Raw genomic sequence first — 115343 nt, 5'->3', positions numbered from 1 at the left:
TGCCGCCCTTGGCATCAATACGAACTTCGCACCGGTCATGGATGTGAATAATAACCCTGATAACCCGGTCATCGGCGTCCGCTCCTTTGGGGAAGACCCTGAGCTTGTAGCCGAAATGGGCACAGCTTATACAAAGGGACTGCAGTCTGCAGGCGTCGCGGCAACAGCCAAGCACTTCCCTGGCCACGGCGACACAGCAGTCGATTCCCATCTTGGATTGCCTGAGGTACCGCATGATAAAGAGCGATTGAAGGAAGTGGAGCTGTATCCGTTCCAAAAGGGTATGGAATCCGGCATTGATGCCATCATGACGGCGCATGTCACCTTCCCGAAAATCGATGATACAAAAGTGATTTCACAAAAAACAGGTGAAGAAATTGCCCTCCCGGCAACCCTTTCCTACAAAGTGCTCACAGAGCTGATGAGGGAGGAAATGGGCTATGAGGGAGTCATTACGACAGATGCGATGAACATGAATGCCATCGCTGAGCACTTTGGTCCTGTTGACGCGGCGATCCGCTCCGTCAAGGCAGGGACAGACATCGTCCTAATGCCGGTCGGACTCGAAGCAGTCGCTGAAGGGCTGCTGACTGCTGTTAAATCAGGGGAGATTTCGGAAAAGCGGATAGAAGCTTCTGTAAAGCGGATTCTGACTTTGAAGCTCAAACGTGGAATCATTAAAGAAGAAACCCCGCAGGACCTGAACAAAAAGATTGCCAATGCCCTTAAAGTCGTAGGCTCTGCCGAGCATAAAGCGGTTGAAAAGGAAGCAGCACAGAAATCGATCACCCTTGTAAAGAATGAAGGAGCCCTTCCGCTATCAGTGGCAGACAGCGATACTATCCTCGTCATCGGCAACACCTATATCAATGACCTGGGGAAGGCAGTAAAAAACCGCCATGCTAATACAGAAATTATTGCATCAGCGGACTACAGCCTCACGGCAGAACAGCTGGAAAAGGCCAAAAATGCAAAGGCAGTCATCGTCGGCTCATACACGTATAATGTTTCCGGCCGCTCGCCTGACAGCGCACAAATGAAACTGATCAACAAGCTGATCAGCGAGACAGATGCACCGGTCATCACAGTAGCCATACGCAATCCTTATGACATCATGGCCGTGCCAGGCACAGATGCCTATCTTGCGCAGTACGGCTTCCGCCCGGCAAGCTTTGAGGCATCTGCAGGTGCCATTTTCGGAGAGTTCGCACCAGCAGGAAAGCTCCCGGTGACCATCCCGTCGCTTGAGGGCGGAACTTTGTATGAATATGGCCGCGGTCTGAGCTATTAAAGCAGCTGGCAGGAAGTCAATCTTCCTGCTGGACTAATTTTTCAATATGAAGGGTTCCAGTGCCTGGATTCCAGGGCTGGGGCTATTCTAAAAACCAGGGAGGGGTCGCATTGAAAAAACGCTTGATCATTATGCTGTCATTGATTCTCGTACTTTCCGCCCTGTCTGCCGCAGCCTTCGCAGATAATGGAAAGCATAAAGGCAAAGATAAGAAAGCGAAGAAATTCGAGCTGGGCATTGAGGTGCTGCTCGATGATCAGAAAGAATTAATAGAGGGGAAGCGAGTCGGCCTGATCACCAATCCGACTGGCGTCGATCAGGAGCTTAATAGTATTGTAGATTTGCTTCATAAGGATCCCGAAGTAGAGCTTACCGCCCTTTACGGACCTGAGCATGGTGTAAGGGGAAGCGCCCAGGCAGGGGAATATGTCGAGTTTTATACAGATGAAAAAACAGGCCTTCCTGTGTACAGCCTGTACGGGGCAACCAAAAAGCCGACCCCTGAAATGCTCGAAAACGTCGATGTCCTGCTGTTTGACATCCAGGATGTCGGAACCCGCTTTTACACCTATATCTACACCATGGCCTATGCGATGGAAGCAGCAAAAGAAAACGATATCCCATTCATCGTCCTTGACCGCCCGAATCCGCTAGGCGGCACTGAAGTGGAAGGGCCGGTTCTGGAAACACCGTACAAATCCTTTGTCGGCAATTACGAAATCCCACTCCGCCACGGGATGACCGTCGGCGAGCTGGCCAAGCTGTTCAATGAGAAATTCGGAATTGGCGCAGACCTGACAGTTGTCAAAATGAAGGGCTGGAAGCGTGACATGTACTATGACGAAACTGGCCTGCAATTCGTTATGCCATCACCGAATATGCCGACATTGGATACCGCTCTTGTATACCCCGGAGCTGCCTTGATCGAAGGCACCAATGTTTCGGAAGGCAGAGGGACGACAAAGCCATTCGAGCTCATCGGAGCGCCGTTCATCAATGCCGATAATCTGGCACAGCAGCTCAACAGCCTGAACCTGAAGGGAGTCAGCTTCCGGGCTGCGTCCTTCACACCATCGATTTCGAAGCATGCCGGCAAGCTTTCACACGGTATTCAGATCCACATTACAGACCGTGCTGAATTTGAACCGGTTGTAACCGGACTGCATATCGTCAAAAGCATCCATGACCTGTATCCGGAGGATTTTGCATTCCGCGCTGAAGACAGCAAAGGCATCTCCTTCTTCGACCAGCTCATCGGAAATGGCTGGGTCCGCGATGCCATTGAAGAAGGCAAATCCGTTGAGTGGATCGAATCGCAGTGGAAGGATGAACTGAAGGATTTTAAAGAAGTACGTGAGGATTATTTGATTTATTAAGATGGTGCCAGGCACCGCTGCATGTGATGCGGCGGTGCTTTTGTGTTTTGCGGGGGATGGTGCCAGGCATGGGAGCGCTGGGATACATGAGAGGGTGTTTAGGGAGTAAGTCATGTATACAAAGAGCGTGCTGGGATACATGAGAGAGCGTTTAGAAAGTGAGTCATGTATACGAAGAGCCTGCTGGGATACATGAGAGTGCGTTTAGAGAGTAAGTCATGTATACGAAGAGCCTGCTGGGATACATGAGAGAGCGTTTAGAAAGTAAGTCATGTATACGAAGAGCCTGCTGGGATACATGAGAGAGCGTTTAGAAAGTGAGTCATGTATACGAAGAGCGTGCTGGGATACATGAGAGAGCGTTTAGAAAGTGAGTCATGTATACGAAGAGCCTGCTGGGATACATGAGAGGGTGTTTAGAGAGAGAGTCAAGTATACGAAGAGTGTGCTGGGATACATGAGAGAGTGTTTAGAGAGAGAGTCAAGTATACGAAGAGTGTGCTGGGATACATGAGAGAGCGTTTAGAGAGTGAGTCATGTATCCCAAAACCTTTTCTCTAAAAATACGACTCCCTTTTACAACCTCCGAAACCGGGTAAAAATAATATAAACACAACATCAAGGACGTGATAACATGCAGCAAAAAGCCTATTTGATCAACACAAACCGTTCTGGATGTCCGAATGGCAGGGATGAGAGGGATATGCTGGCCAATAAGAAGTGTGCGGCCTACTTTTCGCCGTGGAAGGAAAAGATTAAGAAGCTGCAGGAAGGGGATCTCGTGTTTTTATATAGCAACAAGAGAGGGATCATTGCACGGGGAGTGGCGACAGGCATTGTCCAGGCGGCCGATCATGAAGATGAGCATGGAATCCACTGGGATGAAGAATTTTATATGAAGCTTCATGATTTTGATGTATTATCTTCCCCTATGCCGGCGGCGGACATCTGCCAGGCTGCGGGATACAGGATGGTATTCGGCCAAACATTGACACCAATGAAAGCTCAGACTGGGAAAGTGATTTGGGAAGAAATCACAAAGCACTATCTGAAGCCATGAGGATCTCTCATCCCCTTTATTGATCCAGCAGGCGGTAACCCTTCTGTTTCAGCTTCTAAACAAACCGCAATTTTATATTCGACATATATTCGGGAGATGCCTGTATCCCCCCTATATTCACATAGTCCGTACAAATTTACTCCATCCTATTGTATGATTAGATTATAAATACTTTCGGCAGGCTGGTGGATGAATGGCTAAATATAAACAGGTTAAAGAAGAAATTCAATCTTGGATACGGGAAGGCAAAATTAAGCCGGATGAGAGGATTCAATCTGAACATGAGATGGCCGAGCGATTTGCTGTCAGCAGGCATACGATCAGGCAGGCTATGAGTGAACTGGTTCATGAGGGCTGGCTTTACAGGCATCAGGGGAGAGGGACTTTCTGTAAGGATCAGAGCGGAAAAAAAGGCCAGATTGACCGGACTATCGGCATTATAACCACATCTATTTCTGATTATATTTTTCCCTCCATCATTAGAGGCATAGAGTCATATCTAAGTGAAAAAGGATATAATCTGCTTCTCGCAAGTACAAATCATGATATCGGGAGGGAGCGCAAGTGCCTCGAAAACATGCTCGGCAAAAAGCTGGACGGCCTTATTGTCGAGCCTACCAAAAGTGCTCTGCATAACCCTAACCTCAACACGTATTTGAATATTGAGAAAAACAAAATTCCGTACGTTATGATCAATGCCTTTTACTCTGAGCTTCAGCCTGCAAGCATTACGGTTGATGATGAAAGAGGCGGTTTTATGGCCGCCGAGCATCTTATCCAGCTTGGACATAAAAAAATCAGCGGCATCTTCAAGGTCGATGATATGCAGGGGGTTAACAGGATGAAGGGATTTATGCGTGCGCATCGGCATTATAATATCCCCATTCATCCAGGTACAATTGTGACATATGCTACAGAAGATAAAAATGCCAAACCGCAGGCAGCTGCCCGGCAGCTTTTAAAGGATAAGGAGCCACCGACCGCTTTCTTTTGCTATAATGATCAGATTGCTTTGAATATCCTGGATGTGGCAAGGGAGCAGTCATTAAGAGTCCCGGAAGATGTGTCGCTTGTCGGGTTTGATAACTCTCATCTGGCATCTGTTTCGGAAGTGAAATTCACCAGTTTGACTCATCCGCAAACAGAAATGGGGCGGCTGGCTGCCAGGATGGTTGTTGATTCTATTGAGAAAGGCGTCGATCTTTCAGTATCCGATCCAGTTGTATATGAGCCGGAACTAATAATCAGAAGTTCAACAGCTGAGTTAAAAAGAGTGTTTTAATCAAGAACCTGTTCATCTAATGAACAGGTTTCTTTGTGCGTACAAGTTTACTTTTATTCTAGCAATTAAAGTCTCAGGAGGTATTTTTGTTGAAGTAATATTAAAAACTTTCTAAAAACACTGGTAAATTTGTACGTACAATTATATAATAATTTACAAACACTGGTCTGAAAGTGATAGGATGCTTGAAAGACTGAAAGAGGAAGTGCTAATAGTATACTTAGGACTGCTTTTCATTAAAAATGGCAGCGTTTACGCGGCAAAATGTGAGGCCGGAAGAGCATTGCTGGCAGGTTTTATGGAGGTGATACAGGATATTACAGAGCAGCGTGTCAAAAAACGTGTATATGAATACAAGGGCTCAATTTCCGCCAGCTGCTTTCGTCCTTTTTTAGAAATGTAAGTATAGCGGGCGCTCCGGCAAAGATCTATGTTTTCCTATTTAGAAAAGGGTTCATGAACTTTTAATACTGGAAGCATTTTCTTCTCTGGCCGGAACCGTGCGTAACCGCTGCTTGACTCCATGAAGCAGCAACACTCAAGTTACAGCAGTCATTGAACAGAATGAATTCTCTGCAGCTAAGAGGATTACCTATTATAAACAGAACCTTTTTAGTATTTTGATTATTTTGTAAATTAATATTGCGGTCGTATAGGGTTTTGATTATAATAATTGTACGTACAATTAAGGACTTTGAAAAACAAGAAAAACTGTTCATAATTTCCGCTTCGAAAGCTATTACCTATTTAATTTTTTTATTGTACGTACAATGTTTGCTGCAAATGAAAGCGGTTGCTGATGCTTGGTTGTTTTTTACTGCTGACTCTAAAGCCTTAAATGGCTTTGAGCATATTTAAGTTAAGGAAGAGAGGGGTCTTTTAGATGAAAAAGCTATTATCAGCTATGTTCCTGTTAATTCTTGTTTTCTCCATGTCTGCCTGCTCCAGCAGCGGTGCAGGAGGAGATGAAAAAGGTTTTGTCGGAATTGCAATGCCTACAAAATCCTCTGAGAGATGGGTCAGTGACGGCAAGTATATGAAGGATGAATTTGAGAAGCTTGGTTATAAGGTTGACCTGCAATATGCGGAAGATGTTGTGGAAAACCAGGTGTCCCAGATCGAGAATATGATTACAAAGGGCGTCAACATTCTTGTAATCGCTTCAATTGATGGTGAATCATTGACAAATGTTCTGGATAAAGCGGCTAAGCAGGATATCAGTGTAATCTCATATGACAGATTGATCAAAAAGACAGAACATGTAAGCTATTATGCAACTTTTGATAACTTCAAAGTAGGTGTGCTCCAGGGCTCTTATATTGAAGAAAAGCTTGGATTGAAGGATGGGAAAGGGCCATTTAACATCGAATTGTTTGCCGGATCTCCGGATGATAATAACGCCTATTTCTTTTTTGACGGCGCTATGTCAGTTCTCCAGCCTTATATCGACTCCGGAAAGCTGGTTGTCAAAAGCGGTCAGACAGCATTTGAGCAGGCAGCCACTTTAAGATGGGACGGTGCAACAGCCCAGTCCAGAATGGATAATCTATTAAGCTCCAATTATTCAAGTGACAGAGTGGACGCTGTCCTGTCGCCATATGATGGCATCAGCATCGGAATCCTGTCTTCCTTGAAGGGCGTCGGCTATGGAGACGGAAGTAAGCCTCTGCCGGTGGTTACAGGGCAGGATGCAGAGCTTGCTTCTGTCAAATCCATCATTGCGGGAGAGCAGACACAGACTGTGTTTAAAGATACACGCGAGCTTGCGAAGAAAGCTGTTGAAATGGCAGAGGCTGTCCTTGAGGGAGAAGAAGCAGAAGTAAATGACACTGAAACATATGACAACGGTGAAAAAGTTGTGCCTGCTTATCTCCTTGAGCCAGTTTCTGTTGATCAGTCCAATTATGAAGAAGTACTGGTAGACAGCGGATATTATAAGGAAGACGAGCTTAAGTAATAACATGCAATGGATGATTCAGCTGGGCTGAATCATCCATTGCATTTGAAGGGAGCTGACGAAAGGATGCCGGAGTATATTTTGGAAATGAGGAATATCACTAAGGAATTTCCAGGTGTTAAAGCATTGGATCAGGTAAACCTTCAGGTCGCAGATGGGGAAATTCATGCACTGTGCGGCGAGAACGGAGCCGGCAAGTCCACGCTTATGAAGGTGCTGAGCGGTGTATATCCGCATGGGACGTATACAGGAGACATTCTATTTAAAGGGAATGTATGCGAATTTAAAGATATTAAGCAAAGTGAAAATAAAGGAATTGTCATCATTCACCAGGAGCTGGCGCTTATTCCGGAGCTTAGCATTGCGGAAAACATCTTTCTTGGGAATGAACAGGCCAAAAAGGGAATCATCAATTGGAATGAAACGACTGTCAAGACGCTTGAGCTTCTTCGGAAGGTTGGATTGTCCGAGTCCCCGCATGCATTGGTTTCAAATATCGGTGTCGGCAAACAGCAGCTTGTCGAGATAGCCAAGGCGCTTTCAAAAGAAGTGAAGCTGCTTATTCTTGATGAGCCTACCGCTGCCTTAAATGAAAGAGACAGCGAGAATTTGCTCAGGCTGCTCCTGGAATTTAAGAAGCAGGGAATTTCCTCTATTATCATCTCACATAAGCTGAACGAGGTAACAAGCATCTCAGACTCTATCACAATCCTCCGGGATGGACAGACGATCGAGACGCTGGATGTGAAAGAAGACGGCATCTCAGAAGACCGGATCATAAAAGGCATGGTAGGCCGGGATTTAACGAACCGCTATCCTGCCCGTGAACCGGAAATAGGGGAAGTTATGTTTGAGGTAAAAGATTGGGAGGTCTACCATCCCCTCCATGCTGAGCGAAAGGTTATCGACCAGGCAAGCCTCAGCATAAGGCGGGGAGAAATTGTCGGAATTGCCGGGCTGATGGGAGCGGGCCGGACAGAGCTGGCCATGAGCATATTCGGAAAATCATATGGAAAAAACATCAGCGGCAGCCTATTTAAAGACGGCAAGGAAATCCAGCTTAAAGATATCTCCAGTGCCATTAAGAATGGCTTGGCATATGTAACTGAGGACCGGAAGAATTACGGCCTGGTTTTAATTGATGACATCAAATCAAATATATCCCTTGCGAGCCTGAACAAAATTTCCCGGAACCTGGTCATACAGGACCATGCGGAATATAAGGAGGCAGAGGGGTTCCGCCGGAAAATGAATATCAAGACACCAAGCGTACTGCAGAAAACGAATAATCTAAGCGGTGGGAACCAGCAAAAAGTTGTCCTCAGTAAATGGATCTTTTCCGAGCCGGATATTCTGATCCTAGATGAACCTACAAGGGGAATCGATGTTGGCGCAAAATATGAGATATATACGATTATTAATCAGCTGGCAGCCGACGGAAAAGGCATCCTTCTTATATCCTCGGAGCTGCCGGAGCTGCTTGGCATGTGTGACCGCATCTATGTGATGAATGAAGGTCAAATCACAGGTGAGCTTGATAAAAGTGAAGCCAATCAGGAAAGTATCATGAGATATATGACAAAAGCAAGGGGGAAGAACGGTGAACACGAATACGCCACTCAATAATGAAGGGCCAAAGGTTTTGGGAGCCGGATCATTAATCAAAAGCAATGTGAGGCAGTACGGAATGTTCTTTGCATTGGTGCTGATCATGCTTCTATTCCAGGTTTTGACGGACGGAATCCTTCTCAGGCCGCTGAATATTACCAATCTTATACTGCAGAACAGCTATATTCTAGTACTGGCCATCGGCATGGTGCTGGTTATCATTACTGGCCATATCGACTTGTCGGTAGGTTCCATAGCAGCCTTCGTCGGGGCCATTTCAGCTATTTTGATCATCGATATGAATGTTCCGACCTATCTTGCTGTTTTCCTTTCCTTGGTGCTTGGCGCCTTGATCGGTGCATGGCAGGGATTTTGGATTGCCTATGTGAAAATACCGGCCTTCATCGTAACTCTGGCAGGCATGCTCCTCTTCAGGGGACTGACCATGCTCGTACTGAAAGGCCAATCGCTTGCACCATTTCCGGAATCCTTCCAGGCCATGAGCTCAGGCTTCATCCCGGATGTGATCGGGGGAGAAAATGCCGCTCTCCATATCTTTACACTAGTAATAGGGGCTGTATTGTCCATTGTATTTGTCCTTTTTGAGCTGAGAAACAGGAAAAACCAAATGAAGTATAGCTTTGAAATCTCATCAAATGGACTATTCTTCGCTAAACTGGCCGGTTTTGTCATCCTTATCAATGTATTTACATATGTCCTGGCTACATATGAGGGAGTGCCTACTATTCTGGTCATTCTATTCGCACTTGTCCTTCTCTATTCTTTTATTATGAAAAAGACGGTGATTGGCCGGCATGTATATGCGATCGGGGGCAACGAAAAAGCCGCAGGATTATCCGGAATCAAAACGAAAAAGGTTACCTTCCTGGTATTTGTCAATATGGGCGTCCTTTCTGCACTGTCAGGCCTCATCTTTGCAGCACGCCTGAATGCAGCGACGCCAAAAGCAGGAAACCTTTTTGAGCTTGATGCCATTGCAGCATGTTTCATCGGGGGAGCATCTGCCTATGGAGGAATTGGAACAGTAGGCGGTGCAATTGTAGGAGGGCTTGTCATGGGCGTCATGAATAATGGGATGTCCATCCTCGGGCTTGGAATTGACTGGCAGCAGGCGATAAAAGGGCTCGTCCTCCTGGCTGCAGTCGCATTCGATATCTATAACAAAAATAAAGCGGCATAGAAAAGAGCTACAGCATCTTGAAAGAATAAGTGAAATGAAAATAGCTTAGAAGCCGCTCCCGGTTTCTAAGCTATTTTTATGGCTTATTCATGATCTGTATGTTTAGAACGTTCACTGATAATTTTCAGTAGAAGAAACTTGTCCTGTGGGGATAGCATGGCCCAGCTTCCTGCTTTGATTTTCATTAGTACCACTCCTTGTGTTTTTTGATTGATAAAAAAACGAATTTTCTGCGGCAGCTAGATGAGTAAACCAACAATGTAACAGCAAGACCTTTTCTCTATAATATTTCCCTAAATTCTTATTATCTTTATACCGCCATTTATTGTAAATGAAACAAAAGAAATATTGACAAGAAACGACTCTATTCACGGACTATTTTCTTATTTCCTGAGAAATATTTGTCTGATTGCCGGAGAGTATCCAAAATTACGGAGATTAGTGGATAAAAGCAATAAGGGTATGTCGAAAAGAAAATATAAAAAACTTCCCGGCCGGGAAGTTTTTTTAGGTTTATACAGATTATTCTTTGCCATTGTGATTACTAATAACCTCTGTCAACGTATCCGAGAAGTCTGTGAACGCTCCAGTTATTCCCCAAGCGACACCTTCTTTCATTTCATTCTGCTTATTAATCGTATAGGGGTGTACAAGCAGTCCGTTTTTCCGCGCCTTCTTTACATACTCTTCATCAATCATATTATAATTCGGGCCGATGCCGGCTGCGTACTTCTGCCACCTTTTGATATCATCGTCTGTCAGCACAGCCTGTTCTTTGTAGGAAATCAGCTGGATAAGAGGGATGCCAGGTTCTTCCCGGTGAATCCTTTTCAGGCTTTTGCTGCTGAAAGATTGGATGATTACACGGGCAGTTTCCTTTTTGCTGCCTATCAGGCCATAATCATGCAATAGCCTTAAAAGTTCTTCCTCCATTCCGGGATATAAATCAGGAGACTTAGTTTCAATATAATAGTTCACATTGCTTCCGAAATGCTGAAAGATATCCTCCAAAGAAGGGACCTTCAGGCGGCTGTATGCCGGGTCGGCATAGCCGGGATGCTCGCGGTTGAACCAGGAACCAGCATCAAGCTGCTGCAGCTCCTCCAATGTAAAGGACCGGACGGCACCTGACTTATCCGTCGTACGGTCAACTGTTTGGTCATGCATGGCGGCAAGCTTGCCGTCCTTCGTCATCTGCAGGTCGATTTCAATATAATCTGCTCCAAGCTGCGCGGCCATTTCATAGGAAGCAATCGTATGCTCCGGGGCATAGGCCGAGGCACCGCGGTGGCCGATGACAATAAAGCTGTCTGAGGGAGCAGTGAAGTTTCCCTTTGATGAGGAGCATCCAGCTATGGAAAAGAGGAGTATAAATATGATTACAAACTTTATTGGCATGAACTGTCACCTGCTTTAAAAAAATCCTCATTGAATATAGCCAGTATAAACGGTTTTCTTCTTTTTATAGCATAACGGCAAATTTGTGTAAAATAAACCCATGGGATTTATAGGAATTAACTTAATATAAAAAATAGTTTGACAATTATTTGTTTATAAATGTAAGATATTACTAAGTTAATATTTTGTGATGGAGATGCTGGAGGCTCACATAGTTTGCTTAGGGGATTTTATCTAAGCATATTTGTGGCCTCTTTTTATTTGGATGGGGAAGGAGGGATGACTATAACGATAACCATATCGTCTTTAACCATTATTGAAAGGCTGTTTCTGGCTGCTCTTCTCGGGGGCCTGATAGGCTGGGAAAGAGATTTAAGAAACAAGCAGGCTGGATTTAAGACCCATCTTCTCGTTTCTGTCGGCTCTGCTTTAATGATGATTCTATCCATTTACGGTTTCAATGAAACGATCGACCATGTTAATGCCCGGTTTGACCCAGCGAGGCTGGCTCATGGTGTTATCAGCGGAATAGGATTCCTTGGGGCAGGAGCCATTTTGAAGCACTCCAATAATAGTGTTTCCGGCATTACAACGGCGGCGACTCTGTGGGTGGTCGCGGCAATCGGGCTCAGTGTTGGAAGCGGCTTCTACCTTCCTGCCTACATAACCACAGGCATTGTACTTTTGAATGTATTTGTGCTGAGAAGCCTGGAGTTTAAGTTCCTGACTCCATACAAGTTCTTTGTCTTTACATTGACTGTTTCGGAAGAAGCAAAGGTGCTTGGGAAGCTGAATAAGGTACTTAAAAATGAGAGCGCCTTCATTGAAGCGATCACAATGGCAGACGAATATTACTTCCTGGAGGAGGGCTATATATCCCTTGATATCAGAATCAAAATATCTTCCCGGAAAAATATTCTTTCATTATATGAAAAACTATGCAGTCTTGAGGGGGTAAAGCAGGTCCAGCTGGATCATAGTCCGCTGACAGAAGATTTTCGCAAGCAGGATAAAAATGTAAGCGTTTAACTAAGAGCATCAAGAAAGGAATGGAAAGATGAAAAAAGTCGAATTGATTGATGTATCGAAGTCTTATGATAAAAAGACGGATGTGATCACCAATATCAATGTCACAATTGAGCCTGGAGAATTCTTTGTGCTTGTCGGGCCGTCCGGATGCGGGAAAAGTACGATGCTCCGTATGATTGCCGGGCTTGAGGAAATCACGGGAGGCGTACTGGAAATTGGCGGGAAGGAAGCGAATCTGCTGCCGCCAAGCAAACGGGATATCTCGATGGTTTTCCAGAACTATGCCCTGTATCCGCATCTTTCGGTGGAAGAGAATATTATTTTTGGTCTGCATGTTAAAAAGGTGCCAAAGACTGAGCGGAAAAAACGGTGTGAAGATGTGGCAGCTATGCTTGGTTTATCGGAATACCTGAAACGGAAGCCGAGAGAGCTTTCCGGAGGGCAGCGCCAGAGGGTGGCACTGGCAAGGGCGATCGTCAACCAGGCCCCGATTTGCCTGATGGATGAGCCGCTTTCCAATCTGGACGCGAAGCTTAGAGCCCATATGCGTTCTGAAATCAGGCAGATCCAGCGGCGTCTTGGAATCACCATGATTTATGTCACACACGACCAGGTTGAGGCTATGACGATGGGGGACCGCATTATGATCCTCCATGATGGGAAGATCCAGCAGATCGGAAAGCCAATTGATATTTATAATAATCCCGCAAATCCCTTTGTGGCAACCTTTATCGGTTCTCCGCCAATGAATATCGCAGAAGGCAGAGTATCAGGGACAGGGGCAGCCGTCGCTCTCGGAGAAGATGCAGCGATAAATGTACCGGCAGCAGACCGCGGACTCCTGGCAGGGGATCGTGTCATTGTCGGCGTCCGCCCCGAGCACTTGAAGGCCGCTTCAAAGGAAACACCTGCAGAAGAAAAAGTACAGGTGGAAGTCATCAATGTTGAAGTGCTGGGCAATGAAACAATCTTCTCCTTTAAATTGGGGGGAAGTGAATGGCTGGCCAAGTGGAACGGCCAGTGGCGGATCCAGGTTGGCGATATTGTGCCGATTGCAATCAGCTATGACTCACTTTGTTTTTTTGATTATGAGACAAAGCAGATTATCAAAACACCAACAGATATTGAGAACCATGTGATTGAAAAAGAGGTGCTGCTATGAAGTCGGAAATCAGCAGCAATCCTGTTAGGCAAGCATCAGCAAGAGGATTGAAGCCAGGCTTATGGAAACGGTCCCTGAATGCGCGTACTGCCCTTTTATATCTTTTTCCTTCCATTCTGCTGTTTTCAGTCTTTATTTTTTATCCGATGTTCCGGACGATTTATTTAAGCTTCTTTTTAACAGACCAGCACGGGGCGGCGTCCCTTTTTGTCGGGATGGAGAACTATGCTTATCTGCTGGAGTCCGAGGCATTCCGAAATAGTGTGAAAGCTACAATTCTGTTTGTGTTATACACGGTTCCGGCCGGGATCATCATCTCTCTATTCCTGGCTTTGATTGCAAACGAGAAGCTGCGGGGCATCGGTTTTTTCCGGACGATCTATTCATCGACGATGGGGATATCGGTAGCGGCGTCATCAGTGGTATGGCTTTTCCTGTTCCATCCGAGCGTCGGTATGTTCAACCGCCTCTTAAGCGTGCTTCATCTGCCGCAGGTGCAGTGGCTTTTGGATCCGGATTGGGCTTTGATTTCCGTGGCCATCTCGACCATTTGGCTGAATACAGGATTTTCTTTTCTCATCCTTTTGGGAGGCCTCCAGAATATCGACGAATATTTATACAAGAGTGCAAAGATTGATGGGGCTGGCTACTGGTATCAGCTTCGCAGGATTACGATACCAATGCTGTCGCCGACTTTGTTCTTTATCATCACCATCTCGCTGATTAATGCTTTCCAGACGTTCGGGCAGGTTGATATTTTAACAAAAGGCGGGCCATCGCAGGCGACCAATCTGATTGTGTATTCCATCTACAGGGAAGCGTTCATCAACTATCAATTCGGGACAGCAAGTGCACAGGCAGTCTTCCTGTTCATATGCATCCTGATTGTGACCATCCTGCAATTCAAGCTGGGGGAAAAGAAGGTGCATTATCAATGAGCATGAGTATGCCGAGAAAAATATTACTGTATATCCTGCTGGTTCTGGCGGCCTTTCTGCTGTTTTTCCCAGTCCTTTACGCATTCATGATCTCTTTCATGACTGGCGGAGAGATCATGCAGGGTAAATTCTTTCCGAAGGCCTTTCATTTTGACAATTATGTAAAAGTGTTTGAGCGGCTGCCGCTCATGAAATATCTGATTAATAGTTTTATCGTGTCATTCAGTGTCATGCTTGGCCAGCTGGTGGTCTGCAGCATGGCGGCATATGCGTTTGTGTTCATTCCTTTCAAAGGAAGAGATTTTATTTTTTTCCTATTTATTTCAACCATGATGATCCCTTGGGAAGCGACCATGATCCCGAACTTCTTTACGATTCAGAAGCTTGATTGGATTAATACTTACCAGGGGATGACCATGCCGTTCTTTGCACTGGCATTTGGTACTTTTCTGCTGCGGCAGCATTTTAAAACTATCCCGAAGGAGCTCCATGAGGCTTCACAGGTTGCAGGGCTCAGCAGATTTGCCTTCTTCTGGAGGGTCATCCTGCCGGTTTCCAAAACCAGCCTTGTCACTCTCGGGGCCTATGGATTTCTGACAACCTGGAATATGTATCTATGGCCGCTTCTCGTGACGACCAATGACCAGGTAAGGACGGTCCAGATCGGGCTCAAGCAGCTCCAATCGCAGGAAGTGGCAACAGAATGGGGAGTCGTCATGGCCGGTGTCATTGTCGTCATCATCCCAACATTGATGCTCTTGTTCCTGGGGCAGAAGCAGCTTCAGAAAGGGCTGACCCAGGGAGCGCTGAAATAGTGTTTTACTGCCGGCGGCATGCACAGCAGGCTTATCCGGCAGCCATATATAATATGAAAAAGAGGGGTGCAGGAATGAAAAAAGGGTTAAAGTGGTTCTTTATGTTTACAGCGATTTTCAGTTTGCTGCTTATGTCAGCGTGCTCGAACAATGAAAGCTCTTCTGGAGAAGGAAGCAGCAGCGGCAGCGGCTCCGGAGGAGAGACTGAGGACGGCAAGACAGAAATCACCTTCTGGCATGCCATGTCAGGTGCAGGACAGGAAACATTGGACAGCATCGTCGCAGACTTTAACAGCTCCCAGGATAAGTATTCAGTGAAAGCTGAATTCCAGGGCTCTTATGAGGAGCTGCTCACAAAGCTCCGCAGTGTCGGCGGCACTAAAGATGCACCAGCGATTACACAGGTTTTTGAAGTAGGGACGAAGTATATGATTGACAGCGGATTTATTGAGCCGATGCAGACATTCATTGATAAAGATAACTATGATGTCTCACAGCTGGAGGAAAACATCCTCAATTATTACACGGTGGACGATAAGCTGTATTCCATGCCGTTCAACTCTTCAACACCGGTAATGATTTACAACAAGGATGCTTTTAAAGAAGCAGGCCTTGATCCTGAAAAAGCGCCTGAAACCTTTAATGAAGTGAAGGCAGCAGCGGAAAAGCTGACCAAAAAAGGAGAGCGCTACGGATTCTCGATGCTAACTTACGGCTGGTTCTTTGAACAGCTGATTGCAACACAGGGCGGGCTTTATGTAAATGAAGAGAATGGCCGCGCGGGCGATGCGACAAAGTCTGTGTTCAATGGAGAAGAGGGCTTGAGGGTCTTCAACTTCCTGGATGAAATGAATAAGGCCGGCACATTCGGCAATTACGGCACAAACTGGGATGATATCCGCGCTGCTTTCCAGACAGGAAAAGTGGCCATGTATATGGATTCCTCTGCAGGCGTCTCCGCAGCCATCAACAATTCCCCATTCGATGTAGGGGTAGCCTTCATCCCATATCCGGATGAAGTTGAAAGACAAGGTGTTGCGATTGGCGGAGCGTCTCTCTGGATGTCTAAAGGCATTGCTGAAAAGCAGCAGGAAGCAGGCTGGGAATTCATGAAATACCTGGCTTCACCTGAAGCACAGGCGAAATGGCATATTGGAACAGGCTATTTTGCAATCAACCCGGCAGCATATGAGGAAGATATTGTTAAACAGGAATGGGAAAAGTATCCACAGTTCAAGGTGACAGTCGATCAGCTCCAGCAGACAAAACCATCTGTAGCGACACAAGGTGCACTGATTTCAGTATTCCCGGAATCACGCCAGCAGGTAGTAACAGCGCTTGAAAATCTATATCAGGGCACAGCCCCGCAGGAAGCACTTGATCAGGCGGCAGAAGGAACAGACAGGGCAATCGAAATCGCAAATAAAACAAAGAAATAAAACGGCAGGGGCAGCGCCCTATGTTTATGGCGGGTATGCTATAAATAATAGAGGGGCTGCCCTTTTTAATTTGAGTGAAATGAGGTGCATAGAATGAAACACACTAAAATCTACGCCCACCGCGGCAGCAAGGGCACACATCCGGAAAATACGATAGCTGCCTTTGAAGAAGCTGTGAGGCTTGGAGTCGACGGCATTGAGCTGGATGTCCATCTTTCCAGGGACGGCGAGCTGATTGTCATCCATGATGAGAAGGTCGACAGGACGACAGATGGCAAGGGTCATGTCAGGGATATGACCCTTGAAGAAATCAATAAGCTGGATGCCGGTACTTGGTTTAGGGAAGAGTTTGCCGGAGTGAGGATTCCTGTTCTTGGCGAGGTGCTCGAGCTGCTGCAGGGAACGGGGATCAAGCTGAACGTGGAAATCAAGAGCGATGTGATTCCGTATGAGGGCATCGAGGAAAAGGTGCTTGAGGCGCTTGAGAAATATGATTATAAATCCAATGCGATCATTTCATCCTTTAATCATTACAGCCTCCAGAGAGTTCATCAGCTGAATCCTGAAATCGAAACGGCCATCCTGTTCATGGAGGTGCTGTATGAGCCATGGAAGTATGCTGCAGGAATCGGTGCATCAGCACTGCATGTCTATGCGCCAGTTGCATATGCGGAGGCAAGCAGGGAAGCGGAACGGAATGAGTTTCCTATCCGCGTGTTTACGATCAATAAAGAAGAACAGATGCGTGAGCTGATTGACCTCGGGGTGGACACCATCATGACAGATTATCCGGAAAAGGCAATGCAGGTCCGGGATTCGCGATAAATGAGACAGCTGCTGTTATTGGCAGCTGTTTTTTGTTTGTGGTGCCTGTCACCATCACCAAAAAAAAGAGCCGGGCGTGCTGGTGCCAGTCAGCTTGCCGGGCTTCAAATTTGGGGTAAAACGATGATCAAGCTTGCTATAGCTCTACAATACACTTCCCAATCTAAGAAGTAGTAATATAGTGGTTAAAAGTGGTTACAGAAAGGTTACAGTTCAACCAAAGTTTTGCAGGCTTCCTTTCAGTCTCTCCTTAGCACCTTTGCGCCATGCTTTGACGGCAGATAAAGAAACCTTTTCCCTTGCAGCAATTTCCGGGACGGTCAGGTCATCCAGCACCGTGTACAGCACCCATTTTGTCTGATTTTCTGTCAGCCTCCCGCAGTATGAAAGAATCAGTTTTTTTTCGAACGGCACTTCAGAATGAGCATCCTCGATCGTTTCCCAGAATTCTTCCTTAGCATAAACCTTCTGTTCTTCTTCTCTATTGGTGCGGGTCATTTCTGTCAGGAACTTGCCTTTGATGGTGGTGTAGGCAAAATTGGTGAACTCGCCTTTTTCCGGCTGGAAATTTTCATGTGCCTCCCAAAGGGCAATCAGGCCGATCTGCAGGAATTCATCTTCATTTTTATAGATGGATAGTGTGCGGATGATCTTCCGGATCATTGGCTGGTATTGTTCTGCAAGCATTTTAAAGTTTTCCATGAGAACTTTCCTATCGGGCGGCGCGCCTGCCAGGTATTCCCGGGTAAGTTCAGGATAGCTGGGAAATAAATTGTGTGCGAATCAGGGAAAATTTCGTTTTCCATTAAAAAATTGTTCGGATTTGAAAATTTTCTTAGGAAATTGAAGAAAAATAGGTGCGGGAAGTAATATAAAGCACAAAATCTACTAATTTCACAAAAATTAAAAAAGTTTGAACTTTAACCCCCTCTCATTCGTATAAGAGATAGAAAAACAGTTTAGGAGGGGAATACAATGGAAAATAACATGCTGAAATCTGCCGGGAAGCTGGTGCTGGCAGGGAGCCTTGGCATCAGCGGCCTGGCAGCCGGCTTTCCGGGAATGGTGAAGACAGTCCAGGCACAGGAGCAGCAGGCACAGGCTGATTATGAGAAAGCTGCGGCTGAGTTTGTCAGGCACGCAGGGGCGGAAAAGTGGGAAGAGGCTTATCCGATGCTGAGCAGCCAGCTGCAGAAATATGTCACTAAGGAGCTTCTGCCTTATTTCTGGTCAGGGCTGACAGCTCCGCTGGGAAAGGTCCAGAAATCAGAGTTTAAGAGGCTCGAGGAAGACGGAGTACATAAGAAGGCGATTTTTATGATGACAGCTGAAAACGGTGCATACGAGCTGATCTTAAGAATGAACGGGGAAGGACGTATAGATGAATTCTTCTTTGATCCTGTTATGCCGGGAGTTTCTTTTACAGAACCGGATTATCACCACCCTGAAAATTATTCGGAAAAGCAGATGGTCATTGGGGAAGGTGAATTTGCGCTTCCAGGCGTGCTGACGGTACCGAAGGGGGAGGGCCCATTCCCGGCGGTTGTCCTTGTTCATGGATCAGGAAGCAATGACCGGGATGAAAAGGCCTATTCCTACAAGCCATTCCGCGATATTGCCGTCGGCCTTGCCAATGAGGGGATTGCTGTGCTCCGCTATGATAAAAGGACAAGGGTCCATCCGCTTAAATCAAGCTTGACCCCTGGCTTCTCCATCCAGGAAGAGACAGTGGAGGACGCGAACCTTGCCGTTGAGCGGCTTTTAGCAGAAAAGGAAATTGATCACGATCAGATATTCGTTCTGGGCCACAGCCAGGGCGGCTTTGCTCTCCCGCTCATTCTTGAGAATGACAAACAAGATAACATCAAAGGGGCCATCGGGGTGGCAGGACCGGCAGGCAAGTTCCAGGGCCTGCTTTTATGGCAGATGGAGGAAGCGGTAAAGCGTGCAGAAAAAATGAATGCCCCGGCTGAGCAGCTGCAGGCAGTGAAAGCCAATCTCGCACTCTATCAGGAGCAGTTCGCGATTCTAAACAATCCTGCCTATAGCAAGGACAATATCCCGGCTTCCTTTAAGCTTCAGAATCCTTACTGGTGGTTCGACCTCCGCGATTACGAGCCAACAGAGCTGGCAGAAAAGCAGGATGTTCCGATGCTATTGCTTCAGGGCGGCAAGGATATCCAGGTGCCGGCCTCTGAGCTTGATGAATGGAAAAAGGCGCTGGCGCACAGGGAAGATGTCGATTATAAGCTCTATCCGGACATGTTCCATATGCTGGGCAATTATGGGGGCATCCCGGACGGCGCAACGGAATATTTGACGCCGGGCAATGTGCCGCAAAGCTTTATTTCAGATGTGGCTCAGTGGATCAAGACTGGGAAGCTTGGAGCGGATTTGGCCGAGTATAAAGATTATAAAGAAAACCAATATTGGTCTGAAGCATTTCAATGGGCAATCGGTGAAGGGATCATTCAGGGCTACCAGAAGGAGAAGCTGCTGAAACCCTACCAGCCAATAAAAGAAAGCCAGTATTTAAAAGTGTTCCTCAGGCAACAGCTGGGTTCTGAGTTCAAGGATGAATCCCTGGAATCAATCTATTCTCTGGCGGGGAAATATGATCTCCCTGTTGATGGGAAGCCCAATGCTGCACTATCAAGAGGAAAAGCAGCGGTCCTGCTGGCTAAAAGCTATGCAGGGAAGGAATTATCAGAAAAAGAAGCTGTACAATGGCTATATGATGAAGGAGTGGTCAATGGATATAGTGATAAAGGCGGAAACTACCCAAAGACATTCTCTTCCTTCAAACCGGAAGCGGCCATGTCCCGCGCCCATCTGGTTACCATGCTTTACAGACTTGCGAATAAATAAATGAATGCCCTGATTCCCTTTGGATCAGGGCTTCTGCTTATAATCCCAAAGAATCCGCCAGCCATCCTCTATCTCCGCCGCAAACACATCCTGCACTAATTCAAAATTCCCGTACTTCCCTTTGTAAGTCTGGTAGACAGTGACTTTATAAACCTTCGTAAAGGCTTCTCCGCCATCAGCCATCCTCCAGCCCTCAAGCTTCTCGGCTTTCCCAAGCTCATAGGAGAAGGTATTGACCCCAAAATGATTCAAAAAGACATGGGCCCGGTCCTGGATATAGGGGCCTTTGTCAAACTTCTTTTTCATGTCCGGATGGAAAAGCTCCCAGGACGCCGAAAAGTCGCCTTTCTGCTCATGTGTATAAAACTCATCCACCGTGCTGACGGCCCTCTTTTCAGCGGAAGGCAGGAAGAGCCGGATCAGGAAAAAGAGGGCTGCACAGGCAATGAGAATCACGATGAGCTTAAGAGGGAATTTGCTTCGTTTTTTCATTGCGCCAGGCCTCCTTTTAGACAAGTTATAAAAAGATATTCGCCAGTGAGGAAAAATATCACCGGACAAATTTATCCTGTTAACATTCTACAATTGTGAAACATAAACAAAATAGTAAGGTATAATCGATACATAACAAAAGTGCTTAATTGCGGCTCAATTTTTTGGAGGGGTAAAAAGTGGAGGTTTTTATACGAAGCAGACAAGGGGAGATGCTGGAGCTGATCGAGAGGCTCGTCAATATCGACAGCGGCTCCCACAATAAAGAGGGGGTAGATAGAGTAGGCTCTATCCTGAGGGAGGAGTATGAAAAGCTCGGGTTCCTGGTTCAGGTCCACGAACAGGAGAAGTATGGCAATAATCTGATCATCAGGCACAAAAATGCCATTGACCCGAAGATCATCCTTGTTGCCCATATGGACACGGTATTCCCTGATGGGACAGCAGCGAAAAGGCCGTTCCGGATTGAGGGGACGAGGGCGCTGGGGCCGGGTGTGGCAGATATGAAATCCAGCCAGGCAGAGCTTTTATACGCCTTGAAGGCATTGATTGCGAGCGGGACAAAAGGATATGAAAATGTCCTGATTGTACTGAACACAGATGAGGAGATCGGCTCGCCTGCATCCAAGAAGCTGATCATCGAGCAGGCGGCAGGCAAGGAATATGCCCTGATCATGGAGCCGGCGAGGAAGGATGGGTCGCTTGTCTCCTCAAGGAGGGGAGGCGGCAGATACAAGGTGATCGTCAAAGGGCGGGCTGCCCACTCGGGGATTGAGCCTGAGAAGGGGCGGAGCGCAATCGAGGAGCTGGCCCATAAGATCATCCAGCTTCACGAGCTGAACGATCATGAAAAGGGGATCAGCGTCAATGTCGGGCTGATCGAAGGCGGCTCGGCCGTCAACACAGTATCGCCAAGCGCGGTTGCCCATGTGGACATCCGCATTACCGATATGGAGCAGGCGAGATTCCTGCAGGAAAAAATTGAGGAAATCTGCTCACACACCGACGTGCCTGGCACGAGGGTGGAGGTCAAGGGCAGGATTAGCCGCCCGCCTATGGAGAAGAATGAGCAGAACGAATCGCTCCTGCATGTCATCCAGGAGGTCGGCAAGGAAATCGGCCTTGAGGTTTCAGATACAGCGACAGGCGGCGGCTCGGACGCAAGCTTTACATCTGCGAACGGCGTTGCGACAGTGGACGGGCTCGGGCCTGTAGGCGGTAATGCCCACAGCGAAAATGAATATGTAGAAGTTCCGACGCTTACGGAAAGAACGCTGCTTCTGGCGAAGACGATCCAGCGGCTTTCAGAATAATATATGCTGCCTTGTGCAGGCAATGAAAAAACCGGGATGTCTCCTCCCGGTTTTTAATAATGCTCAAAAAAGGTGTTGATATATGCATCCTGCTTATAAACCCTTGCTTCTTCAGCAAGGTCTTTCCCCGTGATGTAAAACTGGACATAATCGCCGAATCTGTCTTTTCCTTCTTTTTGAAATTTTGCTTCTGCATTCCTGTATTGCATAGAATAATAATATTCTGTGTACTTTTCCAGCTCTTCCCGGGACAGCTGCAGGTTGGCTTTTTCGAGGCTGTCAGAATGGAAACGCCACCTGCTGTCCGTTTTTTTGAAGGTCACTTTGTAAATGCCTCCCTGTGTCATATCGGTCGTTGCGCGGAAGGTTTCAACGATGGCAAGGTTTTCCGAGGGCTTCTTTACGGAAAACCTTATATTGACTTCTCCGTAGCTGATATTTGGAATCAGCATCCAATCTGTCCCATAGGAGTTTTGATAATAAGGGAGGATAGACTGTTCGATAAAATCTCCCGTGAAATAAGGCTTTAAGTCACTTCTGTAGGAAGAGAATGGCTCGCCGGGTCTGCGGTCACTCATGATCTCGTAGAAGGCGGCTGCAGTGTCCACCGTAAGCATTTTAAACATTTCCTTCTCATCTTTATACGTTTTGGCGAGGGAAACCACCTTCGCTGCCTGTGCCCGGGTCAGCAACGCTTCAGGTTTATAGGTGCCATCAGGATAGCCTTTAATGAGGCCTGCTTCTGCTGCGGCTTCCACATAGCCGGGATGCTTCATTTTCCTGCTGTCTGTAAAACGAATTTTCCCGCTGGCTTCAAGGCCAAGGGCTCCAGCTGCCATGTATGCCATTTCTTCTCTAGTGGCCGGCTTATTCGGCTGCAGGCGGGAGGTGCCAGGAGGCAGCAGTTTATAGTGGAAGGCAGCCGCTGCATAAGGATAATACCAGTCTGATTTATGTACATCTGTATAAGGGACCTCTATGTCTGCTGGAGCCTCCAGTCCCTTCGCCAGCGTAATCATTTTAAGAAACTGTGCAGTTGTGACCTGTTTGTTTGGCTTGAATGTATTGTCTTCATATCCATTCAGGATGCCCATTCCAAAGCCATGATCCATATAGGATGCAGCCCAGTGCCCTTTTATATCCTTCAATACCATGGCGGCATCGCGCGCTTGTCCTGCTCCGGGCAATAGCAGCAGTGAACACATAAATATAGAAAAAGCAAGAAGCCCTATTTTCTTCAACAGAATTCCCCCTTAATATCTCTTATATTATTTTTCTCTACTAAACTATGCTATAAACGGAAAAAGTTGATAAATTTTTTGTGATTTTCTATAGAGGCATTGTTGAAGGAGAATAAAAAGGCTGTTTGAAATCTTTTCAAACAGCCCGATGCGGCTATGCCGCGGAGAAATTAGATTATTGCAGGCCCAGATGTGTTCTCATTTCATCCTGGACACGCTGCTGTTCTTCGTCTGATACAATCAGATACCAATAATCGCCGATATACTGGCCATTGCCTGAAATGGACAGCTGGTCAATATTTTTTCTCGTATCTTTATAGTGCTTTTGGATGTCAGCCATTTCACTGAAGGTCAGATTGGTCCTGACATTTTTGCCGATGGCATCGAATATGTTGTCAAACCTGGCAAGGGAGCTGAAACTTGCGCCTTTATTGATGACACCCTGAATGATCTGCCGCTGTCTTTCCTGGCGTCCAAAGTCGCCGTCGGCATCCTGCTTGCGCATCCTTACATAGGAAAGGGCTTTATTCCCATCCAGCTTCTGGCTGCCAAGCGGGAAGTGATGACCGTCCTGGGTGAAATCTTTATCATTGGTGACCGTTATACCTCCAACAGCATCCACAATATCTTTAAAACCCTGCATATTAATTTTAACGTAATAATCGATCGGGATGTCCAAAAAGTCTTCGACAGTAGCAATCGACATTTCCTCTCCGCCAAAAGCGTAAGCATGGTTGATTTTATCGACTGTGCCGTGCCCGATGATCTCGGTGCGGGTGTCGCGGGGGATGCTCAGCATTTTCACTGAGTTGTTTTCCGGGTTTACCGTCAGGACAATCATCGTATCAGACCGGCCTTTATCGCCTTCCCTTTCATCGACTCCGAGCATCAGAACAGAGAAAGGATCCCTTTTTTCAAGCGTGATCGTTTCCTCGCGCTTCTCGGATTTCTCCCTCTTGATAGGGGCATGCATGGTGTCCACTGCACTAGACAGTGATTTATAGACCATAAAACCGTAAACTCCTGCTCCTGCAGCCAGAAGCAAAACTATAATCAGCAATACTCGCAGCCAAAGCCGTTTTTTTGGTTTGGCCGCCTTTTTTTCTTTGTCCATTGAAGTTCCTCCAATTGGAAATGCAAGATTATTAGGCTTGAATCACAGGAGCCTGTAAACGAGGAAAGCTCCATATTTAAAGATAACAGAAAACACACTGTGAATATAGGTAATTCACTGGGAGCTCCGGGTATATTCTCTTGTGGTCCAACCACTTTTTAAGTAAAAAAGAGGCATTTACCAGGATGGCTGCATAGGTACATTTTAATCTATACCTCTAATTTCCCGATGAAAACAAAAAACCGCCTGATAGAAGCGGCTCCTTGCTTAGTCTATATATCTTCTTGCACCTGCGTACTCCCTGCTGTAGGAAGGGGTGCTGAGCGGAATGATTTCAACATTCCTGCCTGCCTTTGGAGAATGGATCATGCTGCCATTCCCGGCATACATGGCAACATGGTGAATCTTCCCTTTTCCGCCATTATATCCGAAAAATATCAGGTCTCCTGGCTGAAGCTTTGACTTTAAAACAAAGGATCCTTGTTTAAATTGTTCGGATGCATCCCTTGGGAGGAGGATTCCATGCTGTTTATATATCGAGTATGTCAATCCCGAGCAGTCGAACCCATATCCGGAGGTGCCGGCCCAGAGGTAAGGAAGCCCCAGAAAGTTTTTGGCTGAAGATACGAGATCCTTGCCTTCAGGCTTTTTTGGCTGCTCTCCGGGATTGTATATGTCCACATCTGCTTTCTTCATCCATTTAGGCTGAAGGGGAGTCTGGACAAGGATCCAGTCTTTTTCCGTTTTCAGGACTGGCATGGAAGTATTATAGCTGACCTCCATATACTTTTTGCTGCGGTTGTTCAAGTAATGAAGATCGGCGGTTTTGGATTTTACAACTGCTTTAGGGCAGGCGCTGGCATCGTAGGCATGTGATGCAGTCTGGGATTTGGGCATCCAGCCGAAATAGCCGTTTTTATTTTTGCTGGTGGCTTGATCTGTCACAGCCGCCTGGATCCAGCTGCCCTTTGTCTGCAGGATTTTGACTTCCTGCCCGTACAGTGCCTGTGTCTCGGTTTTGCCTGTCAGCCAAATCCGGCTGCTGACGGTCTTCATGTTTGAAGTCCAGGCTTCAAGATCAGCTGGTGCCGTTAAAGAGGGCCTGTCCAGCTTTCTGCTGATGCCGGGACTTTTCCAGAGTGTGGCTGCAGATACATTGATATATGTTTTTGCTTTTTTGTCCAAGGTTAAGCAATTCTCTGCTGCGGCCTCCGCTGTTTTCATCGGAAGGCTGGCCGAGAACAGGAAAAGTATGCCGATCATCATGATTGCAAGGCTGTCTCTTCTCATTTTTTTTATCCCATCCTTTTCTTTAGACTGCTATATTCATAGTAACCCGGCCGGCATGCCGCCGCTACCATTTTTTTAAAAAGAAAGATTTTATTCCCAGACAGAAAATGTTTTTCCATTTTTTACAGATAGATAAAAAACCCGTAATTTTATATGATCATTTGGGATTATATTTTTTATAAAAGAAAGAGGGACGAACTTGAAGCTATTAAAGATAATGATGATGCTTACAATGGTGCTTGTTCCATTCAGCAGCGCAAGTGCAGCTGAGAAAACAATTGACCACTATCTTCCGATGGATATCGATGAAGACTATTGGGCGTATGAGGAAGTCGATGATTTCATCAATGCCGATATCATTGATGGCTATGTGGATGAAGATCTTTATATGTATGTGAATCCGGAAAATAAGATCACCCGGGCGCAGTTTGTTAAAATACTGGTCAATAGCCTCGGCCTATCAAGCAGCGGAACAGGAAAAAGCTTTTCTGATGTAGCTGTGAAGGATTGGTATTATGATTATGTACGCACGGCAAGCGCGCTGGGCATCATTTCAGGAAAAGAAGACGGCACATTCGGCCCTAATGACAATATTACCCGTGACCAGATGACTAAAATGATTGTTCTGGCATTTGAAAATACAGTTGAATTTCCTAATACAGCAGCTCAGGCTTTTACAGATGTAAATCCCGGCTACTGGGCTTATGAGTTTGTCGGCAAGGCGGCTGCCAATGGAATTGTAAAAGGATATGACACCATCTTCAAACCGCGCAGCTTTGCGACAAGGGCCCAGGCTATGGTGATGATTCACCGGGCACTGAAACAGGAGCAGTCCAATCTTCCTGCTGAAGAAGAAATTACGGCATTCTTGAAAGAACATATTCTGCAGGAGAATCAGCTGGTGGAGAATAATGATTTTATGAAGCTGGCTGAGCTGTATAAAAAGAACGGCACCGGCTATTACAAAGTATCCGGCGTGGAAGCAGGCTCAGCAGCATTCCCAATGGAAGAGGGGGATGAGCTGGAAATCCAGATAGATGATGAAAAGCTGAATCTTGAGGTGATTCAGGCTTCTGACCGTTTTATTACTGTTGAGCAGACTGGAATGTCAGGCAAGTTCATTTATAAGAGCGACGAATTCAACTTTGATTTCACCATGAAAATGGATGGCGCTTATAAACTGAAAAAGGATCAAGCATCCGGAAAATGGAAGATTTATAATTTCATTCCTTATTTTGATGAAGAAGAGCTTTACTAAAGCAGCCGATTACGGCTGCTTTATTTTTGGTTTTCCCGCACATCTTATGCCCCGGCAAGACACTAGCTTAGAATTAAGAAATTCTTCTTTTAGATAAAAAACAGGAAAATAGTTCCTATTATGTATATGTTTTCTTGTTTATACTTACATAGTATTAGATAGAGAGAGGAGTTTTTTCATGAAAAAGGTCTATTTGAGTGTTTTGCTGCTTTTTGTGGCACTGGGCACCCTTCTGAGCCCTGTAGGAAAAGCACAGGCTGCCAGCTTCAAGGATGTTCCCGGGAGCTATTGGGCAAGCAAGGAAATCCATTACCTTGCAGGCAGCCAGATCATTAAAGGATATACGAATGGAAAATTTGGCATCAATGATCCGGTTAAGAGGATGCATGTGGCTGTCATGCTTTCCCGCACACTGGAGCTGGATGGTTCGAACTCGCCGGATCCAGGGTTCAAGGATGTGCCGGCGGACCATCCTGCCTACAAGGAGATTGCTGCATGCGTAGAAGCAGGTATCTTTAATAAAGGGAATTATTTCAACCCCGAAAAAAATATCACGAGGGCACAGATGGCGAAAGTATTGGCAGAGTCCTTTATGATTGAGCCGGTATTCACTGTGCCGTTTAAGGATGTAAAGACAAGCGACTGGTTCTATAAGAATGTCCAGGCTTTGGCCAACTATAATATCACGACTGGAAGCAATGGCTATTTCAAGCCATCCAAGAGCTTGACCAGGACTGAATTTGCGGTATTCCTGGCCAGGATCATGGACCCGAAATTCAGGCCGGGATTCCATGCCGTAGCTGAGGATGCTTCATACAACAGCAAGGGGAACCTGGAGGCTAAGGTAACCATCTATAATAATACCAAGTATACAGTTTCCGATATTTCTGCTAGATTCTCATTATATGCGGATGGAGAACTGGCAGCAGAGCATGCTTATACGAAGGAAAATCCTTATCCGATTAAATATGGAATCAGCTTGGCGCCTGGTGCGACAAAGAATGTGACAGTGGAATTCAAGCCTTCTGAAATTAAAACGAAGGAATCTCTTGAAGATAAATATCTGGAAATCCTGTTTATGTATGAATATAAATATCGCTGATAGAAGGAAAAAGCCAGGGTGATGCCCTGGCTTTTCTTTGCCTGGGGGTCTTTTGGCATTTTGCAGCAATGGGTATACGCAAGAGGTTTATTGCATGAAGCGAAGGGGAAACAATATAAAAAGCCTCCGCCAAAGGGCAGAGGCATTCGTTTATTTTTGCATTCCCCTGAGGAGGAATACGGCAAATTGTGTGCGGTTGACAAGTTCTTTAGGAGCAAAAGAGCCGTCCTCTTTGCCCGTGGTAATCCCTGATGCGGCAAGCCGCTGGATTTCCTCTTCTGCATAATAGCCTTGAGGAATATCCTTGAATGACTTGCTGCCAGCGGCTGGCGCAAGTTTGAAAGCCCTGGAGAAAATAATGGCCAGATGTTCTCTTGATAAGGTTTCCTCAGGACGGAAATTGCCTGACGCGTCCCCTTTGATGATGCCGGCCTTTTGAACGGCATTGATGGCGCCGAGCGCCCAGTAATCTTTGCCGACATCATTGAATTTGACAGCACGGTCTGCCTGATTGAGGCTGAATACCTCTGCAAGGAGAGCTGCCACCTCCGCTCTGGTCATCTCCAGGTTAGGCATGAATTGGCTGCCTTCATATCCCAGAATGATTTCTTCTTTGTTGAGCGTGGAAATTTGATCCTGGGCCCAGAATGAAGACGGGATGTCTTTAAATGAACCAAGCGGAGCCTGGTAGTCCAGTACACGCTTAGCCCCGACGTATCTTGGACCCCAATAGTAAGGGTCATTTATATTAGAAATGACTACACCTTTAGAGGTGGATGCATTGATGAACTGTTCATTCCCCAAATATATTCCTACATGGGATGCCCCTGGCTGGTAGGTTTCAAAAAACACCAGGTCCCCGACCCGCAAATCTTTCTTTTCTACTGCTTTACCATACTTAAACTGATCTGCAGTAGTCCTCGGAATATTGATCCCAAGTTTTTTGTAAATGAATTGCACATATCCGGAGCAGTCAAACCCGACAGCGGATGTCCCGCCAAATTGATATGGGATGCCTATGTATAGCTTCGATAAAGGGATAAGCTGGTTGTAATTGATGGCACTGGATGCGTCTGCTTTCGGCTGGCCTAACGATAAAATGCATAAAAAGACAGTGAAAAACGCCATTAATTTCCTTTTTATCATCTGAAGTTCTCCTTTTCCCCCTAATATATTTAAGACAAATATACCATAAGGTCGAATTTTGCTATTTTACAGTTATGTAACAAATTAGCACGAGAGCATAAAGAATAGTTTTTTTCCTTTTTATAGGAATTTATGATGCCTTTAGTCTATCAATTATGTCTGATATTTATGAACGGAAAATAATATAGGAGAATTATCATAGCGATTCTCAAATTTCACTGGGGAAAAAGATGGTATTCTTGGAAATAACAGTGGCGGAATTCTTGGCTTGTCTCCATCCGGGGCAAGTTTAAACAGAATATGTGGTATGGTAATGCTTATTTTGCCAAAAATGCTGAAGTGAAACAGCATGCCGAGAAACTGGTCGCAGATACTTTCCCGGCAAGCGGAGCTAAAGAGTGAATTAAAGAACAGGCCGGGGCAGCAGCAGAAACATCCGCTGAAATGGATGCCAATAAACCAGCCGCTCTTGCTGAGCCGGGCCATGGAGCTGCCTTCCTGCAAAATTCCGTGAAATTGTTGCAAAGCTATAAGCCAAGCTATAAAGAAGTCGAAGAGCTTTATCGGTAAACCATAAAAAAACAGGCATCCACTGGGTGCCTGTTTTTGATTCGGAATATGTTTACCGGATGCTGCCTATGAGCAGATATTTAATTTTTTCGCGTCCCTCTATTGCACGCAGTTCTTTCGCAGACTGGCGGCTGCTTTTCAGCGGTGTGAAGAAAGGAGCATTATCCTGGATTCCGAAATCGGGATTGGCTGCTGCTTTCTCGCCTTTCTCAGCCCCTTTTATAATCTCCGTCCTTTTTCCGACTTTAAGGCCGGTATCGGTTTCGCGTTTTTCAATCCGCCCTTCGCCGTTAAGGACCCAGATATATTTCGCATCTTTTTTCGTTTTCACGCTTTTCGAAGGAACCCCTAAAGCATCAAGTGATTCTTTTGTTACCACCGTAACCATTGCGTGCACGCCAGTATTCAGATCATTTTCATCGCTTAATACCACTGTAAACGGGTAAAGGCTTTCTTTATCAATGGAGGCTTCTTCATCTGGAAAGGCCTGTACGGTTCCGACTGTGCCCTCCAGCTTCTTTTTATGCTGGCTTGTTTCAACAAAAGCCTTCATTCCCTGTTCAATTTGATCGATTTCCGTTTCAGCCGCCGCTCCATAAACGGCAGGCTGGCTCGAACTGATTGTGACAACCGGATTATCAAGCGTCTGCTTGACTTCCTTTATGATTCCTTCCGCCGGGCTTACTGCAGTGAGCTGTTCCATATCAGTCCCCAAACCGGCAATAAGAGTGTTCAGCCTGTCAATCTCATCCTCAATGAAATCAAGCTGAAGCTCTTTATCAAGTACATCCTGCTCGATGGAATGGTATGCAGTCTGGTCAGGTGAGGATGAGTTATCTTCTCTGCCAATCGGGCTGCTTGTATTCAAGGTTGACTGATAGGATGTAAGTTCGCGAATGTGCTCTTCCAGGCTGTCAGCTTTTGACTCAAGTTCATCCCTCTGGGCTTCAAGGCTCTCCCGCTCTCTGCCGATATCATATGGGGTATATTCATACAATGGTGACCCTGCCTGGACCTGGTCCCCTTTTTTCACTAAGAACTGATTGAATGAACCAGAATCTTCATCAAAGAACACATACTCTTCAGATACCGGTTTGACTACCCCTTCCGTACTGATAGTCCGGGCAAAATCCTCCTGCTTTACAGTAATCCAGTTCTTAATATATTCAGAGCTTGCTGCCTGGCTGTCCTTTTTCAGCAGCAAATAAAAATTGCCGGCAAGGAACAGCACAATAGCTGAGCATAGCAGGACAAGCTGCCATTTTTTCATCATTACACACCGCCTTATTTATAGAAGCTTTTCAAATTGAATGTAGGATATCAGGGCAGACACCAGCCATAAAAATAGATGCAGGCCGATGACCGATATAAGTATGATGGCCGGCCGCCTTGGCGACAGTGCCTTAAGGCCGTAATATTGAAACACCATGGCCGCAATTCCGAACAGTGTGATCTCACCAAGGAAATACACAAGCAGGTCTGCAGAAGTTATGTATTGGGCAGCCACTCCAAGCGAGAAAGGAGAAGATTCTTCCGGAAGGCCCATCTGGACGGCAAAGGGCAGGAAAATCAGCTTTTCAGCAAGAAGAATGACAAGGACCATGCACTGCAGCGCAGTGATTTTCTTAAAAGGCACATCTGTTAATGTCCATAAAACGAGTGAAGTGAAGAACAGGTAGAGGAAAGGGTACAACATCCCCCAAATCAGCTTCCCTGCAGCAAACAAGGCTTTTTTGGCTTCAAACTCGCTTGGCGGCAGCTCGTCTATTTCTTTTGACAATATCTCATTGCCCACGCCGAAATGGGCAAATAAAGCATGGATAACAGTACTTGCAAGAACCAGCAGGAGAAACTTCGGCCAGAATCGCGCGATACCCTCTGCCTGGTTCAATTGATAGAATGTTATTTTAGGATGGCGCAGTCCTCTTAGCAGCCGTACTTGATAGAACATGAATTGAAATCCTCCACTTTCCACTTATAAATTGTAAATCCTTTTCCATCCTTCCTTATTTTAACTTAAATAAAGCCCCGATTACTAGTCAGACCTATGAGCCTCTCGACCCTTTTTGCGAAATTTCGATATTCTTATAGAAATGGCTCATTATTCATTCTACAATGATAGGATGAGAGGAGGAGAATGTATGAAAAGATGGACAGCATGGATCTGCGGACTCGTTTTGCTGCTGGCAATGGGCAGCGGACCTGCAAAGGCAGAGGAGACAACAGAATACATCATCCTCACTGCTGATGCGCAGTTCCACTATTATGACGAAGGAACCGGGGAGGAAGCTTTGGCAGAAGCTGCTGAGGGCCAGGCCTTTCCGCTATTATCGGTCGAGGGGGATAAGGTTTTTGTTGACTGGGACGGCCTAAGGGGGTATATCCTTAAAGAGTTCACAAACCTGGCGGAGGAAGAGCCCGGGCAAGAATCACCAGATGAGGGATCTGTGGAGACGCCTGCCCTTCCAGAGGAAGATGGTGCAGAAGAAAATGTGCCAGCGGTCCCAAGCTCCGGCGTGGCGGTCACTGATGCCCCTGTGTTTTTGGAGGAAAATGGGAAATATGTAAAAAGAGCAAGGATCCTTAAGGGGCAGGTATTTTCCATAAAGGGCGAGGAAGGGAATTACTATACCATCCAATTCGGCTATTTTACTGGTTATATATTAAAAACTGATACTAAGAATGCAAATGGAGCCAGGCTGCCGGGCGGTACAGAGACCGGAACCAAACCGAATCGAACAAGAATCATTACCGTTAATACATCCGAACTTCTATATTCATCAAATCATAAGCTTGCCGTGTATGGCCGGATAGAGGCCGGCATCAAGCTGCCAATCGTGGCAGAGCACAGAAGTTATTATGTTGTAGAAGCAGCTGGAAGAAGAGCTTATATAAAAAAGGCAGATGTTTCCCTGTATACCGGCAATTACGTGGATCCCCATGTACAGAACTATACATATGAAACGATGCTCCATGATTTTAAAGAGCTTACTACCTGGTATCCTGATTATACAAATCTTGTGGAAATCGGGCGCTCGGTCGATGGCAGGAGGATCTATGCTTTAAAGCTTGGAAAAGGGAAGGAAGAAGTATTTGTCAATGGATCCCACCATGCGAGGGAGCATATGACCACCAATCTTCTGATGGAAATGATCGATCAGTATGCTTATGCCTACCAGCAGAACCAGTCTATTGAAGGCTATAACGTAAGAAGCACCCTGGACAAGACATCTCTCTGGTTTGTGCCGATGGTCAATCCTGATGGCGTGACGCTTGTACAGAAGGGCTATAAAAGTGCCAAAAACCCGTCTTATGTCTTAAAGCTGAATAAAAACAGCAAAGACTTTAAAGCATGGAAAGCAAATATCAGAGGCGTTGATCTCAATCGTCAGTATCCTGCAGATTGGGCCAATATCTGCTGCGATCCCGGAAAGCCAGGGCCGCAAAACTATAAAGGAAAGAAACCATTGAGCGAGCCTGAAGCCAAAGCACTTTATGATTTCACGCTGGCACATGACTTCAAGGCAGCGGCAGCTTACCATTCATCAGGAGAAATTCTTTACTGGCATTTCCATCAGGGGTACTCTGCGTATAAAAGAGATGCTGCCCTTGCAAAGAAGATTTCCAGCAAAACCGGCTACTCACTGGTGCCGGCAATGAGGAATCCCAGCGGCGGCGGGTATACAGACTGGTTTATCCAGTCACAGAAGAAACCGGGATTCACTCCGGAAATTTCTCCATATGTCGGAAACAAGCCTGTTCCATTAAAGAACTTCAGCCAGATCTGGAAGCAAAACCGGACCATACCTTTATTATTGGCGGACGAGCCAATTTAAGAGAAAAAGCACCCCATCCTTTATGGAAGGGGTGCTTTCAGCATTTTTGGCATAAAAAAAGCTCCTCGAACCACCAAGGAGCAAAGCGGCTGGTTTACCAACCGAAATCTTATCGCACTATTAGTATACCCGCATCCGGCGGTTTCTATCACTCTGTATTATATGGAATTACTGTAAATAACTTGATGAATTTGAATCGTTATCCACTACTGGAAAAAGGGTGGTTAAAATTAAGGAATATCGTCCTTGTACTTATTATACCCAAAAAGTAAGATGAATTGTAAAATTTATACTCCTGCATTTCCTCATAGAGTCAATCCCAAAAATTTCATGTATTTTTTCTCTCCTTTACAAAGTAAAATAATAGTACCAACCGAGGAAATCTATATCTATATATAGATAACCTTGTGTCTTAGGAGTTGCTCTCACCCGAGAGCAGCTCCTTTTTTGTTATATAAGGATAATAAGCAATCGGCTGATCGGAAGAGAGTATCCTTTGGGCGGGGTATAAGCCAGCCGCTGTTCGTAAATAATTATCATACTATTTCGACAACTATTGATATTTTCCCTTAATTACTACTATAAAAACTTCCAGTAGTGATTTTTCACAAAATAAGGCATATGCCCTGTCATTTGTAAGAAAAACCCCAATAAAGGGCACTTCTCCAGAAATACAGGAAAAAATAATCATTTTTTATTTCCAGCCAGCTTTTGACAAATTATTTCAAATACCTACTAAACTCTTAACCAAATGAGGAACATAAAGGTTTTAATGCCATTGGAAATTTATGGTGCAGTAGGAACAAAATATTAAAAAAATACCTTTAAATTCATGTTTATACTATTATAGTCAGGGTATTTTGAGTAATGCTTCCACGGTTACCATTATTAACCGCTGTTATTCTCATAGAATCACATGTTAGTATAAGTTTGTCAGCAATGAGAGGTTACATACATAAATACCAACATCTTCATTGCGATTCACTATTTAGCAAAAATATTACTATCTTTTAGGAGGATTTAATTTCATGTCTAAAACAAACATGCGCAAATTCATCGCAGGTTCAGTAACTGCTGCAGTTGTTGCTTCAGCAATGGCGCCAGCAGCAAGCGCTGACGTAAAAACTTTCTCAGATGTAAAAGACAGCCACTGGGCTGCAACTGAAATCTACTCTCTAGTAGAGCAAGGTATCATCAATGGATATCCAGATGGCACTTTCCGTCCATCTGTTACATTAAACCGCGGCCAGGCTGCTAACCTTTTAACTTCTGCTCTAGAGTTGGATATCCCATCCGACCTTAGCGCATTCAAAGATCTTAGCTCTAAATCAGTATTCGCAGAAGGCGCTGCAGCAACTAAAGCAGCTGGAATCTTCGGCGGTAAAGAAAACGGCACTGTATTCGGAGCTGCTGACGAACTGACTCGTGAGCAAATGGCTTCCGTATTAGTACGTGCATTCGATCTTGAAGACACTGGTGAAGAAGTAAGCTTCACTGACTGGGAGCGCATCAGCCCATCTCACCGTGAAAACGTAAAGATCCTAGCTCAAAACGGAATCACAACTGGTAAAGCTGACGGTTCTTTCGATCCTAAGAGCGCAGTAAGCCGTGCACACTTTGTAACTTTCCTTTACCGTGCAATGAACATGGAAGAAGTGAAAGAAATCGAAAGCCTTGCAACACTAACTGACATCACAGTTAAAGAAGGCGAAAAAGTAGAACTTCCTAAAGTAGTAGAAGCTACTTATGCTGACGACAGCAAAGAAGATGTTGCAGTAAAATGGGAAGAAGCTGACTTCTCTAAGCCAGGCGTTTACAACGTTGAAGGTACTGTAGAAGGCACTGACCTTAAAGCTAAAGTTAAGGTTACTGTTGAAGAAGTAGCACCGGCTGTTGAGAGTGTTGAAGCGATTAACCTGAACCAAGTTCAAGTTAAGTTTAACAAGCCATTAAATAAAACAGCAGTATCAGTTTCTGACTTTACTCTTACTGACAAAGTTTCAAATGCATCTGTTCTAGATACATCAGGCGATGCTGATGACTCTTATGTAACTGTAAGCGAAGATGGAAAGACAGCTACTATCACACTTGATGATGCGTCTACTCCAGTTGAATTAACTGTTGATAAAAACTATGAGTTGACAGTTAGCAAGGATATTAAATTTGCAAATGGCAAGACTTTGGGCACTGCTTATAAAGAAAGCTTCACTGCTGCTGACAGCGCTGCTCCTAAAGTAGATAGTGTTACAGCAAATGCTTCAGGCTTTGTAGTTAAGTTCAACGAGCCAGTTTCCTTAACAAACAAAGGTGTTGTTAAAGTCAATGGTGTGAACCTTCCAGCTAGCAGTGTATCCGCTGGTGCTGACAGATTCTCAGTAAATGTTGCTTATAATACAGAAGCAGGCAAGACATACACAGTAACAACTTCTGCTTTTGAAGACCTTAACGGTAATCAAAGTGCTGCAGAAGCTAAAACTGCCAGCTTCTCTGCTGATAACAGCGCACCAGCAGTTCAATCTGTAACTGCAGAAAATGAGAAAACTATCAAGTTTGTATTCTCTGAGGAAATCGCAGCAGGAGCTACTGCTACAGTAAGCAGAAACACAACAGTTTTCGCAAATGGGGTTTCATTAGTACAAGATACAGATAATGATAATGTTTACTATGCAACTTTAGATGCAAATCTTGCTGACTTATATACATCTGGTACTAGCTCTACTGCTTTAAAAGTAGATCTAAGCTCTGTTAAAGATGCTTCAAATAATGTGACTGCTGCTTCAAGCCACACTGTCACAGTTAATAAAGATGTAACAGCTCCAAGCGTTGTTTCAGAGAACTTCGATGGAACAAACTATGTGCTGAAGTTCAGTGAAGTTTTAGATGCATCTGCACTTGATGCTAGCGGAGTTATTGTTACAGATGAAAACGGTGCTCTAGTAAGTGGTGTAACCTTTGAAGTTCATGATGACAAGCTGGCCACTTCTACTCAAGAAGATGGAGAATATCTGATTGTTAAAGGTCTTCAACTGAATAAATCATATAAAATCAGCTTCCCTGCCGGTTTAGTTGCAGACACGTCCCTTGCTGGAAATGAGACTTCTGCATTCACTAAAACAGTTACAACAGGCGCAGTATCTAATGATACAACAGCTCCAACATTTACGTCTGTAACTCCTTCCGTTGTTAGCGGTAAGAATGTATTAACTCTTCTGTTCAATGAGAACTTAGCTGCAAGTGCAAAAGATTTAGCTAACTTCAAGCTGGATGGTGCGGCTCTCCCAGAAGGATCTGTAGCATACCTGAATGCTGGAACAGCTAATACAGATCAGATTGTTATTACATTGCCTGCTTCAGCTGTAAGCAATGATGGACAATATACACTGAGCTATTCAAACATCAAGGACCTTGCAGGAAATACTGCATCATCAGCTACTAAAGTAGTGAGCCTTGAAGATACAGTAAAACCTGAATTGACAGCTGCGAAGGTTGCTTCTTCTACTACACTTGAGCTTACTTTCAGCGAAGGTATTAACGATACAACAATCGGAACGCTGGCTGATGTAGTTGACGACCTCCAAGTGACTGTTAATGGAGTCGCGATTCCTGGATCTGCTATTACAGGAGTTGCTACAGGTGAAACTGCAAATGATAATAAAGTAGTCCTTACAATTGCTGGATACAACTTAACTAATCAAACTGTTAAAGTTACAACAGTAACTGGAGCTAACACGATTGCCGATAATTCTACTCAAGGGAATACGGTAAAAACTGGAACTACAGTAACAGCTCAATAATAGCTTAATCGATTGGCCCGCGGGTATGTCCCGCGGGCTTTTTGATTTCTATTCTAAATAATGTTGTAAAAAATTCCAAAATACCCTAAAATAGTATACATTCTTTTACACAGGGGGATTTACTAATGGGGGTAAGAAGATTTTTTGTTGTCATCGCAGCATTCATTGTTCTTGGGATGCTTGCTTCTACTGCACAAGCCTCGGAAAAAAAGACCTATCATACTGCGACTTTAGCACTGACAGATACAGAGAGGGTGCTGGTTAAAACATCCCATAGTATTGATAATTTACAGATTACCGAGTCTGAGTATCCAGGTTCTAAGGATACTGTCTATACATATGATATTAAGCGCTTCAATTTGCGTGTTGGCGAGCTGAAGATTGTGAAACGGCAATTTGAAAACGGCGATTATTTTCTTTTTACAAAGATAAGGAATATGAAAGACTTTGATTTTTATATGGAACTGGAATACAAATTTCCGAAATCCATAGATATAGAGATGGATGCTTATTCCAAGTATCCCAAGCCGACTGGCACTTCTGTTTCGATGGGAGAGGACATCACTTCCTACCCAACTGGACTTCTGAAGATGACAGAAGAGGGAAGACCTTTTAAGCAGATCATGGCAGGAAAGTCATATCGATCATTAGAGCAGATAAAGAGATATGAACATGTCAATAAAAGTGTCATCCGCGACCTTAAATCTGAAACTGATGCTGTTGAAATCACGGAAGAAGGTGACGCTAAACATCTTGTCGTATCCTTGAACTCCATGGGAAGGGATATAACAGAGCAATGGCTGATGGTTTCTAATGCTGAGCTGTTTAAAAACACAGATGAGCTCCACGATTGGATGAAGTATAGTGCTGCGAACTACCGCAAGACTAATAAATGGTATACGGCAGATGGACCTTACAATAAAATGGTCCTCACAGTGGAACCGCAGCCGCGTTCCAAGATGGGGTATGGGCGGACCTTGCTTATGTTCCGCGAGCATGAAGCACTGAAGCGTGTAAAAGCAACCGGGGAACGCTATTATCAGAACCTGGTGTATAATTCTGTCGCTGATCTATTGAACTTCAGAGGGGATAGGACTTTCTGGGAAACTGAAGTGACCAGCACCTATTTAAAAAATTTGTATAACATTACGGCTCCTTTCATTGATACACGATTCAATGAATATATTGCTCTTTACCTGGAGGAAATCGGTGAAGATTTGAATCTTCCAGAGCTTCAGGAGCCGCTGGTCACGTATGCGGATTTCCTTCTTTCGCAATTTGAAACAGGCAATGTTATCAAGGTGAACGAGAGGGGTGCGCTTATTCCGGACTATTTTGCCGTGTTTGACCCAGTGCTGACACATACCTCGCTGAATCACGGGCTGGGAGGCATGAATATTCTCCTTGAGGCCTATACAATTACGAACGATACTAAATATTTGATTGGCGCATATACGGTGCAGGAAGGGATAAATGGACTTGGCATGCAGTGGATTAGAGATGATGGGGATACCTGGTATAAAGTAAACCCGGATTTGACCTTCATCGGCCGTGATTATGAAACGCTGACGGTCGAGGATCTATTGAAGTCTTACGATTACTGGCAAAAAATTGATCCATCACAGCTGCCCATGATTGAAACTTTCTTGGAATCAAAAACGTCTTATTTAAAGAGGACCGGAATCCATATCCCGGCAGACCTGCAGGACAAGCTGTACTCATACGGCATCGGAAACTAGCTGAGTAAAAAGTCTGCACTATATAATAGGAAGCTACTCGAATACAAACGCCATGTCCTTCTGAAAGAAGAAGGGCATATGGCGTTTTTTTGTTCTTTTTCGCAGCTGAGCCCTTTATTACTAATTTTGTCTTTGACTGTGCTGATTAAATTTTGTAAGATGAGAAAGACTGTTATAAATTTAGGTAATACTAGACGGAATTACATCCAGGAAAGGGAATTGATGATGGTATCAAAGCTGCAACCATATAACTTTTTAATTGCCGGTTTTCTTTTGCTGATGGCCGGGCTGGTCCTTCCAGTCAATATCAGCATGATTCTTGTCACGGGAATATTTACTGTTTATGCATTTTTCAAGCCTAAAGAAGGGCTTCTGCTCCTATTGCTGTATGTATCGATCAGGCCATTTCTGATAGAAATCAATCCAGGATTGAAGCTGATCGGGGATGCCATTACTTTTATTGTGCTGCTCAGGATTGTGTTTGACGCGAGGAAGGATTGGAAAAGCCTTTTCCAATTCCAAAAGTTTGAATGGGCCTTCTTTGTATTTCTCGCATTTGGCTCTATCATTGCCTTCCTGACAGGAGTATCAATTGCGGCAATCATCTTCCAGGTACGGACTTTTGTCATCATGTACCTTCTCTACTATATTATTTCGCGTTTGAAAATTGATAAGACGGATCTGATCCGCTTTTCCTGGATTACCATCTCGGTGTCCATCTTGATCAGTGTCCACGGGATTATTGAAAAGCTGTCCTCACGCCAGCTTCTTCTTCCTGAGGCATGGAGTGAAAAAATGCTTTCCGCAACGAATGCGGTCAGGATTTATGGGCTTCCGGGAAATCCAAACTCTTTGGCATTGTTCCTGGGATTTGCCGTCATCGCTGTTCTTTTTCTGCTTGAATTCTCGAAAGGAAAAGAGCGAAAATGGCTTTATGCGTTTTTGACCCTTTTTACTGGTGTGCTGCTCCTTTCCTATTCAAGAGGTACCTGGATTGCCATTGCAGTGGGCATTGTTGTCTATCTGATCGCCTCAAGGCAGTGGAAGATACTTAAGCCTCTTGTAATCTCCGGCATTTTAGGACTGGTGCTTGTATATCTTCCGGTCAATGCGGGAGTCGGGCTGTTCCAATCAATCGGAGGAGAAGGCGGCAGTGATCATGGCACCGGAGGAATCGGGAATCGCTTCAAGGAAACATTTGATGATGAAAATCTGGAACTGATGTCTCAAAGCGGCCGCTTTTTCTATATTAAAAAAGGCTTTGAGGTATTCAAGGACCATCCAGTTACAGGGACAGGGTTTGGAACTTTCGGAGGTTCAGCCACCCTTTCGTATGGTTCTCCAATCTATGATGAATATGGAATCCGTTCAGATATTTATGGCGGCAAGTACTTTTACTCGGACAACCAGTACATCCAGGTGATCGCAGAGACAGGGGTCATTGGTGTCGTCCTGTTTGCAGCTTTCCTTCTGTTCATGCTCGGACTGTTTTGGAAACACCGGAAAGAAGGGGTATTCCCTAAGTTGATGATTGCCCTCTGGTTTGCGACTGGAGTCAGCGGCATGTACTATAATATCTGGGAATTGAAGCTTTATACGATGTTCTTCTTTATTATCTTGGGGGCATATGCTTCAATTAAAGGATTATACAAGAAAACGGATGTTGAATAATATAAATACGGCCATACAGAAAACGCAGAGGGTGCAGCAGCCCTCTGCGTTTTTTGATTTAATTTGACTCTCTATAAAAAATCTGCCATTTATGAATGCTAAGCATTCTGCTTAAATTCTTCAATGATTGAATTTAACATACTGTCAATGGACATTCTTCGACATTTATCCCTTATTTCCGAGGAAATACACTAGAAATTTTATCCAATAAGAGGAAATACCAATAGACTTATAGAGAAATTAGGCAGAGTTTGTTAATATATGTAATAGTGTAAAACTTAAGAGGTTACGCTACATATTGCCAGGAGGGGAAATAGTGCGAAAAAGGTTATCAGCAGTTGCTGCACTTGTTTTATTGTCACAAACACTTGTTTTAGGACTGGACCGGTCTGAGGCTGAAGCAGCTACATCAATCAATAAACAGCTTCAAGTATCACCCGGGGTTAACTATAAGAACATCAAGTTAACCAATTCTTCTGTTACACAGACCGTCAATCTGCTGGAACTGAATCTGGCAGATTCCTATACTTCCATTGAGGTTGGGATACCCAATCCGATTACAAAGACGGCCACAACCACCAATGCAGCCAATGCAAACAGTTCTGCAGGGCATCGGGTAGTAGGGGCAGTCAACGCAGGATTCTTTGATATGACTTCCAAAATGCCATTGTATCTTTTATCAAAGGATAACAGGATCATTAATGGGGGAATCATCTCCGAGAAAAGTGATAAATTTGTAAGCGAGCCGATTGCGTTTGGAGTATTGGCCAATGGGAATGCGGAAATCGATGCATTCAATTTCGATATCCGTGCATCATATAACGGCCAGAGTTACCCTTTATCCGGAATCAATAGAATGAGAGATTCCAATGAAGCCATCATTTATACTTCAAGCCATGAAGACGGATATACAAACACAAACAGCTATGGCGTTGAATACATAATCACTGCTGATAAAGCAGTTGAACCGGTTAAATTCGGCGATGTATTAAGCGGAAAAGTGACAGCAGTAAGGAAATATGGGGATAAAACGAAAACAGCCATCCCTAAAAACGGATTTGTTCTTTCATTAAATGGGAACCTTTGGCTTGAAAGATATAGTGCCCTGGCAATCGGGGATACTATACAGGTAAAGCTGGGGATTGATGCAAAGTGGCAGGATTCTAAATACATGCTTGCCAGCGGACCGATGCTCGTAAAGGATGGGAAGGTTCATCTGACAATGGATCCGAACAGCTCCAGGGCAAGAGAACGGGCGCCAAGAACTGCTGTTGCCATTGATAAAACGAAAAAGAAGGTCTTTCTCGTAACAGTAGACGGGAGGCAGCCCGGCTACAGCACAGGGATGAATATGACCGAGTTTGCCCAGTATATTGCCAGCCTTGGAGCAGACCGTGCCATCAATCTTGACGGTGGCGGTTCGACGGCAATGAGCATCCGCAATTATGGAAGCAACACAGTGTCACTTGTGAGCAGGCCGTCGGATGGACGTGAGAGGCTTATTTCGACCACTTTGCAGGCGGTCAGCACGGCACCGCTTGGTGAACCTGCTGTCTTAAGGATTACTCAGAAGACGCCAGGAAAGGTAATGGTTGGATCCTCTGTTGACTTTACGGCTAACTATGTTCTGGACCAATATTATAACCCTATTACTTTTGATCCTTCTAAACTATCATTCAGTGTCTCCAACTCTATCGGGACTATGAATGGAAGCCGGTTTACGGCCAGCCAGAAGGGCGACGGCAAGGTAATTGGAAAGTATGGAAATGCAGTGAGGGAGCTTCCTGTCACTGTAGTAGACACGATTGATTCTTTCTCGGTTAGTCCATCTTCATTGAGCCTGTCTGCAGGCGAGTCCAAGAAAATGACCACAAGCGGGAAAGACAGCTCAGGCCAGCCGGTGATCTATAATCCATCACAAGTAAAATGGTCTGTCAGCGGCAATATCGGAACCATTTCTGCGGATGGCACTTTTAAGGCAGGGACACAGACAGCCAGCGGAAAAATAACGGCAACTATAGGAAAGACAACAAAATCTATATCTGTTTCTGTAAAAGGCTCATCTACTGCACCGGCACCAGCTCCAGGAAAGTTCTCTGATGTAAACACCCAGTATTGGGCTTATAAAGAAATCTCATATTTGGCTGATAATGGAATCATCAGCGGTTATCCGAACGGAGAATTTAAGCCAGGGGACCAATTGACCCGTTCGCATGCAGCCATCCTGCTTGCCAGGGCGCTGAAATTGAATACAGCAAATGTAACGGATCCAGGATTTAAAGATGTACCAAAGTCCCACGTCTACTATTCTATTATTGCAGCAGTAGAAAATGCGGGTATCATGGGCGGCAAGGAAGGCGGCCTGTTTGATCCGGAAGGCAAGCTGACGCGGGCGCAGATGGCAGCCATCCTGCAGAATGCCTATAAGCTGCAGGGAATGCCGGCGAATGACTTTACTGATGTCAAGCCAGATTATTGGGCCTATAAAGCTATCGGCTCTCTTGCTTTTAATGAAATTACGACTGGATACCCGGATAATACTTTCAAACCAGGGAACACAGTGACAAGGGCCCAGTATAGTGCATTTTTATACCGGATTCTGACAAAATAAGGACCTATTGGCGGATATTTACCACCCTTGGTTTTATCCGCTTTTATTGCTAATAATTAAAAAGAGTACCATTTTACTACAAAAAACCGTTTTACTTGACAAAAACTTCTGTTATTCTAGTCATGTAGCAATTTTTTTTGGGAAGGAGTGGCAATTGGTGTCGAGAAAGAAAACTTTTCTCACTTTTGCTTTCAGCTTCCTCTTCCTGTTTTCAACTAATATTCTACCAACCTATGCTCAAGAACAGGTTGTCACAGATGGAAAACAAAATGAAGAGGTATCAAGTGAGTCTACAGGGAATCCGGCTGCAGCCGGGAATCCAAGTACAACTTCACCGTCGGTACAGTCAATGGCAGCAACGAACATCAGCTTTTCTGATGTAAACTCACAGTATTGGGCTTATACCAATATCTCTCACTTATCTTCTTTAGGCATTATCGGAGGCTATGAAAAAGGCGGGGCATATTATTTTAATCCCAATGATAATGTGACGAGGGCACAGGCAGCGAAGATGATCGTTGAATCTCTCAATCTTGGAGAATTAAATGTTTCCACCTCTTCGTTTAAGGATATACCGGCCAGCCACTGGGCATCCGGCTATATCGAAAGGGTTTCGAGCCTGAAAATATTTGGGGGGTATCAGGACGGGACATTCGGGCCGAATGATCCGCTGAAACGCTCTCAAATGGCAGTAGTCATTGCCAAAGCGTTCAAATTTGGCTACAACGGCTATAACCCGGACCAGCAGGTTTTCAAAGATGTGGCACCAGCGTATTGGGCAAATGAGTATATTTTAAAGCTTCACTATAATGGCATTTCGAATGGAAGCAATTTCAGCTTTAAACCGGAAACGCGCATTTCGCGCTCAGAATTCTCAGCTTTCCTTTCCCGTGCGATCGATGAGAAGTACAGGGTACCAGTTCTTGGTCCTGTCCTCCAGCCTTCGCCAGGGACAACAGTTGCGAAAGGTGAGGTTGTAGCAGCATCCAGCCTGAATATCAGGCAGGCGCCATCAACTTCCTCCAGCATCGTAGGAAGGATTTCACTTGGGACAGAGGTTTCCATTACATCAATGGATGGCTATTGGGCAAAAATCAATTACAATGGGTTGACCGGGTATGTGCATAAGTCATACTTGAAACTTAAGTCAACCGATGCAAACAACCCGATTAAGGGACGCATCATTGTAGTTGATCCGGGACATGGCAAGCAGGATCCGGGAGCTTCAGTCAGCGGAATCAATGAAAAAGATATCGTGCTGAAGGTTAGCAAAAAGCTTGCGGCAAAACTGGAAGCAGCCGGTGCAAAAGTTATCATGACCCGCAGCACTGATAACTTCCTTTCCCTTGAAGAGCGCGTTGCCTATGCTAAAAGTGTATACGCTGAAACTTATATCAGTGTCCACGTAAATGCAGCAGGAAGCACTGCTGCGAAAGGTGCAGAAGTTTTCTATGATACTTCTACAAACGTAAACGGCACTGAAAGCAAGAAGCTTGCTTATGAAATTCAGCGTGAAATCGTCAGTCAGGCAAAAATGAATGACCGAGGCATAAAGGATACAGGCTTTTATGTCATCCGCAATAACCAGGTGCCAAGCGTGCTAGTTGAGCTAGGATTCCTGACAAACGCAGATGACAGAAAGAAACTGACATCTGAAACTTATTTGAATATCTATGCAGATGCAATATACAAAGGCGTTCTGCAGTACTATCGCAAATAATAGAATGGATTCGCCAAACACGCTGCTGGAAATTTTCCAGCAGCTTTTTTTGAGGGCTTTTCATTTTATTTTATTTACCCGGAATGGACATTGTAAACCTCAAAGACAGCCTCTCATATTAAGGATTTATGACGAATCTTGGAAGCATCTGTCACCCTTTTAGTGCTTTGTGTTATAATTAGCTTGCATTTTGCCTGTATAGGGCAAAATAGGGTTTGAACGAATCTGCTGTAAAGGAAGTTGGCAAATGAGAATAGGCATTGTTGGAAATTACGGTAACAATAATAATGGTGATGAAGCTATACTTGTCGGCATTATCACACAGCTGACAGAGAATTTTGACATAAAGCGAGAAGAAATTACAGTTTTCAGCAACAACCCTGAACAAACAAAGGAAAGATACGGTGTGGATTCGTATCCCCTTTATTATAAGAAAGGTTCAGCTCCCAAGACATTTCTGGAAACCTTCAAACAGAGCGGAAAAATTGTCAAAGGCATGGATCTTGTGATCATTGGAGGCGGCGGCATCCTTATGGATTTGTACAAGAGGGAAGCCCCTCTGTATGGGACGTACGGCATCCTGGGGAAGCGCGCTGGAGCTAAAGTAGTCGTATACGGATGCGGAGCCGGCCCTTTGACTTCTTCAATCGGCAAATGGTTTATCCGGAAGCTGGCCAAGGTGTCTGACAGCATTTCTGTACGCGATCCGAAATCGAAAGCGCTGCTTGAATCTATCGGAGCCAGCAAGGAAGTGAAGCTGATCGGAGACCCTGCTTTTACACTGACAACGGACAAGAAGCATCAGCGATCCGATAAAATCAAAAAGGTCGGCGTGACAGCCGTCCCTTATTACAACATTAAATATTGGCCCGAAGCCGATGAGGAGAAATACCAGAGCTATGTGAATGGTATGGCTGCAAACCTGGATGCGCTCATCGAAAAAGAAGATGTCGATGTCACTTTCTTTTCCACAAAGTATCCCCAGGATGTATGGGTGACTAAGGATATTTATGATGCGATGAAGCATAAAGAGAAAGCGGTTGTGAATGAAGAGCATTTGGCTCCGGCAGAGCTTGTGGACCTGTGCGGACAGCAGGATGTTGTCATTGGGACAAGGCTCCACTCGATCATTCTTTCGCTGGATGCAGAAACACCGGTGATTGGCGTTGCTTATCACCATAAGGTCGAGCACTTCATGCAGATGGTCGGGAAGGAAAACCACAGCATCTCAATGGATGGTCTTGGTACAGATGACCAGCACTTCACCCGCCTTGTTCAGGACATGAATAAAGACTGGAACCATGCGCAGGATGAAGCGCAGCGGATCTCGAAAGAGCTGAAAGCGAAAGCGGCAAAAGGGCTTGAGCAGCTGTATATGCTCCCAGGGAAAAAGCAGAATGGCTAAGAGAATTCTTGTCATCAGCAATATGTACCCCACCCCGGAACACAAGACATTCGGAATCTTCGTTGCCAACCAGGTAAATGCGCTGCGGGAAGCTGGTCATACAGTAGATGTCATAGCCATCAAGAACCCGAAGAGCGGGAAGCTCAACCTTCTGAAAAAGTATCTGGCCTGGTTCCTGCAGGCAGCAGCCAATCTGCTCACAAAAGGAAAAAGCTATGATGTTGTCCATGCCCATTATGTGTTTCCTTCAGGCATGATTGCCAGGATGTATAAGAAAATGTGGGGCACCCCGTATGTTGTCACTTCCCATGGCGGTGATATCGATAAGATGGCGAAAAAGAATGCCCGCATTCATCAGTGGACAAAAGAAATCCTTCAGGGGTCCGAGCATGTCATCGCTGTAGGCCAGGCGCTGCACGACGAAATTGCCGGCACCTTTGGAGTGGACAAGCAGAAACTATTCATACTCAACATGGGTGTGAACCGAAATGTTTTTCAGCCCTTGCAAAAGGAAGAACTGAGACGGGAGCTCGGTATTCCGGAGGGAAGCGAGCCGATTCTGTTTGTCGGCAATATCATTCCTGAAAAAGGGGTAAAAGAATTGCTTTTGGCATTTAGAGAGGTTCTGAAGAAAAGGCCGCAGTCCCGGCTCTATCTGATCGGGGCCAGCCGCAATGCTGCATTTAAAGGAGAGCTTGATGGGATTATTAAAGAGAATGCAGCCGGCAAGGCTGAATTCTTGGGAATGATGCCTCAGGCAGACCTGGCGAAGTGGATGGCGGCCGCTGAGCTTTTCGTGCTCCCTTCCCATCTAGAAGGATTCGGGCTTGTGGCTCTTGAAGCGATGTCCTGCCATACGCCTGTTGTTGCATCCAATGTCGGCGGCCTTACTTATCTGCTGCAGGATGGCAGCGGGCTGCTGGTCGAGCCGGGGAACCCTGAAAGCCTTGCCGATGGGATGCTGTCTGTTCTGGAGAATCCTGATATGAAGGCTGGATTTGTTCAAAAAGGCGAGCAGCTGGCAGAGGAGAATGCAGAAGAGCGGATCATCGAAAAACTGGAAAAGATTTATAACCACACAAGAGAGCAGGGACGGAGCATCTGATCAGGATGTTCCTTCTCGTGCTTACTTGCAGAAAAGAGTGAAACAAATGAAAGGCAAAATCTTTAAAATTATTGGCGCTGTGGCTGTCATTAACATTCTGGCGAGGCTGCTGGGCTTTGCGAGGGAAGCCGCAGTTGCCTATCAATACGGGACTTCCTATCTCGCTGACAGCATCATTGCCGTTTATACGATTCCGAACTTTCTTTATGTAGTGGTCGGAGGGGCAATCACAACCGCATTTATATCTGTTTACAGCAAAATCAAGGAAGGTCCTGAGCAGGAAAAATTCATGAGTTCGACCTTTACCTATATCATGGCCATCGTCGGAGTACTGACTGTCCTATTGCTTGTATTCACTGATCCGCTGCTGAAGCTCGTAATGGGGCAGATGGATGCAAAGGAATATGATGCTGCCAAAAGCCTTTACTACTGGATGGCACCGTCGACCTTTTTCCTCATATTGTCCATGTGGCTGAGCGGGATATTGAACGTGAATCAAAAGTTCCATTTGTCCACGCTTTCTACTTTTATCTACAACCTGGCATTCCTTGCCCTGGCCCTCCTGCTGACTCCATTCATGTCAGTTGAATCTTACGGATTTGGAGCGATTGCCGGAGCGGCAGTCATGGTCATCATGCTGATTGCCGGCTTGAGGAAAGAGCATTTAAAGCATTTCAGAATCCGTTTTGCTTTTTCCGATGAACTGAAAAGGCTCTTTATTATTGCGATGCCCATCATGCTAGGCGGTGCCGCGCTGCAGGTATATGCTTTGCTTCAGCGCGTATTCGGTTCCAGAATACATGATGATGGATTGGTAGCAGCGCTTAATTACGCTTCCAAGCTGACACAGTTTCCGCAGGCGGTCCTCATGACAGCCGTAACGACCGTAATCTACCCTTCACTGGCAAAAAAAGCCGCTGAAAACGATTTGGCGAGCATCACTTCCCTGTATCAGAAAGGACTCCGCTGGCTGGGTTTATTGCTGCTTCCGGTAACCATTTTTGTCATTATCTATGCACAGGAAATTGTCCAGGTCATTTTCCAATATGGAAGCTTTGACGATCGCTCTACAGCTGTTACTTATCCTTTGCTGCAGATCTTTGCATTATCTATGTTTACCTTTGCAGCAAATGTATATGTCACAAGATTTTTCTATGCGATGGAAAACTCCTATATGCCGGTTCTGATCAGCATCTTCTGCGTGTTTGGCATTAATATCGGAATCACGCTTTTATTCATAGAAGAATATGGGGCACAGGCAATTGCATGGGGAACTTCCATCAGTTCCATTGTTAATTTTATCCTGTTACTGCTTTTGGCAAAAAATGTGTTAAAATTAAAAATAATGGCGGAAAAGATTGGGTCTTTAGGGAAAACCTTGGCGTTTTATGCAGGAATTGCTGTGATTCTACTAGCATTAAGGCATTATTTAAGCACCGGAATGCCGTGGATAGATATCATTATCGGCGGACTTGTATTCCTGGCAGCTGTGCTTGTCCTCATGAAGCTTCTGAAGTTTCCTGAACTGCAAATGGTCCTGAATAGAAAGAAAGCCGCTAAATAGAGTCTTTAAAGGGATGGGAAAAGAAATGAGGAAAAAATGGCTAGTGCCTATTTTGCCCGGACTGCTTCTTATGACAATGACAGCCTGTTCTGCCCAAAAGGCAGAGGCAGAGCCTGTCCTGGAAGCAGCCAGTACAGAATGGACGGAAGGGGAAACAGACAAGCTGGATTCAAAGCTGTCTTCTGTCGAACAGCGGGCTGCCAAGCTTGAAGCAGAGGTGAATGCTTTGCTCGGGACCTCGCCTGGAGTGCCTGGGGGAGGAACAGCGAAGCCGCCGGCAAATCCGCCTTCAAGCGGCGCCGAGGTGTTCAAGGATGTTGGAACAGACTATTGGGCCTTCAAGGAAATCATGGAAATGTACAATCTTGGGGTAATCTCAGGATATCCGGATATCCAGAAGTTCCTGCCTGAGAATTCAATCACAAGGGCCCAGGCAGCTTCCATGCTTGTAAAAGCGCTCAAGCTGCCGCTCAGCGATTCTCCATCTGTCTTCTCGGATGTTAAAGCTTCCGACTGGTCGCGTAAGGCCATTATGACGGTGGCGGAGAAGGGCTACTTCAATGGAAGCAACGGAAAGTTCCTTCCGAACGATCCGATGACCAGGAAGCATATGGCGGTCGTGCTGCAGCGAGCGTTTGAACTGACGGCACTTGATGAACCTTATGAAGATTACAAAGATGTACCGGCCTCTAATGACGGTTATTCTTATATCAAGATTGTCTCCCAGCACGGAATTGCAAGAGGGAGCGACGGCAATTACAGGCCATCAGAGCCGACAAGGCGGTCACAGTTCTCTGTGTTCCTGTACAGGGCCCTGCAAAAATAAGCCTTTCTTGATTAGCTAACAGGTTCACTTTTGAAGTTCAAGACGTGAAGGAACAACTCAAATAGCATGCTAAATCACATATGATTTAGCATGCTATTTTTTTAGGGATAAAACGTTTATTGCAATTCTATTTAGAAATTAACACTGTGATCAGCATACCAATTAGCGAACTGAGAAAAAGGAACCACAGCGAAAGTAAAATAAGCGGAGATTTTCCGGATAATTTCAGATTGGAGCACGTTTCGGGCTAAATAAGGGGAGGTTTTCCGGTTATGCCAAGCAAACACCCCCACTTTAATGTTTTTCGAGTCAGTAGGCGGAAATTCTCCGTCTATTTGAGCTGCTTTCAATGCAAATTCCAAGTTAAGCGGAATTTTTCCGTCTATTATGAGGTCGGGTATCACAGATCATATACAAAATAACATGGTGATTACTTTGCTAATCACCATGCTTTTTACTACGTTGTTTTACTGTTTTTGCGCTATATAGGAGGATCCATTACCCGATTAGTTGAGGAAGGATTTTTATTAGTTTTTTGCATTATATGTAGAATCATTCAAAAAATATGCTGAATAACCTTATTTATATGTAGGAAAATATATTAAACACTTATCAGCATGTATGGTGACTGCAAAAACACCAAAAAAAGAACCGCTTTACGCGGTCCTTCCTGTACTAAAGCTTCTTCACTTCAATTCCTGTGTAGTAATGCTTTAGAATTTGGTCATATTTGTATCCGGCTTCCGCCATTCCGCGCGCTCCCCACTGGCTCATCCCCAGCAGGTGGCCCCAGCCATCTCCCTTAAAGGTGATTTTGTTGGGGGCGGTATTGACTAGCTCGCTGCCGCTTGATGTGCGTACACTCATATTCAGATCTTCCATATAGGCATCCGTGCCGTCGGCTTTTTTGATTTTATAACCGACAAGATGCGGAGCCTTCTGCACACTTCCATCTGCAAGTTTGATGGAAGCAGCTGAATCAGTATAAACATTGAATTTAATGCTCTTCAGCGAAATTCCGAATAAGGAACGATAGCGGTCCGGGGTTGCCGCATATTTAGGCGTCAGCAGGATGCTGTTATTTTCCTTGGTTGTTTTATTGTAGACAGTGGCCGCCATTTGGGTCGCGCCGCTGCTGGGGCCTCTTTCGACAACTTTCAGGCCTGTGAGGACCTGGTGCGCTGCAAGTCCCAGCTTCTGCTTCACAACTCCTGCCTGAGCGATGGATTCCCAGCCGTAATGGTAGTTGGCCGGCAGTTTGTCATACGGATCCTCAACCGCCCTCATATACGGAAGTTTGCTTGACCAGACATTTTCACTGTTCTCGGTGTATCCTCCAGAACTTGAATGGAAGTAGGCATCAATCGGCACATTATTATATGTGGCATAGATCCCGTTTGTTTCCTGTACCGCCTGGGTGCTTCTTGCCGATTCGGCTGTCTTTCCTCCGTACACCTGGCTGGAAACCGTCATTTCGAGATAGCCTGACTTGCTTGCCTGTACCTGCCTGTAAGCATAGCTCCGGGCGGCGACAGCCTGGGCCTTCAATGCTTCAAGCGACCAGCTGGCCGGCATTTCGCTTGGAACGACCCCTTTTAAGTAATTTTCCATATCTAATGTGTTGAAAAGCGTAAGCTGAGAGGTTCCTGGAACGATTTCAAAGGAACCGCGGTATGTCACTTTCTTTGCTCCTGAAGAAGTATTGATGGTCGAGACTGCAACCTCATTCGCTTCCTGGGACTGGATTTCATTCACTAAAAATCCTTTAGCGGATGTATAAGTTTTTTGATTGGATATGACAGTGGCTTTTCCGCTTTTCTGTTCAAAGGTAACCAGCGAAGTGAGCGGGACGAGTGTGTTGTCGTCCAGGTTCACAATTTGGTATTTACCGGAAATATTCAAAGAAAATTTGGCAGATGGTAACAATTTGACCTTTACCTGCGTCATATATGTGACAGGTTTCGCAGGAGCTGCGGCTTCGGCAGTCCCAGTGTTTGGCAGCAGTATAAAAAAGGCAATAATCATGAGAAGGAGAGGTGCTTTTTTCATCATCATACCAGCCTTAATTACTCTGTCCGTTTTTTAATTTTTCAACCTGAGACTCAAGTTCCTGAACTCTTTTCTCAAGGCTGTCCACCTTTTGGCTCAATGGGTTGATTTTAGACAGAACCCAATCCACGCTGGCAATTACTGGCTCGCCAGCAGCCATTGCTTTCGAACCGGAATAGAACGTAACCATAAGGCCAAGAGCTGCAGCCGACAAAATAAGCTTTCTTTTGATGTTTTTCACTTTTATCCCCCGATTTGTATGGTATAGTAACTCAATTATACCAAAAATACATATATCTGAGTTTATAATTTATAAATTTTGGGAAATCAGTAGAAATAATTCGAAATTGGAAGTAATATGTTGATAGATGATAGGAGCTATTCTCTATTTCCAATAAAATTGTAGTGTGCTATAATTCAATAGGAATTTGCATTTTAATAACTTGCTATCCTGCTTTATTCGTAAGCAGGCCGCGAATTGCTGGGAAAAATGAAGAATTGTGTAAAAAAGGCATTTTGTAAGCAGAGAAGAATGAATATACCTGTTTTTTCTGCCTGGATAAATGGGTATGATACTGTTAAGGAGGGTCTTAATGTTTTACTTGACCTTGATCATTTGTTTTATGGCATCAGTTCTGGTTACTCCACTCGTGAAAAAGCTTGCCTTTGTTATTGGTGCTACAGACAAGCCCAATCAGCGCAAAGTCCATCAAAAAATAATGCCCCGCCTTGGGGGATTAGCTATCTATATAAGCTTCATCATCGGCGTTCTCGTTCTTCAGCCTGAGAATCCGCATGAGATGAGCATCGTAGCCCCGCTTATTATCGGGAGCATCATTATCATCATTACCGGTGTCCTTGATGACATGATTGAATTGTCAGCAAAGGTAAAGCTGCTTGGCCAGATTGCGGCTGCCGTTATAGTAGTTGTGTGGGGCGGAATGGACATTGAGTTCATTAACCTTCCATTTGAAGGGCGCCTTGAAATGGGTGCATTCAGCATCCCGATGACGATCCTTTGGATTGTCGGCGTCACCAATGCAATCAATCTGATCGACGGCCTGGATGGCCTTGCCGCAGGCGTATCATCTATCGCGCTCATTACCATTTCAGGAATGGCTATGATTATGGGCAATGGATTCGTGGTTGCCATGGCAGGAATTGTCCTCGCCAGTACGCTCGGCTTCCTGATCTACAACTTCCATCCTGCCAAGATTTTCATGGGGGATACGGGGGCGCTTTTCCTTGGCTACATGATTGGAGTCTTATCACTGCTGGGATTCAAGAACATAACAGTGATTTCGTTCATCGTTCCTGTTATTATCCTCGGTGTACCGATTTCTGATACATTCTTTGCCATCATCCGCAGGATCGTGAATAAAAAGCCACTTTCTGCACCGGATAAATCGCATTTGCATCACTGCCTGCTCAGGCTTGGGTATACTCATCGCCAGACAGTGCTGATTATTTATGCAATGGCAGCCTTCTTCGGCCTGTCAGCTATTATCTTGTCCCAGGCTAAGATGTGGGGCGGTTTCATCTATATTGCCATCCTGCTGGTCATCATCGAAGTGTTTGTTGAGAAAATCGGACTGGTTGGAAAAGACTACAAACCGCTGTTAAAGAGCTATCACAAAATCAGATACTCAACAGTAAGGAACCGATAATAAGAATGAAAAAAGGGCATACTCGAAAGAGTGGCCCTTTTTTATATGGATTTATTTTGTGCTGCTTCCCATTGCTTGATTTTTCCTTCTATAAAAGAAATATACTTATTGTCCTTCTGCAGCTCAAAAATAATCAAAGATCTTTTCATATAAGATTTGGCCCTTTCATAATCGGCCTGCAGCTCATAATTATAGCCAATATGGTAATGAAGCTCCCCTAGAAGGAAGAGATCCTCGTTTTCAATGCACCATTGGATGGCTTCTTTGCAGTAGTCGATGGAAGACTTGAACCGATCGAGCCTAGTGAGTACACGTGCAGTATTGTAAAAGAGCCTTGTTTTAATGGAGACGTCTTGAATAAGGGGAAGTAAAGATAGCTGAACCCTGCCATGCTCATAAATTTCAAGGGCAGCTTCAAGCTTTTCCTCTTCAAAATAGATGATTCCTTTGCTGATGGCTATCTCTATTTCTCTCTCGGTCCATACTTTGTCATGCGTCAGCTCGACAGCATGGTCAAAATAAACTAATGCAGAGGAGACATCTTTATCTAAATAATATGAAGCAATCCCTTTATGCCATAAAAGTAATTGTAAATTTCTCCTGTTATGAGCAAAAAGAGGATTCTTTTCTTCTGTTTTTACTATTTGCTTAATTTCATCATAATAGAACTTTCTCCTTGCAATTTTTAATTGCTGACTGACTTCTTTTACATAATCGAGCCGTGGGGTTGTTCCGATATCAAAAAAGTAGTTGACATCAACTCCCAGCCGCTGTGAAATTAAATAAAGAGTTGAGGCATAAGGATATACATCTCCTTTTTCAATTTTACTGATCTGTGCCTGGGTACATATTTCTGCAGCAAGCTCTTTTTGAGATAATCCCAACAATTTTCTGAGTTCCTTTATCTTACTCCCGATAGCCGAAAAATCCATGTAAATGCTCCCCCTAAATATTCCTACAATTATATTTTTTTTTAGCAATAGTCTAAATATAGAGATTAAATAGGAAAAACTAAGTATAATAGGCTGAAATAATAAATATGCAACATTTAATTTTGTGGTTAAATAGAACTGGAAGAACAAATAAGATTCAAAAATATAAGGAGGGCTTATTCCCATGAAAAAACGTTTATTTGCTGTAATTGCAGCTCTAACTCTAATTCTAGGTGTAGGTGTTGCTGCTAACGCGGGCAATAACAGCGGAGGTCCAATCCATACTCTTGAACTTCCTTCTATCCACTGATTGCATCCCCCCATTTCTTAACAATAAATCTCTCGAACTGCCCTACCAAACTAGGGTGGTTCTTTTTTATTTCCATTTTAACATACTAAAGAAAAAATATGCTTATAGTTATATTTTTCTTCGTTTTGTTATTGCTTTAACAGGAAATGGAGCTGCAATAGGTTTAAATAACCGTATATACGAATTTCAAGTGATTTTTGGGTCTGTTATAGTATAGAAAACACTTGAAAGAGGTGTCCTATGGAACGTGAGCTGGATATGCAAATTTTGCCGTCTTTTTGTGATGAAGAATGTGCCATTGTCTTTTCGTTTCAGTTCAAGGCCAGGCAGCAAAAAATTGGTGAAGCTGTCATTTATACTTGCTCAGGGGAACAGCAGGATCAGGACACAAAACAACTTTCATCAGGATATACACTGAGAACAGAATATACAGAAGGATTTCCTGTGAATAATATTGCGTACATCAGGGAATTTTCCGTTATGGAGGAGTACAAGCAGAAGTCATACAGAGATCTGCTTGATTTTTTGAAGGTTATTGGTATAAAAGATTGCATCTATGAGGCGGGTTCATGGATAGGGGAGCTGCAAGCTTTGGCTGAGGGATGAGGATCCTCTCCGGCAAAAATAAAAACGTCCTGACTGTGAACAGTAGGACGTTTTTTGAAAAGAATTAATAGCCATCTTCTTCGCTGCTGCTGCCGGCATCATAATCCGCGGCATCCGCATCGCCTTCACTTAGGGCATCTGCAGGGGCATCCGGATTATAATCCAGGTGTGATTTGAGAGTTTGCTTCACTTCCTCCAATGATGTCTGATCCAGCTGATAATAGTAGCCGGTATCTGTCCAATCATCGCTTCCTGCAAGGGTCAATGTTTCAATGTCAAGGCCGGTGCCGGCTGTGGCATAATCGATGAATGATTTCATTTCATCAAAAGACAGGTCGGTTGCCATATTATCTCCGACCGCTTCCATCACATCGCCATATTTGGTCAGCCCTTTGGCGGAAACGGCTTTGTTCATGATGGCCTTCAGGATTTCCTGCTGCCTCTTGCCGCGTTCGATGTCATTGTCCTGCTTTCTCGTCCTTGCCAGGGCAAGTGCTTCTTCTCCGTCCAGCTGCTGGAGGCCTGGCTGCAGGTTGATGGCATGGTTGTTGTCATGGGAGTCTTTTTCGCTTAGTGCATAAGGGACTTCTACATCAATGCCGCCAAGTGCGTCTACAACATCGATGAAGGCATTGAAATTCATTTTCACATAATAGTCGATCGGGATATCAAGCAGCCCTTCAACTGTTTCAATAGTGGACGGGACCCCGCCTTTTGCATGGGCATGCGTGATTTTGTCATTATAGCCGACAGAAGGGATATACACGTTTGAATCCCTTGGAATGCTTAATAGTTTTACAGATTTGGCTTTCTCATTAAAGGTTGCCACCATCAGGGCATCTGAACGTGAACTCTCCTGATAGTTGCGGACATCGCTGTCATCAACTCCGATGAAAAGGAGTGAGATGTTATCGATATCGGGATCGACCGGCTTCTCCCTTTTAGCTGATGTCCTTTCAACTGGCTGATAGGACTTGCCGGCGACATCCTGGGCCTTATTATAAAGAAAGGCTGCATAAGAAGTGGCGCCAAGAACGAGAACAAGCAGCGGGACAACAATCCATAGAAAGATCCTGCGGCGCTTTTTTCTCTTTTTCTGGACTTTATATACTTGTCTATTAGCAGACATCATTTTTCTCCTTTTGGTTAAAAGTTAATATGTGATAATTGGACATTTTTCAACAAATAAACCAAACTTAATTTTACAATCTTTTTGGCAGTTCGTAAAATGAATTTTTCACGAAGAGTCTATTTTTTATTGAGGAACTTCTTCTTCCAGGTAGAGGCTGGAACCTTCTGATATATCAGCTTGCCCGTTGGTCAGCTCTGTCATCCAATCGCTGAAGATAGCAGTCTTTCCTTCTTCTGCATATGTTTCGAATTCAACAGAATCAAGATAGTGGATTTCCTTGATGGGATAGACGGAGGAGCGGAGCTCATTTTCCAGCTTCCCAAGCCATGTGTATTCTACTTTTGTATGCATAACGCGCATAAGCCTTCTTTCAACGATACCGGCGGCCGCTATCCCTTCCGAGGCCGACTTGCCATAGGCACGGATAAGCCCGCCTGCTCCTAATTTTATTCCGCCGAAGTATCTTGTTATGACTGCAGCGGTATCTTTCAGGTCCTTTTTTTTCAGAACCTCCAGGATTGGGACCCCGGCCGTTCCGCTCGGCTCGCCATCGTCATTGGCCTTCTGAATCTGGTTATTCTCGCCGATCAGGTAAGCCGAGCAATTGTGTGTAGCGGTGCTGTGCTTTTTTTTGATCATTTGGATGAACTGCTGTGCTTCTTCTTCGGTTTCAGCCCTGGCTATATGTGCGATGAAGCGTGATTTTTGAATAATGATTTCGTGCTCTCCGTAATCCTTGACTGTTCTATAGTATGAAAGCATGTAAAAAGCTCCTTTCCTCAATCAGAAATCATATTGATTGAATAGAGTCTATCGCAAAGTTCATTATAAAGCGACAAAATGCCGAAGCTGTGTTTTTCATTTTATTGTAATCAAACTTTAATATAGGTGTATTTATTGCATGGTATAATGAAAATGTTATTCAAAAGAGCAAAAATGCTATTTGAGAATAGTATTTTGGGATTGTTTTTAAGCGGTTTTTCTGTTAAATAGCAGAAAGATTGTCAAAATATGCTGTTTAAATCATTTTCATCTAGGATATAAGACTTAGGAAGAAAATACAAGACTATGCCAAATTACCGAATTTTTCATTAATTTCCATGGTTTTCATAGATTACAGATAGAATAACCTGTCGATTCACGCTAAAATAGTGAAAGACATCGGTAGGGGTTACATAGCAGCGGCACGGGCTGAACCCATCTGCAGCAGATCTGTATATACGGAGCTGTCAGGTCATTCGTTTTCACTCCTGGGGGAATAATGATGAAGAAAAGATTTGATACAAAAACACTTGATTTTATACTGGAAAAAATGATAGAAACTGTCGACAGCAGCAAGGATGAAATTTTCAGGATTGGCGAGCAGTGCAGAAAAGACTACGAGACACTGGCTGATGAACTAAAAGCCGTAAAAGAAATGGTAGTCCGGACAATCGAAGAGGGCGATCAGCTTGAAGGGCAAACGAGATTTGCCAGAAAGAGGCTCTCTGAGGTCAGCATGCATTTCAAGGACTATACTGAACTGGAAGTAAGGGAGGCCTATGAAAAGGCCCATAAACTCCAGATGGAATTGTCTATGAACCGTCAGGCCGAGAAACAGCTGCGGGACCGCAGGGATGATATCGAAAGAAGGCTCATGGGTCTGACTGAGACGATTGAAAGAGCGGAAAACCTTGTTTCCCAGATCAATGTGGTCATGGATTACCTGATGAGTGACTTGAAGCAGATGGGTGAAGTCCTGGAAGATGCAAAGCTGAAGCAGGATTTTGGACTGAAAATCATTGGTGCCCAGGAGGAAGAGCGGAAAAGGCTGTCAAGGGAAATTCATGACGGACCGGCCCAGATGATGGCAAATGTCATGATGCGTTCAGATCTGGTAGAACGGATCTACCGTGAAAGGGGAGCGGATGAAGCTCTGGGAGAAATCCGCAGCCTGAAAAAAATGGTCCGCAATGCCCTCTATGAAGTGCGCAGGATCATCTATGATCTGCGTCCCATGGCATTGGATGACCTTGGCCTTGTCCCTACGCTCAAAAAATATCTTCAGACAATCGAAGAGTATCATAACAGCACCAGCATCACTTTCCAGAATATTGGAGAGGATAAAAGGCTTCCGCCTAAATACGAAGTGGCTCTTTTCAGGATGATCCAGGAATCGGTCCAGAATGCATTGAAGCATGCGGAAGCGAGGGAAATACAAGTCAAGCTTGAAATTAAGAAATCAAATGCTATAGCTGTTATAAAGGATAACGGCAAAGGCTTTGATATAAATGAGAAAAAAGATGAATCGTTTGGCCTCATAGGCATGAGGGAGAGAGTTGAATTACTCGAGGGGCAGCTGTCGATAGATTCAAAGTTTAATACTGGGACAGTTGTGCTTATCCAGATTCCTTTAAACCAATGAAGCCTGTAAAAATGCTGTACACAAAAATAGATAAACACATACCGGAGATTTAGGGAGGCGTAACAATGACTACAAAAATCGTCATTATTGATGACCATCAGCTGTTTAGAGAAGGGGTAAAGCGAATTCTGGATTTCGAAAGGACATTCGAGGTTGTAGCCGAGGGGGACGACGGCAATGAAGCTGTCGGACTGGTAGAGGAATATAATCCCGATGTTGTCATCATGGATATCAATATGCCGACAATCAACGGTGTGGAGGCGACAAAGCAGTTAGTTGAAAAATATCCGGATGCAAAGGTCATCATCCTTTCCATCCATGATGATGAAAACTATGTAACACATGCCCTGAAAACTGGAGCAAGCGGCTACCTGCTGAAGGAAATGGATGCCGATGCCCTTGTGGAAGCGGTCAAAGTGGTCGCTGACGGTGGCTCTTACCTGCATCCGAAAGTAACTCATAATCTTGTAAAAGAATACCGCCGCCTGGCATCTGACGAAACCGGCAGCGGAGAAGGATATACACAGGTGGAAATCCGCCGTCCGCTTCATCTGCTGACCCGCCGGGAATGCGAAGTCCTTCAGCTCCTGGCTGACGGAAAAAGCAACCGCGGCATCGGTGAAGCACTGTTCATCAGTGAAAAAACAGTTAAAAACCATGTGAGCAATATTCTGCAGAAAATGAATGTGAACGACCGTACCCAGGCAGTTGTTGTAGCCATCAAAAACGGCTGGGTGGAAGTAAGATAATGAAGGCACGCTTCGGCGTGCTTTTTTGTATGGGAAGAAAAATCTGCGGAGTGGTGCAGGTACATATTTTGTTTAAGCCTGCTTAAGAGAAGGTCCCTGCTGAGTCAGACAGATTAGCTTCATAAGTCCCGAAAGAGGTCGCGTTTGTCATTTTAATGTAATGCAAAAGTATTTAAATAATTGTTTACAATTTATGTAATTGTGTGTTAAATATAGGATAAAAGTATTGGATGGAGGTTTTGCTAAATTATGTCCAGCCTGCTGCTTTTATCAGATGAGAATTTGTTCAAAGTTTTTGAAGATGCTCTGGTGTGCAATGTAGACACTGACTTTATTGAACTGATTGCCGATGAAATCAACCGGAGGCAGCTTTCGCATCTTCTGCCAATGGCCTCTACTTATTAATAGTCTTACAGGCTGCCCCTTTTATTGATGCTTCCCCTAATACCATGCTATTTTTCTCCCTAGGATTTTACCTTGTTTTCATATAAAATATAAATTGGACATATATGTAGAGAAAAAACAAAGGATGGTACTCTTTATATGAGAACAGCCGTAGTAACAGACAGTACTGCTTACATCCCGAAGGATCTGCGGGATCGACTGAACATACATATGATCCCTCTCAGTGTTATATTCGGAAATGAAACATACGAGGAAGAGGTAGAAATTACAGCAGAAGCATTTTATGAAGAAGTGAAGCATAAGGAGCTCCCGACGACCTCACAGCCGTCTACGGGCCAATTCGTGAAGCTGTTTGAAAAATTAGCGGCCGACTATGATGCTGTCATCAGCATCCATCTGTCGAGCGGCATCAGCGGCACCTATCAGGGAGCCGTCACAGCAGGCAGTATGGTCGAAGGGATAAAGGCTTATCCGTTCGATTCCGAAATCAGCTGCATGGTCCAGGGCTTTTATGTCATTGAAGCGGCAGAAATGGCAGCGGAAGGAAGGGACCCGCAGGACATCATGGCACGTCTGGAGGAAATGAAGAATTCAGTCCGGGCCTACTTCATGGTCGACGACCTTTCCCACCTCCAGCGCGGCGGCCGTCTTTCAAGCGCCCAGGCACTGATCGGAAGCCTGCTTCAAGTTAAGCCGCTCCTTCATTTCCAGGACAAGGTCATCGTGCCATTTGAAAAAATCCGCACACGCAAAAAAGCGATGAAGCGGATTGCCGACCTTCTTGGCGATGCTGCTGCCGGCGGCGGTGAATACCGTGCCGTCATCATCCACGCGAACCGCGAGCAGGAAGCCTATGACTGGAAAGCAGAGCTTGAAAAAGAGCTGCCGAACGTCGAATTTATGATCGGCTATTTCGGCCCGGTCATCGGCACGCATCTAGGCGAAGGGTCTATGGGGCTTGGTTGGTATAAGAAATAAAAAATGCCGCTCCGGATTTATCGGAGCGGCTAGTTTTACTTTGTTAGTGCATCAGTCAGGTTAGGCACAATTTGCTTTTTACGTGAAACAACACCCTGCAGGACAGCCTTGTCATCCGCAAGCACCACATTGAATGCTTTCTCGACAGCAGCTGTTTCCTTACCGAGCGCAAGCGCTACAGAATCGTTCGTCAGGATATTCGTTGCAACAAACAGGAACAGATCCAGTCCTTTTTCCTCGATCGTGCTGTTAATTACCGCGCGCAATTCCTCTTCCATCGCAAACACATCGTTTGTATCAACGGCGTTCACCTGCGCCACTTCCACTTTAGCAGAACCCATCTGGAATTCCTTCGCATCCAGGCTGACAAGCTGTGCAGCAGACTTATCGCTAAGGTCAGCACCAGCCTTCAGCATTTCAAGGCCATACTCTTCCGCATCAACGCCAGCGATTTCTGCAAGCTCATGTGCCGCTTTCACATCTTCGTCCGTGCAAGTCGGTGATTTGAACAGAAGGGAGTCAGAAATGATTGCAGACAGCATCAGGCCAGCGATATTTTGCGGTATGCTCTTTCCGTTTTCCTTGTACATTTTATTCAGAATCGTAGCAGTACAGCCGACAGGCTCGCAGCGATAGTACAAAGGATCACTTGTTTCAAAGTTAGCGATACGGTGGTGGTCGATAACCTCAGCCACACGCACATTCTCGATTCCGTCCGCACTCTGCTGGCGCTCGTTGTGGTCTACAAGGATAACTGTCTGCGCTTCATCAGCCGCATTGCTGATCAGGCGGGGAGCTTCAGCGTTGAACTTTGTCAGCGCATGCTGAGTTTCGCCGTTGATTTCACCAAGTCGCACAGCTTCAACTTCCTGACCAAGCTGCGTCTTCAGGTCTGCATAGGCCAAGGCTGAGCAGATTGTGTCTGTATCTGGGTTTTTATGTCCGAAAATTAATGTTTTTTCCATATGTAAATCTCCTTTTTAGGTGGATTCTTCATGGTTTATTATAGAGGAAATGTTGGGGGGAATCTAGGGGGAGAGTTTGGGGTTGTGGGGGCGGTTGGGCGGTATTTGGGGTGGAGTATACTGTGGAGTGGGGGAGTTGCGGTTTGAGGAGGGGTGCTGCTGATAAAAGAGGGGGGCCAAAAAGGGAGTTGCTAATATATTGGGGAAGCTGCTAGTAAATACTGAAAGTTGCTAGTATATGGGGAAAGTTGCTAATAAAAGAGAAAAGTTGCTAATAAATCGGGGAAGTTGCTAATAAGAGGGGAAGGCGGCATCTCGCGGTGAAGATAGCTGAAAGCCGAGGTCGCAAATATATCGGGAAAGTCGCAAATAAAAGCTTGAACTCGCAAATAAAATGAAAAAGTCGCAAATAAAACTCAAAACTCGCAAACATATCCAAAATCCCGCAAATAAACAGGAAAGGATGATTAGCTTTGAAGTTCAAAATCCAAGAAGGGCGCCTCATCCAGGACCCAAATGGCACACCAATCTCCAAACTGGCTGAAATTCCGGCCATTCCGCTTAATCCAGCCTTCAAACCGGACCAAAAACTGGCCGAAATGCTCACCGGCAAGCAGCTCCTCGCAGACGAAATCCCCTTCACATCAAAAGAAATCGACCAGCACTACCAAAACGGCCACCTCATCTACCGCCCAGGCATCCTCCTCACCGGCAAAAAGCCCCAATGTGCCCGATGCGGCAATACACACTCTCACCTTTTCGCCAAATTCCCCTGCGCCCGCTGCGGCGAAGATTGCCTTTACTGCCGGAGCTGCATTATGATGGGCCGGGTCAGCACCTGCACTCCGCTCATCAGCTGGCAGGGCCCGCAGCCAGTCCTTCTCACACCAAACATCTATCTCAATTGGCCAGGCGAACTTTCCCCAGGACAGCAGGCTGCCTCGGACCTAACAATAACAGCAATCCAGCAAAACAAAGAACTCTTAATATGGGCCGTTTGCGGCGCGGGAAAAACCGAGGTGCTGTTCGCAGGCATCAGCCATGCCCTCCAAGCCGGCAAAAGAGTCTGCTTCGCCACACCCCGGACAGATGTGGTACTTGAGCTCACCCCACGCCTGAAAAAAGTATTCCCTGAAATAAATGTAGCTTCCCTCTACGGCGGCAGCGAGGATCGCCATCTTTATGCCCCGCTCACCATCGCTACGACCCACCAGCTGTTCCGATTCCGGCAGGCATTCGACACTGTCATCCTGGACGAGGTTGACGCTTTCCCTTATTCGGTTGACACAGGCCTGCAATACGCCGTACAGCAGGCAAGAAAGCCGGAGTCATCCATGATCTATCTCACCGCCACACCAAACCAGAAATGGCAAAAAGACTGCTTCTCCGGAAAGAAAGATTACATTACTATCCCGGCCCGCTACCACCGCCATCCGCTTCCTGTCCCGGAATACCGCTGGTGCGGAAATTGGGAGAACCTTTTAAAAAAAGGCCGCCTGCCCTCTCCGGTCATCAGCTGGATCAGCCGCCGCATCCAAACCTCCAAACAGATCCTCCTGTTTTTCCCACGCATCGACATCATGGAAGCCGCATTGCCCCTAACACAAAAACTCCACCAACAGACCGATTCCGTCCATGCCGGGGACCCGGACCGCAAAACTAAAATCCAAAAAATGCGCAATAAAGAAACACAGATCCTCCTAACCACCACCATCCTCGAAAGAGGCGTAACGTTTCCGAATATCGACGCAGCTGTCATTGGCGCCGACCACCACGTATTTACCGAAAGCGCTCTGGTCCAAATCTCCGGCCGGGTTGGCAGGAGTGCCGATTATCCCCGCGGCACCATCACCTTTTTCCACTTCGGCAAAACAGAAGAAATGATTAAAGCCAAAAATCAGATCATGAGAATGAACAGGGAAGCTAAACGAAGGGGGCTGATTATGTATGAATCTTTTCCCCGCTGACTATTGCCTGATTTGCCACTCAGAGATTGAGCAGGAAATCGGCTGGGTTAAGCTGCTGCTGAGAACCGGGAAACAAGTGGTGTGTTCTGAATGCAGGGGGAAGCTGCAATTGATTGAAGGAGAGCGCTGCCTTGTCTGCGGCAGGCCCTTTGCCGGAATGGATCCGCTTTTTATAAAAGAAAAGCAGTGCCTGGATTGTGTCAGGTGGGAGAAATCCCCTGAGTGGAAAGAAGTTCTGAGGAAAAACACTTCACTATATGAGTATAATGCGTTCATGCAGGAAGTAATGGCCCGCTATAAGTATAGGGGGGATTACGCGCTGGCCGCAGTCTTTGCGGATGAACTCAGAAAGGTGCTCGGCAAAGAGAAGCCTGACTATATAGTGCCGATTCCGCTGAGCGAAAAGCGCCTCTGCGAAAGAGGCTTTAACCAGACAGAGGCCCTGATCAAAACAGCCGGCTATTTTCCTTCCAGCCTCCTCGTTCGGACGCACTCTGAAAAGCAGTCAAAGAAAACAAGGAATGAGCGAATCTACCTTCAGCAGGTATTCGGTTTGAAAGAAGAAACCGGTCTCCTTTCTAAACATATCCTTCTAATTGACGATATTTATACCACAGGATCAACTTTACGGCATGCCGCCATTATCCTTAAACAGCAAGGAGCAGAAAGCATCAGCTCCATCACCATTGCAAGGGGATAAAAAATGTTCAAAAAAATGGCATTTCTTTCAGGCATGCTGCAGGCTATAATGTAAGTAAAACTGCAATTGGAAATGTGAGGGAGCAAGAAGTGGCTGAATTATCAAACTGTCCTAACTGCGGCGAGTTATTTGTGCGGAATCAATTCCGTGAAGTGTGCCAAAGCTGCTGGAAGGATGAAGAAAAGGCATTTGAAACGGTTTACCAGTACATCCGTAAACGGGAAAACCGGGCTGCGACGATAGTCCAGGTAGAAGATGCCACAAATGTAGATGAAGACCTGATCTTAAAATTCATCAGGACGGGAAGGCTGAAAATCACCCAATTCCCTAATCTTGGCTATCCATGCGATAAATGCGGGGCCATTATCCGTGAAGGCAAGCTGTGCACAAAATGCAAGGATTCTCTGATTAAAGGCATCAATGCCCACAATGAGGAAGAAGAGCGCAAACGCGAGCGGGCTGAAAGAGAGAAAAATAGTACCTATTTTTCTTGTGAACCAAAGGAACAATAGCCGTAACTTCTAGGCTGTATGAACTATTCATACAGCTTTTCAGCATTTTTTCAATGTAATTTTTACTAATTTGTGCGTATTGTTTAAAGTTTAGGCCGTTATGGCCGATAATAGAGGTAAAGACAATTGGCTTGGCAAGAAAGAGAGGGAAAAATAATGAAGATCAATCAGAATTTCGGAGCTTCAGGAATCAACCCGTACAAACGCCAGTTAAACAACATGGATAACCAAAGCAAAGAAACGAAGAAAACAGATAAAGTGGAAATCTCATCTGCGGCCAAGGAAATGCAGCAGGTCTCCCAGCTGACGGCGAAACGCCAGGCGAAAGTGGAAGAACTGAAGCTTCAGGTGCAGAACGGAACGTACCAAGTGGACGCAAAAGAAACGGCGAAAAGCATCCTAAAATTTTATGGCAAAGAATAAAATCAATACACTTCTGTATTGATTTTTCTTTTATACCGGATTCCGCAGGGCTGTTTCCATGCCCGGGCGGCCTAATTTTCGATATAAGCGGAGTGTGAATAGCATGCAGGTTAAAAATGACTCTCCAGTTTCCTCTTTTATTGCCGAACCTAAATCCCTTGATCTGAAAAAAGGGAGCGTCTTTCAGGCGGTTGTAAAGGAGCGGCTTCCTAATAATGAAGCGCTTCTGCAGGTGAAGGGACAGGATATTAAGGTGAAAGTAGATGGAGAACTCCCCAAGGGGAATAGGGTATCCGTTGAGGTCTCCAGCACAGAAGGCGCTTTGCCGACTGTAAAAGCAGCCCAGCCCGCTAATGCGGCTGCCGGGCAGGAAACACAAGCAGCGGAAGAAACAGAGGCTCTCCTCAATGCAAAAGGGGAAGCAGGCAGGGCAGTTTCATTGCTGGGGGAAAAAGGCATAGCGGTTTCAAGGCAGGAAGCCAAGGATATTGCAGCTTTTATGAATAAAAGCCAAGGATCGTTTGATCAAAAGATGGAAACCCTGGCCGCCATGGGGAGGAAGGGCCTTGAGTATACCCCTGACCAAATGAAGGCAGTTCACGAGGCACTCCACGGACCAGGAGTAAGCCGGCCCTTAGAGCAGCTTGCGGGCAGGCCAAGAGAGCGCAGGCCTGTTGACGCGAGTGTCTTTAATCATAGAGCAACCAGAGGTCAATCTGACCTGAAAGAAATGCTTAGAAGAATGAAAGCTGCAGAAGCGTCATTGCCGGATTCATTGAAAAAGCTGCTTGCACAATCGAGGCAGATCAGCCAGGCGGCAGACCAGAAGATCCTTGAGGCTGTAAAGGTGCTGCAGGATGCCAGGCTGCTGCAGACAGTCAAGGAAATGCTATCAGCCAATGCTTCAATCGCGAGCATCACTGACTATATTAAAAGCCAGTCTGATGGAGCTGTCCTTGATTCTATTGTGCTAAAGAGCTTGAATGATGGGATGAAGCTGGAGGCGATTGCCCTTCAAAATCTTAAAGCGGCAAATGCTCCTGAGAGCGGCCCTTCTATTCCAAACAGTCTGCAGACCAGCTTGAAAGCAGTCCAGAAAAATCCTGATATTCAAGAGGTATTGTCCAATATAAGAACTCAGCTTCCGGTGTCTGGTGAGCTGACAGAATCACAGATTGGACAGCTGGAAGAGGTTCTCGGAAAAGCTGGTGATCTGGCAGACAAAGGCAGGGAGCTCGCTGCCAGGCAGGAGCTGATGAAGGTGCTGGACGGGTTCACGAGGGAGAGTATTCCCGCCGCCGTGCCAAGCCAAGCAGATGAATCAGGCGAAGAAGCGCTCCAGCTAAGCGAGGAATTCATCTCTTCCCTTCCTGCTCAATCAAAGGATTTTATTGTAACCGAGATAACGAAAAAAATGTCGCAGCTGAGCATTGATTTCAAGCAGATTAAAAGGGATATCGGCAAAAATCTGCAGACGGTTGAAAAGCTGATCGACCAGTTCCAGAACCGGTCCGTTCCCCAGGCAAAGCCGCTGCTTGAAAATACAATCAAGCAGCTTGATAATGCGATTTTAAAGAGCGATGTGATGCTCTATACCGATATGTCGACCGAGAAAAAACTGCTGAAGGCAAGCACTCAGCTTGCGGAAGCAAAGAGGATGCTCGAAAAAGGTGAGGTTTCGAATGCTTCCAGGGTTGTCAGCGAAGTGAGGAATATGGTGGACAAGCTTATTTTCAAACCATCAGATGTCCGCGTCCAGCATTTTGTGTCAAAGCAGCTGCTTCAGCTCGAACAGCCTGGGCTGCAGCAGCTGGCTGCATCTTATGAAAACTCTTTGCATGCAGCGAAGGAAATGCCTTCAGGCAGACAGATTCTTGAGCATATGAGGAATCTGGGGCTGACTTATGAGTCTGACCAGGCGCAAGCCTTGGTGCAAAAGGGAAAGGCAGATGCCGATTCCACACTTAAAGGGGCTATGCTGAAGCTGATGCAGAATGAAGGAGACCATCAGATGGCACAGAAAGCGGATCAGCTCACGGCTAATCTGACAGGCCAGCAGCTTTTGAGCAAAAGCGATCCATCCGGCCTCCAGACCATGATGCTGACCATTCCATACCTCCTCCAGGACAAAGCGGAGGATGTGAAGGTGTTTATTCAATCGAAAAATAATGAAGAGCAAATAGACTGGGAGAATTGCAGCCTCTATTTTCTATTGGAAACAAAGAAGCTCGGCGATGTTGGGATCCTGTTATCAGCGGTTGACCGGACACTCTCCCTGACCATAAAAAATGATAGCCCAGCATTCAAAGAGAAGATTGAGCCATTGGCAGTCATGGCGCAGGATAAGCTGAAGGAAATCGGATACAATGTCGGAAAAATCCAATTCACCCCGTTTACTGCAGCTGATTCCGCAACGAGTGAGAAGGAAGCGGCAGCGGCCAAGACAAAGACTCCTGGCTTCTCCGAGAGAGGATATGATTTCACGATATGACCACACAATTTTTTAACCAAAAAAGACGCGCATTGGTAAATGGCCCCACAGCTGCCGTGCTCCGCTTTGATGGCCAGGAGGGTTCGGCACCCACAGTCGTTGCTCAGGGGAAAGGCCATCTTGCCATGAAAATCATGGAGCTGGCCAGGCAGAATGATGTGCATATGCAGGAGGACGCCGGCCTCCTCCAAAACCTTCTTGACGTAGATCTCGGCGGAAATATACCGCCCCAGCTTTACTCTGTCATTGCAGAAGTTTTTCTTCTGCTGGAAGAAATGGAGAAAAACTATTAAGATCCTAAGGCTCAGGCCGATAAAAACAGTGAGAATCAAAGTGCTTGCCATACAGGAGGAAAAACGGTGGAGTTTCTAACTGAGGAATATATTATGCAGAAGAATTCCCAGGAGCTGACCTCGCTTCTATATGAAGCCCTGCTCAGCAATCTGGAGAATTCCATCCAAGCTATTGAAGATAAAGACTATATGTCTGCCAATAAAATGCTGCAGAAAGTGAATGATATCCTGTACCGTCTGGGAGCCGGCCTCAATTATAATGCCGGTATCATATCGGACCAGCTGGACCATCTTTACAATTATATGGCGGACAGTGTCATAGAAGCCAACAGGCAAAAAGATATCCCGGCAATAAAGGAAATCATCGGCATCGCAGAGATGCTGGCGGGTGCCTGGAATCAGTCGATTAAGAAGAAGCCTGACCAGCTGCAAAGAAAAAGCATGGCCAGGGCCAATGCCTACGAACAAAACGTTATGGTGCTGGAAAAAGCAGACAGCACAGCTGAAAGGGGAAGTTATTAATGAGGATCAATCATAATATCCAGGCATTGAATGCCTATCGGAACCTGTCACAAACCATGAACAGCACTTCCAAAAGCCTGGAGAAGCTCTCCTCCGGCCTAAGAATCAATAAAGCAGCCGACGATGCAGCCGGTCTGGCTATCTCGGAAAAAATGCGCTCGCAGATCCGAGGCCTTGATATGGCTGAAAGGAATACTCTTGATGCTATTTCATTGGTACAGACAGCTGAAGGCGCTTTGAATGAGGTTCACAGCATCCTTCAGCGGATGAGGGAGCTTTCGGTTCAGGCGTCGAACGGGACCCTGGAGGATACCGATCGAGAGGCAGTCCAATCTGAAGTGAAACAACTTATAGATGAAGTTGATCGTATTGCGGATAAGACTCAATTTAATCAAAAGAATCTTCTTGACGGCAGCGGAGGAGCGCTTACGTTCCAAATTGGTGCAAATCAGGGAGAGACTCTAGACATTACTATTGGTGCCATGGATTCAGGTGCCTTATCAATTAACGCGGCTGATGTTAGTACTTCAGCCGGTGCACAAAATGCTATCAATTTATTTGAAACTGCTATTCAAAAAGTGTCAGCGGAACGAAGCAAGCTGGGGTCCTTCCAAAACCGCCTTGAACACACAACAACCAACCTGCAGACCGCAAATGAAAACCTTACTTCTGCTGAATCACGTATCAGAGATCTGGATATGGCTGAAGAGATGGCGAACTTTACAAGGAATAATATCCTGAACCAGGCTGGCCAGGCAATGCTTGCGCAGGCAAATCAGCTTCCGCAGGGAATTCTGCAGCTATTGAAGTAATTTTCAAGAGGAGTGAGTCAAAACGGCTTCTCCTCTTTTCTATTTGACTTAATTCTTTTACAATAAGAGTAGAATAATTCAGGTGGTGGCTAAGAACGTGGAAGTTCAAAGAGTGAATAAGACTGGTATACATGCTGTCCAGAAGAAGGAAGAAGCAGCCTCAGGATCTATCTCTTTCACGGAAGTGATGGGGAGCAAACGCCAGAATCTTGTTTATGAAAAAATGACACAGATGGTCAGGGATATAGAAGATCAGGGAAAGGTGCTGGCTGAGTCCCGGACAATCGATGATCTTAAGAAATATAAGAAGCTTGTGAAGCAGTTTATGGATGATGCAGTAAAAAATGGCCTGGAGCTTGAAGACCAGCGCGGGTTTAACCGCCGCGGAAGGACGAAGGTTTATAAGATCGTCAAGGAAGTAGATAAGAAGCTGATTGACTTGACTAATGCTGTATTAGAGAAAGAGAAAAACGGATTGAATATTCTAAGCCTTGTCGGTGAAATAAAAGGGATGCTTGTTAATATCTATACTTGATGGATATTTAGGAAAAGCTATAAATATTTTAAATATAATGTCGATAATAAGCGTAGCGGCAATTGAAAATCAGTAGAGTACTTTACTGATTTTCTTTTTTGCCTGAGCTTTGTCGGATAGAAAGGCGGAGAGGTTTTGTCAGCCCAAGCTTTAATAGAGGTACTGAAGAAACAGCTTAAGCTGCATGGAAGCCTGCTTCAGCTTGCACAGGAGAAAACCGGGATACTAAAAAAAGGTGAACTGGATGCACTAAATGAAGCAATGAAAAATGAGCAGAAGCATATAGCGGCCATTCAGCTTCTTGAAAACAAAAGGGGGCAGATTGTTGCCGGAATGATTCCAGGCAAGCAGAATGCTTCCCTGCAGGACTGTATGCCCCATCTTTCCCCAGAGGAGAGGGAGGAAGCAGAACACATCCAGCACCAGCTTGCAGGTCTCTTGTTTGAGCTGAAGTATTTAAATGAGCTGAACCAGAGTTTAATTGATCAATCGATGCAGTATGTATTTATGAACTTGGATTTACTGATGCCAAGTGATAGGGTGAATTATCAAAAAGATCCAGATGATGAAGACGCAGGGCCGAGTATATCTTTATTTGATTCTAAGGCCTGATGATATAGAGGAGGGAAAGATATGGTTTCAACTTTCCACGGGCTGGAAACGGCCAAAAGAGGGATGTTTACCCAGCAAAGCGCTTTGTTTGTAACAGGGCATAATATTGCTAATGCAAATACTCCAGGATATTCAAGGCAGAGAGTTAATTTTGTGCAAACAGATGCTTTTCCCACAGCATCCATGAACCGTGCACAGATTCCAGGCCAGCTTGGAACCGGGGTGAAGGCCGGGGCCATTGAAAGGATACGGGAGTCGTTCCTGGATGTTCAGTTCCGCGGCGAGCAGAGCAAGCTTGGCTATTGGGAGTCAAGAGCAACAGCTCTTAGTAAAATGGAGGATATCATGAACGAGCCTTCAAAAAATGGCTTATCCGCGGTAATGGGTGAGTTCTGGCAGTCTCTGCAGGATCTGTCAACATATCCTGAAAATGAGGGGACCAGGCAGGTTGTGCTTCAGCGCGGACAGGCTGTGGTGGACACCTTCCATCACCTCAATGACTCGCTGACTTCGATAAAAGATGATTTCAAAAATGAAATCGGGGTAAACCTGAAGGAAATTAATTCATTATTGAAGCAGATCGGCGATCTCAACCAGCAGATCGGCGAGGTAGAGCCTCATGGCTATCTTCCTAATGATCTGTATGATCAGCGTGACCTGCTCGTAGATCAGCTTTCCAAACATCTTACAGTCGAGGTGGAAAAGACTTCGTCTGGAGGGCAATCATTAAAGGTTGCTGAAGGGCAGTATAATATTAAGCTTGTAAAGGCTGACGGGTCCAAGGTGGATTTAGTGACTGGGTCTGATTTTAAACAGCTTGGGTTTCCTGGGGCCGATGGATTGACTTATGATGTCCCATCACCTGGAGTTAAAGAGCTTACCATATACGATTCGGAAGGCAAAACTGCTTCCGAGGCGCTAAGTTTCCTGGATGCCGCCAGCGGTGAAATCGTCTTTCCGAGCGGGAAGCTTAAAGGGCTTATAGAATCCTATGGATATATTGGTTCTAATGGCAGTGATGTTAAAGGTATTTATCCGGATGCACTTGATAATCTCGATAAAATGGCGTATTCCTTTGGAAAGATTTTCAATGAAATCCACTCAAAAGGATTTACGCTGGATGGCTCAAATGGCACTGCAGATTTCTTTACCTTTAGCTCAGGCACATATAAGGGTGCTGCCAAAGGAATCGGATTAGGCAATATGAAGCCGACTGACATTGCAGCCTCTACCAAAAAAACAACAGATGCAAACGGTGATGAAAAGGTTGATGCCGGGGATGGCAAGAATGCCCTGAATCTATCGAATATTTCCGGCATGCTGCTTTCCAGCACCAGTCAAAAACTCGAAGGATTGAATGAGACTGTTGACTTGTCTTCTCTTAGTGAAATTAAAACAGGGACGATCAATTCCTTCTATGAGGGAATGACAGGGCAGCTTGGGGTAGATGCCCTTCAGGCAAACCGCCTTACACAGAACAGCCAGATTCTGAGCGATGCAGTTGAAAAAAACAGGCAGTCTGTCAGCTCTGTATCCCTGGATGAGGAAATGACAAATTTAATTAAATTCCAGCATGCCTATAATGCAGCTGCCCGGCAGATCACCATTGTGGATGAGCTCCTTGATAAAGTGATCAATGGAATGGGCGTAGGCGGAAGATGAGGAGGGTGATTGAATAATGCGTGTAACCCAATCTATGCTTTCTAGTAATATGCTATCAAACCTGGGCAGGAGCTTTGAAAGGCTGAGCACTTACCAGGATCAAATATCCAGCCAAAAGAAAATAACAAGACCATCTGACGACCCAGTTGTAGCAATGAAGGGGATCACCTACCGCCGAAATCTGCAGGAGGTACAGCAGTTTAAAAGAAACTTTTCTGAAGCTTATAACTGGACAGACAACTCTGATGCTTCTCTTGATAAAGCGGGACAGGCCATGCAGCGTATCCGTGAACTGGTTGTCCAGGCCAGCAGCGATACCTATGATGGATCGCAAAGGGACTCGATCAGCCAGGAAATTTCCCAGCTAAAACAGCATTTAGCCGAAATTGCCAATACGAAGGTTGGCGATAAGTACATCTTTAACGGCACAAACACGCTCAATAAACCGGTAGACATAGATGCAGATCCGGCTGTTGTTTCTAACAATACGAACCCAGTTCAAATCGAACTCTCAAAAGGAGTCTATATCTCTGTAAATGTAAATCCCGCTGACGTGTTCAGCGCAGATATGTTCAAGGATATACAGGATCTGATTGATGGTCTGGAGAACCCGGCTTCAGATGGGAATGCCCTTAATTCCTTTTTAGGAAAGGTCGATTCACATTTGAGCAATATTACCAATGCCCGTTCAGATCTAGGAGCAAGGGTTAACCGGATTGAATTGATGGAAGAACGGGTCGACCAGCAGGAAATCATTTCACAGAAGGTCATGTCAGACAATGAAGACATCGACTTCGAAAAGGTCGTGACAGAGCTGCTCGCCCAGGAAAGTGCCCATCGTGCCGCTTTATCTGTCGGCTCCCGCATCATCCAGCCGACCTTAATGGACTTTTTAAGATAAAAGCTATCTATCAAGATAGCTTTTTTTAATAAGAGGTGATAGTATGCAAATTCCGCAAATCCGAATGCAGTCAACATCAGCTAAAATTGAAATTAGCAGCACACCGGCACAGCAGACAATACAGCAGCCAAAGGCCGTACAGCATATCGAGCAGCCACAGGCAGAAATGTCCATTGAAACGATTCCCGGCCAGCTGTCAATTGACCAGACAGCTGCATGGGAGTCAATGGATATTAAGCATATCTTCCGAAGAATTGAAGAAAGTGCCCAGAGAGGCTATAGTGCTGTATTAAGCGGCATGGCCAGGACTGCCTCAGAAGGCGATGAGCTCATGGCGATAGAAAATGGAGGAAGTGCCATTGCAAGCCAGGCAAGCCGCAACAGCGCTCTTATGAATTACGATTATAACATTGGCTTTGTGCCTCCTCCCTTCAGCGTAAAGATAAACTATATGCCGGGCAAGGCCTCCATCTATGCACAGGCGAAGCAGCCGATCATCCAAACGGAAGTGCAAAAACCGATAATTGACTATAGGGCCGGGGAAGTAAGAACCAATCTGAGGCAGCAGGCAAGTCTGCAAATTGATGTCATAAATACCGAAATTTAAGGAAAATTAGGTAAAGGAACGTGAATAATGAATATACAAACGAAATATCAAGGCGAAGTTGAAATTGCTGACAAGGATATTTGGACCTTTAAAAATGGAATTCCCGGCTTTCAGGATGAACACCAGTTTGTCATCCTGCCTTTGCCGGAAAACGATATCTACGCTGTTTTCCAATCTGTCAAAACAGCAGGACTGGGCTTTATCATCGCCAACCCATTCTTCTTTTTCAAGGAATACAGCTTTGACCTGGATGAAGCAGCAATTGAGCAGCTGGGGCTGGAAAATGAAGCAGATACAATGGTGTACTCAATCCTGACCATCCAGGAACCATTTGAGAAAACAACCGCCAACCTACAGGCGCCGCTGGTATTCAACAAAAAGAATAACCAGGGTAAGCAGCTGATCCTGAATGATGGCAGCTACACAACCAAGCACAGAATCCTTCCGCAAAAAACGGAAAAGAGGTGAACCCATGCTAGTCCTGACCAGAAAAACAGGCGAAGCCATACAAATCGGTGATGAAATTGAACTGACCGTCCTTTCTATAAAAGGCGACCAAATTAAAATCGGCATCAATGCCCCAAAGAATATAGATATTCACCGGAAGGAAGTCTACCTGGACATAAAAGGGGAGAATGAGAGTGCCTCAAAAGCGATCAATCTGGCATCCATTTCCTTCCCGAAAAACAGCTGAAACAAAATATATCATTTTTATATAAATTTCTTTAAAAAATACTAAATAAATGAATCAATGGGCCGATATTATTAATGTAGCAGGGAAACAGGGCGGCCGACCTGATAACCCTGTAATAACAAATGGTTCACATGGACGTGAACTCGACATTCAAGGAGGAAAAACAAAATGAGAATTAATCATAATATTGCTGCTCTTAATACACACCGTCAATTGTCCAGTGCTACTAACGCACAAGCAAAATCTATGGAGAAGCTTTCTTCAGGTCTTCGCATCAACCGTGCGGGCGATGATGCAGCTGGTCTTGCAATCTCTGAAAAAATGCGTGGACAGATTCGCGGTTTAGATCAAGCGTCTCGTAATGCTCAAGATGGTATCTCTTTAATTCAAACTGCTGAAGGCGCATTGAATGAAACTCACTCAATCTTACAGCGTATGCGTGAGCTTTCTGTTCAATCTGCTAACGATACAAATACAACAACTGACCGTGGAGAATTACAAAAGGAATTCAACCAATTATCAAAAGAAGTAACACGTATCTCTGCAACAACTGAATTTAACACTCAGAAATTACTTGATGGTTCAGATGCTGACGGTAAAGTATTCCAAATTGGAGCTAATGCAGGACAAAGCTTAACTCTTACTATTGGTAAGATGGATGCGACTACTCTTGCTATCGGAACTGGAACTGATGAGTCAGATACAACTGGAATTGATATCTCAACTCAAACAGGTGCAGACGCTGCTATTACTCTAGTTAATTCTGCCATTGAAACTGTTTCTGCTGAGCGTTCTAAGCTTGGTGCATATCAAAACCGCCTAGAGCACACTATCAACAACCTTGGTACATCTTCTGAAAACCTGACTGCCGCTGAGTCTCGTATCCGTGACGTTGACATGGCTAAAGAGATGATGGAATCTACTAAAAATGGTATCCTTTCTCAAGCAGCTCAAGCTATGCTGGCTCAAGCTAACCAGCAGCCACAAGGCGTACTTCAATTACTTCGTTAATTGATCGTTCTATAAATTAGCTAAAAAGACCTTGTTATTCAAGGTCTTTTTAGTTTTAAAGTAACTAGCCCACATTAACCTCTTCTTTCGAAAACTTCCATGGTATGAATTGGCTTCAATTCTCTAAACAATCCCTTAAATTAACCGATAACATTAAAGAATATATAAACGGAGGACTCTTATGATCAATCAATTGTCTAATAGTCCTTTGACCAATCAAATGATAAAGGAAAAAGAATACACAACAAGAGCAAGTGAGGTTAAGCCTTCCCAACAACAGAACCCTCAGCTGATTCAGTCAAAGGAGAATATTGAAAAGGTTGTCACTAGCATTAATGACTTTTTAAAGCCTGCAAATTCTCATTTAAAGTTTGAGTTTCATGAGGACTTAAAAGAGTATTACGTTACAATCGTGGATGATAATACAAAAGAAGTGATAAAGGAAATCCCTTCAAAGAAGCTGCTGGATATGTACTCAGCAATGAAAGAATATTTAGGTTTATTAGTAGATAAAAAGATATAGAGGTGATGTAGACGTGCGTATAGGCGGACTGGCAAGTGGAATGGATATTGATTCCTTAGTTAAGGATCTTATGAAGGTAGAAAGAACCCCGCTCAACAAGCTTCTTCAGAAAAAGCAGACTTTGGAATGGCAGCGTGACGACTATCGTTCAATGAATACTCTTTTATTGGATTTTCGTTCTGAGCTTACGCAAATGAAATTAACTTCAAAATACCGGGCAAGAGCAACGACTTCGACGGATGAGTCAAAGCTGACAGCAACTGCTACTGGTGCAGCTTCTCAATCCTCTGTATCTGTCTCAAAGGTTACACAGCTGGCTTCCTCAGAGAGGATGTTGAATGGAGAAAAAGTGAGCCTTGATCCAAGTAAAGGTCTTTATGGGCAGACCAGTTCAGAGGCCATGTGGAAGCAAGGTGCAGTTGAGTCAAAAACACTGACAGCAGATGGTACGGCAAACCCGGTTTCAATGGGAATAACGGATGTTAATTTAATTGATACCGCCTCCTGGAGTGTCAGTGTAAATGGGAAAGGCTATAAGGTAGTATCTTCTGAGGCCGACTTAAATGATTCCACTGTATTAGTAGACGCAAGCGGAAACCTGAAATTCAGTTCTGTTTTGGCGAAAGACAGCCAAGTTAAAGTGGAATATATAGCTGAAACAAAGACAGAATCTTTAAAGCTAAATTTTAATACCTCTACTCTTCAGCTTTCCCGCGGGTCAATCAACGAAGTAACCGGGCAGCAAATCAAGCTGACCAGGACTGTTAAAGAGGGGGAAATATCAACTCCACAAGCAGATGTTATGTTTAGCTTAAATGCTAACGGTGAAATCCTTGATACTGATGGATCGACCGTTTTGGGTAAGCTGGATAAAGAAAGCGGCAAAATAACCTTTGATAATGCTAAAATGACTGAAAAAGGATATCTTCCCCCAGAGAAGCCTGAGGAAGGAAAAGAATATACTTACAAAATAGAGCTCACCTATGATCAAAACTACACCAATTTCTCTGTTGATACGGTTACCTCTAAAGGAAATGTCCATCGGAATTTCCTGGTACAGGGAAATGAAACGATCAGTTCGGTTTCCAGTAAGGTGAATGCTTCTAATGCAGGGGTCTCAATGTTTTATGACAGCTTCTCAGGACAAATGTCACTGACAAGGACCGAAACGGGCAAGTTCAATACAGAAGCGGATGCCTCCGGTAATCTTCTGGCTGATATTAGTACAAGTGGAGACCTGATAAATAACATCTTTAAATTTGGAACTGGTACAATCACTGAGGGTGCCAATGCAAAATTTGAAATAAACGGCATTACCACAGAACGCAGTTCCAATACCTTTACGATGGAAGGCGTGACCTTTACCCTTAAACAAACCTTTGGAGCTCCAGGCACCACCGATCCAACCGCAAGTCCTGTGAGTATCAATGTAAATAATAGTTCAACCGAGGTTTTTGATAATATCGTTCAATTCGTTAACAAATACAATGAGATGATCGATACAATCAACAAGAAGATGGGTGAAACCCGATATCGCGACTATAAGCCCCTTTCTGATGAAGAACGTGAGGCGATGAGTGATAAGCAGCAGGAAATGTGGGATGAGAAGGCCAAAAGTGGACTCCTTCGACGTGATCCAATTCTTAGCAGTGCTTTATCCGAAATGCGGATGGATTTTTACCAGTCTGTTTCCAATGATAAAGTTAATCCGTTGTATAACCAGCTGTCTGAACTAGGGATAGAAACCAGCTCTAATTATTTGGAAGGCGGCAAGCTGATCATTAATGAAACAAAATTGAAGGCTGCTATTGAAAATGATCCTGAATCTGTTGAAAACTTCTTTCGTGGAGACGGAGCTACAGAAGGACAAAAAGGTGTTATTAACCGTTTATATGATACAGCTACTAACATTATGGACAAGATTAAGGAAAAGGCTGGTAACAGCTTTTCAACCAGCAGGCAGTATTCTATCGGCCGTGACTTAGCCGACATCGGCGACCGTGTCACCCGTTTCGAGGACAGACTTAAGCAGGTGGAAGACCGCTATTGGTCCCAGTTCACTGCCATGGAAAAAGCGATTCAGCGGGCCAATGAACAGTCAGCTTACCTGATGCAGCAGTTCAGCATGTAATAAAACGAAAAAGGAGAGTCAAGATGGCGATTACGAACCCTTATGCAGCATATAAATCGAACTCAGTCAACACGGCTTCGCCAGGCGAATTGACCTTAATGCTCTATAATGGATGCCTTAAATTCATCCATCAGGCAAAAATGGATATTGAAAATAGAAATATTACCGGCAAAAATACGAACCTGCTAAAAGCACAAAATATAGTAAACGAGCTTATGGTGACTTTGAATATGGAATTGGAAATCTCCCAAAGCCTGATGCCGCTTTACGATTATCTGAAAAGACGGCTGGTGGAAGCGAACCTCAAAAACGATACCGAAATCCTTGATGAAGTAGAGGGGTTTGTCACTGAGTTCCGTGATACATGGAAGCAGGTTATCCAAGAGAACCGCCAAAACACATTTACAGAAAGTGGCCGGGTTTAATGGGAGCTGTTGCTCTATGCTATGATGCTACAGAAAAGCTTTTCCAGGTTTGTCAGCAATCGTTTGAGGAATCAGGAAGAAACAGCGTTATAAAAGAAATTGAAGCTTTGCTGTCCGAAAGAGATTCTTTGCTCCAAAATATTAAGCCTCCTTTTTCCAGTGAAGAGCTGGTGATGGGAAAGCAAATCAATGAATGGAATCAAACCATTGATAAACGCCTAGAAATTCTGTTTTCTCTGGTAAAGGCTGATATTCAGCAGACACAGAAAAAGAAGACTAATATGGTTAAGTATTCGAACCCATATGAAGGCCATCAGCTGGACGGGGTTTTCTACGATAAGCGGAATTAGCCATAAGGAAAGGAGGAACCAATTGGTTCCTCCTATTTTAATAGCTCCAGTGCCTCGCGTGTCCCCTGGTTTACATTGGAAACCAGCAGCTGGTCGGCATTTTTTCGGATATTCAGGCTTACAAAATCAAGCATTTTTTCTGCCATATTGGCATCCTTCAGCATTGAGTAAGAAGTGGTAATGTTCGCTTCAAACAGCGAAGCATTTCTCAAGTGATGCTCTACTGTTTCATAATCGGAGCCTACCTTCGTCAGATAGCCTGTTACTTTTGTGATGGCGCCGTCCAATTTTGTGATAAGATCTTCAGCATTTTCCCGCAAAATCATCGAGGTACCATCCAGACCTAGCTCTGAAGTCCTCACATTTACGAGATCTACTTTAATCTGCTGTCCGGAATTGGATCCGACCATTATTACAAGCGGTGCATTCTCGCCCAGAATTTTTTTCGTGTTGAATTCCAGCTTTTCCGCAGTGTCATTGATCCCTTGAAGCAATTCATTATACTCTGTCTGCGCTGCTTCTCTATCTGCAAATGTCAGCGTATCATTGGAAGCCATGACAGTTAGCTCCCTTGCCCGCTGAAGAAGGGAGTTGACGTGGTTGAGGCCTTCATTCTCTGCCTGGAGAACAGAAAGGCCATCCTGCATATTCCTCTGTGCCTGTGAAAGCCCTCTAATCTGCGCTCTCATCGTTTCCGAGATGGCAAGGCCGGTCGGATTGTCGCTCGCCTTTTTGATTTCCATACCGGATGCAAGCTTCTCAATCGTTTTATCCATCTTTGTGTTGTTTTTCTGGTAACGGGTTACCGAAAAAGACACCATTGCCTGATTTTGAATTTTCATCTAATCCCCCCTTTGTGTAAAAATAACTACTCTCTTATTATCGGATATATTTAACATTTATTCAGTGTGTTATTAAGAACGGTTACATAATGCCGATATAAAATAGGGGTTTGCTTATATGGACTATAACCAAGTGATTGAAATATATAAAAATAATCAGCTGCAGACAGCGCCAGCGAAAGAGCTGGTCAGATTCCTGCTTGAGGCCGGCATTGCCTGTATCCAAAAGGCAGCTGCCGAAATCCAGAGCGGGAATATCGCAGAAAGAAATGAGAGCCTGAAAAAAGCACAGCTGATCGTCTCGGAGCTTAGTCTGTGTGTGAATGGCGAGGCAGATGGCGGAAGCGAGACTGCTGCAGTATTGGATTTTATATACAGGCAGCTGATTATGGCAAACATTGATGCAGAGCTTCAGCCTTTACAGGAAGCAGAAGAGTATTTAAGAGAAATATTGAGGGTATGGCAGGAGTCACTGGACCGCATTAGATAAGACAGCAAGAACAGCAGAGAGGTTAGGTGTTTAAGATGATCATTAAAGGCGGGAATCTGTCTCTTAACCTGAACAACCGCATCAAGAAGAACCAAAGCAAGCTGGGAAAAACAATGGAAAAGCTGGCTTCCGGCCAGAGGATCAGGACCGCGGCAAATGACGCTGCCGGTCTTGCAATCAGCCAAAAGCTCCACGCGCTTGCCCGCGGGAGCGGCCAGGCGATCCGCAATGTCCAGGATGCGGGTTCCATGGTACAGGTCGCAGATGGAGCCATGCAGGAGATGACGAAGATCATCCACCGCATCAGGGAACTCACCGTACAATCCATGAATGGAACGAATACATCAGTTGAACAAGGCAATTATGTGCCGATGAACCAGGCGGACACATTGATCATACAGAATGAAATTGATGAATTGAAAAAAGAGCTGAATCATGTTGTGCATGATACAGAGTTTAATACCATCAAGCTTCTGACAAATGAAAAGCCGGGTCAATATATATATGAAAATCGATCTGCCATGAAGACGATTAATCTGATGTCCAAATATCAAGGGCCTGCAGTTGATGTAAATTCCAGCAGGGTATTGGGAAATTCGCTTGGCCCTGTATCAGTATCAAATAATTATAATAGGACTGAAGAATTTGAATCACTGCCAGACCTTAATCCTCCTAAATCTTATATTGGAACAACAGTAAGGGACTACAATCCCCAATGGTCAAGTGACGGGCAGACGGTGATTTTTACATCAAGCCGGGATAATGGACAGTATGCTGTAAGTGCGATGGGAGGGGCAGATCCTGTTTCAGCAGGAGGAGCGGAGTCGGCTCTCCCTCAGCAAACTTCTTCTAAAGATGGACTGATGCGGCTGCGTTATGATGGGACTTACTTGAACCTGGAAAGACGAAGCAGTACAGGAACAAGCTATTGGTCACTTGTCAGGGCTTTTTCCGATGGCAGCTCTGACTTCAGCTTTTCCCCAATAGCAGATGCTTCAGGAAACACTTCCTTCGCCTATTCAGATAGCCTCGGAAACATTAAGCGGGTTGATGTTAACACAGCGGGATCTGTCTCCAATTACGGGGTCAATCTAATTACAACCGGGGATACGCTGAATATCCCGCCGCAGAATAATACAATTACAATGCCGGATAGTCCGGATTTATATCGGATGAATACAAGCACCGCTTCATTGAAGGTGTATAAGGCGACGGACAGCACCTCAAGAGAACTCACCTATTGGGACGGACAGGGGGATCCGCCTGCAGGAGGGTATTATCAAGTTTCGGGCAGCAGCATTACCTTTTATGGTGATGCAATTATTGGAAATGAGGCAGGAGATGATGCGCAGGATTATTACTCTTTTTCCTATGTTTCTGATTCAAGCCCTAACAATATTCATACAGTATCCCTTTCTTCTTATGCAGAGGTGTATAACATGCACGGAGAAAGCGGGCCGCGGTCATTGGATATTAAAGTCGGCGGTGTGTCAGTTGACCGTTCGCAGCTACTATCATCGCGGCCATCTGATGTTGAGGGCACGACAGGTGTATATGTAGATGCGGCTTCAGGCAAGGTTGAATTTTATGGGGATTTGCGTCCCTCGTACAATCAGTCTGTCAGTATTGAGCATTTCAGTGACTCTGACGGTCGGAATCAAATCTACTCGCTATCCATTACAAACAGTGCTGACACTTATAATCTGGAAAACAGCGATCTGTCTGCAGAACGATCTCTGCGTGTTTATGTAGGCGGCAATGAAGTTAAATACGATGCAAGCAAAACGAACGGCTACACCTATGATTCATCCACCGGAAAAATCAGCATCTATGGAGATTCAAGGCCGGATGTACCTTCGGGCCAAGAAGTTAAAGTGCAGTACATTTACGACACATCGAACACAACGAAGGACGTTTATGGAATCCCGCTTGGCTACAGATACCCGGAACTGTATAATCTCGAAACAGGAAGTTCACCAAGCTCATTAAAAGTCCTGCGGAACGGATCAGAGACTATTGAGTATTCCGCCGAAAACGGCTATCAATACAATAAGGCTACAAATACGATTGAGCTTTATGGTACAAGCCGCCCCAATATTGGTGATACGTACTCTGTTTATATGGTGGCGGCCTCCGGAGGCCCTTCCTATCAGGATGAAAAAGTAGAGGTGAAGCTATCCTATCCCCCGGAAACCTATGGGGCGGATCCCGCTTCCGTTTCTTCAGCCTTTAAAGTAATGGTCGATGGAACTGAGGTGCAATATGATGCAGCAAAGACAAATGGCTATTTTTACAATAAACAGACGAATAACATCGAACTATATGGCGATTCAAGGCCGGCTGCCGGCCTGAGTACAGATGTAGATGTTTATTATGTCTATGAAAGTGCCGCTGTTCCAAAAGAGAACGGAAGCTATGATTTCAGGCTGAGCACTGATACGCAGAGCTACGGGATTGAAGGGAATGCAGTACCAAAGGCAATTCGAGTCTATCATAATGGAAGTGAAGTGCCCTATGATGAGAATGATGGATACACCTATGATCCAGATACCGGGATGCTGTCGCTGCACGGAGAGTACCGCCCTGACAAGGAAGGTATCGATGGGGCATATAAGATATATTCCATCACATCAGGTGATTTAAAAACAACTGTGCCGCAAAATTCCTATATCTATAAAGTGACTCTTGAAGGGGAAGAAGTCAGCGAGGCTTCGGGACCTGATGGGGACGGATACTTACACACCGGCAATCAAATTGAGATTATCGGGTCTGCCCGTCCGGATGTTACGAATACGATGGGCTATGTAAATATGAGAGTAGAGTACTTTGATGCACTGGATATTGGGCTGGATTCCAGCTCACCCAATGACTTTTTCAATGCCTACTGCGAGCATGAAGCCGGAAGCGGGCTGCTTGGGGCAGAGATCGATCCGGAAAATCTCGCCGTTTACCTGGATGGCCAGGCGCTATCTGCTGATCAATTCAGCCTGGAGAGCAGCCGGGTTGTTTTAAAGGCTGATATGATCACTTTAGGGACTGGCAGTCATAGCCTGAAGGTGGATTACCGGGTGAGGCATCCGGAGGAATACAGCCCGAACAGCTTTACCTTCCAGGTAGGGGCGAATGCAGGAGATACCTATAATGTGAAAATCGAGTCCTTTGATAACATGCTTAAGGATACGAACATCATTTGTGTCAGGAATTACGAAGATGCCGAAAAAGGGCTTCAGCTTATCGATAAATCTCTGAACTTTATTTTAAAAGAGCTCGGCAATGCAGGGGCTGTTGAAAACAGGCTAGAGCATATATCAGCCAATTTGTCTTCCATTGAGGAAAATACTATTTCAGCATTGAGCAGAATCCAGGATGCCGATATGGCGAAGGAGGCAATGAATCTGGTCCGCTATCAGATTCTCGCACAGTCGCAGCAGGCGATGGCCGCTCAAATCAATAAATCAGGCGAAGAGGTTTTGGCGTTATTAAAATAATAGAAACCGCAGGTGAAAGAATATGCGCATCCATACAAATGCAGGAGCAAACCAGATTCTTGGCAGAATGAAAGAAAAAAGCCCGGTAATCAGTAAGCATATGAACCGCTTAGCCAGCGGATTGAGGATTAATGGTGCCTCAGATGATGCTGCCGGTCTCGCCATTTCTGAAAAAATGAGGGCACAGCTCCGCGGGCTTGATCAGGCCTCCAGGAACATCCAGGATGGCATCTCTCTGATCCAGACAGCGGAGGGTGCTTTAAATGAAGTTCATTCCCTTCTTCAAAGGGGAAGGGAACTTTCCGTCCAGGCGGCGAATGATACAAATACGCCGGAGGATAAAGAGCAGCTTCAGCTTGAAGTGGAGAACATCATTGAAGAAATAAGTGGGATTTCTGAGCGTACAGAGTTCAATACCATTAAGGTGCTAAGAGGCAAGGGCATAGCAGCACCGCCGCCGTCTGGAGGAGGTGGTGGTGCTACTACCCCTGCAGGTGATGCTTTTTATGCTGACGCAGCAGAGATGAGTGCCGCGCTGAACGATTATATGCTGAACACACCTGTACAGATGATTTCCAACTTTTACGGAATATCGGCCAAACCGGGAACAGAGCTTGACATCATTTATGAATACGATGCGCCTGGAGGGACGGTTGCCTATGTTTCTTCGATGGTCAATACAGCTACAGGGGCAGCATCCGGCTTCCAGCTGGTGCTTGATGAAGCGGATTTCTTTAATGAGGACGGCCTCTGGATTTCAAAGGACCGCATAGTAGCCCACGAGATGGTCCATGCGGTTATGGGTGCGTCCGGGATGAATATGCTTGATTCAGCCATGCCCAAGTGGTTCAAGGAAGGCGCGGCGGAGTATTTGCCTGGTGCTGATGAGCGCCTGGAGACCAGTGTCGCAATTCTTGGCAGCTCTCAGAGGGTTGTGGATTATATTACTGGGCCCTACAGTTCATCTGACTTCTATTCAGCCTCATATGCTGCAGTGAAATATCTGGATGAGCAGCTGCAGACAAAGTCAGGAGGCACACAGAGCATTAAAGATTTAATGATGATCCTTGCCGACGGCAATTTGAAATCAGTTGACACTGCCTTAAAGGAACTGAAGGATGGCAGCGGTACGAGCTTGTATAGCGGCGGCCTCACAGCTTTTATGAACGACTTTAAAGCAATTGGGGCAAGTTATATTGATACGCTGCTCAGCAGAGGGGACGCAGATGGAGTTGGAAGCATCACGGGCAGTGCCGATGATCTTTCCGTTGTTTCGGATGCCTCCAATCCGGTGCCGGCTAATTTTGATTTCTCCCTTAACTGGTCTTCGAGCACCGGCTATACACCATCAGCAGACCCGATGATTTCCATATGGGCGAATTCATTCGAGGATACGGGAATTTTGAAGCTGCAGATTGGCGCAAATGCCGGTCAGACCATGGATTTGAATCTGAGCCTTGTTGACAGCACCTCTCTTGGCATATACAGCGCAGCCCTGGTCCAGAATGCTGATGCAGCCATCTCGCTTTTTGACAGTGCCATCACTGCTGTTTCTGGTGAGCGTTCACGTCTTGGAGCCTATCAAAACCGGCTGGAAAGCGCCTTGAAGGTGACGGAAAATACCCTTGAAAACACACAGTCGGCAGAGTCAAGAATAAGAGATGTGGATATGGCAAAGGAGATGGCGGCTCTGACAAAAGAAAATATTCTCGCCCAGGCTGCCCAATCGATGCTCGCCCAGGCCAATCAGCAGCCGCAGGCCATTCTTCAGCTTCTGAGATAGCTTTTTTCAAACCGACATTCTTTCGACAAATATTCTCAAAATATCTCAACGTTTTTGCAGGACTTTTCTGGGGTACAGTAGAATTATATTTACATAGTCTTAATAATATTTTAAGACTAGGCTTTTTCAGGAAGCGGCGCCTCAAAGTGCCGCAGCAGCCTGAGAAAAGCTTTACTGTATAATGAAAAGGAGGAGTTCATCTATGAATTATAACATTCGTGGTGAAAACATTGAGGTAACTCCAGCGATTAGAGAATACGTAGAGAAGAAGATTGCGAAACTGGAAAAATATTTTACTGAAACTCCTGATGCAAATGTACATGTAAACTTAAAAACGTATAATAACAACCGCTCCAAAGTGGAAGTGACCATTCCAATGCAGAATCTGGTGCTCCGCGCTGAGGAGGATCATGAAGATATGTATGCGGCGATCGATTTGATTGTGGATAAGCTCGAAAGGCAAATCCGCAAGCATAAGACGAAGGTGAACCGCAAGTTCCGTGAGAAGGGCAGCCCGACGCTGATGTTTGCTTCTTTTGATGAACCGGAGGCACCGGTCCTGGAAGAAGAGGATAATGAGCTGGAAGTTGTCCGCCAGAAGAGCTTTGACCTGAAGCCGATGGACAATGAAGAGGCCATCCTGCAGATGAATCTTCTCGGCCACAGCTTCTATGTATTCACAAACGCGGAAACGAACCGCACCAATGTTGTCTATAAGCGCAGAGATGGCCGCTACGGCCTGATTGAAGCTCAATAATGATAAAGAGACCCTGCCCGTCATTCGGGCAGGGTCTTGCTTTTACCGGCTCTAGAAGCTGCAGTAGATGTATTGCCTGACACCAGCTATACGCGAGGCGGGTTCTTGACCTCCAGCATGGATGCTGCCTGGTACCCGGTCTCTATGATGCTGATAAATACCGTGAACATCATCAGCTGCTTGATCTTCTTTATTTTCACTGCAGCAGCTCCTCCGTTAACTGCGGACAATCGTAATTTCATCTAAGTCGGCACTTTTAACGCCTTCGTTAAAGATCATCCGCGTTTTAAAGCGGTACGACCTCTTTTTCGCGGAAGGCAGGAGCGCTTCCGGCAGGCTGAAGTGGAACGGCATATGGTTGCACTCGTCAGATTCAATTCTTTTTGACGTCAGGATGGTGCTGGAGTCTATGACTTGCTCTCCCATTTCATCAGTCATCACAAGGTCGCATTCGATCCGCTTGATCTGCTGGTCGATCGTGCCTCCCTCGATGTTGAAATAGCCGCAGATGCTCTCGCCGGGCTGATAGCTCAGCTTAGGCAATATCAGGTCTATCCTGGCCGATCCGACACCAATCAATGACATATACTTTCGTAAAAGCAACATAAATCTCTCCTATTAGTTTTTTTGTGTTTTATTATTTTGTTAGTCTTTAGATGTCCAGTTTAAACTTCATTTTGGAACTTTCTCTCTTTACATTCCCTGCTCCTTCTGGCATTCCAGCCACAAAGCTCTTTTCTTTCATATGCACGCCCGCAGTGATTTACCACACTTGTCTGCCAAAAAAGGCGCATGTCCCACAACGGAAAAAGACCTTTGCCGATGCTGGAATCTTCCAGCGCGGCAAAGGCCTTTTTAGAGCATAAATAAAGACCTTTACCGTTCAGGCAAAGGTCTGGCTAACAGAATCAGGTCTGCCAGCAAAGCCGAGAGCGGATGCTCTGTAATGACGACTATGCTGTAAAAGCTACTCCCCTTTGTGGGAGACGTGCTATGAATTTATAGATTTATTGTACAAAATATGATGGGAAAAATCAATGATTTTTATAAAAGCAATTTCTTAAGGGTCTTGCAATGGCTTCTTACAAGCTTAGCATATGCAAACAGCGTCCAGGACAGAAGGGATGCATTGCTGTCCGGTAACGAAATAAAGTAAATGGATAGGCAAACCAGTTATAGAGCGGTATAATTAGAAAATAATAATAATTTGGGCAGCCCTCCCGGTATGGTGTCTGGAGGGCTGCCGGATGCCCGTTTTGCGGGCAGGCCGGAAAGGATGGAAAGGTGAATCAGCTATGAAGCATACAGACATATTCTTAGCCTTTTTCAGGGTAGGAATCCTGGGCTATGGCGGCGGCCCGTCCTCAATCCCGCTCGTCCATAAAGAAGTTGTGGAAAAATACAAGTGGATGGATTCAGATGAGTTCGGCGATGTGCTTGCGCTCGGCAACGCGCTCCCGGGACCGATTGCCACGAAAATGGCCGGCTATATCGGCTACCGGGTTGCCGGGGTCTTGGGAATGCTGAATGCCATTGCCGCAACGATCGTGCCGACGATCATTCTGATGGTGCTTCTCCTGACCGTACTGAATTCTTATAAAGACCAGCCCTGGGTGCAGGGGATGTCCGCTGCAGTCGTGCCTGTGGTTGCCGTCATGCTCGCGACCCTGACCTGGGACTTTGTGAAAAAATCAGTCAAGTCGAATCTCGGCTGGGCCTGGACACTGGTTTTTATCGCTGGAAGCCTGGTTGTATTGGAGGTCCTGAACGTTCATCCCGCAATCATCATTATCGGTTTATTGCTCGGGGCGCTCCTTAAAAAAGATTCAGCAGGTAAAGATGGGAAAAAGGAGAAAAGCTCAGCATGATATATATCCAGATATTTTTAGCATTTTTCATCCCCGGAATCCTGGGCTATGGCGGAGGCCCGGCATCCATCCCGCTGGTTGAGAATGAAGTGGTTGACCGCTACGGCTGGCTCAGCACAAGCGAGTTCAGCGAGATGCTGGCAATGGGGAATACATTGCCAGGCCCGATTGCGACAAAGATGGCCGGTTATATCGGCTATGAGCAGGGCGGTGTTTTGGGTGCCGCTGTCGGCGTCTTTGCAACTGTTGCCCCGTCGCTCATCCTGATGATCGGCCTCCTTGGACTGCTGATGAAATACAAGGAATCGCCACGCGTCAAACGAATGACCGTCGTTATAAGGCCAGTCATCGCCGTCCTTCTTGGAATCATGACGTACGATTTCCTGTTTTCCTCTTATGAGGGAGCGGGCCTCTGGCAGACCATTTTCATCGGGCTTGTCAGCTTCGTGCTTATGGAAAAGTTCAAGGTGCATCCTGCATATGTTATTGCCGGGTCGCTTGTTTATGGCGGAATATTTTTGGGATAAGAGAAAAAGAAAAGAACCGAATCCAAATTGGATTCGGTTCTTCTATTTTGAGCCTGTTATCTCCGATCAGTTAACTTTAAACTTCCCAAGCTCCCGTTTCATTTCTTCTGTCAGTCCTTCAAGTTCCATGACTTTTTCGCTGACCTGCTCGAATGAGCGCAGCTGGGCGTCAGTGGTTGCAGAAATTTCTTCTGTTCCGGCCGCGGTTTCTTCGGTGACGGCGGAGACATTTTCAATGGCTGCGATCACCTGCTGGCTCATGCTGGCGGACTTTTCTGTACCTTCGGTGAGGGTGGTCAGCTGGTCATAAATTCCGGCAACATGGCCGGCGATGGTGAAGAAGCTGTCTTCTGTTTCTTTGATGGACCCAAGCTGTTCGCCGGTCAGCCTGCTGCCCAGCTCTGTTGCATTCAGGATGGTAGAAACGCCCTGCTTGATGCTTGATACCATGCTGGTGATCAGGACAGTGGCTTTTGAGCTGTCGTCTGCCAGCTTCCGGACTTCTTCAGCAACGACGGCAAAGCCTTTGCCTGCCTCGCCGGCGCGGGCAGCTTCAATAGCTGCATTGAGTGCAAGCAGATTAGTCTGCTCGGCAATTTCCCTGACCGTATTGGCCGCGTTCTCGATTTTGCCTGTATACTCGGCAAATTCCTGGACGGATGTTTTGATCCCTTCCGATGAGCTGGATAGCTGCCCTGCAAAGGCTGCCTGCTTTTCTAGCGACTTGCGGCCGTCATCGATGGAAGTCAATGCCTCCATGCTTGCCTGAAGTGATGCCTGGCTTTCCTGCTGTACCAGTACGAAGTTGTCTCCCATACTCCTCATCAGTTCGGCAGTTGACTGAATATCCTCGGAAATCGCCTGGCTGCCCTTGGCGAGCTCTTCGGTTGAAACGGCAACCTGGCTGCTGCTTTCCGACACGCTTTCCATATAGCCGGACACTTCTTTGGAAAAAGCAGATACTTGTTTGCCGACGCCATCAATAGATTCAACGGTTGATTTTACATTGCTGATCATGTCCGCAAAGGCTGAACGCAGAAGGTCTATTTCGTATTTGCTCGCTGGCTTTGCTTTTTTAATGTCAATCGTTAAATCTCCTCTGGCGACCTGACCTGCCTGCTGAACGATTTCATTAAGCGGCCCTGTGATTTTTCTTGCTGCAATCCATGAAAAGCCGCCTGAGAGGATGATCAGCAGGACGCTGGCAATCAGGGAGGAGATGACGATAAAGCGGATCTGGTTTTCCATCTGTGATGTTTTTGTTTCGTACCATTCATCAGATTGCTTATCCAGCAGGTAGAAGTCATTCATGATGCCTGCGATTCGGATGGACTGCCTCTTGATTTCAGGCTGGTTCCCGCTTGCGAGGGCATCGCCCGCTTCTTTTGTTAAGGTGTTGAATTTATTCTCAGCCTTGGCAAAGGTGGCCTTCTGGTCAGCCTCGCTAATCTCAGATTTCAGCTGCTTCATGAGTTTGCTGATGCTCTCCAGCATGCTGGAGGCTTCCTGTTTATTCGCATCTGTCCCGGTTGCAGCAGCGTTGGCCATTGACTGCCGGGCACTGACAAAGTCACCGTTCAGATTTTCTATCTGAAGGAGGATTTCTACGTCTTTCTTCGTAGAGTTCTGGAGGTCCAGAATCTCGGTGATCATATAGCCGATGATAATAGTTGATAAGATAAGAGGAATGATGGCTATCATCATTAATCGATTGCGCAGTCTCATGCTTTTGCCTCCTTTATTGTTTAGTTGAATTTACAGTGATGTCGCCGGCGATGATTTCATCCTTGGCTGCTGTAAGGGCTTGTTTCTGTTCATCTGTGAATGGGAAGGCCCGCAGCTCTGCAAGACCGACGCCGTTTTCGGCCAGGCCTAGAACAAAGGAATGCTGCTCGATTTTCCCTTTTTCTTTTAAAAGCTTGGCCATGTCATACACGGCCACATCGATATTTTTCAGCATGCTTGTCACAATGGCTTTTTCTGCGACAAAGAATTGGTCAGAGTCAACTCCGGCTGCGTGAACCATCTTTTCCTGGGCCTTCTTAAGTGCACCATATCCGGTAAACCCGGCTGCAGGATAAATGAAATCCGCTCCTTTAGCAATCTGGGCTTCAGCAATCTTGCCTCCGAGCTCCGCATCGCTGAATGTGCCTGCATATTCTGTCAGAATCTTGATATCAGGCTTTACGTGCCTGGCACCCTCGATGAATCCCTGTTCAAAATGGTGGATGACTTCTGCATCCTCGCCGCCGATGAAGCCGAGTGTGTTTGATTTGCTGGCCATGGCTGCGGCCATTCCGACCAGGAAGCTGCCTTCATGCTCTTTGAATGTAATGGAAGCAATATTAGGCAATTCTGATACGGCATCAATCAATAGAAATTGCTGCTTAGGATATTTTTTTGCTGTTTTTTCAAGCGCTTCTTGTGAAGAAAAACCGAGGGCGATGACAAGGTCATTTTTATCCTCTACAAGCTCTGTCAGTTTTTCCTCTAAATCTCCGTCTGGTGCCTCTTTATAATCAAACAGGATGCCAAGTTCATCGCGGGCCCTTTCAAGGCCGCGGAAGGCCGAGTCATTAAAGGAGTCGTCCCCCAATCCTGTCGTCGACATTAAAACGCCAATTTTATATCCCTTTTCCTGCTTCTCCTCTGCTGCATCACCTGGTAATGAGCATCCGGCCAGGAGCAGAATGGCAAGCAGAAGCAGGCTTAATTTCTTTATCAATTTCATTCACCTCATTTATAATTTCTCACGGTGAATATATCGACAAAATCAGACAGTTATTTAGGAATGGCAGGAGAAATTGTTGAAGAAAGCGAACTGGTAAAATGTGAGATTATTAGGAGGGATTTTATGACTTTTTCAATCATTGGCTATGATCCGGAGGAAAAGGAATGGGGGATTGCGGTCCAATCCAAATTTTTAGGTGTCGGTGCGGTCGTGCCTTTTGCGAAGGCAGGCGTTGGGGCGGTGGCGACACAGTCTTATGCGAACACAGCTTACGGTCCGCAGGCTCTCCAATTAATGGAGCAGGGGAAGACTGCCCAGGAGGCACTTGATCTCATTACAGCCGAAGACCCTGACAAGGAACTGCGCCAGGTCGGAATCGTTGATTTCGATGGCAGCGGGGCTACTTATACAGGAAACGGCTGCTATGACTGGGCCGGCGGGACTGCAGGCACATATTTCGCAGCGCAGGGCAATATTTTAGTAGATGAAAATACAGTAAAGGCGATGGCTGATACTTTTACCAACAGTGAAGGCACCCTGGCAGAACGGCTGCTTGCTGCCCTTGATGCCGGCCAGGAAGCAGGCGGGGACAGCCGCGGCCAGCAGTCAGCAGCTTTATTGGTCGTAAAAGAAAAGGGCGGGTATGGCGGCTTTAATGACCGCTATATTGATCTGCGTGTCGATGACCATCCTGACCCGATTACGGAATTGATCCGAATCTACCATCTGCAGCAGCTTTATTTTGCACCGAGCAGAGAGGGCAGGGTTGCTGACATTGAAGGAGATGTGGAGACAGAACTGGGCAGCCAGCTCGTGAGACTCGGCTATCTTGAGAAAAAGGCATCTGGCGGGGAGTTATACAAAGCGCTGAAAACCTATATCCATACAGAAAACTTCGAAGAGCGCGAGCAGGCTGAGGGAAAAATAGATTTGGATATACTGGAATATATGAAGAAACAGGAATAGCAGCTGCCTTTTGGCGGCTGTTTTTCTCTATGGAGGTTTCCATTTGGCAGTGGTTATGCTAAAAATAATATACAGACAATGAATGGAAAAGGGTGCAACATATTGAATACATTTTTCGGATGGCTGTTTAAAAAGAATTACCGCAATCTGAGTGACCTGGTCTCACTCGGAGTGCTGCTGCTCTTAGTAAGGCTGATTGACTTTGGCCCGGTGCGGGAGAATATCTATCTGCTGATTCCGGTGCTGGTGGTGCTTTTTGTCCTGGTGCGTGTGCTGGAAACCATTACAGCCAAATTCCTCGGCGACCAGAATAAGAAGCTGGAGTATAGCACGTTCGCTTTTTCTGTGCTGGGGATAGTGGTTGTTACTTCTTTATTGCGGTTTTGAGCAGGGCCGGTGCTCCATTGTGTGGGGGTGCCGGTTTTTTTTGTGGTTATTTGGTAATATTTGTATTATTGGTAGAATAATGTGTTTTTTATGTAGAATCAATGCGATTTTTGGTAGAATTACATGAATTTCTTGTAGAAAAAATAAAATTTTATGTAGAATACCCGTTGGTTAGCTGTATTGGATTGGAATTTCTGATTCAAAAACTAGGATAATGATTCAAAAATCATTCAAAACATGAAAATTACACCCGTCAGCCTCAAAATCAATCCACATTAACATAAATTCTCGCCTATTTGCCAGCCTGACCTCCTAAAAATCATTCACCCCATTTACCACATACTTCGTGCACTTTCTCACAATTGTTGTCACTCTATAGAGGAAGTGGTAGAATTAAGGAGGAAACCTGCGATTTTTTGCAGGAGGAGATAGCTGCTGTAATAGCGAAAGGTACAGGAGCGGCAGTTGCCATAGAGGCTGCTGTTTATTTTTCATAAAAAGCTCTGAGGCCAATTGATGAGCCCATATCCAATATAAAGGAGCGTTTTTGATGCTTGGGATTTTAAACAAAGTTTTCGATCAAAATAAACGCGATTTGAAGAAACTGTCAAAGAAGGCGGAGCAGATTGATGCCCTGGCTTCCACTATAGATAAACTGACTGATGACCAGCTGCGTGACAAGACGGCTGAATTCAAGATGCGTCTGGGTAAAGGCGAGACCCTTGATGACATTCTTGTCGAAGCATTTGCTGTTGTACGTGAGGCAGCAAAGCGTGTGCTCGGCCTTTATCCTTATCCGGTCCAGCTGATGGGGGGCGTGTCCCTTCATGAGGGTAATATTTCCGAGATGAAAACCGGTGAAGGTAAAACACTGACAGCCACAATGCCGGTATACCTGAATGCCCTGGCAGGAAAAGGCGTGCACGTTGTAACGGTCAACGAATATCTGGCCAGCCGTGATGCGACGGAAATGGGCCGCTTGTATGAATTCCTTGGCCTCACTGTCGGACTGAACCTGAACGGACTTTCAAAAGAAGAAAAGCAGGCTGCCTATGCGGCTGATATCACTTACGGCACGAATAATGAGCTTGGCTTTGACTATCTGCGCGACAATATGGTCCTTTATAAAGAGCAGAAGGTCCAGCGCCCGCTGTATTATGCCGTAATCGATGAAGTCGACAGCATCCTGATCGATGAGGCGCGTACACCGCTCATCATTTCCGGGTCTGCGCAAAAGTCTGCCCAGCTTTATATCCAGGCTAATGCTTTTGTCCGCAACCTGAAAAGAGAAGATGATTACACTTATGATGAAAAAACAAAGGGAGTCCAGCTGACAGAGGAAGGGATGACGAAGGCAGAGAAAGCTTTCGGGATTGATAATCTGTTCGACATTTCCCATGTGGCGATCAACCACCATATCACACAGGCGCTGAAGGCGCATGCGAGCATGCATCTTGATGTCGATTATGTCGTCCAGGACGGCGAAATCGTCATCGTTGACCAGTTCACAGGACGTCTGATGAAGGGGCGCCGCTACAGCGACGGTCTCCACCAGGCAATCGAAGCCAAGGAAGGCCTGGAGATCCAGAACGAAAGCATGACGCTTGCTACAATCACTTTCCAGAACTATTTCCGTATGTACGAAAAGCTGGCCGGTATGACAGGTACAGCGAAGACAGAGGAAGAGGAATTCCGCAATATTTACAATATGTATGTAACGGTCATTCCGACGAACAGGCCGATTGCCCGTGATGACCGTGCAGATCTGATTTATGCCAGCATGGACGGAAAATTCCGCGCGGTTGTCGAGGATATCGCCGAGCGCAACCAGAAGGGCCAGCCTGTGCTTGTTGGTACGGTGGCCATCGAGACATCTGAAATCATTTCTAAATATCTGACGAAAAAAGGCATCCGCCACGATGTCCTGAATGCGAAAAACCATGAACGGGAAGCGGAAATCATTGCCCATGCCGGTGAAAAAGGCTCTGTAACCATCGCCACGAATATGGCGGGACGCGGTACTGACATTAAGCTTGGCGAAGGCGTGAAGGAAGTCGGAGGCCTTGCCGTCATCGGTACGGAGAGGCATGAAAGCCGCCGGATCGATAACCAGCTCCGCGGACGTTCCGGACGCCAGGGGGATCCAGGTGTGACGCAGTTCTATCTTTCCATGGAAGATGAATTGATGCGCCGCTTCGGGTCTGACAATATGAAATCAATGATGGAGCGCCTTGGCATGGACGACAGCCAGCCGATCCAGAGCAAGATGGTATCGAGAGCGGTTGAATCTGCGCAGAAACGCGTTGAGGGCAATAACTTTGATGCCCGTAAGCAGCTTCTGTCATATGATGATGTATTGCGCCAGCAGCGTGAAATCCTTTATGCACAGCGCAATGAGGTGCTTGAGTCTGAAAACCTCCGCGAAATTGCCGAGAAGATGATCCAGGCTGCCCTGCAGCGTAATGTCGAGGCTTTTGCCCCTGCTGTCGAGGATGAAGAGAACTGGAATCTGGATGGACTGCTTGATTATGTGAACGGCAACCTTCTCAATGAAGGCGACCTCACTGTCAATGACCTGCGCGGCAAGGATACAGAGGAAATCTTTGAAACCATCTATGCGAAGGTAAAAGAGCGCTATGATGAAAAAGAAGAAATTCTTGCTGAAGATCAGATGCGCGAGTTCGAAAAGGTTGTTGTGCTCCGTGCGGTCGATAGCAAGTGGATTGACCATATCGATGCAATGGACCAGCTTCGCCAGGGAATTCATCTGCGCGCTTACGGTCAGATTGATCCGCTGCGCGAATACCAGCATGAAGGCTTTGCAATGTTCGAGAACATGATTGCCAGCATTGAAGAAGATGTGGCCAAGTACATCATGAAAGCGGAAATCCGCAACAACCTTCAGCGTGAAGAAGTGGCCAAGGGCCAGGCAGTCAACCCGAAGGAAAACGAAGGCGGAAAAGTGAAGAAAAAACCGGCCGTTAAGCAAATGGATATCGGCCGCAACGACAGCTGCATCTGCGGAAGCGGCAAAAAGTACAAAAACTGCTGCGGCAAAGAAGCTTAAGCATAAGAACAGAAGAGGGCCGGTAAAGCTCGATCAGCTTTGCCTGCTCTCTTTTTCCTGATACACTGTAAAAAAACTATTTAGAGGTGACTGGAATGGAATTAGCAGACATTCGCAATGAGTTAGAGAGAACAGCTAAGGTATTAGCGGACTTTAGGGGGTCTCTTTGACTTAGAAAACAAAGAGGCGCGCATCGCCGAGCTTGATGAAGAAATGCTGCACCCGAATTTCTGGGATGACCAGAAAGCGGCACAGGTTGTCATCAGCGAGTCGAATGCTCTGAAAGATCAGGTCCATGAATTTCATGACCTGTTTGAAACATTTGAAAATCTGGAGCTGACTTATGAGCTTGTGAAGGAAGAAAGCGATGAGGATCTCCAGAATGAGCTTGCCGAAGAGCTGACCGAGCTGAGCAAGCGACTTGCACAGTTTGAACTGCAGCTATTGCTGAGCGAGGAATATGATAAAAATAATGCCATCCTTGAACTTCATCCTGGAGCAGGCGGTACAGAATCCCAGGACTGGGGCTCCATGCTGCTGCGCATGTACACACGCTGGGCAGAGAAAAAGGGCTTCAAGGTTGAGACGCTTGATTATCTGCCGGGTGATGAGGCCGGGATCAAAAGTGTAACACTCGCGATAAAGGGGCATAATGCCTACGGTTATCTAAAAGCAGAAAAAGGCGTTCACCGCCTAGTCCGGATTTCGCCGTTCGATTCTTCAGGCCGCCGCCATACCTCTTTCGTTTCATGTGAGGTTATGCCGGAGTTCAATGATGAAATCGAAATCGATATCCGTACAGAAGATCTGAAAATCGATACGTACCGGGCAAGCGGCGCTGGCGGACAGCATATCAATACAACAGACTCAGCTGTCCGGATCACTCACTTGCCGACGAATGTCGTGGTAACCTGCCAGACCGAGCGTTCCCAGATCAAGAACCGTGAGCGCGCTATGAAAATGCTCCAGGCTAAGCTCTATCAAAAGAAAATTGAAGAGCAGGAGCAGGAGCTTCTGGAAATCCGCGGCGAGCAGAAGGAAATCGGCTGGGGCAGCCAGATCCGTTCATACGTATTCCACCCGTACAGCATGGTCAAGGACCACCGCACAAGCACGGAATCAGGAAACGTCCAGGGTGTAATGGACGGCGATCTCGATCCGTTCATTAATGCTTATCTGCGTTCAAGACTGAGCTTATAATATTGAAGGAAAAGCCTTTGCCGGAAATGGCAAAGGCTTTTTTATGCGGATTATGTGTGGGACATTTGATGAGGAATGTAAGGAGCTTTTTATACTTTTATCGTCTTTTTCAGCTGGTTAATCTCTTTATCATGGACACCAGTTTTCTTGCTTAAGTACTCAATATCAATCTTAGCAGCGTTCAGTTCATTGGAGACCACCTGGTACAGCTTTTCATGATGATCAAGCTTTGTTTCAATTTGTTTAAAATGGCTTCTCATTTCAGTGGTTAAGTTGTCGAACCTTTCATCCATAGCATCGAAACGCTTGTCCATGCCGCCTAGCCTTAGTTCTACTGTATCTAACCTATTTTCTACAGAATCCAGCCTAGTCTCAACATTGGTAAGTCTGTTCTCAATCGAATCAAGCCTTTTATCCACACCATCAAACCGGCTGTTCAACTGTGATCCAAGGTCCGTCATCTGCTCCTGCATGCTGACAAGGATTTGTTCGAGCGCCTTCTCCATGTTTTTCTCACCTCCTTTTCGACATTATACCACTTTTCTGTATGCGGGAATCCATCTTGTATATTTTTGTAAAAAAGATAAAAACTAAAGATACCATTAGTTTAGTTTATCTGATTCCCGTAGATCCATACACTTCCGCTCCACTCCTTTAATACGTCACTTTATTGGCATTTACAGCCTTTTTTCAACATGCTATACTCACTGTCGGCTATGAAAAGCCTCTGGAAGAAAAAAAGTAAACAGGAAACTTTCGACAAAGTCTCGGAAGATGCCTGTCACCAATAAAGGAGCAGGATGCAAGTGAGCAGGAAAAAGAGGGGAAGTACATATAACCCTGGGGCGGAGCGGGCGCTTGAGTATTTGTTTGTGCTTGTGGGATCCGGGATTGTGGCGGTGGCGTTCAATGTGTTTTTGCTGCCGAACCGGATTGCTTCCGGCGGTGTGAGCGGGATCAGTACGATATTGGACGCATTGGTTGGCTGGGAGCCGGCTTATGTGCAGTGGGCATTTAATATTCCGCTGTTCGTCGCAGGGCTGATATTCTTAGGCAGGCAGTTTGGGGCAAAGACCTTGGCCGGAACCATTTTCCTGCCGTTTGTCGTATTTTTGACGAGCCGTGCGGAGCCATGGACACAGGATCCGCTTCTTGGCGCCCTGTTCGGAGGAATCGGGGTCGGCCTTGGGCTTGGGATTGTATTCCGCGGGAAGGCTTCAACGGGAGGCACCGATCTGGCGGCTCAGATCATCAATAAATATACGGGGCTGACCCTTGGGACATGTGTGGCTATCATTGATGGCTTGATCGTCCTGTCTGCAGCGGTCATCTTTGATATTGAAAGAGGGTTGTATGCACTTATTGCCCTTTATGTGACAACCAAGACGATTGATTTGATCCAGGTTGGCTTCAGCCGTTCCAAAATGGCCATGATTATAACAGACAATCAGGCAGCTGTCAGGGAAGGCATTTTGAATAAAATTGACCGCGGAGTGACAAAACTATCAGCATATGGCGGATATACCGACCATGAACGCCCTATCCTGATGTGTGTTGTTGATCAGACGGAGTTCACTAAATTGAAACAACTCGTCAAGACCATAGATCCTCAAGCGTTTATTATAGTAATGGATGCATCTGAAGTGCTCGGCGAAGGCTTTAAGCGCGCCTAGGCCTGCGGATGTCCGGAAATAATCCGGTTCTAGGGAGGTATGTATAATGAAGAAGAAATTGATGATGATTTTTATGGGAGCATCCTTAGTCCTTGCTGCGTGCGGAGGCGGGGAAGAAGCAAATGAAGGCAGCGAATCGGCAGGAGCGGGCGATCCGCAAAAAATGTTCACCCAGAAATGCTCAAGCTGCCATGGCGACAATCTGCAGGGCGGGGTTGGGCCGAGCCTTGAGAAAATCGGATCACAGCTTTCCCAGGAAGAAATTGAAAAGACGATTGCAGAAGGCAAAGGTGCCATGCCGCCAAGGCTTCTTGAAGGCGAGGATGCCGCTGCGGTGGCAGAATGGCTGGCAGCTAAAAAGTAAGAGGAAAGAAACCGCTGTGTCCTACTTTAGTAGGAGAGCGGTTTTTTTATTTCTAAAAATAAGAAGGTTTTTCCAGTGTTTTTGTCGTATTTTAGAAAATTACGATACCCGATTTTAGGAATAAAGAATCATTTTTTATACAAATGAAAAGAAACTGTAATATTTTTTTCCGTTATTTTGACAAAGTATGATGTTATAATGGGTTGAGTGAGAATACGAACAAGCTGCTTTTAGTAGTTTTGTGTTTAATTTTGTCACGTTTTTATAAACACTGTTGTCGAATTGCTGTCGATTTATAGCGAAAAGTAAATTCTATTCTTAACACTAAACTACAGGTGATATAAATGATCGAAATGCAAGACGTATATAAGAAGTATTCCAACGGAGTAACTGCTGCCAACGGGATAAACGTACGGATCAAGCAAGGAGAGTTTGTATATGTTGTAGGTCCGAGCGGGGCCGGCAAATCAACCTTCATCAAAATGATGTACAGGGAAGAGAGGCCGACATCCGGTACGATTATGATAAATGGCGTGAATCTTGAAAAGCTGAGGTCAAACAAAGTACCGCTGCTCCGCCGAAACATCGGCGTTGTATTCCAGGATTTCAAGCTGCTTCCTACTTTGACAGTTTACGAGAATGTCGCATTCGCCCTTGAAGTTATCGAGGAGCAGCCAAAATATATTAAAAAACAGGTTATGGAAACCCTTGAGCTGGTCAACCTGAAGCATAAGGCCCGCATGCTGCCGACTGAACTGTCAGGCGGGGAGCAGCAGCGTGTATCCATTGCCCGCTCCATCGTGAATTCACCGAAGGTAGTCATTGCCGATGAGCCTACCGGGAACCTTGATCCCGAAACCTCATGGGAAATCATGAATATCTTTGATGAAATCAATACGAGGGGCACAACCGTCGTAATGGCGACGCACAACAAAGAGATCGTAAATACAATCAAGCATCGCGTAATTGCCATTGAAGGCGGAAAAATTATACGGGATGAGCAGAGGGGGGATTACGGTTATGAAAGCTAGAACCCTTCGCCGTCACATCAGGGAAAGCTTTAAAAGCCTCGGCCGGAATGGATGGATGACATTCGCATCCGCCAGTGCGGTGACTGTCACTCTTATCCTGGTCGGTGTGTTTTTCGTTATTATGATGAATCTCAATCAAGTGGCTACCACCATTGAAGAGGACGTGGAAATCCGCGTTCACATCGATGTTGCTGCAAATGAGCAGGATCAGCAGGTTTTACGGAATAAAATAGAACAGATACCCGAAGTGGGAAGCGTCGAATTTTCAGCAAAGGAAGAAGAATTGACCAATCTGATAGACAGTCTTGGGGATGAAGGCCAGGCCTTCAAGCTTTTTGAACAGGACAATCCGTTGAACGATGTATTTATCGTAAAGACGAAAAACCCGGAAGATACAATGAAGGCGGCAGAGAAGATTGAAAAGCTGCAATATGCGACAAAGGTAAAATACGGACAGGGACAGGTAGAAAAGCTGTTCAGCTTTATCAAGACCAGCCGGAATGTCGGCCTTGTCCTGGTAGTGGGGCTGCTGTTCACCGCCATGTTCCTGATTTCAAATACAATTAAAATAACAATCGTAGCAAGAAGAAGAGAAATTGAGATTATGAAGCTGGTAGGGGCGACCAATGCCTTTATCCGCTGGCCGTTCTTCCTTGAAGGGCTGTGGCTGGGAGTGCTGGGTGCGATCCTTCCGATTGTGCTGGTCGCAACCACATATAATTATGCCTATGATTATATCTCGCCAAGGCTTCAAGGCCATTTCATCCAGCTGCTGGAATTCAATCCATTTGTCTACCAGGTATCCGCACTCCTCATTCTGATGGGAGCATTGATCGGAGTCTGGGGCAGCCTGATGAGTGTCCGCAAATTCCTAAAAGTATAAAAGAAAAGATGCATGGAAGGGCCCTGCAGGGGGGAACCATACTCCGGGCCCTTTATGCGTCATAGAATAGACGTATGAATAGTATGAAAAGTTTCAAAAACATATAGAAGACGATCTAACCCGTACATATGGCCTCATTGGAAAGGAGAAATCGGAACTTGAAAAAATCAATAGCGGCGTTTTCTTTTGCCACGGCTGTCGGTCTGGGAAGCATCTTTGGAGGCATCCCTGCCAGCCAGGCATCAGCAAGCAAAATCAGTGATCTGGAAAGCAAGAAAAATCAAATCCAGGAGCAGCGCTCCGGCAATGACAGCAAGATTAACAGCGCAGATTCAGAGATTAATAGACTTCAGGGTGAGCAGGACCAGGTGAGCAAGGAGCTTGAGCGCCTGAGCCTGTCCATCTCCGATACGGAAACAAAAATCAAGGAAAAAACAGAGCAGATTGCAGCAACGAAAGAAGAAATAGAAAAACTGAAGGCAGAGATCGTTGTCATCACTGACCGAATCAACAAGCGGAACGAAATGCTTAAGGACCGTGCCCGCTCCTTCCAGGAAAATGGCGGAATGGTCAGCTATCTGGATGTCCTGATGGGAGCACAGAACTTCAGCGATTTCATTGACCGCGTTGGGGCTGTGGCTACGATCGTGGAAGCAGACCAGGATATCCTGCGCGAGCACGAGGCAGACAAAAAGCTTCTTGAAGAGACTCAGGCAAAGGTGGAAAGCGAGCTTGCTTCCCTGGAGAAGATGCGCACCGATCTTGAGGCCATGAAGAAGCAGTTAGATGCACAGAAAGCTGAAAAGAACAAGCTGATGGCCAGCTTAAAGAATCAGGAAGAGCATAAGCACGCTGAAAAGCTGAATCTTGAAGAAGAAAACGAACTGCTGGCTGCCCAGGAAGCAGCCATCAAGCAGGCAATCGAGCTTGAGAAAAAGCACCAGGCAGAATTAGCAAGGCAGGCTGAGCTTGAGCGCCAAAGGCGTGCAGCAGCTGCGGCAGCTGCTGCGGCTGCCAAGAAAAACAGCTCAGCAGGAAGCAGCAGTAATAGCAGCGGTGGAGGCGGTGGCCCAGTATCATCCGCACCTTCGATTTCAGGAGGAAACTTCACGAAGCCTGCTGCAGGTGTTGTGACATCCGGACTTGGACAGCGCTGGGGAAGTTTCCACGCTGGTGTGGACATCGCTAAAAGCGGTACTGTCCCAGTTGTGGCAGCGGCAAATGGCGTTGTCATCAGATCATATTACTCCAGCAGCTATGGAAATGTCGTATTCATCTCCCATTCTATTGAGGGACAAGTATACACGACTGTTTATGCACATTTAAGCAGCCGCTCAATCGGCACAGGAGCGACTGTCTCAAAAGGTCAGCAGATCGGAATCATGGGCAACACCGGTGATTCACAAGGGCAGCATTTGCACTTCGAACTGCACAGAGGCCCTTGGAATGCAGCCAAATCCAATGCCATCAATCCAATCGGCATCGTACCGATGTAATAAAAAAGGAAGAAGCCTGGATGCTTCTTCCTTTTTTTTATGCACAAAAAGATCAGTCGGTCTTTTTTACAGGTGCGATCTCAAGGCCCTCCATGCTCAGCGCCTCATTGATGGCATGCTTGAGTGTGGCAAAACAGTGCTGGTCATTCAGCGTGATATTCCGCTCTGTCAGCTGCATGCTGATCTGCGGGGAGATTCCTACAATGAAAGGCTTGACACCCATCAGGGTGGTAGTTTTTGTCAGGTTATTCAAAAGCTCCAGAATATAGTCATCAACCGAGTTGATGCCTGTTATATCCACAATCAGTGTAGAGGGTTTATGAAGCAGAAGGCCTGAAAGAACCTTTTCGATGAGCTGTGATGAACGGTTCTCCTCAAATTTGCCCATTAAAGGAAGGACTGTAATGCCATCTATTACAGGGATAAGCGGAGAAGACAGATCATTCACCAGCTCGCTCAATTCTCTTGTACGCTGCTCGACTTTTCTTTCAAGTTCGAGGATTGCCTGCTGCTCTTTCTTTCGAATGCTGTCATGGATATTGTCTTGTGGTGTGATTTGGGAAGGGAAATAGCTGATTTCCGTGTAAGTACTTCCTTCAAAGGTGCTGGCTGTGATTTCATACCAGATGCTTGTGGCAAACAGGCCTGACAGCACACCTGCCCAGTGGCCCGGAATGAAGGCTCCTGCAGCGCTTTTTCCCTGGGCGCGGATGACCCTTTCTTCCCAGTCATTATTAAGACGCAGCATCGCCGTTCTTTTACCCATGGAATATTCGGTTATCTCAACCTGTCCCCATCCGGCACTTCTATAGAGTGAGGGAAGATATTCGATAATTGCCTCTACACTTTTGCCTGTGCTTTTATAAAATCTGCTTACATCCTCACCGGTTCTGTAGCCCGCTGTTTCAAGCACCAGTCTGGCAGAATCATCTCCTGCTACTTCTTCGATTGTGTTCATAAAGGTTTTCAGGGCTGTTTTGGTCCAAAGGAGAATGGCATCATCTCCTTCAAAATTAAGGGAACCGCTGCTTTCATTCCATTGGAAGGTCGTTTGCCCGATTTTATATTGATTATTAGTCATTTCATCCAAAAAGCTTTCCTCCTTCAGCCAGCAAGTTATTCATAAACTCCGTTACCATTTTACCCTTAAAGCAGGGGTGATTACCAATAAAAAGGGAAAGAGTGCGATTTAAAGCTAAGGGGAAAATGGATTCCATCATAACCTGTCCATATCTTTCATATAGTGAAATATCAAGCTTAAGGCTTATGAAAGGAAGATAGCTATGAATCGAAGAGTGATCGCTTTTTTTATGGCCGGGTCACTGCTGGCCGGATCGGGAGGGACGTATGCTGGAATGCAGTGGTTCTATCATTCGCAAAAAGAGGCAGGCCTTGAGCCCAAAGCCGGATTGGAAGGCAAGGAAGATTCAGGCAGCGCTGCACCGGAGGAGCTCGGGAAGGTAGGCCAGGCGTATGAGCTGATTCTCGGAAGCTATGTAGAGAAGGTAGAGGGAGAGCGGCTGGTAGAAGGGGCCATCCAGGGAATGCTTTCTACACTGGATGATCCTTATTCGGTATATATGAACGAAGAAACGGCCAGGCAATTCAATGAAACGCTTGAATCATCGTTTGAAGGGATCGGAGCGGAAGTGAGCATGCTGGAAGGCAAGATGATTATTGTATCTCCTTTTAAGGATTCTCCTGCAGAGAAAGCCGGCCTGAAGCCAAACGACCAGATCCTGAAGGTGGATGGTGAAAGTGTTGAAGGCCTTGATTTATATGAAGCCACATTGAAAATCCGCGGTGAAAAAGGAACCAATGTTATGCTGGAAATACGGAGGCAGGGTCTTCAGGAGCCGCTGACAGTAAAGGTGAAAAGAGATGAAATTCCGCAGATCACCGTCTATGCGGATATGAAAAAAGAAAACGATAAAAAAATCGGCCATATCGAAATTACGACTTTTTCTGAGGAAACAGCAAAAGAATTCAGCAAGGAGCTGAAAAAGCTTGAGAAAGAGGGATTGGATGGACTGATCATCGATGTGCGCGGCAATCCGGGGGGACTGCTGTCCAGCGTCGAGGAAATTCTGAAAGGTCTCGTTACTAAAGAAAAGCCGTATGTTCAGATTCAAAAAAGGAACGGAGATAAAACAAGATATTTTTCAGAGCTTGAGAAAGAAAAAGACTATCCGGTAGCCGTTCTGATTGATAAAGGCAGTGCGTCTGCGTCTGAAATTCTTGCCGGAGCACTGGAGGAAGGGGCAGGCTACCCGCTCATCGGAGAATCCACCTTTGGAAAAGGGACAGTCCAGCAGCCCGTTCCGATGGGGGATGGAAGCAATATTAAACTGACATTGTTCAAATGGCTGACGCCGGATGGAAATTGGATTCATAGGAAAGGGATCAAGCCGACGATTGAAGTCGTACAGCCGGAGATCTTCCATACCCACCCGCTTAATCTGGAGAAACCGCTTGTGCTTGATATGAATAATGAGCAGGTGAAAAATGCCCAGATCATGCTTGATGGGCTCGGCCTGTCGCCTGGACGGAAGGACGGCTATTTCAGTGAAGCGACCGAAACGGCGGTCAAAGCATTCCAGCAGCATCAGGGGATGGAGGCAACAGGCAAGATTGACAGCAAGACCGCTGCTGAACTTGAACAGGCGATTATCGCCGAAACCAAGAAAGAAGAAAATGATATTCAGCTTAAGGCCGCCATCCGATATCTCAGCAGATGACCGGTATGGTGCCAGGCACTATTTGCTGAAAAGCCGCTTATGGAGCGGGTAATTTGATTCAGGTACCAGGCACGGATAAGGGCTGCAGCTGTCTGTAATATTCGCCATATCGAATATTACAGACAGCTGCCCTGTTTTTTTGATAGAATAGAAGTAATAGAAACTTTTATACTAGAGGTTGGTGGAAGGATTTGATTCAGGAGTGGCTTTTGGAGCTGGCAAAGGGTGCGGGAAAGCTTTTGCTGAATCCCGTGTTTTATTATCTGTTCTTTGCAGCGGCACTGCTTGGCGTTTCCAGAGTGAAGCGCGAGCGCAGGAATTTTCATATCAGGGTGGAAAATGCCTACTTTGAGCTGCGCCAGCTGGTTCCGGCGGGACTTGCAGCAGGTCTGGTTCTTTCTGTGATTACTCTGGGAACCGGCATGGTGATCCCGATTGAGCTTGTATGGCTGACAGCGGCATTCACCATTCTTTGGAGCCTGACAGGAAGGATCCGGCTGCTTGCCCCGGCTTATACGGTGGGCGCGGCATTTTTCGCCAGCATTTACATCATTGACAGGGGCTTTAGCATCCCGCTCATTGAAGCTGCCGGCAATTGGACGGATGACATGCTTTTCCCCGCAGGTGCGTCTCTGCTTGCTCTTTTGATGATTGGAGAAGCAGTATTGATTTTGCGGAACGGCGGCCGGGCAACGTCTCCTAAGCTTATTAAAAGCAAAAGGGGCCAGACAATCGGTGTCCACGAAACGAAAAGGCTTTGGCTGCTGCCCCTATTTTTGCTCGTCCCTGGCGATGCAATCTCAGCTATGTTCGGCTGGTGGCCCTTATTTTCCATTGGGGACAGCTCTTACTCAATCATTTTTGTTCCCTTTTCGGTAGGTTTCCATCAGCAGGTCCAGGGAATGCTCCCGGATTCAGCTGTCAAGCGGACTGGCAGAAGGCTGCTTGTCTTTTCCGTCGTCCTGCTCCTGCTTTCGGCAGCCGGCTATTGGTATCCACTGGCGTCTATTGTTATTACTGCACTGGCTGTCCTCGGAAGAGAATTCATCACATACCGCCAAAAGGTATATGACCGGAACCAGCCTTTCTTTTTCTCAAGAAGAAACGAGGGCCTTGTTGTTCTCGGAGTCAAGCCGGGCACGCCCGCAGAATCGATGGGCCTTAAAACCGGTGAACTTGTTTCGAAGGTGAATGGCCTGAAGGTCCAGGATGAAAATGAATTATACAATGCCCTTCAGCGCAACGGAGCCCATTGCAAATTGGAAGTGTTCGACGTAAATGGACAGATCCGCTTTGTCCAGAAAGCATTATATGAAGGTGACCATCATGAGCTCGGCATTCTGTTTGTGCAGGATGAGTGGAAGAAAGATGAGCGGGCTGTTTGATGGCCAGCAAAAATGCCGGCTGCAATTTAACGCAGCCGGCTTTTTTGCATAGACTCCATTCTCCCTGCTGGTATACACTGGAATTAGATAACAAAAAAGGAAAAGGGGTGTCCTGTTCATGATCAAATTCGGCGTCATCGGCACAAACTGGATTACGGAAAAATTGGTGCTTGCCGGGAAAGAGCTGGAGGATTTTCAGCTGGCTGCTGTGTATTCAAGAACACGTGATAAAGGCGAAAAGTTTGCAGAGAAGTTCGGTGCAGAGCATATATTCACAGATTTGGAGGCTATGGCTAAAAGCGAAATGATAGATGCGGTATATATTGCAAGCCCCAATTCGCTTCATAGCGGGCAGGCAGAGCTGTTTTTGCGAAATGGGAAGCATGTGCTTTGTGAAAAGCCGGCAGCTTCAAATACGGCTGAGCTGAAAAGGATGATCGAGGCTGCTAAAGAACATAATGTGCTGTTCATGGAAGCGGTGAAAACGACATTTTATCCCAATTTCCAGCAGATCAGGGAGCATTTGCCGAGGATAGGGAAAGTGAGGCAATACTTCGCCCACTATTGCCAGTATGACTCCAGGTATGAAGATTACAAGGAAGGAAGGCAGGCAAATGCCTTTGATCCGAAGCTGTCCAACGGGGCTTTAATGGATGTCGGCGTGTATGCCATTTATCCTATGCTCGTCCTATTCGGCAAGCCGGAAAGCTTAAAGGCAAGCGGATACTTGCTGGAAACCGGTTCGGATGCATCCGGAAGCATAGTCTTCACCTATGATGATATGGATGCGGCTGTCCTTTTTTCAAAGATTACGGATTCCTCCCTGCCGGCCGAAATACAGGGGGAGAAGGGATCGATAAAGATAGACCGGATTTCCGCAATGGACGTGGTGGAGCTGCATCTGCGCAATCAGGAGCCTGAAATCATCTCTGCAGCCCAGAATAATAACAGCCTTTTCTATGAGCTCCAGGAATTTATCCGTCTCGTCAAGGCGGGGGAAACAGAATCGGACATAAACACATTCCAAAACTCTTTGCTAGTCATGGAACTGCTGGATGAGGCGCGAAAGCAGATGGGGGTCGTTTACCCGGCAGACATTAAAAGAAATGCTCCAGACGTTGAACACTAAATATTCTTAACAAACTTAATAATAGAACTTTAGGTATTTATTCCTATTTTTAGTATAATCCTGCTATGATTTATATGTAACTTTTTAACTAGGCAGGAGAATGAATATGTTTAAGAAACTTAGTACAAAAATGATTTTCACGTTTTTGCTCGTCTTTGCTCTCATTATCGCTTCATTATCCGTTTTTTTATACTTGCAGCAAAGCAAAAAAATTGAAAGTGATGTAAAAGAAGAGTCACAAGTGATAGTTAAAAACTTGAGCAGCAGTGTAGCCATGTTTCTTGATAAATACCAGTCGAACCTCAGTATGTTCGTGAATCAGGAAGCTGTAATTAATTTCTTGAAGGATATTGACGATGGAAGAGCCGATAAGTTTGCGGAAGACCGCCTCTCCATTCTGAGTAATTTCACAAAGTATGTAAAAGATAACCCTTCTGTTACAAACGTATATATTACAGGGACAGATGGAACAATTCTTCTGGAGCCGGATGTCACTCTCCCTGAAGACTTTAAACCGCTGGATGCCCCTTGGTATAAAGGGGCAGTGGATGAACCGGATAAGGTATTTTGGAGTGATCCTTATATTGATAAGTCTTCAAAAGAATTTATCGTTACCGGGTCAAAAGCTGTAAAGAATACTGCAACCCATAAAATAATCGGTGTAGTGGCTATTGATTTAAAAATTGATCAACTGAATGAATTGGTAGCACAAACCAAGGTCGAGTACGGCGGCTATGCTTTTTTGTTCGATAAAAAGGGCACAGCTATGATTCATCCTACTGAAAAGGGCAGTGATCTCTCAGATCTGGCATTTATTAAGCAGATGTATGATTCAAAGGAGAGCAGCGGCTTTATTGAGTACATATTTAAGGGTGAGGACCGGATCCTTTTCTATGATACAACACCGGAGGGCTGGAAAGCCGGTACGGCATATATTTATAATCATATGCAGGAAGATGCACAGTCATTGGGGAGGGTGTTAATCTTTGCTTCCATAGTGGCTATGCTGGTTCTGAGTGTGCTGGTTTACTTTCTCGCCAGATCAATAACAAGGCCTATTGCAGCCTTGAAGAATAAGGTCGAGATGGTGGCTCAGGGAAATCTCACAGTTGAGATTCAAACGAATGGAAGAGATGAAATTGGGCAGCTTGGAGTCCACTTTGGCATAATGGTATCAAGTTTGAGGAAACTGGTATCCTCTGTTCAAGCTTCTGTCCAAAGCGTAAGGATGGATGCTGAAAACTTAAGCATTACCTCTGAAGAAACCACAGCGTCCAGTGAAGAAATATCGCGTGCAATTGAAGAGATTTCTGCAGGTGCCTCTCAGGCCGCATTAGAGTCAGAAAAGGGAAGCCAAAGAACAATGGAGCTTTCTGACAAGATTGATCAATTAAATATGCAGGCAGGTACGCTTATGGATTTATCTGAAGGATCTGAACGTGCAAGCCGTGCAGGTTATTCACAGGTACAGGATTTGAAAGATACAGCCAAAGAATCCAGCCTTGTGATAGGATCTGTAGAATCAGTCATTCATCTTTTGAACGATAAGATCAATAATATTGAGAAAGTAATTTATGCTATCAATGAAATCTCAGAACAAACCAATCTGCTGGCACTGAATGCCTCAATTGAAGCCGCCAGGGCCGGCGAGCATGGCAAAGGGTTTGCTGTTGTAGCTGAAGAGGTCCGTAAACTGGCCGAACAGTCTTCGGCTGCGACTGGGGAAGTAAAGGAAACAATACTTGATATTCAGCAGGAGTCTGCACGGGCCATTAAAGAAATGGGCCGGACCAAAGATATTGCAGCCAGCCAGGAACTGGCGGTGCTGGATACAGAGAATGCCTTCAACTCGATTACTGACGCAATCAGCAGGATGGTCCAAACGATTGAGAACATCACAAATGATTCGGCATTAATGAATCAGTATAAGGATGAAGTGGTTGGATCCATTCAAAGTATGGCAGCCGGGTCCCAGCAGTCGGCTGCTGCCTGTGAAGAAATTAACGCTTCTTCCGATCAGCAGCTGGAAGCTCTGAAGAATATTGCCGCTTCTGCTGAGACCCTGAAGGATGCTTCCAATGAACTGTCCTATATTATCCAGAAGTTTGATACAGGGCAATAGGGTATAACTCTAATGCTAATGAAAACTCTTTTTCCGGCCAGCTTCGCGGCTCATAACAGCAATCAAAATATACTGAATGTAATACAGGTCATTTAAATTTTTCTTGTGGATCAGCTGGAGCTGGTTCAGCAGTTCATATAATTGTTTTTTGTTAAGCCGCTCAAGGAGAAGGTTTATGGCCTTTGTACGATTAATGATTACCGATTCCTCAGGGGTATTAATGCACATATCCTTGAAAGGGGTAATATAAACGGTCAGCAGATCCTTTATTTCAAAGGTCGTCAGATGATTGTCACTGAAAGTGCTGGTGTCATGCATATCCTGTCCCGCCTTTCATTTGATTTATTCTCTGTTTACCCGATACACATCCAAATATGATAGAAATTGTATTATAAATTAAATATAGTAAAAGATTGGTAATAAAAGCCCTGTTTCTGAAATAAAGGAACAGGGCTTTAGTCATTAGGAGCGTCATATTTTAAAGTGGCTGATCAGTTTTCTCAGGTCATCGGCCATCACAGAAAGAGATTTGGATGATATGGAGATTTCCTCCATGGAAGCAAGCTGTTCTTCTGTGGAAGCCGCAACCTCTTCCGTGCTGGCTGAATTTTGTTTAGCAATAAAAGAGAGCTGTTCGGCAGATTCTGTGAATTTATTGACACCTGCTGAAATTTGGCTGATGGCATGTGTGACCTCTTCCATCTGCGGCGTAATTTCCCTTGACCTTTTCAAAATTTGATTGAATTTCTGGGACGCTTCTTCTGAAATAGAAAGGCCCTCTTCCGTATTTTTGGACACATCCGCCATTACTGATACTGATTTCTCCGTGTCTTTCTGGATACTTTGGATGATTTCGGATATTTGTTTTGCAGATGCCTGGGTCTGTTCTGCCAGCTTCCTTACTTCATCAGCTACGACGGCAAACCCTTTGCCAGCTTCTCCTGCCCTGGCGGCTTCTATCGCGGCATTTAGGGCCAGCAGATTTGTTTGGCTGGAGATTCCGCTTATAACGTCTAAAATATTCCCAATCTCATTGGAACGCTGTGATAAGGATTGGATGACTGCGTTTGAATCTTTGACAGACCGGTGAATGCTTTTCATCTGTAAAAGATTATGCTTTACCGATTCTTCTCCTGCTTGTGCTTCCATTTCCGCCTCTTTTGATAATCCAAGAATGACAGAAGAGTTTTCGGCTATATGTTCAACTCCTTGATTGACTTCCTTCAGAATAAGGGAGTTGCCGTCCATTCTTCCTGATGCCTGCTCTGCACCGCCGGCAATTTCCTGAATGGCAGCAGCGACATGCTCTGTAGCCAATGTAGTCTGATCGGCGCTTGCTGTAAGCTGTTCAGAGGAAGAAGCTACATGTGCAACAGAATCCCTTACATTTGTCACAATGTTTTTAAGCGAATCAATCATATGATTGAAGCTTATGGCAAGCTGACCAATTTCATCTTTTCCCTGAAGGGGGATGCGGCTGGTCAAGTCGCCCTCGGCAATAGTCCTTGCTTTTTCAGCCAGCAGGCTCAGCGGCTTCGTTATGGAACGGGTAATAAAGATAATAATGATTCCGAAAATGAGTATTGATATGCCTAATACAGCGGCCAGGCTGATCAAGATGGGCTTGGCTGCAACATTGATTTCGTCTTTATACATGGTACCGACTATTTTCCAGCCTGTAAGTTTATTTGTTATGAACGTCATGTCCTTTTCCTGCCCATCCAAAAGGTAGGAAAACTGACCGTTTTCCAAATCATAAATCTTGTTTGCCCAGCTTTCGGTTGCCTGTGTGCCCGCTTCCTTGTCAGGATGTACAAGGTATTTTCCGCTTTCATCCAGCAAAAGGACGTATCCATCGGTTCCTATCTTCCCGCCAGCAGTTTCAGCCAGCATTCCGAGGTCAATGTCAATGCCGATTACCCCGCTTCCATCTTTATTGGTCTTAGCCAGAGAGATGGTGGTTCCGCCAGTGTTGACATCGGTGTAGGGTGCGGTGATGATTATCTCACCTTTTTTCTTCATTGCGTCTTGATACCATGGCCTTTCTCTGGGATTGAAGTCAGCCGGCAAATCAATTTTGGGAGATATGGTAGTTTCACCAGTATCTGTTCCTACATAGATGGCTGAAGCTTCTTTATGGAGCTTTGTGTATTGGTCAAATTTGGCCTGCAGTGCTTCTGTATCCTTGAATTCCTCCCGAAGAATGGCAGTTGTGAAGTACTCAAGATCATTCTCTTTTGGTGTGAAAATATTGTTAATATTCCTGTTTATTGCACCGATGCTTTCGTCTGCGGCTGAAAGGATGCTTTTTTCAAGTTCCCTTTTCGCTGAAAGATAGGAAAAGGTGCCAATTAAGATACTCGGAATGATTAATACCAAGGCAAAAGCTAATATCAGCTTCTTTTTAATTGTTAACCCGGGCAGCCTGATTTTTCGTTTTGCTTTCATTTTTATTTCCCCCATCCCCTACTATATTCCTAGGTGTTAATATATATATCGGCTTGGTGCTCTCTGTTTTAATTGAATTTATAAAAAATTTTAATAATTCAATCTAGGTTAATTTTGTAACAATTTGCTCCCTTTGTTCCGATATAACTTCTAAAAGAAGTTGAATTCATCAAAAAGAATGCCAGACAGACAGGGGAAGTTGCCATGAAACTAATTATGAAATCATTTCTGGTGGTCGGCAGTGCCATTTCCATATTTTTAGCAGTGATCTTCTTATATAGTTGGCCCATGCTCCTCAGGGACAGCAATGAGATGGACCGCCGGGCTTTAATGAAGGAGCTGAACAGAATAGAAAGCCATCTGGATTCGCAAACTGATGCTTTGAACAGAACAAATTTGGATTGGGCTGTCTGGGATGATACTTTCCGCTTCCTGAAGGGGAGCTATGAAAAATATCCACAAGTCAATTTAATGCCGGAAACCTTTCATAACAACCAGGTGAATTTCATGTTATTTCTGGATGACAAAGGTGCTTTGGTCTACCAGTCTGCCTATGATTTGAAGGCCGGCCAGCCTCTCAGGCCCTCCTTTGGTTTTTCAGAGGTATTCAGCGGGATGGAACAGGCTAAAGGGTTTGTGGAAACAAAAATGGGTGTGGCGTTTTTCTCCCGCCAGCCCGTTTATAGAAGTGACGGCAGCGGCCCTCCTGCTGGTGTGCTGATCATGGGGAAGTTCCTGGATCAGGATTTTGTAAGTCAAATGGGGAAAGAACTGGATCTAACCCTGTCTTTTAGTGAACAGGACGGAAAGCCGGGCGGGAAAATGGCAATAGAGCCTTACAGTGAAACCACACTAAAAGGGCTTCTGTCTATAAAGGATTCTGGAGGAAAACAGGGGTATATCATCAGCCTGCTGATGGACCGTGAATTTTATCAGCAGAAATGGTCAAGCATGGTGCAGCAGAGCTATTATATCGCCGGTTTTTCTGTCATCATGCTGCTTTTGGTTTTGTTTTTGCTGGACCGGTATATCCTTTCAAGGGTAGCAAGGCTGTCCAAGGATTTAGGGAGGATACAGAAGAGGCCGAACAGAGGATTACGGCTGCCCATCAGCTCAAGCCACAGTGATGAGATCACAAATCTTGAACATTCCATTAATAAGGTACTGGCCTCGCTCGAAGAAAAGAACCTGGAAATAACAGATCTTGCTTATATTGACCAGCTCACCGGCCTTCCTAATCAGGCATATCTTTTTGAGCATTATTTGAAGAACCTGCATGGCATGAAAGCTTTATTTTTCTTTGACCTGGATGGTTTTAAGCGGATAAATGATACATTAGGGCACCAGGCAGGAGATATTTTTCTAAGAGAAATAGCCGAGAAAGTTAAAGAGCTTGCAGATGAAAAAAACGGCCTCTTTGCCAGGCTGGCAGGCGATGAATTTGCCCTGCTTGTGCCCAACAGCGACAGGAAGGAATTAAAGGAAATTGCCAGTGGCATCCTTTCCCAGGTCGGGAAGGAGTATGAGGCATTCCAGTATAAGGCTTTTACAACGGCCAGTGTAGGGGTTTCTATATATCCAGGGGACGGCACTACACTAAACACACTTCTCCAAAGGGCCGATATTGCCATGTATGAGGCAAAAAGCAAAGGGAAAAACCAGTATATATTTTATGAAGATATCCCGAATGACAGCTATTACAGCAATCTCCTGGAATTGGAGCATGATCTGAAGCATGCTGCGGAACGTGAAGAGCTGGAAATCTATTATCAAATAATCATGGATAAAGAAGGGCAGCAGGCCGCATGTGTGGAGGCCCTTCTGCGCTGGAATCATCCTGATAAGGGGCTGATTTCTCCTGACAAGTTTATACCAATCGCTGAAGAAACAGGCCTTATCAACAAGATAGGATCCTGGGTTCTTGAAGAAGCCGTCAAACAGGTTGGAAAATGGCATGAGGCCGGCTTCACTGATCTTGGCTTGGCCATCAATCTATCAAAGTCGCAAATGAAGGACGGGCGTTTCATTGAAAAATTGGATGAAGTGCTTGAGCGCTATCAGTTTCCGCCTGGACTTCTGCAAATTGAAATTACTGAAAGCGATGTGAGCGATTATAAGAAAGAGCTGCTGCCTTTTGTCGGGGCTCTCCGGAAAAGGAAGGTTAAGATTGCTCTGGATGATTTTGGCGTTGGAACTTCCTCGCTGATTTTTCTCAAAGATCTGCCAATCGATATGATAAAAATCGACCGGAGCTTTGTTGGAAAGGTTCCTTCCCACACTTTTGATACCGTACTATTGAAGGGCCTCTACAAAATTCTAAGTGAGCTGGGGCTTGACTGTGTGACAGAAGGTGTAGAAACAGAGGAGCAGCTGCAATATGTAAGGGAAAACAGTTCATCCAAGCTTCAGGGCTATTATTTCAGCAAGCCTAAGCCGGCTATGGAACTGGAAAAGCAGCTGTACGAATTGACAGAGGGGAGTGGAAGGGCGACTGGCTTTTAAATGATCGCTGAAGAAATGGGGGAAGTCAGTTGAATGCAAAAGAAGCAATTAA

Annotated in this window: 97 protein-coding genes and 3 pseudogenes (2 of these 100 only partly in view); 76 read left to right on the top strand and 24 right to left on the bottom strand. The window is 45.5% G+C overall.

Annotation, left to right across the window (positions count from 1 at the left end; genetic code table 11):
- The 7 genes from nagZ to mmsB form a co-directional block, all read left to right on the top strand.
- Window positions 1–1291 carry the 3' portion of a beta-N-acetylhexosaminidase gene (gene nagZ / locus ACQCVH_RS10940; protein ID WP_426835834.1) on the top strand. 764 nt of this gene lie to the left of the window's left edge, so 1291 of the gene's 2055 nt are visible here — the last part of the coding sequence; the start codon falls outside the window, past its left edge; it ends in the stop codon at window positions 1289–1291.
- A 110-nt stretch (window positions 1292–1401) separates the two neighbouring features.
- The gene (locus ACQCVH_RS10935; RefSeq protein WP_426835688.1) at window positions 1402–2667 is read left to right on the top strand and encodes an exo-beta-N-acetylmuramidase NamZ family protein; all 1266 of its coding nucleotides are present in this window, start codon (window positions 1402–1404) and stop codon (window positions 2665–2667) included.
- 634 nt (window positions 2668–3301) lie between these two features.
- The gene (locus tag ACQCVH_RS10930) at window positions 3302–3727 is read left to right on the top strand and encodes a hypothetical protein (RefSeq protein ID WP_426835687.1); all 426 of its coding nucleotides are present in this window, start codon (window positions 3302–3304) and stop codon (window positions 3725–3727) included.
- Window positions 3728–3920: 193 nt separating this feature from the next.
- The gene (locus ACQCVH_RS10925; protein ID WP_426835686.1) at window positions 3921–5009 is read left to right on the top strand and encodes a GntR family transcriptional regulator; all 1089 of its coding nucleotides are present in this window, start codon (window positions 3921–3923) and stop codon (window positions 5007–5009) included.
- Between the two features lie 883 nt (window positions 5010–5892).
- Window positions 5893–6966, top strand: coding sequence for a multiple monosaccharide ABC transporter substrate-binding protein (gene chvE / locus ACQCVH_RS10920; RefSeq protein WP_094768617.1), 1074 nt, complete (start codon window positions 5893–5895; stop codon window positions 6964–6966).
- A 66-nt stretch (window positions 6967–7032) separates the two neighbouring features.
- A complete protein-coding gene (mmsA, locus tag ACQCVH_RS10915) occupies window positions 7033–8592 on the top strand; it encodes a multiple monosaccharide ABC transporter ATP-binding protein (protein WP_426835685.1) in 1560 nt (519 codons plus the stop codon).
- Window positions 8593–8653: 61 nt separating this feature from the next.
- A complete protein-coding gene (gene mmsB, locus ACQCVH_RS10910) occupies window positions 8654–9775 on the top strand; it encodes a multiple monosaccharide ABC transporter permease (protein WP_426835833.1) in 1122 nt (373 codons plus the stop codon).
- Between the two features lie 522 nt (window positions 9776–10297).
- Here the strand turns inward: mmsB and ACQCVH_RS10905 are convergent.
- Window positions 10298–11173, bottom strand: coding sequence for a glycerophosphodiester phosphodiesterase (locus ACQCVH_RS10905; protein WP_426835684.1), 876 nt, complete (start codon window positions 11171–11173; stop codon window positions 10298–10300).
- A gap of 279 nt (window positions 11174–11452) precedes the next feature.
- On the opposite strand from ACQCVH_RS10905, the gene ACQCVH_RS10900 reads away from it, so the two are divergent.
- The 6 genes from ACQCVH_RS10900 to ACQCVH_RS10875 all read left to right on the top strand — a co-directional run bounded on the left by ACQCVH_RS10900 (window position 11453) and on the right by ACQCVH_RS10875 (window position 17381).
- A complete protein-coding gene (locus tag ACQCVH_RS10900) occupies window positions 11453–12202 on the top strand; it encodes an MgtC/SapB family protein (RefSeq protein WP_426835683.1) in 750 nt (249 codons plus the stop codon).
- Window positions 12203–12230: 28 nt separating this feature from the next.
- The gene (locus ACQCVH_RS10895; protein ID WP_094768615.1) at window positions 12231–13364 is read left to right on the top strand and encodes an ABC transporter ATP-binding protein; all 1134 of its coding nucleotides are present in this window, start codon (window positions 12231–12233) and stop codon (window positions 13362–13364) included.
- On the top strand, window positions 13361–14302 hold the full coding sequence (locus tag ACQCVH_RS10890) for a carbohydrate ABC transporter permease (RefSeq protein ID WP_426835682.1): 942 nt from the start codon (window positions 13361–13363) through the stop codon (window positions 14300–14302). Before ACQCVH_RS10895 ends, ACQCVH_RS10890 begins: the two co-directional genes overlap by 4 nt.
- Window positions 14303–14304: 2 nt before the next feature.
- Entirely contained in the window at window positions 14305–15117 is an 813-nt protein-coding gene (locus tag ACQCVH_RS10885; protein ID WP_426835832.1) for a carbohydrate ABC transporter permease, read from the top strand.
- A gap of 74 nt (window positions 15118–15191) precedes the next feature.
- Window positions 15192–16556, top strand: coding sequence for an ABC transporter substrate-binding protein (locus ACQCVH_RS10880; RefSeq protein ID WP_426835681.1), 1365 nt, complete (start codon window positions 15192–15194; stop codon window positions 16554–16556).
- Between the two features lie 93 nt (window positions 16557–16649).
- On the top strand, window positions 16650–17381 hold the full coding sequence (locus ACQCVH_RS10875) for a glycerophosphodiester phosphodiesterase (RefSeq protein ID WP_426835680.1): 732 nt from the start codon (window positions 16650–16652) through the stop codon (window positions 17379–17381).
- Window positions 17382–17594: 213 nt separating this feature from the next.
- On the opposite strand, the gene ACQCVH_RS10870 is transcribed toward ACQCVH_RS10875, so the two are convergent.
- A complete protein-coding gene (locus tag ACQCVH_RS10870) occupies window positions 17595–18083 on the bottom strand; it encodes a sigma-70 family RNA polymerase sigma factor (RefSeq protein ID WP_426835679.1) in 489 nt (162 codons plus the stop codon).
- A 273-nt stretch (window positions 18084–18356) separates the two neighbouring features.
- Between ACQCVH_RS10870 and ACQCVH_RS10865 the strand changes: the two genes are divergently transcribed.
- Complete coding sequence (locus tag ACQCVH_RS10865) at window positions 18357–20249, top strand: alpha/beta fold hydrolase (protein WP_426835678.1); 1893 nt, start codon at window positions 18357–18359, stop codon at window positions 20247–20249.
- A 24-nt stretch (window positions 20250–20273) separates the two neighbouring features.
- Here the strand turns inward: ACQCVH_RS10865 and ACQCVH_RS10860 are convergent, their stop codons facing one another.
- Complete coding sequence (locus ACQCVH_RS10860) at window positions 20274–20741, bottom strand: hypothetical protein (protein WP_426835677.1); 468 nt, start codon at window positions 20739–20741, stop codon at window positions 20274–20276.
- Between the two features lie 179 nt (window positions 20742–20920).
- Here ACQCVH_RS10860 and ACQCVH_RS10855 point away from each other — a divergent pair, with 179 nt between their 5' ends.
- Window positions 20921–22054: a M20 family metallopeptidase gene (locus ACQCVH_RS10855; protein WP_426835676.1), complete on the top strand. Its 1134-nt coding sequence runs from the start codon at window positions 20921–20923 to the stop codon at window positions 22052–22054.
- A 53-nt stretch (window positions 22055–22107) separates the two neighbouring features.
- Here ACQCVH_RS10855 and ACQCVH_RS10850 read toward each other — a convergent pair whose 3' ends face one another.
- The 3 genes from ACQCVH_RS10850 to ACQCVH_RS10840 form a co-directional block, all read right to left on the bottom strand.
- Window positions 22108–23295 carry an S-layer homology domain-containing protein gene (locus ACQCVH_RS10850; protein ID WP_426835675.1) on the bottom strand — a complete coding sequence of 396 codons (1188 nt, stop codon included), beginning with the start codon at window positions 23293–23295 and terminating at the stop codon, window positions 22108–22110.
- A gap of 175 nt (window positions 23296–23470) precedes the next feature.
- Complete coding sequence (locus ACQCVH_RS10845) at window positions 23471–24409, bottom strand: LCP family glycopolymer transferase (protein ID WP_426835674.1); 939 nt, start codon at window positions 24407–24409, stop codon at window positions 23471–23473.
- A gap of 267 nt (window positions 24410–24676) precedes the next feature.
- On the bottom strand, window positions 24677–25699 hold the full coding sequence (locus tag ACQCVH_RS10840; protein WP_426835673.1) for a C40 family peptidase: 1023 nt from the start codon (window positions 25697–25699) through the stop codon (window positions 24677–24679).
- Between the two features lie 199 nt (window positions 25700–25898).
- Here ACQCVH_RS10840 and ACQCVH_RS10835 point away from each other — a divergent pair, with 199 nt between their 5' ends.
- The gene (locus ACQCVH_RS10835; RefSeq protein ID WP_426835672.1) at window positions 25899–26957 is read left to right on the top strand and encodes an S-layer homology domain-containing protein; all 1059 of its coding nucleotides are present in this window, start codon (window positions 25899–25901) and stop codon (window positions 26955–26957) included.
- A 178-nt stretch (window positions 26958–27135) separates the two neighbouring features.
- Complete coding sequence (locus ACQCVH_RS10830; protein WP_426835671.1) at window positions 27136–28059, top strand: S-layer homology domain-containing protein; 924 nt, start codon at window positions 27136–27138, stop codon at window positions 28057–28059.
- A gap of 150 nt (window positions 28060–28209) precedes the next feature.
- On the opposite strand, the gene ACQCVH_RS10825 is transcribed toward ACQCVH_RS10830, so the two are convergent.
- The 3 genes from ACQCVH_RS10825 to ACQCVH_RS10815 form a co-directional block, all read right to left on the bottom strand.
- On the bottom strand, window positions 28210–29205 hold the full coding sequence (locus ACQCVH_RS10825) for a C40 family peptidase (protein WP_426835670.1): 996 nt from the start codon (window positions 29203–29205) through the stop codon (window positions 28210–28212).
- 622 nt (window positions 29206–29827) lie between these two features.
- Window positions 29828–31048, bottom strand: a complete 1221-nt coding sequence (locus ACQCVH_RS10820; RefSeq protein ID WP_426835669.1) for an efflux RND transporter periplasmic adaptor subunit — start codon at window positions 31046–31048, stop codon at window positions 29828–29830.
- Between the two features lie 15 nt (window positions 31049–31063).
- Window positions 31064–31726 carry a hypothetical protein gene (locus tag ACQCVH_RS10815; RefSeq protein WP_426835668.1) on the bottom strand — a complete coding sequence of 221 codons (663 nt, stop codon included), beginning with the start codon at window positions 31724–31726 and terminating at the stop codon, window positions 31064–31066.
- Between the two features lie 190 nt (window positions 31727–31916).
- Between ACQCVH_RS10815 and ACQCVH_RS10810 the strand changes: the two genes are divergently transcribed.
- From ACQCVH_RS10810 to ACQCVH_RS10765, 10 genes are all read left to right on the top strand, one after another.
- Window positions 31917–33611: a M14 family metallopeptidase gene (locus ACQCVH_RS10810; protein ID WP_426835667.1), complete on the top strand. Its 1695-nt coding sequence runs from the start codon at window positions 31917–31919 to the stop codon at window positions 33609–33611.
- 1028 nt (window positions 33612–34639) lie between these two features.
- The gene (locus tag ACQCVH_RS10805; RefSeq protein WP_426835666.1) at window positions 34640–37405 is read left to right on the top strand and encodes an S-layer homology domain-containing protein; all 2766 of its coding nucleotides are present in this window, start codon (window positions 34640–34642) and stop codon (window positions 37403–37405) included.
- A gap of 125 nt (window positions 37406–37530) precedes the next feature.
- On the top strand, window positions 37531–39144 hold the full coding sequence (locus ACQCVH_RS10800; protein ID WP_426835665.1) for a hypothetical protein: 1614 nt from the start codon (window positions 37531–37533) through the stop codon (window positions 39142–39144).
- 222 nt (window positions 39145–39366) lie between these two features.
- Window positions 39367–40815 (top strand): O-antigen ligase family protein, encoded by a 1449-nt coding sequence (locus tag ACQCVH_RS10795; RefSeq protein ID WP_426835664.1) that lies wholly within the window; start codon window positions 39367–39369, stop codon window positions 40813–40815.
- Between the two features lie 316 nt (window positions 40816–41131).
- A complete protein-coding gene (locus ACQCVH_RS10790) occupies window positions 41132–43426 on the top strand; it encodes an S-layer homology domain-containing protein (protein WP_426835663.1) in 2295 nt (764 codons plus the stop codon).
- A gap of 157 nt (window positions 43427–43583) precedes the next feature.
- Window positions 43584–45146: an N-acetylmuramoyl-L-alanine amidase gene (locus ACQCVH_RS10785; protein WP_426835662.1), complete on the top strand. Its 1563-nt coding sequence runs from the start codon at window positions 43584–43586 to the stop codon at window positions 45144–45146.
- 247 nt (window positions 45147–45393) lie between these two features.
- Complete coding sequence (locus ACQCVH_RS10780) at window positions 45394–46551, top strand: polysaccharide pyruvyl transferase family protein (RefSeq protein WP_426835661.1); 1158 nt, start codon at window positions 45394–45396, stop codon at window positions 46549–46551.
- Window positions 46544–47656 (top strand): glycosyltransferase, encoded by a 1113-nt coding sequence (locus tag ACQCVH_RS10775; protein WP_426835660.1) that lies wholly within the window; start codon window positions 46544–46546, stop codon window positions 47654–47656. The genes ACQCVH_RS10780 and ACQCVH_RS10775 overlap by 8 nt, the downstream gene beginning before the upstream one ends.
- 46 nt (window positions 47657–47702) lie before the next feature.
- On the top strand, window positions 47703–49220 hold the full coding sequence (gene murJ, locus ACQCVH_RS10770) for a murein biosynthesis integral membrane protein MurJ (RefSeq protein ID WP_426835659.1): 1518 nt from the start codon (window positions 47703–47705) through the stop codon (window positions 49218–49220).
- 25 nt (window positions 49221–49245) lie between these two features.
- Window positions 49246–50046, top strand: a complete 801-nt coding sequence (locus ACQCVH_RS10765) for an S-layer homology domain-containing protein (RefSeq protein ID WP_426835658.1) — start codon at window positions 49246–49248, stop codon at window positions 50044–50046.
- A gap of 675 nt (window positions 50047–50721) precedes the next feature.
- Here the strand turns inward: ACQCVH_RS10765 and ACQCVH_RS10760 are convergent.
- Together ACQCVH_RS10760 and ACQCVH_RS10755 are read right to left on the bottom strand one after the other, a co-directional pair.
- On the bottom strand, window positions 50722–52095 hold the full coding sequence (locus ACQCVH_RS10760; RefSeq protein WP_426835657.1) for a SpoIID/LytB domain-containing protein: 1374 nt from the start codon (window positions 52093–52095) through the stop codon (window positions 50722–50724).
- Between the two features lie 13 nt (window positions 52096–52108).
- Window positions 52109–52336, bottom strand: a complete 228-nt coding sequence (locus ACQCVH_RS10755) for a hypothetical protein (protein WP_426835656.1) — start codon at window positions 52334–52336, stop codon at window positions 52109–52111.
- Window positions 52337–52688: 352 nt separating this feature from the next.
- On the opposite strand from ACQCVH_RS10755, the gene ACQCVH_RS10750 reads away from it, so the two are divergent.
- Complete coding sequence (locus tag ACQCVH_RS10750; RefSeq protein ID WP_426835655.1) at window positions 52689–53762, top strand: glycosyltransferase family 4 protein; 1074 nt, start codon at window positions 52689–52691, stop codon at window positions 53760–53762.
- A 41-nt stretch (window positions 53763–53803) separates the two neighbouring features.
- Here the strand turns inward: ACQCVH_RS10750 and ACQCVH_RS10745 are convergent, their stop codons facing one another.
- Window positions 53804–55018 carry a helix-turn-helix domain-containing protein gene (locus tag ACQCVH_RS10745; RefSeq protein ID WP_426835654.1) on the bottom strand — a complete coding sequence of 405 codons (1215 nt, stop codon included), beginning with the start codon at window positions 55016–55018 and terminating at the stop codon, window positions 53804–53806.
- A gap of 226 nt (window positions 55019–55244) precedes the next feature.
- Here ACQCVH_RS10745 and ACQCVH_RS10740 point away from each other — a divergent pair, with 226 nt between their 5' ends.
- Entirely contained in the window at window positions 55245–55610 is a 366-nt protein-coding gene (locus tag ACQCVH_RS10740; protein ID WP_426835653.1) for a hypothetical protein, read from the top strand.
- A gap of 64 nt (window positions 55611–55674) precedes the next feature.
- Here the strand turns inward: ACQCVH_RS10740 and ACQCVH_RS10735 are convergent, their stop codons facing one another.
- Complete coding sequence (locus ACQCVH_RS10735) at window positions 55675–56739, bottom strand: LCP family protein (RefSeq protein ID WP_426835652.1); 1065 nt, start codon at window positions 56737–56739, stop codon at window positions 55675–55677.
- A 126-nt stretch (window positions 56740–56865) separates the two neighbouring features.
- Complete coding sequence (locus tag ACQCVH_RS10730; RefSeq protein WP_426835651.1) at window positions 56866–57504, bottom strand: YigZ family protein; 639 nt, start codon at window positions 57502–57504, stop codon at window positions 56866–56868.
- Window positions 57505–58003: 499 nt separating this feature from the next.
- Between ACQCVH_RS10730 and ACQCVH_RS10725 the strand changes: the two genes are divergently transcribed.
- The 4 genes from ACQCVH_RS10725 to ACQCVH_RS10710 all read left to right on the top strand — a co-directional run bounded on the left by ACQCVH_RS10725 (window position 58004) and on the right by ACQCVH_RS10710 (window position 61278).
- Window positions 58004–59146 carry a sensor histidine kinase gene (locus tag ACQCVH_RS10725; RefSeq protein ID WP_426835650.1) on the top strand — a complete coding sequence of 381 codons (1143 nt, stop codon included), beginning with the start codon at window positions 58004–58006 and terminating at the stop codon, window positions 59144–59146.
- Between the two features lie 65 nt (window positions 59147–59211).
- On the top strand, window positions 59212–59895 hold the full coding sequence (locus tag ACQCVH_RS10720) for a response regulator (RefSeq protein WP_426835649.1): 684 nt from the start codon (window positions 59212–59214) through the stop codon (window positions 59893–59895).
- Window positions 59896–60144: 249 nt separating this feature from the next.
- A complete protein-coding gene (locus tag ACQCVH_RS10715; RefSeq protein WP_426835648.1) occupies window positions 60145–60300 on the top strand; it encodes a sporulation histidine kinase inhibitor Sda in 156 nt (51 codons plus the stop codon).
- A gap of 138 nt (window positions 60301–60438) precedes the next feature.
- Window positions 60439–61278 (top strand): DegV family protein, encoded by an 840-nt coding sequence (locus ACQCVH_RS10710; RefSeq protein ID WP_426835647.1) that lies wholly within the window; start codon window positions 60439–60441, stop codon window positions 61276–61278.
- Between the two features lie 35 nt (window positions 61279–61313).
- Here the strand turns inward: ACQCVH_RS10710 and ACQCVH_RS10705 are convergent, their stop codons facing one another.
- Window positions 61314–62243 carry a manganese-dependent inorganic pyrophosphatase gene (locus tag ACQCVH_RS10705; RefSeq protein ID WP_426835646.1) on the bottom strand — a complete coding sequence of 310 codons (930 nt, stop codon included), beginning with the start codon at window positions 62241–62243 and terminating at the stop codon, window positions 61314–61316.
- A 473-nt stretch (window positions 62244–62716) separates the two neighbouring features.
- On the opposite strand from ACQCVH_RS10705, the gene ACQCVH_RS10700 reads away from it, so the two are divergent.
- The 21 genes and pseudogenes from ACQCVH_RS10700 (at window position 62717) to fliT (ending at window position 79414) form a co-directional block, all read left to right on the top strand.
- On the top strand, window positions 62717–64210 hold the full coding sequence (locus ACQCVH_RS10700) for an ATP-dependent helicase ComFA (protein ID WP_426835645.1): 1494 nt from the start codon (window positions 62717–62719) through the stop codon (window positions 64208–64210).
- Complete coding sequence (locus tag ACQCVH_RS10695) at window positions 64191–64910, top strand: ComF family protein (RefSeq protein WP_426835644.1); 720 nt, start codon at window positions 64191–64193, stop codon at window positions 64908–64910. The genes ACQCVH_RS10700 and ACQCVH_RS10695 overlap by 20 nt, the downstream gene beginning before the upstream one ends.
- 89 nt (window positions 64911–64999) lie before the next feature.
- Entirely contained in the window at window positions 65000–65422 is a 423-nt protein-coding gene (locus ACQCVH_RS10690; protein WP_426835643.1) for a TIGR03826 family flagellar region protein, read from the top strand.
- A gap of 156 nt (window positions 65423–65578) precedes the next feature.
- A complete protein-coding gene (gene flgM, locus ACQCVH_RS10685; RefSeq protein WP_426835642.1) occupies window positions 65579–65845 on the top strand; it encodes a flagellar biosynthesis anti-sigma factor FlgM in 267 nt (88 codons plus the stop codon).
- 103 nt (window positions 65846–65948) lie between these two features.
- Window positions 65949–68336, top strand: a complete 2388-nt coding sequence (locus tag ACQCVH_RS10680) for a hypothetical protein (RefSeq protein WP_426835641.1) — start codon at window positions 65949–65951, stop codon at window positions 68334–68336.
- The gene (locus ACQCVH_RS10675) at window positions 68333–68629 is read left to right on the top strand and encodes an EscU/YscU/HrcU family type III secretion system export apparatus switch protein (RefSeq protein ID WP_094768466.1); all 297 of its coding nucleotides are present in this window, start codon (window positions 68333–68335) and stop codon (window positions 68627–68629) included. Before ACQCVH_RS10680 ends, ACQCVH_RS10675 begins: the two co-directional genes overlap by 4 nt.
- Window positions 68630–68695: 66 nt before the next feature.
- On the top strand, window positions 68696–69151 hold the full coding sequence (gene fliS / locus ACQCVH_RS10670; protein WP_332274290.1) for a flagellar export chaperone FliS: 456 nt from the start codon (window positions 68696–68698) through the stop codon (window positions 69149–69151).
- The gene (locus ACQCVH_RS10665) at window positions 69151–69963 is read left to right on the top strand and encodes a flagellin N-terminal helical domain-containing protein (RefSeq protein WP_332274289.1); all 813 of its coding nucleotides are present in this window, start codon (window positions 69151–69153) and stop codon (window positions 69961–69963) included. Before fliS (ACQCVH_RS10670) ends, ACQCVH_RS10665 begins: the two co-directional genes overlap by 1 nt.
- 97 nt (window positions 69964–70060) lie before the next feature.
- Window positions 70061–70498, top strand: coding sequence for a YaaR family protein (locus ACQCVH_RS10660; protein ID WP_426835640.1), 438 nt, complete (start codon window positions 70061–70063; stop codon window positions 70496–70498).
- Window positions 70499–70633: 135 nt separating this feature from the next.
- A complete protein-coding gene (locus ACQCVH_RS10655; protein ID WP_426835639.1) occupies window positions 70634–71110 on the top strand; it encodes a flagellar protein FlgN in 477 nt (158 codons plus the stop codon).
- A gap of 21 nt (window positions 71111–71131) precedes the next feature.
- Window positions 71132–72772: a flagellar hook-associated protein FlgK gene (gene flgK, locus ACQCVH_RS10650; protein ID WP_426835638.1), complete on the top strand. Its 1641-nt coding sequence runs from the start codon at window positions 71132–71134 to the stop codon at window positions 72770–72772.
- 16 nt (window positions 72773–72788) lie between these two features.
- Window positions 72789–73673: a flagellar hook-associated protein FlgL gene (flgL, locus tag ACQCVH_RS10645; protein ID WP_426835637.1), complete on the top strand. Its 885-nt coding sequence runs from the start codon at window positions 72789–72791 to the stop codon at window positions 73671–73673.
- A 43-nt stretch (window positions 73674–73716) separates the two neighbouring features.
- Complete coding sequence (locus ACQCVH_RS10640; protein ID WP_248137839.1) at window positions 73717–74280, top strand: DUF6470 family protein; 564 nt, start codon at window positions 73717–73719, stop codon at window positions 74278–74280.
- A gap of 27 nt (window positions 74281–74307) precedes the next feature.
- A complete protein-coding gene (gene fliW, locus ACQCVH_RS10635) occupies window positions 74308–74748 on the top strand; it encodes a flagellar assembly protein FliW (protein ID WP_426835636.1) in 441 nt (146 codons plus the stop codon).
- 4 nt (window positions 74749–74752) lie between these two features.
- Window positions 74753–74974, top strand: coding sequence for a carbon storage regulator CsrA (csrA, locus tag ACQCVH_RS10630; RefSeq protein WP_426835635.1), 222 nt, complete (start codon window positions 74753–74755; stop codon window positions 74972–74974).
- Window positions 74975–75142: 168 nt separating this feature from the next.
- Complete coding sequence (gene hag / locus ACQCVH_RS10625) at window positions 75143–75985, top strand: flagellin Hag (RefSeq protein ID WP_426835634.1); 843 nt, start codon at window positions 75143–75145, stop codon at window positions 75983–75985.
- Between the two features lie 181 nt (window positions 75986–76166).
- Window positions 76167–76508, top strand: a complete 342-nt coding sequence (flaG, locus tag ACQCVH_RS10620; RefSeq protein ID WP_426835633.1) for a flagellar protein FlaG — start codon at window positions 76167–76169, stop codon at window positions 76506–76508.
- A 40-nt stretch (window positions 76509–76548) separates the two neighbouring features.
- A pseudogene (locus ACQCVH_RS10615) lies at window positions 76549–76821 on the top strand (flagellar cap protein FliD N-terminal domain-containing protein); the annotation flags it as partial.
- 18 nt (window positions 76822–76839) lie between these two features.
- Complete coding sequence (gene fliD, locus ACQCVH_RS10610; protein WP_426835831.1) at window positions 76840–78639, top strand: flagellar filament capping protein FliD; 1800 nt, start codon at window positions 76840–76842, stop codon at window positions 78637–78639.
- 23 nt (window positions 78640–78662) lie between these two features.
- Complete coding sequence (fliS, locus tag ACQCVH_RS10605) at window positions 78663–79064, top strand: flagellar export chaperone FliS (RefSeq protein WP_426835632.1); 402 nt, start codon at window positions 78663–78665, stop codon at window positions 79062–79064.
- The gene (gene fliT, locus ACQCVH_RS10600; protein ID WP_426835631.1) at window positions 79064–79414 is read left to right on the top strand and encodes a flagellar protein FliT; all 351 of its coding nucleotides are present in this window, start codon (window positions 79064–79066) and stop codon (window positions 79412–79414) included. Before fliS (ACQCVH_RS10605) ends, fliT begins: the two co-directional genes overlap by 1 nt.
- A gap of 32 nt (window positions 79415–79446) precedes the next feature.
- On the opposite strand, the gene ACQCVH_RS10595 is transcribed toward fliT, so the two are convergent.
- Window positions 79447–80256 carry a flagellin gene (locus ACQCVH_RS10595; protein ID WP_426835630.1) on the bottom strand — a complete coding sequence of 270 codons (810 nt, stop codon included), beginning with the start codon at window positions 80254–80256 and terminating at the stop codon, window positions 79447–79449.
- Between the two features lie 118 nt (window positions 80257–80374).
- Here ACQCVH_RS10595 and fliS (ACQCVH_RS10590) point away from each other — a divergent pair, with 118 nt between their 5' ends.
- The 4 genes from fliS (ACQCVH_RS10590) (at window position 80375) to hpf (ending at window position 86774) form a co-directional block, all read left to right on the top strand.
- Window positions 80375–80746 (top strand): flagellar export chaperone FliS, encoded by a 372-nt coding sequence (fliS, locus tag ACQCVH_RS10590; RefSeq protein ID WP_332273861.1) that lies wholly within the window; start codon window positions 80375–80377, stop codon window positions 80744–80746.
- 35 nt (window positions 80747–80781) lie between these two features.
- Entirely contained in the window at window positions 80782–84234 is a 3453-nt protein-coding gene (locus ACQCVH_RS10585; protein ID WP_426835830.1) for a flagellin N-terminal helical domain-containing protein, read from the top strand.
- A 22-nt stretch (window positions 84235–84256) separates the two neighbouring features.
- Window positions 84257–86017 (top strand): flagellinolysin, encoded by a 1761-nt coding sequence (locus tag ACQCVH_RS10580; RefSeq protein ID WP_426835629.1) that lies wholly within the window; start codon window positions 84257–84259, stop codon window positions 86015–86017.
- 202 nt (window positions 86018–86219) lie between these two features.
- On the top strand, window positions 86220–86774 hold the full coding sequence (gene hpf, locus ACQCVH_RS10575) for a ribosome hibernation-promoting factor, HPF/YfiA family (protein ID WP_426835628.1): 555 nt from the start codon (window positions 86220–86222) through the stop codon (window positions 86772–86774).
- 216 nt (window positions 86775–86990) lie between these two features.
- Here the strand turns inward: hpf and ACQCVH_RS10570 are convergent, their stop codons facing one another.
- The gene (locus tag ACQCVH_RS10570) at window positions 86991–87380 is read right to left on the bottom strand and encodes a sporulation protein (RefSeq protein ID WP_426835627.1); all 390 of its coding nucleotides are present in this window, start codon (window positions 87378–87380) and stop codon (window positions 86991–86993) included.
- Between the two features lie 689 nt (window positions 87381–88069).
- Here ACQCVH_RS10570 and ACQCVH_RS10565 point away from each other — a divergent pair.
- Together ACQCVH_RS10565 and ACQCVH_RS10560 are read left to right on the top strand one after the other, a co-directional pair.
- Window positions 88070–88642: a chromate transporter gene (locus ACQCVH_RS10565; RefSeq protein ID WP_426835626.1), complete on the top strand. Its 573-nt coding sequence runs from the start codon at window positions 88070–88072 to the stop codon at window positions 88640–88642.
- On the top strand, window positions 88639–89169 hold the full coding sequence (locus tag ACQCVH_RS10560) for a chromate transporter (RefSeq protein WP_094768488.1): 531 nt from the start codon (window positions 88639–88641) through the stop codon (window positions 89167–89169). Before ACQCVH_RS10565 ends, ACQCVH_RS10560 begins: the two co-directional genes overlap by 4 nt.
- Window positions 89170–89235: 66 nt before the next feature.
- Here the strand turns inward: ACQCVH_RS10560 and ACQCVH_RS10555 are convergent, their stop codons facing one another.
- Together ACQCVH_RS10555 and ACQCVH_RS10550 are read right to left on the bottom strand one after the other, a co-directional pair.
- Window positions 89236–90894 carry a methyl-accepting chemotaxis protein gene (locus ACQCVH_RS10555; protein WP_426835625.1) on the bottom strand — a complete coding sequence of 553 codons (1659 nt, stop codon included), beginning with the start codon at window positions 90892–90894 and terminating at the stop codon, window positions 89236–89238.
- A gap of 13 nt (window positions 90895–90907) precedes the next feature.
- Complete coding sequence (locus ACQCVH_RS10550; RefSeq protein WP_426835624.1) at window positions 90908–91900, bottom strand: BMP family lipoprotein; 993 nt, start codon at window positions 91898–91900, stop codon at window positions 90908–90910.
- A gap of 123 nt (window positions 91901–92023) precedes the next feature.
- Between ACQCVH_RS10550 and ACQCVH_RS10545 the strand changes: the two genes are divergently transcribed.
- The 4 genes from ACQCVH_RS10545 to prfB all read left to right on the top strand — a co-directional run bounded on the left by ACQCVH_RS10545 (window position 92024) and on the right by prfB (window position 97520).
- On the top strand, window positions 92024–92866 hold the full coding sequence (locus ACQCVH_RS10545) for a DUF1028 domain-containing protein (protein ID WP_426835623.1): 843 nt from the start codon (window positions 92024–92026) through the stop codon (window positions 92864–92866).
- Between the two features lie 102 nt (window positions 92867–92968).
- Window positions 92969–93253 (top strand): hypothetical protein, encoded by a 285-nt coding sequence (locus ACQCVH_RS10540; RefSeq protein WP_148949662.1) that lies wholly within the window; start codon window positions 92969–92971, stop codon window positions 93251–93253.
- 550 nt (window positions 93254–93803) lie between these two features.
- Window positions 93804–96320, top strand: a complete 2517-nt coding sequence (gene secA, locus ACQCVH_RS10535; RefSeq protein WP_426835622.1) for a preprotein translocase subunit SecA — start codon at window positions 93804–93806, stop codon at window positions 96318–96320.
- 95 nt (window positions 96321–96415) lie between these two features.
- Window positions 96416–97520, top strand: a protein-coding gene (prfB, locus tag ACQCVH_RS10530; RefSeq protein ID WP_224902622.1) for a peptide chain release factor 2 whose coding sequence is annotated in 2 segments (ribosomal slippage) — window positions 96416–96487 and window positions 96489–97520 — 1104 coding nt in all. Because the reading frame shifts where the segments join, the coding sequence is not laid out codon by codon here.
- A gap of 89 nt (window positions 97521–97609) precedes the next feature.
- Here prfB and ACQCVH_RS10525 read toward each other — a convergent pair.
- Complete coding sequence (locus ACQCVH_RS10525; RefSeq protein ID WP_426835621.1) at window positions 97610–98026, bottom strand: hypothetical protein; 417 nt, start codon at window positions 98024–98026, stop codon at window positions 97610–97612.
- 294 nt (window positions 98027–98320) lie between these two features.
- Here ACQCVH_RS10525 and ACQCVH_RS10520 point away from each other — a divergent pair, with 294 nt between their 5' ends.
- The 5 genes from ACQCVH_RS10520 to ACQCVH_RS10500 all read left to right on the top strand — a co-directional run bounded on the left by ACQCVH_RS10520 (window position 98321) and on the right by ACQCVH_RS10500 (window position 102967).
- A complete protein-coding gene (locus ACQCVH_RS10520; RefSeq protein ID WP_426835620.1) occupies window positions 98321–99193 on the top strand; it encodes a YitT family protein in 873 nt (290 codons plus the stop codon).
- Between the two features lie 46 nt (window positions 99194–99239).
- The gene (gene cccB / locus ACQCVH_RS10515) at window positions 99240–99557 is read left to right on the top strand and encodes a cytochrome c551 (RefSeq protein WP_009793010.1); all 318 of its coding nucleotides are present in this window, start codon (window positions 99240–99242) and stop codon (window positions 99555–99557) included.
- A gap of 344 nt (window positions 99558–99901) precedes the next feature.
- Window positions 99902–100588, top strand: coding sequence for a cell division ATP-binding protein FtsE (gene ftsE, locus ACQCVH_RS10510; protein WP_426835619.1), 687 nt, complete (start codon window positions 99902–99904; stop codon window positions 100586–100588).
- Window positions 100578–101471 carry a permease-like cell division protein FtsX gene (gene ftsX, locus ACQCVH_RS10505; RefSeq protein ID WP_426835618.1) on the top strand — a complete coding sequence of 298 codons (894 nt, stop codon included), beginning with the start codon at window positions 100578–100580 and terminating at the stop codon, window positions 101469–101471. The genes ftsE and ftsX overlap by 11 nt, the downstream gene beginning before the upstream one ends.
- A gap of 158 nt (window positions 101472–101629) precedes the next feature.
- Window positions 101630–102967 (top strand): murein hydrolase activator EnvC family protein, encoded by a 1338-nt coding sequence (locus tag ACQCVH_RS10500; protein WP_426835617.1) that lies wholly within the window; start codon window positions 101630–101632, stop codon window positions 102965–102967.
- A gap of 52 nt (window positions 102968–103019) precedes the next feature.
- Here ACQCVH_RS10500 and ACQCVH_RS10495 read toward each other — a convergent pair whose 3' ends face one another.
- Entirely contained in the window at window positions 103020–104048 is a 1029-nt protein-coding gene (locus ACQCVH_RS10495) for an STAS domain-containing protein (protein ID WP_426835829.1), read from the bottom strand.
- Between the two features lie 202 nt (window positions 104049–104250).
- Here ACQCVH_RS10495 and ACQCVH_RS10490 point away from each other — a divergent pair, with 202 nt between their 5' ends.
- The 5 genes and pseudogenes from ACQCVH_RS10490 (at window position 104251) to ACQCVH_RS10470 (ending at window position 110341) form a co-directional block, all read left to right on the top strand.
- Window positions 104251–105705 carry a S41 family peptidase gene (locus tag ACQCVH_RS10490; protein ID WP_426835616.1) on the top strand — a complete coding sequence of 485 codons (1455 nt, stop codon included), beginning with the start codon at window positions 104251–104253 and terminating at the stop codon, window positions 105703–105705.
- A gap of 191 nt (window positions 105706–105896) precedes the next feature.
- Window positions 105897–107090 (top strand): PDZ domain-containing protein, encoded by a 1194-nt coding sequence (locus ACQCVH_RS10485; RefSeq protein ID WP_426835615.1) that lies wholly within the window; start codon window positions 105897–105899, stop codon window positions 107088–107090.
- Window positions 107091–107208: 118 nt separating this feature from the next.
- Window positions 107209–108219, top strand: coding sequence for a Gfo/Idh/MocA family protein (locus tag ACQCVH_RS10480; RefSeq protein ID WP_426835614.1), 1011 nt, complete (start codon window positions 107209–107211; stop codon window positions 108217–108219).
- A 100-nt stretch (window positions 108220–108319) separates the two neighbouring features.
- Window positions 108320–109393 (top strand): annotated as a pseudogene (locus tag ACQCVH_RS10475) (cache domain-containing protein); the annotation flags it as partial.
- Window positions 109388–110341 carry a methyl-accepting chemotaxis protein gene (locus tag ACQCVH_RS10470; RefSeq protein ID WP_426835828.1) on the top strand — a complete coding sequence of 318 codons (954 nt, stop codon included), beginning with the start codon at window positions 109388–109390 and terminating at the stop codon, window positions 110339–110341. The pseudogene ACQCVH_RS10475 and the gene ACQCVH_RS10470, both read left to right, overlap by 6 nt.
- A gap of 15 nt (window positions 110342–110356) precedes the next feature.
- Here the strand turns inward: ACQCVH_RS10470 and ACQCVH_RS10465 are convergent, their stop codons facing one another.
- The 3 genes and pseudogenes from ACQCVH_RS10465 to ACQCVH_RS10455 form a co-directional block, all read right to left on the bottom strand.
- On the bottom strand, window positions 110357–110659 hold the full coding sequence (locus ACQCVH_RS10465; RefSeq protein WP_426835613.1) for a hypothetical protein: 303 nt from the start codon (window positions 110657–110659) through the stop codon (window positions 110357–110359).
- A gap of 153 nt (window positions 110660–110812) precedes the next feature.
- Window positions 110813–111760, bottom strand: a complete 948-nt coding sequence (locus ACQCVH_RS10460) for a methyl-accepting chemotaxis protein (protein WP_426835827.1) — start codon at window positions 111758–111760, stop codon at window positions 110813–110815.
- Window positions 111755–112789: pseudogene (locus ACQCVH_RS10455) on the bottom strand (HAMP domain-containing protein); the annotation flags it as partial. The gene ACQCVH_RS10460 and the pseudogene ACQCVH_RS10455, both read right to left, overlap by 6 nt.
- A gap of 204 nt (window positions 112790–112993) precedes the next feature.
- Between ACQCVH_RS10455 and ACQCVH_RS10450 the strand changes: the two are divergent.
- Window positions 112994–115291: a bifunctional diguanylate cyclase/phosphodiesterase gene (locus ACQCVH_RS10450; protein WP_426835612.1), complete on the top strand. Its 2298-nt coding sequence runs from the start codon at window positions 112994–112996 to the stop codon at window positions 115289–115291.
- Window positions 115292–115320: 29 nt separating this feature from the next.
- Window positions 115321–115343, top strand: partial view of a GNAT family N-acetyltransferase gene (locus ACQCVH_RS10445; protein ID WP_426835611.1) — the 5' end (the start) only. It continues 439 nt past the right edge of the window; only the first 23 of its 462 coding nucleotides appear in the window; it begins with the start codon at window positions 115321–115323; its stop codon lies off the right edge, out of view.

Origin of the sequence: Bacillus infantis, assembly GCF_050107595.1 — a bacterium.
Classification (GTDB): Bacteria; Bacillota; Bacilli; order Bacillales; family Cytobacillaceae; genus Bacillus_AB; species Bacillus_AB infantis_C.
Note: the sequence above shows the minus strand (reverse complement) of the source record. Positions and strands in the feature narration are given on the sequence as shown.

Coding starts and splice junctions, on each gene's coding strand:
- ACQCVH_RS10930 (WP_426835687.1), top strand. CDS start 3,302: ATGCAGCAAAAAGCCTATTTGATCAACACAAACCGTTCTGGATGTCCG.
- ACQCVH_RS10925 (WP_426835686.1), top strand. CDS start 3,921: ATGGCTAAATATAAACAGGTTAAAGAAGAAATTCAATCTTGGATACGG.
- chvE (WP_094768617.1), top strand. CDS start 5,893: ATGAAAAAGCTATTATCAGCTATGTTCCTGTTAATTCTTGTTTTCTCC.
- mmsA (WP_426835685.1), top strand. CDS start 7,033: ATGCCGGAGTATATTTTGGAAATGAGGAATATCACTAAGGAATTTCCA.
- mmsB (WP_426835833.1), top strand. CDS start 8,654: ATGTTCTTTGCATTGGTGCTGATCATGCTTCTATTCCAGGTTTTGACG.
- ACQCVH_RS10905 (WP_426835684.1), bottom strand. CDS start 11,173: ATGCCAATAAAGTTTGTAATCATATTTATACTCCTCTTTTCCATAGCT.
- ACQCVH_RS10900 (WP_426835683.1), top strand. CDS start 11,453: ATGACTATAACGATAACCATATCGTCTTTAACCATTATTGAAAGGCTG.
- ACQCVH_RS10895 (WP_094768615.1), top strand. CDS start 12,231: ATGAAAAAAGTCGAATTGATTGATGTATCGAAGTCTTATGATAAAAAG.
- ACQCVH_RS10890 (WP_426835682.1), top strand. CDS start 13,361: ATGAAGTCGGAAATCAGCAGCAATCCTGTTAGGCAAGCATCAGCAAGA.
- ACQCVH_RS10885 (WP_426835832.1), top strand. CDS start 14,305: ATGAGTATGCCGAGAAAAATATTACTGTATATCCTGCTGGTTCTGGCG.
- ACQCVH_RS10880 (WP_426835681.1), top strand. CDS start 15,192: ATGAAAAAAGGGTTAAAGTGGTTCTTTATGTTTACAGCGATTTTCAGT.
- ACQCVH_RS10875 (WP_426835680.1), top strand. CDS start 16,650: ATGAAACACACTAAAATCTACGCCCACCGCGGCAGCAAGGGCACACAT.
- ACQCVH_RS10870 (WP_426835679.1), bottom strand. CDS start 18,083: ATGGAAAACTTTAAAATGCTTGCAGAACAATACCAGCCAATGATCCGG.
- ACQCVH_RS10865 (WP_426835678.1), top strand. CDS start 18,357: ATGGAAAATAACATGCTGAAATCTGCCGGGAAGCTGGTGCTGGCAGGG.
- ACQCVH_RS10860 (WP_426835677.1), bottom strand. CDS start 20,741: ATGAAAAAACGAAGCAAATTCCCTCTTAAGCTCATCGTGATTCTCATT.
- ACQCVH_RS10845 (WP_426835674.1), bottom strand. CDS start 24,409: ATGGACAAAGAAAAAAAGGCGGCCAAACCAAAAAAACGGCTTTGGCTG.
- ACQCVH_RS10840 (WP_426835673.1), bottom strand. CDS start 25,699: ATGAGAAGAGACAGCCTTGCAATCATGATGATCGGCATACTTTTCCTG.
- ACQCVH_RS10830 (WP_426835671.1), top strand. CDS start 27,136: ATGAAAAAGGTCTATTTGAGTGTTTTGCTGCTTTTTGTGGCACTGGGC.
- ACQCVH_RS10825 (WP_426835670.1), bottom strand. CDS start 29,205: ATGATAAAAAGGAAATTAATGGCGTTTTTCACTGTCTTTTTATGCATT.
- ACQCVH_RS10820 (WP_426835669.1), bottom strand. CDS start 31,048: ATGATGAAAAAATGGCAGCTTGTCCTGCTATGCTCAGCTATTGTGCTG.
- ACQCVH_RS10815 (WP_426835668.1), bottom strand. CDS start 31,726: ATGTTCTATCAAGTACGGCTGCTAAGAGGACTGCGCCATCCTAAAATA.
- ACQCVH_RS10810 (WP_426835667.1), top strand. CDS start 31,917: ATGAAAAGATGGACAGCATGGATCTGCGGACTCGTTTTGCTGCTGGCA.
- ACQCVH_RS10805 (WP_426835666.1), top strand. CDS start 34,640: ATGTCTAAAACAAACATGCGCAAATTCATCGCAGGTTCAGTAACTGCT.
- ACQCVH_RS10800 (WP_426835665.1), top strand. CDS start 37,531: ATGGGGGTAAGAAGATTTTTTGTTGTCATCGCAGCATTCATTGTTCTT.
- ACQCVH_RS10795 (WP_426835664.1), top strand. CDS start 39,367: ATGATGGTATCAAAGCTGCAACCATATAACTTTTTAATTGCCGGTTTT.
- ACQCVH_RS10780 (WP_426835661.1), top strand. CDS start 45,394: ATGAGAATAGGCATTGTTGGAAATTACGGTAACAATAATAATGGTGAT.
- ACQCVH_RS10775 (WP_426835660.1), top strand. CDS start 46,544: ATGGCTAAGAGAATTCTTGTCATCAGCAATATGTACCCCACCCCGGAA.
- murJ (WP_426835659.1), top strand. CDS start 47,703: ATGAAAGGCAAAATCTTTAAAATTATTGGCGCTGTGGCTGTCATTAAC.
- ACQCVH_RS10765 (WP_426835658.1), top strand. CDS start 49,246: ATGAGGAAAAAATGGCTAGTGCCTATTTTGCCCGGACTGCTTCTTATG.
- ACQCVH_RS10760 (WP_426835657.1), bottom strand. CDS start 52,095: ATGAAAAAAGCACCTCTCCTTCTCATGATTATTGCCTTTTTTATACTG.
- ACQCVH_RS10750 (WP_426835655.1), top strand. CDS start 52,689: ATGTTTTACTTGACCTTGATCATTTGTTTTATGGCATCAGTTCTGGTT.
- ACQCVH_RS10745 (WP_426835654.1), bottom strand. CDS start 55,018: ATGGGGGGATGCAATCAGTGGATAGAAGGAAGTTCAAGAGTATGGATT.
- ACQCVH_RS10740 (WP_426835653.1), top strand. CDS start 55,245: ATGGAACGTGAGCTGGATATGCAAATTTTGCCGTCTTTTTGTGATGAA.
- ACQCVH_RS10735 (WP_426835652.1), bottom strand. CDS start 56,739: ATGTCTGCTAATAGACAAGTATATAAAGTCCAGAAAAAGAGAAAAAAG.
- ACQCVH_RS10730 (WP_426835651.1), bottom strand. CDS start 57,504: ATGCTTTCATACTATAGAACAGTCAAGGATTACGGAGAGCACGAAATC.
- ACQCVH_RS10725 (WP_426835650.1), top strand. CDS start 58,004: ATGATGAAGAAAAGATTTGATACAAAAACACTTGATTTTATACTGGAA.
- ACQCVH_RS10720 (WP_426835649.1), top strand. CDS start 59,212: ATGACTACAAAAATCGTCATTATTGATGACCATCAGCTGTTTAGAGAA.
- ACQCVH_RS10715 (WP_426835648.1), top strand. CDS start 60,145: ATGTCCAGCCTGCTGCTTTTATCAGATGAGAATTTGTTCAAAGTTTTT.
- ACQCVH_RS10710 (WP_426835647.1), top strand. CDS start 60,439: ATGAGAACAGCCGTAGTAACAGACAGTACTGCTTACATCCCGAAGGAT.
- ACQCVH_RS10705 (WP_426835646.1), bottom strand. CDS start 62,243: ATGGAAAAAACATTAATTTTCGGACATAAAAACCCAGATACAGACACA.
- ACQCVH_RS10695 (WP_426835644.1), top strand. CDS start 64,191: ATGAATCTTTTCCCCGCTGACTATTGCCTGATTTGCCACTCAGAGATT.
- flgM (WP_426835642.1), top strand. CDS start 65,579: ATGAAGATCAATCAGAATTTCGGAGCTTCAGGAATCAACCCGTACAAA.
- ACQCVH_RS10680 (WP_426835641.1), top strand. CDS start 65,949: ATGCAGGTTAAAAATGACTCTCCAGTTTCCTCTTTTATTGCCGAACCT.
- ACQCVH_RS10675 (WP_094768466.1), top strand. CDS start 68,333: ATGACCACACAATTTTTTAACCAAAAAAGACGCGCATTGGTAAATGGC.
- ACQCVH_RS10665 (WP_332274289.1), top strand. CDS start 69,151: ATGAGGATCAATCATAATATCCAGGCATTGAATGCCTATCGGAACCTG.
- flgK (WP_426835638.1), top strand. CDS start 71,132: ATGGTTTCAACTTTCCACGGGCTGGAAACGGCCAAAAGAGGGATGTTT.
- flgL (WP_426835637.1), top strand. CDS start 72,789: ATGCGTGTAACCCAATCTATGCTTTCTAGTAATATGCTATCAAACCTG.
- ACQCVH_RS10640 (WP_248137839.1), top strand. CDS start 73,717: ATGCAAATTCCGCAAATCCGAATGCAGTCAACATCAGCTAAAATTGAA.
- fliW (WP_426835636.1), top strand. CDS start 74,308: ATGAATATACAAACGAAATATCAAGGCGAAGTTGAAATTGCTGACAAG.
- csrA (WP_426835635.1), top strand. CDS start 74,753: ATGCTAGTCCTGACCAGAAAAACAGGCGAAGCCATACAAATCGGTGAT.
- hag (WP_426835634.1), top strand. CDS start 75,143: ATGAGAATTAATCATAATATTGCTGCTCTTAATACACACCGTCAATTG.
- flaG (WP_426835633.1), top strand. CDS start 76,167: ATGATCAATCAATTGTCTAATAGTCCTTTGACCAATCAAATGATAAAG.
- fliD (WP_426835831.1), top strand. CDS start 76,840: ATGTTGAATGGAGAAAAAGTGAGCCTTGATCCAAGTAAAGGTCTTTAT.
- fliS (WP_426835632.1), top strand. CDS start 78,663: ATGGCGATTACGAACCCTTATGCAGCATATAAATCGAACTCAGTCAAC.
- fliT (WP_426835631.1), top strand. CDS start 79,064: ATGGGAGCTGTTGCTCTATGCTATGATGCTACAGAAAAGCTTTTCCAG.
- ACQCVH_RS10595 (WP_426835630.1), bottom strand. CDS start 80,256: ATGAAAATTCAAAATCAGGCAATGGTGTCTTTTTCGGTAACCCGTTAC.
- fliS (WP_332273861.1), top strand. CDS start 80,375: ATGGACTATAACCAAGTGATTGAAATATATAAAAATAATCAGCTGCAG.
- ACQCVH_RS10585 (WP_426835830.1), top strand. CDS start 80,782: ATGATCATTAAAGGCGGGAATCTGTCTCTTAACCTGAACAACCGCATC.
- ACQCVH_RS10580 (WP_426835629.1), top strand. CDS start 84,257: ATGCGCATCCATACAAATGCAGGAGCAAACCAGATTCTTGGCAGAATG.
- hpf (WP_426835628.1), top strand. CDS start 86,220: ATGAATTATAACATTCGTGGTGAAAACATTGAGGTAACTCCAGCGATT.
- ACQCVH_RS10570 (WP_426835627.1), bottom strand. CDS start 87,380: ATGTTGCTTTTACGAAAGTATATGTCATTGATTGGTGTCGGATCGGCC.
- ACQCVH_RS10565 (WP_426835626.1), top strand. CDS start 88,070: ATGAAGCATACAGACATATTCTTAGCCTTTTTCAGGGTAGGAATCCTG.
- ACQCVH_RS10560 (WP_094768488.1), top strand. CDS start 88,639: ATGATATATATCCAGATATTTTTAGCATTTTTCATCCCCGGAATCCTG.
- ACQCVH_RS10555 (WP_426835625.1), bottom strand. CDS start 90,894: ATGAGACTGCGCAATCGATTAATGATGATAGCCATCATTCCTCTTATC.
- ACQCVH_RS10550 (WP_426835624.1), bottom strand. CDS start 91,900: ATGAAATTGATAAAGAAATTAAGCCTGCTTCTGCTTGCCATTCTGCTC.
- ACQCVH_RS10545 (WP_426835623.1), top strand. CDS start 92,024: ATGACTTTTTCAATCATTGGCTATGATCCGGAGGAAAAGGAATGGGGG.
- secA (WP_426835622.1), top strand. CDS start 93,804: ATGCTTGGGATTTTAAACAAAGTTTTCGATCAAAATAAACGCGATTTG.
- ACQCVH_RS10525 (WP_426835621.1), bottom strand. CDS start 98,026: ATGGAGAAGGCGCTCGAACAAATCCTTGTCAGCATGCAGGAGCAGATG.
- ACQCVH_RS10520 (WP_426835620.1), top strand. CDS start 98,321: ATGCAAGTGAGCAGGAAAAAGAGGGGAAGTACATATAACCCTGGGGCG.
- cccB (WP_009793010.1), top strand. CDS start 99,240: ATGAAGAAGAAATTGATGATGATTTTTATGGGAGCATCCTTAGTCCTT.
- ftsE (WP_426835619.1), top strand. CDS start 99,902: ATGATCGAAATGCAAGACGTATATAAGAAGTATTCCAACGGAGTAACT.
- ftsX (WP_426835618.1), top strand. CDS start 100,578: ATGAAAGCTAGAACCCTTCGCCGTCACATCAGGGAAAGCTTTAAAAGC.
- ACQCVH_RS10495 (WP_426835829.1), bottom strand. CDS start 104,048: ATGACTAATAATCAATATAAAATCGGGCAAACGACCTTCCAATGGAAT.
- ACQCVH_RS10490 (WP_426835616.1), top strand. CDS start 104,251: ATGAATCGAAGAGTGATCGCTTTTTTTATGGCCGGGTCACTGCTGGCC.
- ACQCVH_RS10480 (WP_426835614.1), top strand. CDS start 107,209: ATGATCAAATTCGGCGTCATCGGCACAAACTGGATTACGGAAAAATTG.
- ACQCVH_RS10470 (WP_426835828.1), top strand. CDS start 109,388: ATGGTATCAAGTTTGAGGAAACTGGTATCCTCTGTTCAAGCTTCTGTC.
- ACQCVH_RS10465 (WP_426835613.1), bottom strand. CDS start 110,659: ATGCATGACACCAGCACTTTCAGTGACAATCATCTGACGACCTTTGAA.
- ACQCVH_RS10460 (WP_426835827.1), bottom strand. CDS start 111,760: ATGATTGATTCGCTTAAAAACATTGTGACAAATGTAAGGGATTCTGTT.
- ACQCVH_RS10450 (WP_426835612.1), top strand. CDS start 112,994: ATGAAACTAATTATGAAATCATTTCTGGTGGTCGGCAGTGCCATTTCC.